Annotated in this window: 112 protein-coding genes and 2 tRNA genes (1 of these 114 only partly in view); 36 read left to right on the forward strand and 78 right to left on the reverse strand. The window is 69.2% G+C overall.

From position 1 onward, the window contains the following. The 12 genes from AC1DTW_RS00005 to AC1DTW_RS00060 form a co-directional block, all read right to left on the reverse strand. Positions 1-494 (reverse strand): NYN domain-containing protein (locus AC1DTW_RS00005; RefSeq protein WP_477977819.1); only part of this gene is annotated, 494 nt, incomplete at its 3' end. Further along, on the reverse strand, positions 491-1,549 hold the full coding sequence (gene pyrC, locus AC1DTW_RS00010) for a dihydroorotase (protein ID WP_477977821.1): 1,059 nt from the start codon (positions 1,547-1,549) through the stop codon (positions 491-493). The genes AC1DTW_RS00005 and pyrC, both read right to left, overlap by 4 nt. Before the next feature lie 73 nt (positions 1,550-1,622). Continuing rightward, positions 1,623-2,357 (reverse strand): amino acid ABC transporter ATP-binding protein, encoded by a 735-nt coding sequence (locus tag AC1DTW_RS00015; protein ID WP_477977823.1) that lies wholly within the window; start codon positions 2,355-2,357, stop codon positions 1,623-1,625. A 10-nt stretch (positions 2,358-2,367) separates the two neighbouring features. After that, on the reverse strand, positions 2,368-3,036 hold the full coding sequence (locus tag AC1DTW_RS00020) for an amino acid ABC transporter permease (RefSeq protein WP_477977825.1): 669 nt from the start codon (positions 3,034-3,036) through the stop codon (positions 2,368-2,370). Then, positions 3,033-3,740 (reverse strand): amino acid ABC transporter permease, encoded by a 708-nt coding sequence (locus AC1DTW_RS00025; protein WP_477977827.1) that lies wholly within the window; start codon positions 3,738-3,740, stop codon positions 3,033-3,035. Before AC1DTW_RS00025 ends, AC1DTW_RS00020 begins: the two co-directional genes overlap by 4 nt. Positions 3,741-3,914: 174 nt before the next feature. Continuing rightward, entirely contained in the window at positions 3,915-4,814 is a 900-nt protein-coding gene (locus tag AC1DTW_RS00030) for an amino acid ABC transporter substrate-binding protein (RefSeq protein WP_477977829.1), read from the reverse strand. Positions 4,815-4,972: 158 nt separating this feature from the next. Further along, the gene (locus tag AC1DTW_RS00035) at positions 4,973-6,388 is read right to left on the reverse strand and encodes an aspartate ammonia-lyase (RefSeq protein ID WP_477977831.1); all 1,416 of its coding nucleotides are present in this window, start codon (positions 6,386-6,388) and stop codon (positions 4,973-4,975) included. Positions 6,389-6,487: 99 nt separating this feature from the next. Then, on the reverse strand, positions 6,488-7,564 hold the full coding sequence (locus tag AC1DTW_RS00040; protein WP_477977833.1) for an asparaginase: 1,077 nt from the start codon (positions 7,562-7,564) through the stop codon (positions 6,488-6,490). 108 nt (positions 7,565-7,672) lie between these two features. Beyond that, the gene (locus AC1DTW_RS00045) at positions 7,673-8,578 is read right to left on the reverse strand and encodes an amino acid ABC transporter substrate-binding protein (RefSeq protein WP_477977835.1); all 906 of its coding nucleotides are present in this window, start codon (positions 8,576-8,578) and stop codon (positions 7,673-7,675) included. Positions 8,579-8,585: 7 nt separating this feature from the next. Further along, positions 8,586-9,890, reverse strand: a complete 1,305-nt coding sequence (locus tag AC1DTW_RS00050; RefSeq protein ID WP_477977837.1) for a dicarboxylate/amino acid:cation symporter — start codon at positions 9,888-9,890, stop codon at positions 8,586-8,588. A gap of 185 nt (positions 9,891-10,075) precedes the next feature. Beyond that, positions 10,076-10,993: a LysR substrate-binding domain-containing protein gene (locus AC1DTW_RS00055; protein WP_477977839.1), complete on the reverse strand. Its 918-nt coding sequence runs from the start codon at positions 10,991-10,993 to the stop codon at positions 10,076-10,078. Positions 10,994-11,030: 37 nt separating this feature from the next. After that, positions 11,031-12,857, reverse strand: a complete 1,827-nt coding sequence (locus tag AC1DTW_RS00060; RefSeq protein ID WP_477977841.1) for an ABCB family ABC transporter ATP-binding protein/permease — start codon at positions 12,855-12,857, stop codon at positions 11,031-11,033. 62 nt (positions 12,858-12,919) lie between these two features. On the opposite strand from AC1DTW_RS00060, the gene AC1DTW_RS00065 reads away from it, so the two are divergent. Next, positions 12,920-13,345: an acyl-CoA thioesterase gene (locus AC1DTW_RS00065; protein ID WP_477977843.1), complete on the forward strand. Its 426-nt coding sequence runs from the start codon at positions 12,920-12,922 to the stop codon at positions 13,343-13,345. Here AC1DTW_RS00065 and AC1DTW_RS00070 read toward each other — a convergent pair. The 13 genes from AC1DTW_RS00070 to AC1DTW_RS00130 form a co-directional block, all read right to left on the reverse strand. Further along, the gene (locus tag AC1DTW_RS00070) at positions 13,335-14,789 is read right to left on the reverse strand and encodes an alpha,alpha-trehalose-phosphate synthase (UDP-forming) (protein ID WP_477977845.1); all 1,455 of its coding nucleotides are present in this window, start codon (positions 14,787-14,789) and stop codon (positions 13,335-13,337) included. The two genes, AC1DTW_RS00065 and AC1DTW_RS00070, sit on opposite strands and share 11 nt — an antisense overlap. Then, on the reverse strand, positions 14,789-15,514 hold the full coding sequence (gene otsB / locus AC1DTW_RS00075) for a trehalose-phosphatase (RefSeq protein WP_477977847.1): 726 nt from the start codon (positions 15,512-15,514) through the stop codon (positions 14,789-14,791). The genes AC1DTW_RS00070 and otsB overlap by 1 nt, the downstream gene beginning before the upstream one ends. A 103-nt stretch (positions 15,515-15,617) precedes the next feature. Beyond that, positions 15,618-16,706 carry a mechanosensitive ion channel family protein gene (locus AC1DTW_RS00080; protein WP_477977849.1) on the reverse strand — a complete coding sequence of 363 codons (1,089 nt, stop codon included), beginning with the start codon at positions 16,704-16,706 and terminating at the stop codon, positions 15,618-15,620. A gap of 60 nt (positions 16,707-16,766) precedes the next feature. Continuing rightward, positions 16,767-17,609 carry an SDR family oxidoreductase gene (locus tag AC1DTW_RS00085; protein WP_477977851.1) on the reverse strand — a complete coding sequence of 281 codons (843 nt, stop codon included), beginning with the start codon at positions 17,607-17,609 and terminating at the stop codon, positions 16,767-16,769. Then, positions 17,606-18,331 carry an SGNH/GDSL hydrolase family protein gene (locus tag AC1DTW_RS00090; protein ID WP_477977854.1) on the reverse strand — a complete coding sequence of 242 codons (726 nt, stop codon included), beginning with the start codon at positions 18,329-18,331 and terminating at the stop codon, positions 17,606-17,608. Before AC1DTW_RS00090 ends, AC1DTW_RS00085 begins: the two co-directional genes overlap by 4 nt. Positions 18,332-18,345: 14 nt before the next feature. Next, entirely contained in the window at positions 18,346-19,101 is a 756-nt protein-coding gene (locus AC1DTW_RS00095; protein ID WP_477977856.1) for an enoyl-CoA hydratase, read from the reverse strand. A gap of 19 nt (positions 19,102-19,120) precedes the next feature. Continuing rightward, positions 19,121-20,053 (reverse strand): alpha/beta hydrolase family protein, encoded by a 933-nt coding sequence (locus AC1DTW_RS00100; protein WP_477977858.1) that lies wholly within the window; start codon positions 20,051-20,053, stop codon positions 19,121-19,123. A 2-nt stretch (positions 20,054-20,055) separates the two neighbouring features. Beyond that, a complete protein-coding gene (locus tag AC1DTW_RS00105) occupies positions 20,056-20,601 on the reverse strand; it encodes a DUF1569 domain-containing protein (protein WP_477977860.1) in 546 nt (181 codons plus the stop codon). 10 nt (positions 20,602-20,611) lie between these two features. Further along, on the reverse strand, positions 20,612-21,808 hold the full coding sequence (locus tag AC1DTW_RS00110) for an acetyl-CoA C-acyltransferase (RefSeq protein WP_477977862.1): 1,197 nt from the start codon (positions 21,806-21,808) through the stop codon (positions 20,612-20,614). Between the two features lie 19 nt (positions 21,809-21,827). After that, positions 21,828-24,224: a 3-hydroxyacyl-CoA dehydrogenase/enoyl-CoA hydratase family protein gene (locus AC1DTW_RS00115; RefSeq protein ID WP_477977864.1), complete on the reverse strand. Its 2,397-nt coding sequence runs from the start codon at positions 24,222-24,224 to the stop codon at positions 21,828-21,830. Between the two features lie 35 nt (positions 24,225-24,259). Then, positions 24,260-24,718 carry a DUF2147 domain-containing protein gene (locus AC1DTW_RS00120; RefSeq protein ID WP_477977866.1) on the reverse strand — a complete coding sequence of 153 codons (459 nt, stop codon included), beginning with the start codon at positions 24,716-24,718 and terminating at the stop codon, positions 24,260-24,262. A gap of 37 nt (positions 24,719-24,755) precedes the next feature. Next, positions 24,756-26,546: an acyl-CoA dehydrogenase C-terminal domain-containing protein gene (locus tag AC1DTW_RS00125; protein WP_477977868.1), complete on the reverse strand. Its 1,791-nt coding sequence runs from the start codon at positions 26,544-26,546 to the stop codon at positions 24,756-24,758. Positions 26,547-26,572: 26 nt separating this feature from the next. Further along, entirely contained in the window at positions 26,573-27,211 is a 639-nt protein-coding gene (locus AC1DTW_RS00130; RefSeq protein WP_477978497.1) for a TetR/AcrR family transcriptional regulator, read from the reverse strand. 316 nt (positions 27,212-27,527) lie between these two features. Between AC1DTW_RS00130 and AC1DTW_RS00135 the strand changes: the two genes are divergently transcribed. Together AC1DTW_RS00135 and AC1DTW_RS00140 are read left to right on the forward strand one after the other, a co-directional pair. Next, on the forward strand, positions 27,528-28,514 hold the full coding sequence (locus tag AC1DTW_RS00135; RefSeq protein ID WP_477977870.1) for a 2-dehydropantoate 2-reductase: 987 nt from the start codon (positions 27,528-27,530) through the stop codon (positions 28,512-28,514). Positions 28,515-28,642: 128 nt separating this feature from the next. Further along, positions 28,643-29,200 (forward strand): HNH endonuclease, encoded by a 558-nt coding sequence (locus tag AC1DTW_RS00140; RefSeq protein ID WP_477977872.1) that lies wholly within the window; start codon positions 28,643-28,645, stop codon positions 29,198-29,200. Positions 29,201-29,210: 10 nt separating this feature from the next. Here the strand turns inward: AC1DTW_RS00140 and AC1DTW_RS00145 are convergent, their stop codons facing one another. The 3 genes from AC1DTW_RS00145 to AC1DTW_RS00155 all read right to left on the reverse strand — a co-directional run bounded on the left by AC1DTW_RS00145 (position 29,211) and on the right by AC1DTW_RS00155 (position 31,739). Further along, positions 29,211-30,365, reverse strand: coding sequence for an ABC transporter substrate-binding protein (locus AC1DTW_RS00145; RefSeq protein ID WP_477977874.1), 1,155 nt, complete (start codon positions 30,363-30,365; stop codon positions 29,211-29,213). A 100-nt stretch (positions 30,366-30,465) separates the two neighbouring features. Beyond that, entirely contained in the window at positions 30,466-31,134 is a 669-nt protein-coding gene (locus AC1DTW_RS00150; protein ID WP_477977876.1) for a glutathione S-transferase family protein, read from the reverse strand. Then, positions 31,131-31,739, reverse strand: coding sequence for a glutathione S-transferase N-terminal domain-containing protein (locus tag AC1DTW_RS00155; RefSeq protein ID WP_477977878.1), 609 nt, complete (start codon positions 31,737-31,739; stop codon positions 31,131-31,133). Before AC1DTW_RS00155 ends, AC1DTW_RS00150 begins: the two co-directional genes overlap by 4 nt. 97 nt (positions 31,740-31,836) lie before the next feature. Between AC1DTW_RS00155 and AC1DTW_RS00160 the strand changes: the two genes are divergently transcribed. Further along, positions 31,837-32,709, forward strand: a complete 873-nt coding sequence (locus tag AC1DTW_RS00160; RefSeq protein ID WP_477977880.1) for a LysR family transcriptional regulator — start codon at positions 31,837-31,839, stop codon at positions 32,707-32,709. Positions 32,710-32,734: 25 nt separating this feature from the next. On the opposite strand, the gene AC1DTW_RS00165 is transcribed toward AC1DTW_RS00160, so the two are convergent. After that, positions 32,735-33,850, reverse strand: a complete 1,116-nt coding sequence (locus AC1DTW_RS00165; RefSeq protein WP_477977882.1) for an NADH:flavin oxidoreductase/NADH oxidase — start codon at positions 33,848-33,850, stop codon at positions 32,735-32,737. Next, on the reverse strand, positions 33,847-34,812 hold the full coding sequence (locus AC1DTW_RS00170) for a DMT family transporter (RefSeq protein ID WP_477977884.1): 966 nt from the start codon (positions 34,810-34,812) through the stop codon (positions 33,847-33,849). Before AC1DTW_RS00170 ends, AC1DTW_RS00165 begins: the two co-directional genes overlap by 4 nt. Before the next feature lie 133 nt (positions 34,813-34,945). Between AC1DTW_RS00170 and AC1DTW_RS00175 the strand changes: the two genes are divergently transcribed. Continuing rightward, positions 34,946-35,818, forward strand: coding sequence for a LysR family transcriptional regulator (locus AC1DTW_RS00175; RefSeq protein ID WP_477977886.1), 873 nt, complete (start codon positions 34,946-34,948; stop codon positions 35,816-35,818). A 12-nt stretch (positions 35,819-35,830) separates the two neighbouring features. On the opposite strand, the gene AC1DTW_RS00180 is transcribed toward AC1DTW_RS00175, so the two are convergent. The 4 genes from AC1DTW_RS00180 to hrcA form a co-directional block, all read right to left on the reverse strand. Continuing rightward, on the reverse strand, positions 35,831-37,024 hold the full coding sequence (locus AC1DTW_RS00180; RefSeq protein WP_477977888.1) for a Fic family protein: 1,194 nt from the start codon (positions 37,022-37,024) through the stop codon (positions 35,831-35,833). A gap of 127 nt (positions 37,025-37,151) precedes the next feature. Next, a complete protein-coding gene (locus tag AC1DTW_RS00185) occupies positions 37,152-37,367 on the reverse strand; it encodes a SlyX family protein (protein ID WP_477977890.1) in 216 nt (71 codons plus the stop codon). An 11-nt stretch (positions 37,368-37,378) separates the two neighbouring features. Further along, a tRNA-Ile gene (locus tag AC1DTW_RS00190) sits at positions 37,379-37,456 on the reverse strand. 50 nt (positions 37,457-37,506) lie between these two features. Next, positions 37,507-38,517, reverse strand: a complete 1,011-nt coding sequence (hrcA, locus tag AC1DTW_RS00195; RefSeq protein WP_477977892.1) for a heat-inducible transcriptional repressor HrcA — start codon at positions 38,515-38,517, stop codon at positions 37,507-37,509. 80 nt (positions 38,518-38,597) lie between these two features. On the opposite strand from hrcA, the gene AC1DTW_RS00200 reads away from it, so the two are divergent. Genes AC1DTW_RS00200 through AC1DTW_RS00215 form a run of 4 tightly spaced genes read left to right on the forward strand, consistent with a single transcriptional unit; the run spans position 38,598 to position 42,717 of the window. Further along, complete coding sequence (locus AC1DTW_RS00200) at positions 38,598-39,473, forward strand: NAD kinase (protein ID WP_477977894.1); 876 nt, start codon at positions 38,598-38,600, stop codon at positions 39,471-39,473. Position 39,474: 1 nt separating this feature from the next. Next, a complete protein-coding gene (recN, locus tag AC1DTW_RS00205; RefSeq protein WP_477977896.1) occupies positions 39,475-41,184 on the forward strand; it encodes a DNA repair protein RecN in 1,710 nt (569 codons plus the stop codon). Next, positions 41,181-42,101 (forward strand): RNase adapter RapZ, encoded by a 921-nt coding sequence (gene rapZ, locus AC1DTW_RS00210; RefSeq protein WP_477977898.1) that lies wholly within the window; start codon positions 41,181-41,183, stop codon positions 42,099-42,101. Before recN ends, rapZ begins: the two co-directional genes overlap by 4 nt. After that, a complete protein-coding gene (locus tag AC1DTW_RS00215; RefSeq protein ID WP_477977900.1) occupies positions 42,091-42,717 on the forward strand; it encodes an LON peptidase substrate-binding domain-containing protein in 627 nt (208 codons plus the stop codon). Before rapZ ends, AC1DTW_RS00215 begins: the two co-directional genes overlap by 11 nt. Here the strand turns inward: AC1DTW_RS00215 and mutY are convergent. From mutY to mutM, 3 genes are all read right to left on the reverse strand, one after another. Continuing rightward, positions 42,710-43,789: an A/G-specific adenine glycosylase gene (gene mutY / locus AC1DTW_RS00220; protein ID WP_477977902.1), complete on the reverse strand. Its 1,080-nt coding sequence runs from the start codon at positions 43,787-43,789 to the stop codon at positions 42,710-42,712. The genes AC1DTW_RS00215 and mutY overlap by 8 nt on opposite strands. Beyond that, positions 43,776-45,776 carry a dynamin family protein gene (locus tag AC1DTW_RS00225; RefSeq protein ID WP_477977904.1) on the reverse strand — a complete coding sequence of 667 codons (2,001 nt, stop codon included), beginning with the start codon at positions 45,774-45,776 and terminating at the stop codon, positions 43,776-43,778. The genes mutY and AC1DTW_RS00225 overlap by 14 nt, the downstream gene beginning before the upstream one ends. 128 nt (positions 45,777-45,904) lie before the next feature. Then, a complete protein-coding gene (mutM, locus tag AC1DTW_RS00230; RefSeq protein ID WP_477977906.1) occupies positions 45,905-46,720 on the reverse strand; it encodes a bifunctional DNA-formamidopyrimidine glycosylase/DNA-(apurinic or apyrimidinic site) lyase in 816 nt (271 codons plus the stop codon). A 73-nt stretch (positions 46,721-46,793) separates the two neighbouring features. Between mutM and AC1DTW_RS00235 the strand changes: the two genes are divergently transcribed. The 8 genes from AC1DTW_RS00235 (at position 46,794) to AC1DTW_RS00270 (ending at position 53,131) form a co-directional block, all read left to right on the forward strand. Further along, entirely contained in the window at positions 46,794-48,617 is a 1,824-nt protein-coding gene (locus tag AC1DTW_RS00235; RefSeq protein ID WP_477977908.1) for a tetratricopeptide repeat protein, read from the forward strand. Beyond that, on the forward strand, positions 48,614-49,156 hold the full coding sequence (locus tag AC1DTW_RS00240) for an outer membrane lipoprotein LolB (RefSeq protein WP_477977910.1): 543 nt from the start codon (positions 48,614-48,616) through the stop codon (positions 49,154-49,156). Before AC1DTW_RS00235 ends, AC1DTW_RS00240 begins: the two co-directional genes overlap by 4 nt. Then, positions 49,153-50,046: a 4-(cytidine 5'-diphospho)-2-C-methyl-D-erythritol kinase gene (ispE, locus tag AC1DTW_RS00245; RefSeq protein ID WP_477977912.1), complete on the forward strand. Its 894-nt coding sequence runs from the start codon at positions 49,153-49,155 to the stop codon at positions 50,044-50,046. The genes AC1DTW_RS00240 and ispE overlap by 4 nt, the downstream gene beginning before the upstream one ends. Before the next feature lie 41 nt (positions 50,047-50,087). Next, positions 50,088-50,164, forward strand: a tRNA-Gln gene (locus AC1DTW_RS00250). Between the two features lie 122 nt (positions 50,165-50,286). Then, complete coding sequence (locus tag AC1DTW_RS00255; protein WP_477977914.1) at positions 50,287-51,249, forward strand: ribose-phosphate pyrophosphokinase; 963 nt, start codon at positions 50,287-50,289, stop codon at positions 51,247-51,249. 105 nt (positions 51,250-51,354) lie between these two features. Beyond that, complete coding sequence (locus AC1DTW_RS00260) at positions 51,355-51,999, forward strand: 50S ribosomal protein L25/general stress protein Ctc (RefSeq protein ID WP_477977916.1); 645 nt, start codon at positions 51,355-51,357, stop codon at positions 51,997-51,999. 89 nt (positions 52,000-52,088) lie between these two features. Continuing rightward, positions 52,089-52,724 (forward strand): aminoacyl-tRNA hydrolase, encoded by a 636-nt coding sequence (pth, locus tag AC1DTW_RS00265; protein ID WP_477977918.1) that lies wholly within the window; start codon positions 52,089-52,091, stop codon positions 52,722-52,724. Continuing rightward, positions 52,721-53,131, forward strand: a complete 411-nt coding sequence (locus tag AC1DTW_RS00270; protein ID WP_477977920.1) for a hypothetical protein — start codon at positions 52,721-52,723, stop codon at positions 53,129-53,131. The genes pth and AC1DTW_RS00270 overlap by 4 nt, the downstream gene beginning before the upstream one ends. Positions 53,132-53,137: 6 nt before the next feature. Here the strand turns inward: AC1DTW_RS00270 and AC1DTW_RS00275 are convergent, their stop codons facing one another. From AC1DTW_RS00275 to AC1DTW_RS00330, 12 genes are all read right to left on the reverse strand, one after another. Continuing rightward, entirely contained in the window at positions 53,138-53,407 is a 270-nt protein-coding gene (locus AC1DTW_RS00275; RefSeq protein WP_477977922.1) for a YfhL family 4Fe-4S dicluster ferredoxin, read from the reverse strand. A 134-nt stretch (positions 53,408-53,541) separates the two neighbouring features. Continuing rightward, positions 53,542-54,045, reverse strand: coding sequence for a pantetheine-phosphate adenylyltransferase (gene coaD, locus AC1DTW_RS00280; RefSeq protein ID WP_477977924.1), 504 nt, complete (start codon positions 54,043-54,045; stop codon positions 53,542-53,544). A 64-nt stretch (positions 54,046-54,109) separates the two neighbouring features. Further along, entirely contained in the window at positions 54,110-54,685 is a 576-nt protein-coding gene (gene rsmD / locus AC1DTW_RS00285; RefSeq protein WP_477977926.1) for a 16S rRNA (guanine(966)-N(2))-methyltransferase RsmD, read from the reverse strand. 79 nt (positions 54,686-54,764) lie between these two features. Further along, positions 54,765-55,526 carry an imidazole glycerol phosphate synthase subunit HisF gene (gene hisF, locus AC1DTW_RS00290; protein WP_477977928.1) on the reverse strand — a complete coding sequence of 254 codons (762 nt, stop codon included), beginning with the start codon at positions 55,524-55,526 and terminating at the stop codon, positions 54,765-54,767. A 69-nt stretch (positions 55,527-55,595) separates the two neighbouring features. Then, positions 55,596-56,339: a 1-(5-phosphoribosyl)-5-[(5-phosphoribosylamino)methylideneamino]imidazole-4-carboxamide isomerase gene (hisA, locus tag AC1DTW_RS00295; protein ID WP_477977930.1), complete on the reverse strand. Its 744-nt coding sequence runs from the start codon at positions 56,337-56,339 to the stop codon at positions 55,596-55,598. A gap of 34 nt (positions 56,340-56,373) precedes the next feature. Then, entirely contained in the window at positions 56,374-57,021 is a 648-nt protein-coding gene (hisH, locus tag AC1DTW_RS00300) for an imidazole glycerol phosphate synthase subunit HisH (RefSeq protein WP_477977932.1), read from the reverse strand. 1 nt (position 57,022) lies between these two features. Further along, positions 57,023-57,622 carry an imidazoleglycerol-phosphate dehydratase HisB gene (gene hisB / locus AC1DTW_RS00305; protein WP_477977934.1) on the reverse strand — a complete coding sequence of 200 codons (600 nt, stop codon included), beginning with the start codon at positions 57,620-57,622 and terminating at the stop codon, positions 57,023-57,025. Next, positions 57,622-58,719, reverse strand: coding sequence for a histidinol-phosphate transaminase (hisC, locus tag AC1DTW_RS00310; RefSeq protein ID WP_477978499.1), 1,098 nt, complete (start codon positions 58,717-58,719; stop codon positions 57,622-57,624). Before hisC ends, hisB begins: the two co-directional genes overlap by 1 nt. After that, the gene (hisD, locus tag AC1DTW_RS00315; RefSeq protein ID WP_477977936.1) at positions 58,719-60,053 is read right to left on the reverse strand and encodes a histidinol dehydrogenase; all 1,335 of its coding nucleotides are present in this window, start codon (positions 60,051-60,053) and stop codon (positions 58,719-58,721) included. Before hisD ends, hisC begins: the two co-directional genes overlap by 1 nt. After that, positions 60,050-60,694 carry an ATP phosphoribosyltransferase gene (gene hisG / locus AC1DTW_RS00320; protein ID WP_477978501.1) on the reverse strand — a complete coding sequence of 215 codons (645 nt, stop codon included), beginning with the start codon at positions 60,692-60,694 and terminating at the stop codon, positions 60,050-60,052. Before hisG ends, hisD begins: the two co-directional genes overlap by 4 nt. A 2-nt stretch (positions 60,695-60,696) precedes the next feature. Continuing rightward, the gene (murA, locus tag AC1DTW_RS00325) at positions 60,697-61,956 is read right to left on the reverse strand and encodes a UDP-N-acetylglucosamine 1-carboxyvinyltransferase (RefSeq protein WP_477977938.1); all 1,260 of its coding nucleotides are present in this window, start codon (positions 61,954-61,956) and stop codon (positions 60,697-60,699) included. 98 nt (positions 61,957-62,054) lie between these two features. Continuing rightward, on the reverse strand, positions 62,055-62,339 hold the full coding sequence (locus AC1DTW_RS00330) for a BolA family protein (RefSeq protein WP_477977940.1): 285 nt from the start codon (positions 62,337-62,339) through the stop codon (positions 62,055-62,057). A 78-nt stretch (positions 62,340-62,417) separates the two neighbouring features. On the opposite strand from AC1DTW_RS00330, the gene AC1DTW_RS00335 reads away from it, so the two are divergent. Continuing rightward, positions 62,418-62,834, forward strand: a complete 417-nt coding sequence (locus tag AC1DTW_RS00335) for a VOC family protein (protein ID WP_477977942.1) — start codon at positions 62,418-62,420, stop codon at positions 62,832-62,834. Here the strand turns inward: AC1DTW_RS00335 and AC1DTW_RS00340 are convergent. Both AC1DTW_RS00340 and AC1DTW_RS00345 read right to left on the reverse strand, forming a co-directional pair. Then, positions 62,831-63,568, reverse strand: coding sequence for an ABC transporter permease (locus AC1DTW_RS00340; protein WP_477977944.1), 738 nt, complete (start codon positions 63,566-63,568; stop codon positions 62,831-62,833). The genes AC1DTW_RS00335 and AC1DTW_RS00340 overlap by 4 nt on opposite strands. Positions 63,569-63,708: 140 nt before the next feature. Then, positions 63,709-64,653, reverse strand: coding sequence for an ABC transporter ATP-binding protein (locus tag AC1DTW_RS00345; RefSeq protein WP_477977946.1), 945 nt, complete (start codon positions 64,651-64,653; stop codon positions 63,709-63,711). Positions 64,654-64,808: 155 nt separating this feature from the next. Here AC1DTW_RS00345 and AC1DTW_RS00350 point away from each other — a divergent pair, with 155 nt between their 5' ends. Together AC1DTW_RS00350 and AC1DTW_RS00355 are read left to right on the forward strand one after the other, a co-directional pair. Beyond that, a complete protein-coding gene (locus AC1DTW_RS00350) occupies positions 64,809-65,474 on the forward strand; it encodes a TetR/AcrR family transcriptional regulator (RefSeq protein WP_477977948.1) in 666 nt (221 codons plus the stop codon). A 4-nt stretch (positions 65,475-65,478) separates the two neighbouring features. Further along, positions 65,479-66,252 (forward strand): tetratricopeptide repeat protein, encoded by a 774-nt coding sequence (locus tag AC1DTW_RS00355; protein ID WP_477977950.1) that lies wholly within the window; start codon positions 65,479-65,481, stop codon positions 66,250-66,252. Positions 66,253-66,255: 3 nt separating this feature from the next. On the opposite strand, the gene AC1DTW_RS00360 is transcribed toward AC1DTW_RS00355, so the two are convergent. Next, positions 66,256-67,695: a wax ester/triacylglycerol synthase family O-acyltransferase gene (locus AC1DTW_RS00360; protein WP_477977952.1), complete on the reverse strand. Its 1,440-nt coding sequence runs from the start codon at positions 67,693-67,695 to the stop codon at positions 66,256-66,258. 94 nt (positions 67,696-67,789) lie between these two features. On the opposite strand from AC1DTW_RS00360, the gene AC1DTW_RS00365 reads away from it, so the two are divergent. Next, positions 67,790-68,044: an acyl-CoA-binding protein gene (locus AC1DTW_RS00365; RefSeq protein WP_477977954.1), complete on the forward strand. Its 255-nt coding sequence runs from the start codon at positions 67,790-67,792 to the stop codon at positions 68,042-68,044. A 21-nt stretch (positions 68,045-68,065) separates the two neighbouring features. Here AC1DTW_RS00365 and AC1DTW_RS00370 read toward each other — a convergent pair whose 3' ends face one another. The 3 genes from AC1DTW_RS00370 to AC1DTW_RS00380 are packed head-to-tail and all read right to left on the reverse strand — an operon-like array spanning position 68,066 to position 71,619. After that, a complete protein-coding gene (locus AC1DTW_RS00370; protein WP_477977956.1) occupies positions 68,066-68,407 on the reverse strand; it encodes a polyhydroxyalkanoic acid system family protein in 342 nt (113 codons plus the stop codon). Positions 68,408-68,419: 12 nt separating this feature from the next. After that, positions 68,420-69,481: an aminopeptidase gene (locus AC1DTW_RS00375; protein WP_477978503.1), complete on the reverse strand. Its 1,062-nt coding sequence runs from the start codon at positions 69,479-69,481 to the stop codon at positions 68,420-68,422. 26 nt (positions 69,482-69,507) lie between these two features. Further along, a complete protein-coding gene (locus AC1DTW_RS00380; protein WP_477977958.1) occupies positions 69,508-71,619 on the reverse strand; it encodes a molybdopterin-containing oxidoreductase family protein in 2,112 nt (703 codons plus the stop codon). Between the two features lie 168 nt (positions 71,620-71,787). Between AC1DTW_RS00380 and AC1DTW_RS00385 the strand changes: the two genes are divergently transcribed. The 5 genes from AC1DTW_RS00385 to AC1DTW_RS00405 all read left to right on the forward strand — a co-directional run bounded on the left by AC1DTW_RS00385 (position 71,788) and on the right by AC1DTW_RS00405 (position 77,161). Further along, positions 71,788-72,912, forward strand: a complete 1,125-nt coding sequence (locus AC1DTW_RS00385; protein WP_477977960.1) for an ABC transporter substrate-binding protein — start codon at positions 71,788-71,790, stop codon at positions 72,910-72,912. A gap of 204 nt (positions 72,913-73,116) precedes the next feature. Then, the gene (locus AC1DTW_RS00390) at positions 73,117-74,310 is read left to right on the forward strand and encodes a M20 aminoacylase family protein (RefSeq protein ID WP_477977962.1); all 1,194 of its coding nucleotides are present in this window, start codon (positions 73,117-73,119) and stop codon (positions 74,308-74,310) included. Positions 74,311-74,317: 7 nt separating this feature from the next. After that, positions 74,318-75,427 (forward strand): M14 family metallopeptidase, encoded by a 1,110-nt coding sequence (locus AC1DTW_RS00395; RefSeq protein ID WP_477977964.1) that lies wholly within the window; start codon positions 74,318-74,320, stop codon positions 75,425-75,427. 120 nt (positions 75,428-75,547) lie between these two features. Further along, positions 75,548-76,105, forward strand: coding sequence for a cysteine hydrolase family protein (locus AC1DTW_RS00400; RefSeq protein ID WP_477977966.1), 558 nt, complete (start codon positions 75,548-75,550; stop codon positions 76,103-76,105). Between the two features lie 72 nt (positions 76,106-76,177). Beyond that, complete coding sequence (locus tag AC1DTW_RS00405) at positions 76,178-77,161, forward strand: GlxA family transcriptional regulator (protein WP_477977968.1); 984 nt, start codon at positions 76,178-76,180, stop codon at positions 77,159-77,161. A gap of 11 nt (positions 77,162-77,172) precedes the next feature. Here the strand turns inward: AC1DTW_RS00405 and AC1DTW_RS00410 are convergent, their stop codons facing one another. The 12 genes from AC1DTW_RS00410 to AC1DTW_RS00465 form a co-directional block, all read right to left on the reverse strand. Continuing rightward, entirely contained in the window at positions 77,173-78,270 is a 1,098-nt protein-coding gene (locus tag AC1DTW_RS00410; RefSeq protein ID WP_477977969.1) for an adenylate/guanylate cyclase domain-containing protein, read from the reverse strand. Beyond that, positions 78,267-78,647: a response regulator gene (locus AC1DTW_RS00415; protein WP_477977971.1), complete on the reverse strand. Its 381-nt coding sequence runs from the start codon at positions 78,645-78,647 to the stop codon at positions 78,267-78,269. Before AC1DTW_RS00415 ends, AC1DTW_RS00410 begins: the two co-directional genes overlap by 4 nt. Next, positions 78,644-83,065, reverse strand: coding sequence for a GAF domain-containing protein (locus AC1DTW_RS00420; RefSeq protein WP_477977973.1), 4,422 nt, complete (start codon positions 83,063-83,065; stop codon positions 78,644-78,646). Before AC1DTW_RS00420 ends, AC1DTW_RS00415 begins: the two co-directional genes overlap by 4 nt. Continuing rightward, complete coding sequence (locus tag AC1DTW_RS00425; protein WP_477977975.1) at positions 83,062-84,075, reverse strand: ABC transporter substrate-binding protein; 1,014 nt, start codon at positions 84,073-84,075, stop codon at positions 83,062-83,064. Before AC1DTW_RS00425 ends, AC1DTW_RS00420 begins: the two co-directional genes overlap by 4 nt. A 121-nt stretch (positions 84,076-84,196) precedes the next feature. Continuing rightward, positions 84,197-85,441: an ABC transporter substrate-binding protein gene (locus AC1DTW_RS00430; protein ID WP_477977977.1), complete on the reverse strand. Its 1,245-nt coding sequence runs from the start codon at positions 85,439-85,441 to the stop codon at positions 84,197-84,199. A 100-nt stretch (positions 85,442-85,541) separates the two neighbouring features. Continuing rightward, complete coding sequence (locus AC1DTW_RS00435) at positions 85,542-86,549, reverse strand: ABC transporter substrate-binding protein (RefSeq protein ID WP_477977979.1); 1,008 nt, start codon at positions 86,547-86,549, stop codon at positions 85,542-85,544. Further along, entirely contained in the window at positions 86,546-87,565 is a 1,020-nt protein-coding gene (locus AC1DTW_RS00440) for an ABC transporter substrate-binding protein (RefSeq protein ID WP_477977981.1), read from the reverse strand. Before AC1DTW_RS00440 ends, AC1DTW_RS00435 begins: the two co-directional genes overlap by 4 nt. Next, a complete protein-coding gene (locus AC1DTW_RS00445) occupies positions 87,562-88,578 on the reverse strand; it encodes an ABC transporter substrate-binding protein (RefSeq protein WP_477977983.1) in 1,017 nt (338 codons plus the stop codon). Before AC1DTW_RS00445 ends, AC1DTW_RS00440 begins: the two co-directional genes overlap by 4 nt. Before the next feature lie 150 nt (positions 88,579-88,728). Next, positions 88,729-90,354: a glucose-6-phosphate isomerase gene (gene pgi / locus AC1DTW_RS00450; RefSeq protein WP_477977985.1), complete on the reverse strand. Its 1,626-nt coding sequence runs from the start codon at positions 90,352-90,354 to the stop codon at positions 88,729-88,731. 85 nt (positions 90,355-90,439) lie between these two features. Next, positions 90,440-91,390 (reverse strand): transaldolase, encoded by a 951-nt coding sequence (tal, locus tag AC1DTW_RS00455; RefSeq protein WP_477977987.1) that lies wholly within the window; start codon positions 91,388-91,390, stop codon positions 90,440-90,442. A 131-nt stretch (positions 91,391-91,521) separates the two neighbouring features. Further along, positions 91,522-92,391 carry a hypothetical protein gene (locus AC1DTW_RS00460; protein WP_477977989.1) on the reverse strand — a complete coding sequence of 290 codons (870 nt, stop codon included), beginning with the start codon at positions 92,389-92,391 and terminating at the stop codon, positions 91,522-91,524. Positions 92,392-92,411: 20 nt separating this feature from the next. Further along, a complete protein-coding gene (locus tag AC1DTW_RS00465; protein ID WP_477977991.1) occupies positions 92,412-93,695 on the reverse strand; it encodes a helix-turn-helix domain-containing protein in 1,284 nt (427 codons plus the stop codon). A 63-nt stretch (positions 93,696-93,758) separates the two neighbouring features. On the opposite strand from AC1DTW_RS00465, the gene zwf reads away from it, so the two are divergent. Next, entirely contained in the window at positions 93,759-95,204 is a 1,446-nt protein-coding gene (gene zwf, locus AC1DTW_RS00470; protein WP_477977993.1) for a glucose-6-phosphate dehydrogenase, read from the forward strand. 54 nt (positions 95,205-95,258) lie between these two features. Then, a complete protein-coding gene (locus AC1DTW_RS00475; protein ID WP_477977995.1) occupies positions 95,259-96,125 on the forward strand; it encodes a MurR/RpiR family transcriptional regulator in 867 nt (288 codons plus the stop codon). A gap of 19 nt (positions 96,126-96,144) precedes the next feature. Here AC1DTW_RS00475 and AC1DTW_RS00480 read toward each other — a convergent pair whose 3' ends face one another. Next, the gene (locus AC1DTW_RS00480) at positions 96,145-96,657 is read right to left on the reverse strand and encodes an OmpA family protein (protein WP_477977997.1); all 513 of its coding nucleotides are present in this window, start codon (positions 96,655-96,657) and stop codon (positions 96,145-96,147) included. A gap of 123 nt (positions 96,658-96,780) precedes the next feature. Here AC1DTW_RS00480 and AC1DTW_RS00485 point away from each other — a divergent pair, with 123 nt between their 5' ends. Then, the gene (locus AC1DTW_RS00485; RefSeq protein WP_477977999.1) at positions 96,781-97,407 is read left to right on the forward strand and encodes a CDP-alcohol phosphatidyltransferase family protein; all 627 of its coding nucleotides are present in this window, start codon (positions 96,781-96,783) and stop codon (positions 97,405-97,407) included. 15 nt (positions 97,408-97,422) lie between these two features. Here AC1DTW_RS00485 and AC1DTW_RS00490 read toward each other — a convergent pair whose 3' ends face one another. Both AC1DTW_RS00490 and AC1DTW_RS00495 read right to left on the reverse strand, forming a co-directional pair. Beyond that, positions 97,423-97,716 (reverse strand): DUF2442 domain-containing protein, encoded by a 294-nt coding sequence (locus tag AC1DTW_RS00490; RefSeq protein WP_477978001.1) that lies wholly within the window; start codon positions 97,714-97,716, stop codon positions 97,423-97,425. A gap of 151 nt (positions 97,717-97,867) precedes the next feature. Continuing rightward, on the reverse strand, positions 97,868-98,194 hold the full coding sequence (locus AC1DTW_RS00495) for a hypothetical protein (RefSeq protein ID WP_477978003.1): 327 nt from the start codon (positions 98,192-98,194) through the stop codon (positions 97,868-97,870). A 101-nt stretch (positions 98,195-98,295) separates the two neighbouring features. Between AC1DTW_RS00495 and AC1DTW_RS00500 the strand changes: the two genes are divergently transcribed. Together AC1DTW_RS00500 and AC1DTW_RS00505 are read left to right on the forward strand one after the other, a co-directional pair. Next, positions 98,296-98,607: an ATPase with chaperone activity gene (locus AC1DTW_RS00500; protein WP_477978005.1), complete on the forward strand. Its 312-nt coding sequence runs from the start codon at positions 98,296-98,298 to the stop codon at positions 98,605-98,607. Positions 98,608-98,645: 38 nt separating this feature from the next. Beyond that, complete coding sequence (locus AC1DTW_RS00505) at positions 98,646-100,874, forward strand: helicase-related protein (protein ID WP_477978007.1); 2,229 nt, start codon at positions 98,646-98,648, stop codon at positions 100,872-100,874. Between the two features lie 15 nt (positions 100,875-100,889). On the opposite strand, the gene AC1DTW_RS00510 is transcribed toward AC1DTW_RS00505, so the two are convergent. Then, positions 100,890-101,279 carry a VOC family protein gene (locus AC1DTW_RS00510; protein ID WP_477978009.1) on the reverse strand — a complete coding sequence of 130 codons (390 nt, stop codon included), beginning with the start codon at positions 101,277-101,279 and terminating at the stop codon, positions 100,890-100,892. A 70-nt stretch (positions 101,280-101,349) separates the two neighbouring features. Further along, the gene (locus AC1DTW_RS00515) at positions 101,350-101,553 is read right to left on the reverse strand and encodes a hypothetical protein (protein WP_477978010.1); all 204 of its coding nucleotides are present in this window, start codon (positions 101,551-101,553) and stop codon (positions 101,350-101,352) included. Between the two features lie 185 nt (positions 101,554-101,738). Here AC1DTW_RS00515 and AC1DTW_RS00520 point away from each other — a divergent pair, with 185 nt between their 5' ends. The 3 genes from AC1DTW_RS00520 (at position 101,739) to AC1DTW_RS00530 (ending at position 104,060) form a co-directional block, all read left to right on the forward strand. Then, a complete protein-coding gene (locus AC1DTW_RS00520; protein WP_477978011.1) occupies positions 101,739-102,473 on the forward strand; it encodes a ribonuclease activity regulator RraA in 735 nt (244 codons plus the stop codon). Beyond that, the gene (locus tag AC1DTW_RS00525) at positions 102,473-103,561 is read left to right on the forward strand and encodes a malate/lactate/ureidoglycolate dehydrogenase (RefSeq protein ID WP_477978013.1); all 1,089 of its coding nucleotides are present in this window, start codon (positions 102,473-102,475) and stop codon (positions 103,559-103,561) included. Before AC1DTW_RS00520 ends, AC1DTW_RS00525 begins: the two co-directional genes overlap by 1 nt. Positions 103,562-103,676: 115 nt before the next feature. Then, positions 103,677-104,060, forward strand: a complete 384-nt coding sequence (locus tag AC1DTW_RS00530) for a response regulator (protein WP_477978015.1) — start codon at positions 103,677-103,679, stop codon at positions 104,058-104,060. Positions 104,061-104,124: 64 nt separating this feature from the next. Here AC1DTW_RS00530 and AC1DTW_RS00535 read toward each other — a convergent pair whose 3' ends face one another. Continuing rightward, positions 104,125-104,715, reverse strand: a complete 591-nt coding sequence (locus AC1DTW_RS00535) for a helix-turn-helix domain-containing protein (protein ID WP_477978017.1) — start codon at positions 104,713-104,715, stop codon at positions 104,125-104,127. Positions 104,716-104,860: 145 nt separating this feature from the next. Between AC1DTW_RS00535 and AC1DTW_RS00540 the strand changes: the two genes are divergently transcribed. After that, positions 104,861-106,084, forward strand: a complete 1,224-nt coding sequence (locus AC1DTW_RS00540) for an MFS transporter (protein WP_477978019.1) — start codon at positions 104,861-104,863, stop codon at positions 106,082-106,084. Positions 106,085-106,090: 6 nt separating this feature from the next. On the opposite strand, the gene AC1DTW_RS00545 is transcribed toward AC1DTW_RS00540, so the two are convergent. The 5 genes from AC1DTW_RS00545 to AC1DTW_RS00565 all read right to left on the reverse strand — a co-directional run bounded on the left by AC1DTW_RS00545 (position 106,091) and on the right by AC1DTW_RS00565 (position 109,572). Further along, positions 106,091-106,471 carry a type II toxin-antitoxin system PemK/MazF family toxin gene (locus tag AC1DTW_RS00545; protein ID WP_477978021.1) on the reverse strand — a complete coding sequence of 127 codons (381 nt, stop codon included), beginning with the start codon at positions 106,469-106,471 and terminating at the stop codon, positions 106,091-106,093. Then, the gene (locus AC1DTW_RS00550; protein WP_477978022.1) at positions 106,468-106,719 is read right to left on the reverse strand and encodes an AbrB/MazE/SpoVT family DNA-binding domain-containing protein; all 252 of its coding nucleotides are present in this window, start codon (positions 106,717-106,719) and stop codon (positions 106,468-106,470) included. Before AC1DTW_RS00550 ends, AC1DTW_RS00545 begins: the two co-directional genes overlap by 4 nt. Before the next feature lie 73 nt (positions 106,720-106,792). Continuing rightward, positions 106,793-107,578: a LytR/AlgR family response regulator transcription factor gene (locus tag AC1DTW_RS00555; RefSeq protein ID WP_477978023.1), complete on the reverse strand. Its 786-nt coding sequence runs from the start codon at positions 107,576-107,578 to the stop codon at positions 106,793-106,795. A 1-nt stretch (position 107,579) separates the two neighbouring features. Further along, on the reverse strand, positions 107,580-108,668 hold the full coding sequence (locus AC1DTW_RS00560; protein WP_477978025.1) for a sensor histidine kinase: 1,089 nt from the start codon (positions 108,666-108,668) through the stop codon (positions 107,580-107,582). Positions 108,669-108,765: 97 nt separating this feature from the next. Then, positions 108,766-109,572, reverse strand: a complete 807-nt coding sequence (locus AC1DTW_RS00565; RefSeq protein WP_477978027.1) for a class I SAM-dependent methyltransferase — start codon at positions 109,570-109,572, stop codon at positions 108,766-108,768. Between the two features lie 129 nt (positions 109,573-109,701). Between AC1DTW_RS00565 and AC1DTW_RS00570 the strand changes: the two genes are divergently transcribed. Beyond that, positions 109,702-109,929, forward strand: the 5' portion of a protein-coding gene (locus tag AC1DTW_RS00570) for an MFS transporter (protein WP_477978029.1). 1,224 nt of this gene lie beyond the right edge of the window; the window shows 228 of its 1,452 coding nt (coding positions 1-228); the start codon lies at positions 109,702-109,704; its stop codon lies off the right edge, out of view.

Below are 109,929 nucleotides of genomic sequence, written 5' to 3' on the forward strand. Positions count from 1 at the left end.
CGCCCCGGCTGCGCACGCGCGCGGGCCGGTCGCGCTGCGGAGGGCGTCGGCCGCGGCGGCACGTCGCGCGGCTTGCGGTGCGCGAGGTCGATGAACTCGTCGTAGGCCAGCGGCGACTCGGCACCGGTCTTCCCGGCCTGGCCGATGCCGAGCACGCGGCAGCCCTTTTCGCGCAGGCGCTGCGCGAGCGGCGCGTAGTCGGAGTCGCTCGAGCCGATCACGACGACGTCGGGGCTCTCGCAGATCGCCAGATCGATCGCGTCGACCGCCAGTGCGATGTCGGTCGAGTTCTTGCCGGTCGGCACGTTGACCATCGGCCGGATCGCGCAGCGGCGGTACAGGTCGGTGTACTCGATGACCTTCTGCGGGCTCGAATACGCGCGCCGGAAATGGATCGCGCCGTAGAGCTTCAGCAGGTGTTCGACGGCCTGCTCGATCACGTCGCCGGAGAGGTTGTCGGCATCGATCAGCAGGGCCACGCGGAGATCGTTCATCGGGGGCTGTCCAGCAGTTGCCACGCCAGGCTTTCGCCGCCGCGCAGGGGCTTCAGGCGAGTCTCGCCGAACGGCAGCGACTCGGGCAGGGTCCACGCCTCGCGGCGCAGCGTCACGCGGCCGGTGTTGCGCGGCAGGCCGTAGAACGCCGGCCCGTTGAAGCTCGCGAAGGCTTCGAGCCGGTCGAGCGCGCCGGCGGCATCGAAGGCCTCGGCGTACAGCTCGAGCGCCGACAGCGCCGTGTAGCAGCCGGCGCAGCCGACCGCGTGTTCCTTCAGCGGCGCGGCGTGCGGGGCGCTGTCGGTGCCGAGGAAGAACTTGGGGCTGCCCGAGCCCACCGCGGCGACCAGCGCACGCCGGTGTTCCTCGCGCTTGAGCACCGGCAGGCAGTAGTAGTGCGGCCGGATGCCGCCGAGGAACAGCGCGTTGCGGTTGTACAGCAGGTGGTGCGCGGTGACGGTCGCGCCGACGAAGGCATCGGCCTCGCTGACGTACTGCGCGGCCTCGCGCGTCGTGATGTGCTCGAACACGATCTTCAGCGCGGGGAAATCGCGGCGCAGCGGGATCAGCCGGGTGTCGATGAAGGCCTTTTCGCGGTCGAACAGGTCGATCTCGGGATCGGTCACCTCGCCGTGCACGAGCAGCGGCATGCCGGCGCGCTGCATCGCTTCGAGCGTCGGGTAGGTCTTGCGCAGATCGGTGACGCCGGCATCGCTGTTGGTCGTCGCGCCGGCCGGATAGAGCTTGACCGCGATCACGCCGGCCGCTCGCGCGCGCGCGATCTCGTCGGGCGGCAGCGTGTCGGTCAGGTACAGCGTCATCAGCGGCTCGAAGCCGAGGCCTTGCTCTTTCATCGCGCCGGGCAGCGCGGCGACGATGCGTTCGCGGTACGCGAGCGCCTGCGCCGCGGTCGTCACCGGCGGCTTCAGGTTCGGCATGATGATCGCGCGCGCGAACTGGCGCGCGGTGTCGGGCACGACGGCCGCGAGCGCGGCCCCGTCACGCACATGCAGGTGCCAGTCGTCGGGGCGGGTGATCGTCAGTTCCTGGATCATGCCGCCGATTCTCGCACCCGCAAAAAAACAGAAGGGCGCCCGAAGGCGCCCGCCGTCCTGTTGGACGAAGTCCCTAGTGCTGCAGGATCTTCGACAGGAATTCCTTCGCGCGCGGGGAGCGGGCGTCGGGGTCGCCGAAGAATTCCTCGCGCTTGCAGTCTTCGACGATCTTGCCGGCATCCATGAAGATCACGCGGTGGCTGACCTTCTTCGCGAAGCCCATCTCGTGCGTCACGCACATCATCGTCATGCCCTCCTGCGCGAGCTTGACCATCACGTCGAGCACTTCGCCGACCATCTCGGGGTCGAGCGCGGAGGTCGGCTCGTCGAACAGCATCACGATCGGGTCCATGCTGAGCGCGCGGGCGATCGCGACGCGCTGCTGCTGGCCGCCGGAGAGCTGACCCGGGAACTTGTCCTTCTGCGCGATCAGCCCGACGCGATCGAGCATCTTCAGGCCGCGCGTCTTCGCGTCGTCGGCGCTGCGGCCGAGCACCTTGATCTGCGCCAGCGTCAGGTTCTCGGTCACGCTCAGGTGCGGGAACAGCTCGAAGTGCTGGAACACCATGCCGACGCGCGCGCGCAGCTTCGGCAGGTCGGTCTTCGGATCGGCGATCGAGATGCCGTCGACGACGATGTCGCCCTTCTGGAACGGCTCCAGCGCGTTGACGGTCTTGATCAGCGTCGACTTGCCGGAGCCCGACGGGCCGCAGACCACCACGACCTCGCCCTTCTTGATCGTGGTCGTGCAATCGGTCAGCACCTGGAAATTGCCGTACCACTTGGAAACGTTCTTGATGTCGATCATGGATTGATCCTCAGCGAATGATGGCGATCTTCTTCTGCAGCCGGCGCACGAGCATCGACAGGCTGAAGCAGATCACGAAGTAGACGACGGCAGCGAACAGGTAGGCCTCGACGGGGCGATTGAAGTTCTTGCCCGCGACCTCGAAGCCCTTCAGCAGGTCGTAGGCGCCGATCGCGTAGACCAGCGAGGTGTCCTGGAACAGGATGATGGTCTGCGTCAGCAGCACCGGCAGCATGTTGCGGAAGGCCTGCGGCAGCACGATCAGCTGCATGCACTGCTTGTAGGTCATGCCCACCGCATAGCCGGCGTTGACCTGGCCCTTCGAGACCGACTGGATGCCGGCCCGCATGATCTCCGAGTAGTAGGCGGCCTCGAACACCGTGAAGGTGATGATCGCCGACAGCTCGGCACCGAGCGAGCGGCCGATCAGCAGCGGGATCAGCAGGAAGAACCACAGGATCACCATCACCAGCGGGATCGAACGCAGCGTGTTCACGTAGAACGCCGCGGCCATCACCAGCCACTTCTTGCCCGACAGCCGCATCAGCGCGAGGATCGTGCCGATGACGATGCCGCCGAGCATCGAGATCAGCGTCAGCTGGGTCGAGAAGATCAGCCCCTTCAGGATGAAGTTGGTGATGAGGTTCCAGTTCAGGAAGCCGAAATCGAGGGCCGTCATTTGCCGGCTCCGACCATGCCCGGCACCTGGACGCGGTGCTCGATCTGCTGCGCGATGCGATTGATCGCGAACGCCGAGATGAAGTACAGGAACGAGACCGCGAGATAGACCTCGACGCCGCGCGAGGTTTCCTCGGCCGCCTGCTGCGCGAAGAAGGTCAGCTCGGCGATGCTCACCGCGAACGCGACCGACGAGTTCTTGATGATGTTCATCGACTCGCTGGTGAGCGGCGGGATGACGATCCGGAATGCCATCGGCATCAGCACATAGCGATAGGTCTGCGGCAAGGTCAGCCCCATTGCGAGGCCGGCGTAGCGCTGACCCTTCGGCAGCGTCTGGATGCCGGCCTTGACCTGCTCGGCAATGCGCGCCGAGGTGAAGAAGCCGAGGCCGAACATGACCAGCAGAAAGCTCGGGATGCTGCGCAGCGAGAGAAAGATCGCCGGCAGCACGTGGTACCAGACGAACAGCTGCACCAGCAGCGGCACGTTGCGGAAGAGCTCGGTCCAGGCCTCGCCGAAGAACGACAGCGCCTTGCTCGGCACCGTGCGCAAGATGCCGATCGCCGAGCCGACGACCAGCGCGATGACCAGCGCCAGCAGCGCCACCGACATGGTCCAGCCCCACGCCGACATCAGCCACTGCAGATAGGTCTGCCCTCCCCCGGTGTCCTGGAAGAACACCTGCCAATCCCATTTACCCAAGGCTCGCTCCCGCTCGTTTCATTCTGATCTGTTCCCGGCACCACAAAGAAAAAGCGCGACGCAGAAGGCTCCACGCCGCGCTCGGCTCAATGTAAGCAAACTTCGCGCCGGGCGGCGCTAGGACTTACCTCAGGGCTTCGTCGCCGAAACCGCTGCGGCGCCCGGCGCCGGATCTCACTTCTTGTAGGTCTCGGCCGGCTTGTCGTTCGGGTTCGCGATCGCGTTCTTCAGCGAGGCCGACATCGGCATGCCGACGATCGCGCTGCGCGGCGGCACCGGCGACATGAACCACTTGGTGTAGATCTTCTCGAGCTCGCCGCTCTTCATCAGGCCGATCACGGTGTCGTCGACCAGCTTCTTGTAGGCGGGGTCGTCCTTCGGGATCATGATCGCGATCGGCTCTTCGGAAAGCGACTCGCCGACGATCTTGAAGTCGGCCGGCGCCTTCGAGTTGACGATCAGGCCGGCGAGGATGTTGTCGTCCATCACGAACGCATCGGCACGGCCGGATTCGAGCAGCAGGAACGAATCGGCGTGGTCCTTGCCGAACAGTTCCTTGAAGTCGACGCCACCCGCCTTCTCGTGCTTGCGCAGCAGTTGCACCGAGGTCGTGCCGGTCGTCGTCGCGACGGTCTTGCCGTTCAGCTGAGCGATCGAGGTGATGCCGGAGTTGGCCTTCACCGCGGTGCGCACGTTGGTCACGAAGGTGGTCGGCGCGAACGAGACCTGCAGCTGGCGCGCCGCATTGTTGGTGGTCGAGCCGCATTCCATGTCGACGGTGCCGTTCTGCACCAGCGGCACGCGATTCGCCGAGGTCACGACGGTGTACTCGACCGGCAGGGTCGGCGCCTTCAGGTTGGCCTTGATCGCCTCGGCGATCTTCAGGCAGACATCGACGTGGTAGCCGGTGTACTTGCCATCACCGGTCGTGTAGGCGAGCGGCGCCGACGAATCGCGGGTGCCGATGACGATCTTGCCGGCGCCCTTGATCTTGGCCAGGGTGTCGGCGGCCTGCGCAACGTTGACGGCGCCGCATGCCAGCACGGCAGCGAGCGCGAGGGCGAGCTTCTTCATTCGAGATCCTTCAAAGGGTTGCAGAAATAGCCAGAACGGATTGTTGCGGATGCGCGCCGACACAGAATCGGTAGGCACCCGCAAAACCGAGGGTAAAGCCGGGGTCGGGGCCCGCGGACGAGCGCAAAGTTCATGCCATCGCGCTGCACCACCGCAGTTCAATCGGCCGGCCGCAACACGGGCTGCGTGAGCCGTTCGGGCACGAGCAGCGCGTTCATCTCGGCCTGGCTCATGATGCCGAGCTGCTCGGCGACCGCGGCGATCGTGCCGCCGCTGGCCAGCGCCGTCTTCGCGATCAGCGCCGCGCGCTCGTAGCCGATGATCGGGTTCAGCGCCGTCACCAGCGTGACCGATTCGGCGACGCGCTTCGCAAGCACGGCGTGGTTCGGCTGGATGCCCTCGACGCAATTGACCTGCAGCGTCTTGCAGGCCTGCGTCAGGTGCTTCACGCTCTTGTGGATGGCATGCGCCATGATCGGCTCGAACGCGTTCAGCTGCAGCTGGCCGGCCTCGGACGCCATCGTGATCGTCACGTCGTTGCCGATCACCTCGAACGCGACCTGGTTCATGACCTCCGGGATCACCGGGTTCACCTTGCCCGGCATGATCGACGAGCCGGCCTGGCGCGCCGGCAGCTTGATGTCGCCGAAGCCGGCCTGCGGCCCGCTCGAGAGCAGCCGCAGGTCGTTGCAGACCTTGCTCAGCTTGCACGCGACGCGCTTGAGCACGCCGGAGAGCTGCACGAACGAGCCGGTGTCCTGCGTCGCCTCGACCAGGTTCGCCGCCGGCACGACCGGCACGCCGCTGATCTGCGCGAGCAGCGGCACGACGCGCTCGGTGTAGCCCGCCGGCGCATTGATGCTGGTGCCGATCGCGGTCGCGCCGAGGTTGACTTCGATGATCAGCGTGCGCGCCTCGCGCAGGCGCTGCTCGTCTTCGCCGATCATGATCGCGAACGCGAGGAACTCCTGGCCGAGCGTCATCGGCACGGCGTCCTGCAGCTGCGTGCGGCCGATCTTCAGCACGCTGCGGAACTCGTGCGCCTTGGCCTCGAACGCACCGCGCAGGTCGGCCATCGCGACCAGCAGTGCCTCGATGCCGAACCACGCCGAGACGCGCAGCGCGGTCGGATACACGTCGTTCGTGCTCTGCGACGCGTTGACATGATCGTTCGGATGCAGCTTGTCGTAGCGCCCCTTCTCGAAGCCCATGTGCTCGAGCGCCCGGTTCGCGATGACCTCGTTCGCGTTCATGTTGGTCGAGGTGCCGGCACCGCCCTGGATCACGTCGACGACGAACTGCTCGTGCAGCTTGCCGGCGATCAGCTCGTCGCAGGCGCGCTCGATCGCCGCGGCCTGCGCCGCGTCGATCACGCCGAGTTCGGCATTCGTCTGCGCGGCCGCCTTCTTGACGAACGCGAGCGCGCGCACGAGCTCGGGCATCGTCGCGACCGTCTGCCCCGAGATCGGGAAGTTGTCGACCGCGCGGGCGCTGTGCACGCCCCAGTACGCCGCGGCCGGGATCTGCATGTCGCCGAGAAAATCGTGCTCGTGGCGCGTGGCTGCTTCGTTCATGTGGTCTCTCCAATCAAGCGGTCGCCCCGGAGCCGGCTTTGCCGGGCCGGTGGCGGCGCCCCCTCGAGGGGGAGCGCCGGAAGGCGCTCCGGGGGTGGGTCAATAACTCCAAAAGATGCGTTGCAATTCCTTGCTGTCGGCGGTCTTCGTCAACGCGACGGCCGCGAGGATCTTCGCCTTCTGCGGATTCAGATCATGCGCCACGATCCAGTCGTACTTGTCGTCCGGCTGCTCGGAATTGCGCAGCACGAAGCCGTCGGGCACGCGCGCCGAGCGGATGATCTGCACGCCGTCGGCACGCAGCTTGCGCAGCGCAGCGACTTCGTAGTCGGGCACCGAGCCGTTGCCGGTGCCGGCATGGATGACTGCCTTCGCACCGGCCTTGCTGGCGGCCTCGGCCATCGTCGTCCCCATCTCGCCCGAGCCGTAGACGATCGAGACCATCGGCAGGGTCGTGATCGACTCGATGTCGAACTCGCTGCCCATCGTGTGGCGTTTCACCGGCGCGCGGAACCAGTAGGTCTTGCCTTCGACGACCGAGCCGAGCGCGCCCCACTGGCTGCCGAACGCGTTCGTCTTGATGTTGATGCGCTTGCCCGAATCGCGGCCCGACAGGATGTCGTCGTTCATCACGATCAACACGCCCTTGCCGCGCGACTCCGGCGCCGCAGCGACCGCGACCGCGTCGTAGAGGTTCAGCGTGCCGTCGGCCGACATCGCAGTGCCCGGGCGCATCGAGCCGACGACGACGATTGGCTTGTCGGTGTGCACCGTCAGCGTCAGGAAGAACGAGGTTTCCTCGAGCGTGTCGGTGCCGTGCGTGATCACGATGCCGTCGACGCCGGGCTCTTTCGCGAGCGCCGCGACGCGCTTGGCGAGCGTCACGAGCTTCTCGTTCGTGAAGCTCTCGGAGGCGATCTGGAACACCTGCTCGCCGCGCACGCTGGCGATGTCGGCCAGTTCGGGCACCCCGGCGATCAGCTTGTCGACCGGCACCTTCGCGGCCTGGTAGGTCGCGCTGTTCGCGGCCGAGGCGCCGGCGCCGGCGATCGTGCCGCCGGTGGCGAGCACGACGACGTTCGCCTTCGGCGCGGGCGACGTCTGCGCGAACGCGCCGAGGGCGCTGGCCAGCGCGAGCGCGGCGGCGCCGCGGATCAATCGTTGAATCGTGGACATGGGTCTCTCCTGGGGCTTGGACAAATGCTTGCCCTTCGGGCGGCGCCGCGGCGCGCCCGTGGGCGGGTGGGAATCGGTGGCGCCGTGGCTCGGCGCGCGGCGTGGGGTCTACTCCGTGCGCGACACCATCGTCTGCACGATGGTCTCGAGCTGGGCGCTCATCGGCAGGTCCAGGCTCACGCCCGACGGCAGCTTGCGCAGGAACCAGCGGTTGTAGCGGCGCTCGATCTCGCGGTCTTCGGCGAGCGCGTGAAAGGTGTCGTTGACCAGCCTCGTGAGCTGGGCATCGCCTTTGCGGAACATGATCCCGTACGGGTCGTACGAGAGGAAGTCACCGGTGACGACGTACTCGCCCTGCGCCTTGTTCTGCGCCAGCAGGCCGTAGAGCAGCACGTCGTCGGTCGCGAACGCATCGACCGCGCCGGCCGTGAGCTGCGCGAACGACGCCGCGTGATCGGCCGCGACGACGATGTTCATGTCGATCTTGAATTTCGCGGCCAGCTCGCGCATCGTCTTCTCGTTCGTCGTGCCGGCGGTGACGGCCACCTTCTTGCCGGCGAGATCGCGGAAGCTCTTGACCGGCGAACCCTTCCTGACCAGCAGCTTGGTGCCCGAGACGAACATCGTCGGCGAGAACGCGACCTGCTTCTGGCGCTCGAGGTTGTTGGTCGTCGAGCCGCATTCCAGGTCGACCTGGCCCGACGCGACCGCCGGAATGCGCGACTCCGAGGTCACCGCCCGCCACTTGATCGCGATCGTGCGGCCGACCTCTTCGCTGATCGCGTCGACGAGCAGCTTGCACAGGTCGATCGAGTAGCCGATCGGCTCGCCGCGCGCCGACAGGTACGAGAACGGGATCGACGACTCGCGGTGCCCGATCGTGATCGAGCCACTCTCGCGCACCTTGGCCAGCGTGCCGGTGAATTGGTCGGGCGCGTTCTGCGCGCCGGCCGGAAGCATGGCGAGCGCCATCAGGCCGCTGACCGCGAGCTTGACGATGAAGGCGGTCTTCATCGCGGGCTCAGGCGGGGATCGGGTGCGCCAGGGCCGCCGCCTCGGCGTCGATCCGGCGCAGGTTCACTGCGGCGGCGTCTTCCGACAGCAACTCGCCTTCCCATTTCGCGACGACCGCGGTCGCGATCGAGTTGCCGACCGCATTCGTCGCCGAGCGGCCCATGTCGAGGAAGGTGTCGACACCCAGGATCAGCAGCAAGCCGGCTTCGGGAATGTTGAACTGGTTCAGCGTCGCGGCAATCACGACCAGCGACGCGCGCGGCACGCCGGCCATGCCCTTGGAGGTCAGCATCAGGATCAGCAGCATCGTGATCTGCGTGCCGATCGGCAGCACGATCCCGTAGGCCTGCGCGATGAACAGCACCGCGAAGGTGCAGTACATCATCGAGCCGTCGAGGTTGAACGAGTAGCCCATCGGCATCACGAAGCTGGAGATCTTGCGCTTCACGCCGAAGCGGTCGAGCGCGTCGAGGATCTTCGGGTATGCGGCTTCGGAGCTGGCGGTCGCGAACGACAGCAGGAACGCCTCCTTGATCAGCACCAGCAGCTTGAACACGCGCGGGCCGAGGAACAGGAAGCCGGCGCCGACCAGCACGGCCCAGAGCACGAACAGGCCGAGGTAGAAGTCGCCCATGAAGACCGCGAACTTCAGCAGGATCTCCAGGCCGTTGACCGCAACGGTCGCGGCCATCGCCGCCATCACCGCGAGCGGTGCGAGCTTCATCACGTAGCCGGTGATCTTCAGCATCGCGTGCGAGAGCTCGTCGATCGCGGCGACCAGTGTCTTCGCCTTCTCGCCGAGTGCGGCCAGCGCGACCCCGAAGAACATCGAGAACACGACGATCTGCAGGATCTCGTTGTTCGCCATCGCTTCGGCGAACGACTTCGGCACCAGGTGGCTGACGAAGTCCTTCAGCGTGAACTTGCTCGTCGCCAGGTTGGCCGACGCGCCGATGTCCGGCAGCGGCAGCCCGAGGTTCTTGCCCGGCTCGAGCAGGTTGGCCATGATCAGGCCGAGGATCAGCGAGATCAGCGACGCGGTGACGAACCAGCCGAGCGCCTTGCCGAACACGCGCCCGACCGATTTCGCGTCGCCCATGTGCGCGATGCCGACGACCAGCGTCGAGAACACCAGCGGGCCGATCAGCATCTTGATCAGGCGCAGGAACACGTCGGACATGATCGACACGTAGCCGGCGATCTGCGCCGCGGCCTTCTTGTCCGGGAAGCTGGTGAAGATCATGTAGCCGAGCATGATGCCGATCACCATCGCGATCAGGATCCAGGCCGCGGGCGGCAGTCGCTTTTTCATGGGAGGTCTCGTCCTTGAAATCGTTGAACCGGCCGCCGGCCTGACTGGCACGGCGAGATGACGCTGCGATGAACAGCGGCGGAACTTTACGGGCGAGCCCGAATCGGCGCCAATGCTGAATCTCCGCCAGACTATGCGCGTTGCGCATAGTGGTCAAGGGCAAACCCTGAGAATGGCCGGAGCGGCTACCTGGACGAGGCCAGGAAGTCCCAGAGCGCGAGCGCGCCCGGTTTGGCGTGGCGGGCCATCTCGGGGCGCTCGCGGTAGATGCGGATGTCGATCTCGAGCTCGTGGCGCCCGGCCGGCGCGGCACGCACCAGGCGTCGGCTCTTCAGTTCCTTCTTGACCGAGCTGGCCGGCAGGAACGCGAGGCCGTGGCCCTCGATCGCCATCGCCTTCAGGCCCTCGGCCATGTCGGTCTCGTAGATCGGCTCGAGCTGCAGCGGCTCGTTCGACTGCTTGGCGATGACCTCGACGAGCCGGCCCAGGTACGCCCCCGGCGCGTAGCTGAGGAACGGCACGCGCTCGCCGGGGGTACCCGGCAGGCTGAACAGCGGCTCGCCGTCGGCATTGCCCTTCGCATAGGCCACCAGCGTTTCGTGGCCGAGGCTGAGCATCTCGTAGCGATCCGGATTGAGCTGCAGCGGTTGCGACGGGTGGTGATACGCCAGCAGCAGGTCGCAGCTGCCCTCGACCAGGTGCATCACCGCGTCATGCACGTTGAGCGCGATCAGCCGGCTCTTCATCGCGCCGAAGCGCTTGCGCAGATCCATCACCCAGTGCGGGAAGAACGTGAATGCGAGCGAGTGCGGCACCGCGAACTCGATCATGTCGTGGCCGGCCGCCTTGTGGCCGCGCATCATGTTGCGCGTGGTCTGCAGCGCGCCGAGGATCTCGAGCGCCTGCGCGTGCAGCGTCTCGCCGGCCGAGGTCAGGCGCGTCGGGTACGACGAGCGGTCAACCAGGTCGATGCCGGCCCAGGCTTCGAGCGACTGGATGCGGCGCGAGAACGCCGGCTGCGTGACGTGCCGCAACTGCGCCGAGCGCGAGAAGCTGCGTGTCTCGGCCAGGCTGACGAAGTCTTCGAACCACTTGGTTTCCACGCGGCAGAGTGTAACGAAGCGCCTGCCGACGCCCGGCTCAGGCGAGCGCCTCCTCGTCCGCGCGGCTCTGCTGCAGACGCCACATCTCGGCGTAGCGACCGTTCATGGCCAGCAGCTCGGCGTGTGTCCCGCGCTCGAGGATGCGGCCGAGTTCCATCACGAGGATCTGGTGCGCGTCGACCACCGTCGAAAGGCGGTGCGCGATCACCAGCGCGGTCTTGTTGCGCGCCGCGCTCTTCAGCTCTTCCTGGATCGCGCGTTCGTTGGCGGAATCGAGCGCCGAGGTCGCCTCGTCGAAGATCAGCAGCGGCGGGTTCTTCAGCAGCGTGCGCGCGATCGCGACGCGCTGCTTCTCGCCGCCCGAGAGCTTCAGCCCGCGCTCGCCGACCATCGTGTCGTAGCCCTTCGGCGTCGAGACGATGAAGTGGTGGATGTGCGCCGCCTTCGCCGCGCCTTCGACAGTCTGCCGGTCGGCGCCGGTGCGGCCGTACGCGATGTTGTATTCGACCGTGTCGTTGAACAGCACCGTGTCCTGCGGCACGATGCCGATCGCCTGGCGCAGGCTCTGCTGCGTGACCGTGCGGATGTCCTGCCCGTCGATCGCGATGCGGCCGGCGTTCACGTCGTAGAAGCGGAACAGCAGCCGCGCCAGCGTGCTCTTGCCCGAGCCCGACGGGCCGACCACCGCGACCGTCTTGCCGGCCGGGATCTCGAAGCTCACGTCGTGCAGGATCGTGCGGTCCGGGTCGTAGCCGAAGCGCACGTGCTCGAAGCGCACCGCGGCCCCATGCGGCTCGAGCGGCTTCGCATCCGGCGCGTCGGCGATCTCGCGGTTCTGCCCGAGCAGCGCGAACATCTTCTCCATGTCGATCATCGACTGCTTGATCTCGCGGTAGATCACGCCGAGAAAGTTCAGCGGGATGTAGAGCTGGATCATCAGCGCGTTGACCAGCACAAGGTCGCCCAGGCTCATCGTGCCGCCGACGACGCCGAGCGTCGCGCGCCACACCAGCAGCGTGACCGCGGTCGCGATGATCAGGCTCTGGCCGATGTTCAGCACCGACAGCGAGGTCTGCGACTTGATCGAGGCCTTCTCGAGCCGCTGCAGGTTCTCGTCGTAGCGGCCCTGCTCGAACTTCTCGTTCGAGAAGTACTTGACCGTCTCGTAGTTGATCAACGCATCGACCGCGCGCGTGTTCGCCTTCGAGTCCTGCTCGTTCATCGCACGCCGGAAGTGGGTGCGCCATTCGGTCACGGTGATCGTGAACGTGATGTAGACCACCAGCGCACCGAACGTGATCGCGGCGAACCAGCCGTCGAACTTGGCCGACAGCAGCCCGATCACCAGCGCGATCTCGACCAGCGTGGGCAGGATGTTGTAGATCGTGTAGTTCAGCAGCGACTGGATCGAGCGCGAGCCGCGCTCGATGTCGCGCGAGACGCCGCCGGTCTGGCGTTCGAGGTGAAAGCGCAGGCTCAGGCCGAGCAGGTGCTCGAAAGCCTCGAGCGAAACGCGCCGCGCGATGCGCGCTGCGACCGGATAGAACAGGTATTCGCGCAACTCGGTGAACGCGGTGATCGACAGCCGCAGCGCGCCGTAGGCCAGCAGCAGCGCGACCGGCACCGCGAGCACCGCGACCGGATCGCCGGGCTTCAGGCTCAGCGCGTCGACGAGCCGCTTCAGCACCAGCGGCACGCCGACGTTGGCCAGCTTCGCCGCGATCAGAAAGCTCAGCGCGACACCGACACGCCAGCGCCATTGCCAGACATAGGGCAGCAGCTTCTTGAGGGTCGCCCAATCGGAGCGCCGCACGGGCGGGGTGTCGCCGGGCGGGGCGGGAATGGCGAGCGAGGCGTGGCGCATCGGGGCAGGATGGGAAAGATGAAAGAATCGTGCGAACACGACAAGCGGGCAGGTGAAGCAATATGGCAGAGATTTCAAGTGACGGTGCGGCCGGCGAACCGCCGCTGCAGCTGCCCGACGACCGCCAGCTCGTGCTGCGCGTGATGCCGATGCCGGCCGACGCGAACGGCAACGGCGACATCTTCGGCGGCTGGATCATGGCGCAGGTCGACATCGCCGGCGCGGTGCTGCCGGCACGCATCGCGAAGGGCCGCATCGTGACGGTCGCGGTCAACGAGTTCATCTTCAAGCAGCCGGTGTCGATCAGCGACCTGCTGAGCTTCTACGCCAAGGTCGAGCGCATCGGCAAGACCTCGATCACGGTCAACGTCGAGGTCTACGCCGAGCGCAACCCGGCGGACCTGCAGGTCGTCAAGGTGACCGAGGCGAACCTGACCTATGTCGCGATCGATCGCGACGGCCAGCCGCGGCTGATCCCTAAGAGCTGAGCCGCTCGGCCGCGCCGGATTCCGGCGCCGTCTCGCGCGCCTGCGGCTCGACGGCCATCAGCGCGTCGAGAAAGCTGCGCCGCCACCAGTGCACGTCGGTGGCGCGAATCTGCGCGAGCAGTGCAGCGTGGCGCTCGCAGCGCTCGGCCAGCGGCATGCGCAGCGCGCGCTGGATCGCCTGTGCCGTCGCCGCGATGTCGTAAGGATTCACCAGCAGCGCCTCGCGCATCTGTTCGGCCGCGCCGGCGAAGCGCGACAGCACCAGCACGCCGGGATCGGCTTCGTCCTGCATCGCGACGAATTCCTTCGCGACCAGGTTCATGCCGTCGCGCAGCGGGGTGACCAGCGCGACCCGCGCATAGCGGTACAGCGCCGGCAGCCGGCGCCGGGCCCAGGTGCGGTGCAGGTAGCGGATCGGCATCCAGTCGAGCTCGCCGTAGTCGCCGTTGATCTCGCCGGCCAGGCCCTCGAGCTCGCGGCGCAGATCGTCGTAGGCATCGACGGTCTCGCGCGTCGGCGAGGCGATCTGGATCAGCGTCGCGCTGTTGCGGTTCTCGGGATAGTGCGCGAGCAGTTCGCGGAACGCGCGAAAGCGCCGCGGCAGGCCCTTCGAATAGTCGAGCCGATCGACACCGACGAGCAACCGCCGCTTGCCGTACTGGTCGTTCAGCATCGCCGCGGTCTCGCGCGATTCGGCGCTGCCGGCGAGGCGCCGGAACTCGTCGACATCGATGCCGATCGGGAACGCACGCGCGACGACGCGGCGGCCGAAGGCCGCGAACTCGCCGTCGCCGAGCGCGCTGGCGTTCGCCTCCTCGAGCACGAAGCGCGCGAAGTGGTCGGCGTCCATGCGCGTCTGCAGCCCGACCAGGTCGTACGCGAAGAACGACCGCATCAGCCATTCGTGGCCCGGGATCGCCGCGAGGATCGGCGGCGGCGGCAGCGGGATGTGCAGAAAGAAGCCGATGCGCTGGCGGCAGCCGAGCGCGCGCAGCTCGGCAGCGAGCGGGATCAGGTGGTAGTCGTGGACCCAGATCACGTCGTCGGGGCGCAGCAGCGCCGCGAGCTTGCGTGCGAACAAGCGGTTGACGCGCTGGTAGCCGGCGAAGAAGCCGGCGCCGAAATCCGCGAGGTCGAGCCGGTAGTGCAGCGCGGGCCACAGCGCCTGGTTCGCGTAGCCGGCGTAGTAGGCGTCGTGGTCGGCGCGCGAGAGGTCGAGCGTGACCAGCCGCACCGCGCCGGAGCGCTGCTCGTGCAGCTCGCCCTCGCCCGGCGTGCCGCCCTCGACGATCTTGCCGCTCCAGCCGAACCACAGGCCGCCGCTGCGCGAGAGCGCATCGCCGAGCGCGACCGCGAGGCCGCCGGCGGCCGGCTTGCGCGGATCGCCGACGCGGTTCGAGACGGCGACGAGCCGTCCGTGCGGGAGGTCGTGCAGCGTGGCCATCAGCGTTGCGCGGCGCGCGGGCCGGCACCGAGCCAGGCGCCGACCGCATCCGTGTCGGCGAGCCGATAGCGCGCCGCGCTTTCGCCCGGACCGACGCGCACGCCGAAGCCGCCGGCGCGTTGCGCGGCCCGGATGCCGTCTTCGTCGGTCACGTCGTCGCCGACGAACACCGGCTGTCGACCGGCGAACGGCGCCTCGGCCAACAGCGCCGTCACCGCCGCACCCTTCGAGACGCGACGCTGCTTCAGTTCGAAGACGCAGTGACCGCGGAACCATTCCCAGGTCGCGTCGGCCCCCGGCACGGCGGCCAGCGCCGCGACCAGCGCATCGCGACAGACCAATTCGAGTTCCGGCCGGGCGCGGTAGTGCAGCGACAAGCCGCTCGCCTTCGGCTCGAGGATCAGCCCGGCATGCCGCGCCGCGAGCGCGGCGGCACACTCGACCACACCGGCCGGCGGGCTCGCGTCGAGGCGCTCGATGTCGCCCGTGGCGCCGCGCCGTTCGGCGCCATGCGCGCCGGCCGTCGGCAGGCGCAGCGGCGCGAGGAACGCATCGAGCTGCTCGATCGGCCGGCCGCTGACGATCGCGAGCGCCCCGCCGAGCCCCTTTGCCAGCGCATCGAGCGCCGGCAGCACCCACGCCGGCACGCGCACATCCTGCGGGCGCGGGGCGATTGGCACCAGCGTGCCATCGAAATCCACGAACAGCGCTGCCGATGCGGACAAGGCGGGGGGCTCGGTCGAGATCAAGCTTTGACCCTAGCAGAGTTGCGCAAAATGTTGCTGCCCGGCACGCAAAACCGCAGCCGGGCGCGGGGGCAGTCCTGCGTCAGCGCGCGGCATCGGTGACCGGCTCCATTCGCTCGTCGCCACGCGCCGCGCGGCTGTCGTCGACGACCGCGCGCCATCGCGGCAGGTGCTGCGGGTGCTCGCGCTGCATGAAGCTCACGAGCCCTTCGCGGACGTGGCAGCGCAGATCCCAGGCCCGGCTCGAGTTGATCGCGGTGACCAGCAGGCGCAGTTCGACGCTGTGCTCGCCGGCCTCGGTCATCTGCAGCAGGCACAGGCGGCGGTCCCAGTCGGGCGAGGCCTCGCACAGCCGCTGCGCCTCGGTGCGCAGCGGCTCGAGCGGCATCCCGTAGTCGACGCGCAGGAACACGGTGCCGATGATCTCGGCGTCGGCACGGGTCCAGTTCTCGAACGGGTTCTCGATGAACCATTGCAGCGGGATGATGAGCCGGCGCTGATCCCAGATGCGCAGCACGACATAGGTGCCGGTGATCTCCTCGACGCGGCCCCACTCGCCCTTCACGATCAGCACGTCGTCGATGCGCAGCGGCTGGGTCAGCGCGATCTGCAGGCCGGCGATCAGGTTGCTGAACAGCGGCCGCGCGGCGATCCCGACGATCAGGCCGGCGACCCCGGCCGACGCCAGCAGGCTCGTGCCGATCTGGCGCGCGCCGGGGAAGGTCATCAGGATCAGCGCGACCCCGGTCAGGTGCACCATCACCATCGCGGTGCGGGCGAGCACGCGGGTCTGCGTCTGGATGCGGCGGGCCTGCAGGTTGTCGGTCACGTCGACCGGGTGCAGCGCGATCACGCCGCGCGCCACGCCGCGCACCGCGGCCACGCCGAGCCAGGTGATCGCGGCCAGCAGCAGCACACCGTTGGCGTGCTGGACGCGGCCGATCGCCGTCAGCTCATCGGGGGCGCCGTGCCAGACGACCTGCAGCGCGACCAGCGGCAGCACGACCCAGGCCGGCCATTCGCAGCGTTCGAGCACGGCCTTCGGCACCGCGGTGCCGCGCGCCAGCCGGCGCAGCAGCGGACGGCAAATCGCGAGCGTCACGAGCGCGACGACGACCGCGATCGCCGCCGCCAGCAAGGTCTGGAGCCATTCGACGGACAGCATCGGCATGCGGGCATCCTAGCCGTACAGGCCGGCGCGCCACGCGCGCCGGATGCAAGCCCGCGCCGTTCAGTCGACGAAGAAGTCGGGGATGAAATCGGTCGTGCCGGGCGTGACGCTGTATGCGTCGAGGTCGGTCACGCCGTGCTGGCGCAGCAGTACGTCGTCGATGAAGAAGTTGCCGCTGGTTACCTTGGCATCGCTGGTCAGGATCAGATAAGCAGCGTCCGAGAGGATCTCCGGCGTGCGGCAGCGGGCGATGTCGACGCCGGGGATCATCTGCAGCGCCGCGGTCGCGATCGCGGTGCGCGGCCACAGGCTGTTGACGCCGATGCCGTAGGGCCTGAACTCGCCCGCGTGGCCGAGCGTGCATTCGCTCATGCCGTATTTCGCCATCGTGTACGCGACGTGCGGGCTGAACCAGTGCTCGCGCATCGACAGCGGCGGCGACATGTTCAGCACGTGCGGGTTGCGACCGGCCTGCGCTGACTTGATCAGCTCGGGCAGGCAGGCCTGCGTGCAGAGGTAGGTGCCGCGCACGTTGACGCCGAACATCAGGTCGAAGCGCTTCATCGGCGTCGCGTTCGTCGGCGTCAGGCTGATCGCGCTGGCGTTGTTGACGAGGATGTCGATCCCGCCGAAGTGCGCGACCGCCTGCTCGACCGCCGCGAGCACGCTGGCCTCGTCGCGGATGTCGGTCTGCAGCGCGAGCGCGTGGCCGCCGGCGGCCTCGATCTCGGCGGCGGCCGAATGGATCGTGCCGGGCAGCTTCGGGTTCGGATCGCTGGTCTTCGCGGCGATCACGATGTTGGCGCCGTCGCGCGCGGCACGTTTCGCGATCGCCAGGCCGATGCCGCGCGACGCGCCGGTGATGAAGAGCGTCTTGCCCGCGAGCGTGTTCAGGTTCGTCATAGCGTCTCCTTGGGAAGCATGCGCTCGACGACGAAGCGCGCGAGCGCTTCGCCGCAGGCGCGGTACACCGGCTCGCCGGGGTGGAAGCCGTCGCTCGCCATCGCGCCGGGCGCGAGCTGGATCGCAATCGGCGTGTGGAACACGTTGCGGCGGGTCGCGGCCCAGTTCGCGATCGCATCGTCGTGGCGTCGCGCGTCTTCGCCCATCACGCCGCGCAGCGGTTGCGGCAGCAACGGGAACTGGTTCATCGGCGGCAGCGGCCCGAACAGCACGAACGTGGCGCGGCCCTCGCCGAGCAGCCAGTCGGCCAGCGCAGCGCGGTGCTGCACCGCGCGCTGCGGCGGGATCAGGCCGATCACGTCGTTGACGCCGGTCAGCACGACCGCGACATCGGCGACCGGCAGCATGTCCCAGCGCAGCATGTGGTGCAGCTGCGCGGTCGTCAGCCCCGAGCGCGCGCGCAGATGCCAGCGCAGCGCGCGCCCGCTGCGCCGGTGCAGCGCGCGCGTGAAGTGGCCGGCAAAGGCCTGGTCCTGCAGCGCGACGCCGACCCCGGCCGCCGACGAATCGCCGGCGATCAGCACGCGCAGCGCGCGGGCGCCGCTGCCCAGCTGGCCCTCACGCGGGCCGGCCGCCTCGGGCAAGGCCGGGGTGCGCTTGCGCGTGTTCAGTGCCTGCGCGATCAGCACCGGCGAGAGCACGAGTTTCAGCGCGAGCGACATGGCGTTTCATCATCTCAGAATTTCGAGAAATCGGGCTTGCGCTTCTGGAAGAACGCACCGAAGGCCTCCTGCGCTTCGGGGCTGCGCAGGCGCCTGGCGAAGATCTCGCCTTCGGCCACGATCGTCTCGCTCGCGAGCTGCGCGCGCGCTCGGCGCATCAGCGTCTTCGTGTCGCGCACCGCGCCCGGCGGCAGCGCGTTGAAGCGCTCGGCGATGCGCCGTGCGTGGTTCGCGACCTCGTTCGCCGGCAGCACCGCGTTCGCGATGCCGCACTCGACCGCGTCGGCGCCGGTGAACGGGTCGCCGAGCAGCAGCTTCTCGGCCGCGCGCGCGTTGCCCATCAGCTGCGGCACGATCAGGCTCGACGCGAACTCCGGCACCAGACCGAGGCTGACGAACGGCATCGCCAGGCGCGCCTCGTCCGACACGTAGACGAAATCGCAGTGCAGCAGCAAGGTCGTGCCGATGCCGATCGCCGCGCCGGTGACCGCGGCGACGAGCGGCTTGTCGCAGCCCATCAGCGCCCGCATGAACACAAAGGCCGGCGGCTCGCCGGGCGGGCGCTGCATGAAGTCCTCGATGTCGTTGCCGGACGTGAAGATGCCGGGCTGACCGGTGATCAGCACCGCGCGCACCGTGGCGTCGGCCTTCGCCGCATCGAGCGCGGCGGCCATCGCGTGGTACATCGCGCCGGTGATCGCGTTCTTCTTCTCGGGGCGCGCGATCTCGATCGTCGCGACGCCGTTCAGCGTGGCTGTCTTGATGCTCATGCACTCGTCTCCTGCTGCTTCATGGTGCCCCCAAGACGCCTTCGGCGTCGGCCCCCCAAGGGTGCGTCACCGCCTTGGGGCGGCCCGGCGGCGGTTGGAAACCCTGCAACAGCGCGACACTGCGCGCCCACAGGGATGATTGAAACTGCTCGCGAAAGAATCCGAAGTGGCCGATCCTTGCGGCCTTCACATCGGCCGGCGCGATCCGCTCGACGCGCCGCGGCGCGTTCGCGTACGAGTCGATCAGCACGTGCGTGCCGCGCTCGGTCATCAGCTCGTCGTCGGTGATCGACAACGCGACGACCGGGAAGCGCACCTGCGCGTACTGCACGCGCACCGCGTCGCCCTCGGCGCCCACCACGTAGCGCGGGTTCATGCACCAGCGCCGCCACTGCAGCACGACGCCGCGCGGCAGATCCCCGATCTTGCCGATGCGCTTGCCCGGAAAGTAGCCGAACAGCGCGGTCGCCACCGGCACCAGCACGTGCCAGAAGTACAGCACGATGCGCTTGAGCTGCGGCGCGTTGTCGCGCCAGTAGCCGCTGCCGGCCGCGACCGACAGCAGCCCGTCGACCCGGCCGCGGTTGCGCAACAGGCCCGGCAACTGCGCGCCAAGGCTGTGGCCGATCAGGTAGAGCGGCACGCCGGGCGCATGCGCGCGCAGCGCGTCGATCGCCGTGTCGTAGTCGCGGGCCCAGCTGAACAGGTCGGCGTGCAGGCCGCGCAGCGATTTCGTCTGTGCGGCGCTGCGCGAATCGCCCATGCCGCGGTAGTCGAAGGTCATCACCGCGAAGCCCTGCGTCGCGAGCCACCGCGCGAACGGCCGGTAGAAATCCTGGCGCACGCCCATCGCGCCGCCGATCAGCACGGCGCCCTGGATCGCGGCATCGCACGGGTACAGGCGCGCGGCGAGCGCGCTGCCGTCGTTCGAGTCCAGATTCAGTGGTTCCATGCTCAAGCCGCCTCGGTCCAGTGGTTCGCAAGATGCATCAGGTGCGCCCGCGTGTAGGCAGGCTTGTCGAGCGCACCGTACGCGAAGTGCGGCGCGAGCGGACCGGTGTGGCGCTCGAAGGCCCGCAGCGCGCCGATCGCGTGGTCGATCGCCGGGGCCAGCGACTGGCCGGGCGCGATGTCGGGCGCGCCGGGAATCGGCTCGTGCAGGCTGTGCGTCATCTGCCCGCCCGCATTGAAGAGCGCGAACGCGTACGAGCCGACGGTCGCGCGAAACCAGGCTGGCTTCGGGGCCGGGAAGCCGCTGATCGAATACTCGATGCTCTGCGCCGCGTGGTGCAGCACCTGCGCGAGGTCCCAGACGCCGGTCATGCGCGGCGGCGAGCCTCTGAGTTGCGCCAGCGTCTGGAGCGCCGCGTCGATCGACGCGAAGCGCTCGCTGCCGAGCGCTGCCGGGTGCACGGCGCTGACCACCATCGGCGCCGCGAGCGCGCCGACGCCGACGACGAGGCCGACCCGTCGCAACGCGCTGCGCCGTTCGGGATTCATCGCGCGCGGATCAGACACGCTCGAAGATGCCGGCCGCGCCCTGCCCCGTACCGACGCACATCGTCACCATCCCGTACTTCAGGTTGTGCCGGCGCAGCGCATGCACGACGGTCGCGGCGCGGATCGCGCCGGTGGCGCCGAGGGGGTGCCCGAGGGCGATCGCGCCGCCCATCGGGTTCACCTTCGCCGGATCGAGCCCGACGCTGTTGATGACCGCGAGGGATTGCGCCGCGAAGGCCTCGTTCAGCTCAATCCAGCCCATGTCGTCGAGCTTGAGGTTCGCGTAGCGCAGCGCGGCCGGGATGGCTTCGATCGGGCCGATGCCCATGATCTCTGGCGGCACGCCGCGTGCGGCAAAGCTGACGAAGCGCGCGAGCGGCGTCAAGCCGAATTGCTTGACCGCCTTCTCGCTCGCCAGGATCAACGCGCCGGCGCCGTCGCTGGTCTGCGAGCTGTTGCCGGCCGTGACGCTGCCCTTGGCCGCGAACACCGGCTTCAGCTTGGCGAGGCCTTCGAGCGAGGTGTCGGGGCGCGGGCCTTCGTCGAGGTTCACGGTGCGCGTCTTCACGCCTTGCTCACCGGTCGCCAGGTTCGGGAAGCGCGAGACGACGTCGATCGGCGTCATCTCGTCGGTGAACTCGCCCGCCGCCTGCGCGCGCAGCGCGCGCAGGTGCGATTCGAGCGCGAACGCGTCCTGCGCTTCGCGCGAGACCTTCCATTGCGCGGCGACCTTCTCGGCCGTGATGCCCATGCCGTACGCGATGCCGACGTTCTCGTCGTTCTCGAAGATGGCCGGGTTGAACGAGGGCTTGTTGCCGCCCATCGGCACCAGGCTCATCGATTCGGCGCCGCCGGCGATCATCACGTCGGCCTCGCCGACGCGGATGCGGTCGGCGGCCATCTGGATCGCGGTCAGGCCGGAGGCGCAGAAGCGGTTCACGGTCACGCCGCCGATCGGATTCGAAAACGCGAGCGCCACCGCGACGCGCGCCATGTTCATGCCCTGTTCGCCTTCGGGGAACGAGCAGCCGATGATCGCGTCCTCGATCGCCTTGGGGTCGAGCGACGGCACCTGCCGCATCGCGCTCTTGATCGCGGCGACGAGCAGATCGTCGGGTCGGGTGTTCTTGAAGTAGCCGCGGCCCGATCGGCCGATCGGCGTGCGGGTGGCGGCAACGATGTACGCCTCTTGAACTTGCTTGCTCATGTTCTGGTCCTCTTCGCGTTCAGTTGCGGACCGGCTTGCCGGTCTGCAGCATGCCCATGATTCTTTCTTGGGTCTTCGGGTGGTCGAGCAGGCCGCAGAAGTGCTTGCGCTCGAGCGCCATCAGGTACTCCTCGCTGACCAGCGAGCCGGCGTCGACATCGCCGCCGCAGACCACGTCGGCGATCAGCGCCGAGATGTGGAAGTCGTGCGCGCTGATGAAGCCGCCGTCGCGCATGTTCGCGAGCTGGGCCTTGATCGTCGCGATCGCATTGCGCCCGGCGACCGGGAACAGCGTGCGCGCCGGCGCGCGGTAGCCGCTCTCGTACATCGCCTTCGCCTGCTGGCTGGCGACGAACAGCAGCTCGTCCTTGTGCGGCACGATCACGTCGCTCCACAGCAGGTAGCCGAACTTGCGCGACTCGATCGCGCTGGTGCCGACCTTGGCCATCGCCGCGTTCGTGAAACCATCGGACAGGAACTTGAAGATGTCGGCGTTGGCATTGCCCGCGCTCGCCATCTCGGCCGCACGCCGCGCGATGTAGGTCAGGCCGCCGCCGCCCGGGATCAGCCCGACGCCGACCTCGACCAGGCCCAGGTAGCTCTCCATCGCCGCGACGCGCTTCGCCGAGTACACCGCCAGCTCGCAGCCGCCGCCGAGCGCGATGCCGCGGATCGCCGAGACGACCGGCACGCTCGCGTAGCGGATGCGCAGCATCGCGTCCTGCAGCTTCTTCTCCTCGGGCAGGATGCCCTTGCCGCCGCTCTTCATGAAGACCGGCATCAGCGCCTCGAGATTTGCGCCGGCCGAGAACACATCGTCGGGCGACCAGATCACCAGGCCCTTGTACTTCGCCTCGGCGATCTCGACGGCCTTGAGCAGCCCTTCGGTGACGAGCGGGCTGATCAGGTGCAGCTTCGCGGTGATGCTGGCGATCAGCACCTCGCCATCGAGGGTCCAGACGCGGACTTCGTCGTTCCTGAACTCCTCGGTGCCCGACTTCAACGGCGCCGCGGCGCCCGAACCGAGCACCGATTCGCGGAAGGCCTGGCGCTGGTACACCGGCAGCGTGCTCGGCGCGACCCAGCGCGCGTGCGCTGCGCTCCACGAGCCCTCGGCACGGTGCACGCCGCCGCTCTCGGCGACCGGCCCCTCGAACACCCAGGCCGGCAGCGGCGCGCTGCTCAGCGCCTTGCCCGCATCGATGTCTTCCTTGACCCACTGCGCGACCTGCGTCCAGCCCGCGGCCTGCCAGAGCTCGAACGGACCCTGGCTGACGCCGAAGCCCCAGCGCATCGCGAAGTCGATGTCGCGCGCGCTCTCGGCGATGTCGGCCAGGTGCACGGCCGCATAGTGGAAGCTGTCGCGCAGGATCGCCCACAGGAATGCAGCTTGCGGGTTCTTCGATTCGCGCAGCAGCTTCAGCCGCTCGGCCGGTGCCTTCTTCAGGATGCGCGCGACGATCTCGTCGGCCTTGCCGCCGCCGGCAACGTATTCGCCGCTGGTCGGGTCCAGGCGCAGGATGTCCCTGCCCACCTTCTTGTAGAAGCCGGCGCCGGTCTTCTGGCCCAGCGCGCCGCGCTCGATCAGCATCGCGAGCACCTTCGGCGTCGCGTAGCTGGCGAAGAACGGATCGCTCTGGAGGTTGTCCTGCAGCGTCTTGATGACGTGCGACATCGTGTCGAGGCCGACGACGTCGGCGGTGCGGAAGGTGCCGCTGCTCGCGCGGCCGAGCTTCTTGCCGGTCAGGTCGTCGACGACGTCGTAGCTCAGGCCGAAGGTCTCGGCCTCCTTCATCGTCGCGAGCATGCCGGCGATGCCGACGCGGTTCGCGACGAAGTTCGGCGTGTCGATTGCGCGCACGACGTTCTTGCCGAGCGCGGTCGTCACGAAGGCCTCGAGCTGGTCGACGACTTCGGGCTGCGTCGTCTTGGTGGCGATCAGCTCGACCAGCGCCATGTAGCGCGGCGGGTTGAAAAAGTGGATGCCGCAGAAGCGCGGCCTGATCTCTTCGGGCAGCACCTCGGAGAGCTTCGTGATCGACAGCCCCGAGGTGTTGCTCGCGACGATCGCGTGCGGCGCCAGCGCCGGCGCAATCTTCTGGTAGAGCGCCAGCTTCCAGTCCATGCGCTCGGCGATCGCCTCGATCACCAGGTCGCATTCCTGGAGCAGCTCGAGGTGCTCCTCGTAGTTCGCCGCCTGGATCAGCGCCGCGTCGTCGTTGATGCCGAGCGGCGCCGGCTTCAGCTTCTTCAGGCCTTCGATCGCCTTCGTGACGATGCCGTTCTTCGGCCCTTCCTTGGCCGGCAGATCGAACAGGATCACGGGCACCTTGCAGTTGACGAGGTGGGCGGCGATCTGCGCGCCCATCACGCCGGCACCGAGGACAGCGACCTTGCGCACGGGGAATCGGTTCATCTTCACTCCTTGATTACGAAAACTCGGGGCCACTGTCATTCAACGCGGATCCACGTCTGGTTGCGGTAGAACGGGCCGATGTAGCCGCGCACCTCGAGCGCCTTGCCGCCATCGATCGGCTTCAGGCGCAGCTTGTAGGTCTTGCCGTTGTTCGGATCGGTGATGTCGCCGCCGGTCCACAGCGCCTTGTCGTCGGCGTCCGGCCTGGCGTTGCGGACGATGGTCATGCCGACGATGGGCTTGCCCTTGCGCTCGTCGGCGCACTTGTCGCAGACATCGTTCTGCTTCGTCGGGTCCAGCACCTTCTCGACCTTGCCCGTCACGACCCCGCCGGCTTCGCTGAGGCGCACGAGAGACTTCTCCTGCTTCGACTCGTCGTCGATCGTCTTCCACAGGCCGACCGGTGTGGCCTGCGCCTGGGCCAGCGACGCGAACAGGCAAAGGCACAGGCACAGGCTCAAAGCGGTGCCGCGGTGGCGGGTGCGATGCATCATGGTGTGTCGTCTCCCTGGGTATCGACCGCGCGGCCGGTCAGAACAGCGCCTCGTCCATCTCCATCAGCGGCGCCGAGCCGGCACGCGCGCTGCGGATCAGCATCGCGGTCTCGGGCAGCAGCTTCGCGAAATAGAAGCGCGCGGTCGTCAGCTTGGCCCGGTAGAACGGATCGCCGCCGTCGAGCTTCGCGAGCGCGACCTTGGCCATGCGGGCCCAGAAGTACGCGAACACCAGGTGGCCGCAGACGCGCAGGTAGTCGACCGCCGCGGCGCCGACCTCGTCGGGGTTCTTGAAGGCCTTCATGCCGATCTCGGTCGTCAGCTTCGTGACCTTGTCGCCGAGGTCGGCGAGCGGGTTGACGAACTCCTGCATCTCTTCGCTGGTGCCTTCGTCCTCGACGAACTGCGCGACCAGCTTGCCGAACTTCTTCAGCTTCGCGCCGTTGTCGCCGAGCACCTTGCGGCCCAGCAGGTCGAGCGACTGGATCGTGTTCGTGCCCTCGTAGATCATGTTGATGCGCGCATCGCGCACGAACTGCTCCATGCCCCACTCGCGGATGTAGCCGTGGCCGCCGAAGACCTGCATGCAGTGCGAGGTCGCGATCCAGGCGTTGTCGGTGAAGAAGGCCTTGACGATCGGCGTGACCAGCGCGACCAGGTCGGCGCATTCGGCGCGCACGTCTGCGTCGTCGCTCGCGAGTTCCTTGTCGAGCTGCAGCGTCGTCCACATCGCCAGTGCGCGCGCGCCCTCGGCATAGGCGCGCGCGGTCAGCAGCATCTTGCGCACGTCGGGGTGATGGATGATCGTGTCGGCCGGCTTGTCGGGGTTCTTCACGCCCGACAGCGAGCGCATCTGGATGCGGTCTTTCGCGTAGGCCACGGCGTTCTGGTACGCGACCTCGGTCAGCCCCAGCGACTGCATGCCGACACCGAGCCGTGCCGCGTTCATCATCACGAACATCGCCGCGAGGCCCTTGTTCGGCTGGCCGACCAGCGTGCCGACCGCGCCATCGAGGTTCAGCTGCGCGGTCGCGTTGCCGTGGATGCCCATCTTGTGCTCGAGGCCGCCGCAGAAGATCGGGTTGCGGCTGCCGAGCGAGCCATCGGCATTGACGAGGAACTTCGGCACGACGAACAGCGAGATGCCTTTCGAGCCGCTCGGCGCATCGGGCAGGCGCGCCAGCACCAGGTGGATGATGTTTTCGGCCAGATCGTGTTCGCCGGCCGAGATGAAGATCTTGTTGCCGGTCAGCTTGTAGCTGCCGTCGGGCTGGGGTTCGGCCTTTGTGCGCAGCAGGCCGAGGTCGGTCCCGCAGTGCGATTCGGTCAGGCACATCGTGCCGGTCCAGTGGCCGCTGGTGAGCTTGGGCAGGTAGGTCGCCTTCTGCGCGTCGGAGCCGTGCGCGTGCAGCGCCTCGTAGGCGCCGTGCGAGAGGCCGGGGTACATCGTCCAGGCCTGGTTCGCCGAGTTCATCATCTCGTACATCGCCTGGTTCACGATGTGCGGCAGGCCCTGGCCGCCGAACGCCGGGTCGCAGCTCAACGCCGGCCAGCCGCCTTCGACGTAGGTCGCATAGGCGGCCTTGAAGCCGGTCGGCGCCTTGACCTCGTGGGTGCTCTTGTCGAGCACGCAGCCTTCTTCGTCGCCGCCCTGGTTGATCGGCGCGAGCACGTTGGCGGCGAACTTGCCGCCTTCCTCGATCACCGCGTTGATCGTGTCGACGTCGATGTCGGCGTGCGCGGGCAGCGCCTTCAGTTCATTGACGACCTGGAGCACTTCGTGCATCACGAACTGCATGTCGCGCAACGGCGGCGTGTATTGGGGCATGGAAACTCCTGGAGGGTGAAATCGGATCAAGTGGATGCGGCGCTGCGCTTGCGGCGCGCCGGCGGCGCGGCCGCGGCGGGCGCCGCGATGTAGTGCGACAGCACGTTCTCGAAGCCGGCGCGGGCACGCGCATCGGCGCCCGGGCGACGCAGGAAGCGCGCGTCGTGGTGCAGCGCGAGGACCAGGCCGTGGATCTCGAACAGCATCTGCTGCGGGTCGGTGTCGGCGCGCAGGTGGCCTTCGTCGATCGCGAGGCGGATCGCGCGCACGAGCGCCGCGTGCCAGGTCTGCACCATGCTGACGAGCGCGTCGCGCACCGGACCGGGCCGGTCGTCGAACTCGACCGCGCCGCTGATGTAGATGCAACCCGCGTCGATCTCGACCGAGACGCGCTTGAACCAGCGGTCGTACATCGCGCGCAGCCGCGGCAGGCCGCGCGGCGCCTTCATCGAAGGCACGAAGATCTCTTCCTCGAACTTCGCGTGGTACTCGCGCACGACCGAGATCTGCAGTTCCTCGCGCGAGCCGAAGTGCGCGAACACCCCCGACTTGCTCATCTGCGTGACCTCGGCCAGCGCGCCGATCGAGAGCCCCTCGAGCCCCATCTGCGAGGCGAGCGCGAGCGCCGCGTCGAGGATCGCCGCGCGTGTTTGCCGCCCCTTCATCAGCGGGCGCGAGGCGCTCGCGGCAGGGGCAGCGGCGTCGCGCTGGGGTTCTTCGTGCAGGAGCGTCGGGTCGGTCACTTTGGCGTGCGGCCAGCGAGGCTGGACATTAAAACGAACGATCGTGCTATTTTGCAGAGGATTGAATGACCGTGGCGTGTCCCGGCGTCGATTTCCGCTGTTTTTCTAGGCTGCCGTGCCTAGAAGCCGGCGCGGCCGCACCCCGGTCTCGAGGGTTAACCCGAAAAGCGCGTCCCCCACGGCGCCGTTGCTACCATCTCCGGCCACGCAACAGGCGGCCAGCGCGCCGAGGTCATCGATGAAGATCGCAGTGGTGGGTTTGGGCGCCGTCGGCGGCTTGATGGCCGCGCGACTCTCGGCGGCCGGGCATCAAGTCAGCGCACTCGCGCGCGGCGCAACGCTCACGGCGCTGCGCGACCGCGGGCTGCGTCTGGTGATGGCCGGCCAGCAGACGAGCGTGCGGATCGCCGCCAGCGACGACGCCGCCGCGCTCGGCGCGCAAGACCTCGTGATCGCCGCGCTGAAGGGCCCGGCGCTCGCCGCGGCCGCCGCGTCGATGCAGCCGCTGCTCGGCGCCGAGACGATCGTGATGCCGGCGATGAACGGCGTGCCGTGGTGGTTTCTGCAGGCCGCGCCGGCGGGCGTCGCACTCGCCGACCGCAGGCTCGCCAGCGTCGACCCCGACGGCCGCATCGCCGCGCTGCTGCCGCTCGAGCGCGTGCTCGGCTGCGTCGTCCACCTGACCTGCTCGAGCCCGGAGCCGGCGCTGATCCGGCACGGCTTCGGCGACCGGCTGATCGTCGGCGAGCCGGCCGGCGGGCGCTCGGCGCGCGCCGACGCGGTCAGCGCGGCACTCGCGCAGGCCGGCTTCCAGACCGAGGCCAGCACCGATGTCCGCCGCGAGATTTGGTACAAGCTCTGGGGCAACATGACGATGAACCCGGTGTCGGCGCTGACCGGCGCCGAGAGCCACCACATCATCGACGACCCGCTGGTGCTCGCCTTCATGCTCGGCACGATGGAAGAGGCGGCGCGCATCGGCGCGCAGATCGGCTGCACGATCACGCAGTCGGGCGACGAACGCATGGCGGTCGCGCGCCAGCTCGGCGCGTTCAAGACCTCGATGCTGCAGGATTCGCTGGCCGGCCGGCCGCTCGAGATCGACGCGCTCGTCGGCGCGGTGCACGAGATCGGCACGCGGCTGGGCATCGCGATGCCGAACATCGGCGCGCTGCTCGGGCTGACCCGGCTGATGGCGCGCGAGCGCGGCCTGTATCCGGCCTGACATCCGGGTCGAACATGACGCGCCGATGACGCGGCGCGGCGAATTCGAGACACTCCGGCGCGGGCCGCCGGGTGGCGCATGATCGGGGGTTGAGGGAACACCCGCCGATGCATTACGCTCGAAACCTCATGGAAGTACTGCAACTCGACATTTCCGGTCGTCCGCAGGCCTGGATTTCGGCCAAGGAAGCGGCCGTGATCTACGCGAGCGACGGCGTCGCCTGGACACTCGGCGATGCCTTCTTCGTGCTGCGCGGCGGCACGCAGCGGCGCACCGGGTTGCAGTCGCGCATCGAGGTCCATCCGATCATCGCGGTGAAGGGCTCGGTGCCGAGCCGGGCCTGGCGCCAGACGCCGGCGCTGTCGAACCCGAAGCTGTTCGCGCGCGACCGCGGCATCTGCGCGTATTGCGGCCACCGCTTCCATTTCGAAGACCTGACCCGCGAGCACATCGTGCCGACCTCGCGCGGCGGGCACGACACCTGGATGAACTGCATCACCGCCTGCCGGCCGTGCAACGGGCACAAGGGCAACCGCCTGCCCGAAGAGCTCAGCATGTCGCTGATGTACCTGCCCTACGTGCCGAACCTGCACGAGGACATGATCCTGCGCGGCCGCCGCATCCTGGCCGACCAGATGGAGTTCCTGCTCGCCAGCGTGCCGCGGCACAGCCGGCTGCACGGTTAGGCGTTCCGGCTTACTCGGGAATGAGGCGCCACGCGCCGTTCGTCAACTGCATCAGCTCGCGGCCGCGCTTGTCGAAGCCCGAGTGATCCGCGGCCGACATGTTGTAGACGCCCTGCGTGCCGACCAGCTCGCGCGTGGACTCCAGCGCGTCGCGCAACGCGGCGCGGAACGCCTCGGTGCCGGGCTGGCCGCGCCGAAGCGCCTCGGGCACCGCGCGCTGCAGCAGCAGGCCGGCATCGAACACATTCGCGCCGAAGGTCGCCGGCTTCGTGCCGTAGAGCTTCTCGTACGCGCCGATGTAGTCGAGCGCGACCTTCTTCGACGGATTGCTGTCGGGCACCTCGCCGAGCACGAGCATCAGGCTCGCCGCCATCACCGCGCCGTCGACCGCCTTGCCGCCCAGACGCACGAAGTCCGGTGTCGCGGCGCCGTGGGTCTGGTAGATCTGCCCCTTGTAGCCGCGCTCGACCAGCGTCGTGTGCGGCAGCACGGTCGGGCCGCCGGCGGCGCCGATCAGCACGGCGTCGGGGTTCGCGGCCGCGATCTTCGTCGCCTGGCCGATCACGCTCTGGTCGCTGCGCTGGAAGCGCTCGTTCGCGATCAGCTTGATGCCGGCCTTCTCGATCATCGGCACGAACACGCGGTACCAGGATTCGCCATAGGCATCGCCGAAGCCGATGAAGCCGACCGTCCTGACACCCTTCTTGACCATGTGCGCGACCAGCGCCTCGCAGATCAGGCTGTCGTTCTGCGTCGTCTTGAAGACCCAGCGCTTCTGCTCGTCCATCGGCAACACGACCGCGGTCGTGCCGACCGGCGCGAGCATCGGCGTCTTCGCCTCGGAGATGAACTGCAGCGCCGCCATCGAGTTCGGCGAGCCCGAGGGCCCGATGATCGCGTCGACCTTGTCGATCAGCAGCTTCTTCAGCAGCGCGACGGTCTGGGTCGAATCGGAGGCGTCGTCGAGCACCGTGTACTCGACATCGAGATTGCCGATCTTCTTCGGCAGCAGCGCCGCGCTGTTCTTCTGCGGGATCCCGACCGCCGCGGTCGGGCCGGTCGCCGAGGCGATCACGCCGATCTTGAGCTGGGCTTGCGCGGCCAGCGTCGTCAGTGCGGCGAGCGCGAGGGCGGCGAGTCGGGCGGTCGAGAACGACGATTTCATCGAGAGAATCTCCGAGGATGGTTGGATGCGCGTGTCTCGCCGCCCGACGCAGGGATCGTGCCGGCGCGCCAGCCGCGAAGCATAGCGGGCCGAACCCCGTTCAACAGAAGAGCGCATGCGACAGCGCCGATCGCCGCTCCGCGAGAAACGTGCGCAGCCGCTGCGGATAGTCCGCGGCGGCGGCGCCGATGACCGACGGGCGTTGCGCAAGAACGCCCCGCCACCCGCGAACCCGCGGCGCGCCGTCGAAGATGCCGAAGTCGCGCAGCGGATCGATCACGTCGAAGTACCGGAACACCGGCGCGAACGCAGCGTCGACGAGACCGAACGCCGCACCGCCGAAGAACGGGTCGCCCGACAGCGCGGCTTCGATGCGCGCGAAGCGCGCGGCGAGTCGATCGCGGCATGCGGCCAGCGCCGCAGCGTCGGGCGCCTTGTAGAAGCCGGCGATGTCGCCGAGCAGCGCCGACGCGAATTCGATCCACGCGCGATGCTGCGCGCGCCGCAGCGGATCGGCCGGGTGCAGGCGCGGCGCGATCGTCTCGTCGAGGTACTCGCAGATCACGGCGGACTCGAAGACCGGCGTGCCATCGACCAGCAGCACCGGCGTCTTGCCGAGCGGCGAGATGGCACCGAACCAGTCCGGCTTGTTCGCAAGATCGACCTCGCGGCGCTCGAACGACGCGCCCTTCTCCGCGAGCACGATCGCGGCACGCTGCACGTACGGACACAGCGCATGCGAGACCAGCGTCAGCCGCGGCGCAGTCACTTGAGCAGTCCCTCGGCGCGCATTGCGGCCTGCACCTGTGGGCGCGCGGCGATGCGGGCGAGGTAGGCCTGCAGCTGCGGATACGCCGCCAGCGACATGCCGAGCAGGCCGGCCCAGTTCAGGATCGTGAACGCATAAGCATCGGCGACGCTGAAGCCGTCGCTCAGGTGCTCGTGCGCCTCGAAGTGGCGGTCGAGCTCGGCGAAGCGAAGCGCGAGCCTGGCCTTCACCGCGGCGCGCGTCGAGTCGGCCGTTTCCCGGTGCCAGAGCCACGGGCTGAAGCCCTTGTGCAGCTCGCTGCTGATGAAGGTCAGCCACTCGGTCACGCGCTGGCGGCGTGGGCTGCCGGGAGCGCCGATCAGCGCCAGCGACGCTTCGCGGTCGGCGACGTACTGCAGCAGCGCGGCCGCTTCGGTGTGGCGCGTGCCGTCGTCGAACTCGAGCAAGGGCACGTAGCCGCGCGGCGAGACGCGCCGGTAGTCGCTGCCGTCGGCGAGCGTGTGCGTCGCGAGATCGACCTTCACGAGCTCGAATGGCAGGCCGGCCTCGCGCAGCGCGATGTGGACGGCGAGCGAGCAGGCGGCGGGGGAGAAGTAGAGCTTCATCACGGGTTCCTCGGGTTCAACGGGTTGCGGGTGAAGCGACTTTATGATTGCATCATCGCCATTGAAATAGGCACTCGAGCAAGCAATGAATGCACTGATGCAATCTCGCCTTGGGCCCGCCGAGCTCGGCGTGGTGCTTGCGCTGCTGCGCGCCGGCAACCTTGCGGGCGCGGGCCAGCTGCTCGGCGTGGACGGCTCGACCGTCTTTCGCACTGTCCAGCGCGCCGAGAAGGCGCTGGGTCAGCGGCTCTTCGAGCGCTCGCGCAGCGGCTACCGCGCGACCGAGCTCGGCCTGCGACTGGCGCAGCACGCCGAGCGCATCGAGGCCGAGCTCGAGGCCGCCCGCGGGGCCGCGCAGCTGGAGCGTGGCACGGTCAGCGGCACGGTGCGGATCAGCACGACCGACACGGTCGTGCACGGCCTGCTGCTGCCGGCCCTGCGCGAGTTGACCACGCTGCACGCGCGGCTGCAGCTCGAGATCAACGCCGGCAACGAACTCGCGAACCTGAGTCAGCGGGAGGCCGACATCGCGATCCGCGCGACGAAGCGCCCACCGCCGCATCTGGTCGGGCGACAGCTCGGGCCGATTCGCGTCGCGGTGCATGCGGCCAGACCGGGCGGCCGGCGCAAGGCGCCTGCGTTGGATCTCGCGAGCGCAGCATGGATTGCGGTCGACGACGCGCTGCCCGAGCACCCGTCCGTACGCTGGCGGCGCCGGCACCTGCCGCAGGTGGTGCCGCGGATGCTGACGAACAGCATCCTGTCGGTGCTCGACGGGATCGTCGCCGGGCTCGGGATTGGCATCGTGCCGCTGTTCCTCGCGCGCGGCCGCAGCGACCTGGTTGCGATCAGCGCGCCGCTCGACGAGTGCGAGACTCAGCTCTGGCTGCTGACGCACCCCGAGTCACGCCATCTGCGGCGCATCTCGACCGTGGCCTCGCACCTCGCGGGTGCGATCGCGCTCGAGTGACGTGCCGCAGCGCAGCGCCGCTCGCTCAGCGCGCGCCGAAGCGCGCGTTCTCGAACAGGTCCTTGAACTCGCGCGGCTGCGAGCGCCAGTACTGCGGCGGCGCGTCGACTTTCGCGCCGAGCCTGGCCGCCGCGTGCCAGGGCCAGCGCGGGTCGTAGAGCATCGCGCGCGCCAGCGACACCGCGTCGGCTTCGCCGTTGGCGATGATCGCCTCGGCCTGCTCGGGCTCGGTGATCAGCCCGACCGCGATCGTCGGCAGGCCGACCTCGGCCTTCACGCGCTGTGCGTACGGCACCTGGTAGCCCGGGCCGAGCTTGATCGCCTGCTGCGGCGAGACCCCGCCGGTCGTCACGTGGATCGCCGCGCAGCCGCGGCGTTTGAGCGCCTGCGAGAGCGCGACGGTGCCGTCGATGTCCCAGCCGCCGGGCACCCAGTCGGTCGCGGAGATGCGCATCCAGACCGGCCGGTCGGCCGGGAAGGCCTCGCGCACGAGGTCGAAGATCTCGAGCGGGAAGCGCATCCGGTTCTCGAGGCTGCCGCCGTATTCGTCGCCGCGCTGGTTCGCGATCGGCGACAGGAACTGGTGCAGCAGGTAGCCGTGCGCGCCGTGGATCTCGATGCCGTCCAGCCCGAGCCGCGCGGCGCGGCGGGTCGCGTCGACGAAGCCCTGGCGCACGCGTGCCAGGCCGGCGGCGTCGAGCGCCAGCGGTGCATCCTCGGTCGACGCGTGCGGCAGCGCCGACGGCGCCACGGCCTGCCAGGCGCCGGGCTCGCCGAGGCGGATCTGCGCCCCGCCCTCCCAGGGCGCGCGGCTCGAGGCCTTGCGGCCGGCGTGCGCGAGCTGCAGCGCGACCTTGATCGGCGCATGCGCGCGCATCGCGGCCAGCACGCGCGCGATGCCGGCCTCGTTCGCGTCCGAGTACAGGCCCAGATCGCCGGCCGTGATGCGCCCCTCGGGCAGCACCGCGGTCGCTTCGACGATCAGCATGCCGGCGCCCGAGAGCGCGAGGTGGCCGAGGTGGATCATGTGCCAGTCCATCGGCGTGCCTTCGTTCGCCGAGTACTGACACATCGGCGCGATCACGATGCGGTTGTCGATCCGCAGCGGGCCGATCTGCAAGGGTGTGAAGAGATGACTCATGGGCTGACGCGGCAGGCGTTCGGGTTCGGGTGGATGGGGGCGACGGTGCGGACAGCACCATACCCCGAAGCGCTCTTCGCCGTGTGGATCAGCAGCGCGCCGACCACCATCGCGATGCCGACGAGTTCATTGGCCGAGGGCAGCTTGCCGAGCGCAACGCTGAGCAGCAGCGCCGAGATCGGCACGAAATTCAGGAAGGCAGTCGCCGTGGCGGCGCCGAGCGCGCGCACGCCGTAGTTGAAGGCCAGCACCGCGATCGCCGAGGACACCAGGCCGACATACAGCAGCGCATGCCATGACAGCGCGAGGCCGGCCGCGCTCGGCGCGTGGGCCAGACCGAGGATCGTCGCGAGCACCGCGCCGAGCAGCAGCAGCGGCCACGACGCGAGCACCGTCAGCGCGGTGTATTCGAGCACGTCGAGCGCGGCGAAACGCGCGGTGCCGCGCGTGTACGCGATCCAGCCGAGCGTGCCGACGAATGCGATCGCATCGCCGAAGCCGGTCGGTGCGCCCGTGTGGTCGTTCGAGAGCACGCCCGAGACGACGACCACGCCGGCGAGCGCCAGCGCACTGGTCAGCAGCGTCGCGCGCGTCGGCCGCACGCCATCGAGCGTCCAGCGCAGCAGCTGCGTGGTCATTGGCGTCGTCGCGATGATGACCGCGCCGTGCGACGGCAGCGAGTGCGCCAGCCCGATCAGCAGCATCACGCTGAAGACGCCGAAGCCGGCGACGCCGCGCAGCGCCAGCGGCGCCGCATGCACGCGCAGCTTGCGCCACGGCACCGCGCCACGCGGTGCCAGCAGCGCGACGAACACCAGGGCCGAAAGGCTGTAGCGGATCAGCGTGAACCAGACCGGATCGACCTCGTGCAGCGCGCCCTTGCTGACCAGGAACATCGCACCCCAGCCGGAGGTGGCGAGCAGCAGCGCGGCAGCGCCGAGCGCGCGTGGCTTCGTGAACATGCAACAAGCTCCGCAGACAATGAATGCGGCGAAGCATCGGCGCCCGGCTGCGGCAGCGCCATTCGCATCTTTGGAGCCGGGTCTCAGGATTTGCGAACGGACAGGCGCACGCGCAGCGCCCAGAATCGGCGCCATGGAGCTCTATCAACTGAAGACCTTCGTCGCGATCGCGCAGGAGGGCAGCCTGACCCGCGCCGCCGAGCGAGTGTTCACCAGCGCGCCCGCGGTCAGCGCGCAGCTGAAGGCGCTGGAGGACGAACTCGGCGTCAAGCTCTTCGAGCGCACGCCGCGCGGCATGGCGCTGACCGAGGCCGGCCAGCGCCTGCTCGAGGAAGCCGAGCGCACCTTGGCGTCGGCGACGCGGCTGCGCTCGGCCGCCGAGCAGTTGCGCGGCGTCGCGCAAGGCGTCGTGCGCTTCGGCACCGTCGTCGATCCGGTCGCGCTGCGGCTCGGAGAGGTGCTGGTCAAGCTCGCCGAGCGGCACCCGCACGTCACGCTGCAGCTGCGCCAGGGACTGTCGTACCAGACGCTGGCAGCGGTGCAGAACGGCGAATTGGACTGTGCCTATGTGCTCAGCGACAGCGAGGCGGTCGAAGGCCTGGAGCTGCGCCGGCTCGGCGCGGTAGACCTGGTCGTGACGCTGCCCGCCGCGACGCCGCACAGCGACATCACGCTGGCCGAGCTGACCGCGCTGCCCTGGGTCGGCACGCCGCCTTCGTGCATCCTGCGCGCGCATGTCGAAGCGCTGTTCGTGTCGGCCGGCCGGGAGTACCGTCCGGGCCAGACCGCCGACAGCGAAAGCGGTGTGCGCAGCATGGTCGCCAGCGGCATGGGCGCCGGGCTGCTGCGCCTTGACCAGGCGGCGCAGGCCGAGCGCAACGGCGAGTTGAAAATCTGGAACGGCTGGCGCTCGCACACCTGGCTGTGCTGGGTCGCCGCAGCCGATGGCCGGCGCGCGGCGACGGTCGATGCGGTCAGGGCGACGGTGTGGGAGGTGTGGGGCTGAGCCGACGAGGCCTCAATGGCCTTCGGCGTCGGCCTCGGCCTCCGGCCACAGCGCCGGAAAGTAGAAGCGCAGCGCATGCAGCGGCAACCCGAAGCGCAGCTTGCCCTGCGGCGTGTCGGACTTCAGCAAGCCGCGCTTGACCAGCGCCGTCAATGCCGAAACGGCCGTGCGATCGCCCAGGCCGGTCATCGCCTTGAACTCGCCCCGCTCGAGCTCGCCGCCGGTCAGGAACAAGTAATGCAATGGACGCAGCGCCTCGCGGCGCACACCCGATCGCAGGGTCTGCTCCTCGAACGCGAGGCAGGCCGCGATGCGGCGCTCCATGGCCGCGAGATCGAGCAGGCCCGTCATGAAGCGGACCTGATCGAGACAGACATCGAGCACGTAGTCGATCCATGCGACCAGCGCCTGCTCGCTCAGGTTGCCGCGACCATCGAGATCGCTGCGGCGCGGCGCATCCGCGTCGGCCAGCAGCGCGTAGTAGCGCTCGGTGGAGCGCGCGAAGCCGCGCAGCGGTGACCACAGCCCGTTCGTGTAGCCGAGTGCATTCAGCATGGCGTGGGTGTGCAGCCGCATCACGCGGCCATTGCCGTCGATGAACGGATGGACCCAGCCGAGCCGCTGGTGCGCCGCCGCCAACGCGACCAGCGACGCCTCGCCGCGACGCACGCCGCGATAGAACGCGGCCCAGCGTTCGAGCAGCGCATCGAGGCTCGCGTGGGACGGCGCAACATGCTCGCCGACCCGCACATCACGCGGACGCAGTTCGCCCGCCACGATCGGTTCGCCTTCAGGTGTGGCGAGATCATGCGCCGGCAGACGCGCGAACAGCTCGCGGTGCAGATCGCACACGGCGCCGACGCTGTAGAGACGCTCGGCGCCGGCATCGCCGACATAGCGCTGCTCGATCGCCGTCTCCGCCTCGATGTGGGCCACGGCGAGGCGTTGGCGGGCTGCGAGATTCTTGTCGTGGGAGAAGTCCTTGCGCAGTGCCTGTTCGATCTCGTGCGGGCGCGTGTGCTGGCCCTCGATGCGGTTCGTGTAGTACGAGTTCATGCCGCGCAGCAGCACACGCAGCTCCGGCGCGATGGATTGGCCGGCCAGCTGGGTGGCCGCCCGCGCGAGGTCATGCGCCTTGGCGAGCAACGGCCCCTGCTGCCGGGTGGATGGAAGCAGCGGCTCGAACTGGTGAGGCGAGTCGCACATGCAGAACCATTTTGCCAACATTCAGGCATGCATAGTTCATTGATTTAAAAGATATTTATTCCTCTTTTGCCAAGATTTTTGCGAAGATGTTTTCGCCCGTCTTCCTGGCGCAGCCGCGGCGCACGTGTCAATAGTGCGGCGGCAATTCGTCGCGCGGGTCGCGCGTTGCGTTGGTCTCAGCGGTCGGCGCCTGCTGGCGCAAGACGGCGACCTCGCGCAGCAGCCAGTCGATCTGGTCCTGCTGGCGTGCGACCAGGCGGTTCAGATGGTCCACCAGGTCTTCGGCGAAGCTGGCCTTGACCTCCAGATCGGTCAGGCGTCGTTCGATCGGGTCGTCGGTCATCGGCTGGATTTTGGTAGGCCGCCCGTGAGTCGAACACGGCACCAACAGATTATGAGTCTGCTGCTCTAACCATCATGAGCTAGCGGCCCGAAGCTGGGGGATTGTAGGCAGCGGGCGGCCCGTGGCTCGTGGCTCGCCGCTACTTGGTGCTCAGCGCGTTGCTGACCAGCCGCGACGTGATGTCGACGATCTGGATCATCCGGTCGTAGGCCATGCGCGTCGGCCCGATCACGCCGAGCGTGCCGACGATCTGGCCGTTGACCTCGTACGGCGCCGAGACGACCGAGAGTTCCTCGAACGGCACGACCATGCTCTCGCCGCCGATGTAGATGCGCACGCCCTCGGCACGGCTGCTGACTTCGAGCAGGCGCATCAGCTGGGTCTTCTGCTCGAACACGTCGAAGAGCTTGCGCAGACTGCCCATGTCGCTGGAGAAATCCTGCACCGTCAGCAGGTTGCGCTCGCCGGAGATCACGACCTGCTCCTGGCTGTCGGCGTGCGCCTCGCTGCCGGCCTGGACCGCGGCCTGCATCAGCGTCGCGATCTCGCCGCGCAGCGCATCGACCTCGGTCTTCAGGCGCTCGCGCACGTCTTCGATCGTCAGCCCGCGGTAGTTCGTGGTCAGGTAGTTGCTGGCCTCGATCAGCTGCGACTGGGTGTAGTCCTGCGCGGTGAAGATCACCCGGTTCTGCACATCGCCGTCGGGCGCGACCATGATCACCAGCACGCGCCGCTCGCTCAAGCGCATGAACTCGATGTGGTGGAACACGCTCGCCTTGCGCGGCGCGGTGATCACGCCGACGAAGCTCGACAGGTTCGACAGCAGCTGCGCGGCATTCGCGATCACGCGCTGCGGCTGGTCGGGCGGCAACTGCGGCGGCGCGGCACCCATGCCGACGAAGGGCTGCGCGGTCAGCATCGTGTCGACGAAGAGCCGGTAGCCGCGCGCGGTCGGGATGCGGCCAGCGCTGGTGTGCGGGCTCGCGATCAGACCGAGGTCTTCGAGATCGGCCATCACGTTGCGGATCGTCGCCGGCGAAAGCTCGAGACCGCTGGCGCGGGAAAGCGTGCGCGAGCCGATCGGCTGACCGTCCGCGATGTAGCGTTCGACCAGGGCTTTCAGCAGGGTTTTCGCGCGCTCGTCCAGCATGTTTCGATTGTAGGTTGCACGGCGTGGGCAGGGGTGTTCGGCGGCCGGCCGAAAGGGGTCGCTGTGGTGTAATCCCGCGCATGGCCAACCGCTTTCGTCACGCCGCGCTCGTGGGCAAATACCAGGCCCAGGGGATCCGCGATGTGCTCGAGGAAATCGCCCAATTCCTGACGCGCCAGGGCCTCGAAGTCTCGCTCGAACAGCAGACCGCGCTGAACACCGGCATCGACGGTTTCGGCGCGCTGACCGTGGCCGAACTCGGCCGCGACTGCGACCTCGCGATCGTCGTCGGCGGCGACGGCACGATGCTCGGCATCGCGCGCCAGCTGGCCCGCTTCGGCACGCCGCTGGTCGGCATCAACCAGGGGCGCCTGGGCTTCATCACCGATGTCAATGTCAGCCAGTTCGCCGAAGCGCTCGCGCCGATGATCGCCGGCGACTACGAGGAAGAACGCCGCACGATGCTCGAAGGCGGCGTCTGGCGCGACGACGCGCTGATCTTCGAGGGCTTCGCGATGAACGACGTGGTCGTCAGCCGCGGCGCGGCCGCGAGCATGGTCGAGCTGAAGGTCGACATCGCCGACGAGTTCGTCGCGAACTTCCGCTCCGATGGCCTGATCATCGGCTCGCCGACCGGTTCGACCGCCTATGCGCTGTCGGCCGGCGGGCCGATCCTGCACCCGGGCATCGCCGGCTGGGTGCTGGTGCCGATCGCGCCGCACGATCTGTCGAACCGGCCGATCGTGCTGCCGGACACGGGCGAGATCAGCATCGAGATCGTCGCCGGGCGCGATGCCAGCGTCAGCTTCGACATGCAGTCGCTCGCGAGCCTGCTGCACGGCGACCGCGTGCGCGTGCGGCGCTCGGCGAGCCAGGTGCGCTTCCTGCATCCGCGCGGCTGGAGCTACTACGCCACGCTGCGGCGCAAGCTGCACTGGAACTCCGGGGTGAACTGAAATGCTGCGCCGGCTGTCCTTGCGCGATTTCGTGATCGTCGCCGCGCTCGAAGTCGAGTTCGACGCGGGCTTCTCGGTGCTGACCGGCGAGACTGGCGCGGGCAAGTCGATCCTGGTCGATGCGCTGCAGCTCGCGCTCGGCAGCCGCGGCGACGCCGGCGTGGTGCGCGAAGGTGCGGCGCGGGCCGAGATCGGGGCCGAGTTCGATGCGCCGGCGAGCCTGGCGGGCTGGCTCGACGAAGCCGGCTTCGATGCCACCGGCGAGACGCTGCTGCTGCGCCGCACGATCGATGCGCAGGGCAAGAGCCGGGCCTGGATCAACGGCAGCGCCGCGACACTCGCACAGCTGCGCGAAGCCGCCGATCACCTCGTCGACATCCACGGCCAGCATGCCTGGCAGAGCCTGACGCGCGCGCCCTCGGTGCGCGCGCTGCTCGATGCGTTCGCCGGCGTCGACGCGGCACCGCTCGCGGTGCTCTGGTCGGACTGGAAGCAGGCCGCCGAGGCCTTGACGGCCGCCGGCACGCAGCAGGCCGGCCTCGACCGCGAACGCGAGCGCCTGGCCTGGCAGATCGGCGAACTCGACAAGCTCGCGCCGGGCGACGACGAATGGGCCGAGCTCGAAGCCGAGCACAAGAAGCTCGCGAACGCGCAGGCGCTGATCGACGCCGCGCGCAGCGCGCTCGATGCCGTCTGCGATGCCGACGACAACGCCGATGCCCTGACCGGCCGCGCGCTGCATGCGCTCGAAGGCGTCGCCGCGTTCGACGCGCAACTCGCGTCGACGATCGAAGTGCTGCAAGGCGCGCAGGCCCAGCTGCAGGACGCCGCGCACACGCTGAGCGGCTACCTGCACCACACCGACCTCGAGCCGCAGCGGCTGCAGGCGCTGGACGATCGGCTCTCGGCCTGGATGGGCCTGGCGCGGCGCTACCGCCGGCCGCCCGAGGAACTGCCCGCACTGCTCGCGCAGTGGAAGGACGAGCTTTGCGCACTCGAGGCCGCGGCCGATCTCGAAGCGCTGCAGCGCGAACTCGCGCGTGCGCTCGCGGCCTTCGAGGCCGAAGCCAGGCGTGTCTCGGCGGCACGCCGCGCGGGTGCGCCCCGGCTCGCGCAGGCGGTCACGCAGGCGATGCAGCAGCTCGGCATGGCCGGCGGCCGCTTCGAGGTCGCGTTATCCAGGCAGGAGGCGCCGCAGTCGTTCGGAATGGAGTCGGCCGAGTTCCTGGTCGCGGGCCACGCCGGCAGCACACCGCGGCCGCTGGCCAAGGTCGCGTCGGGCGGCGAGCTCTCGCGCATCGCGCTGGCGATCGCGGTGACGACGAGCCAGCCGCAGCGCGGCGCCGCGGCACGCGACGAAGCTGCAGCGACGCTGATCTTCGACGAGATCGACGCCGGCGTCGGCGGCGCGGTGGCCGAGACGGTCGGCCGGCTGATGAAGCAGCTCGGCCGCGACCGGCAGGTGCTCGCGGTCACGCACCTGCCGCAGGTCGCGGCCTGTGCCGACCATCACTTCGTCGTCTCGAAGCAGCTGCGCGACGGGCTGACGCTGAGCGAGGTCAACCCGGTCGGCGGCGAGCTGCGGGTCGCCGAGGTGGCGCGCATGCTCGGTGGCGAGCGGCTCTCGAACACCCGTCTCGCCCACGCGCAGGAGATGCTCGCGGTGGGTGCCGATCCGGCGCCGTCGGCACGCGGGCGCAAGCGGTCATGAACGCGATCGAAGGCCCCACCAGCGCGACCTCGCCCCGCGAGGTCGTGCTGGTCAGCGGCATCTCCGGCTCCGGCAAGTCGGTCGCGCTGCATGCGCTCGAGGATGCCGGCTTCTTCTGCGTCGACAACCTGCCGCCCGAGCTGCTGCGCGAGTTCCTGCGGCTCGAGCACGACCGGCTCGATCGGCGCCTCGCGATCGCCGTCGATGTGCGCAGCGCCGGCTCGTTGCCGCACCTGCTGCCGCTGATCCAGCAGCTGCGCGCCGAGGGCGTCGCGATCCAGGTGGTGTTTCTCGATGCGAGCACCGATGCGCTGGTGCGGCGTTTTTCCGAGACGCGCCGACCGCACCCGCTGTCGGCCGACTCCGCGGCGCATCCCCCGGGTGATGCGGCGCCCGACACGCGCCGCGCGCTGGTCGAGGCGATCGAGCTCGAACGCGAGCTGCTCGCCGAGCTGCGCGAGGTCGCCACGGTCGTCGACACCAGCCAACTGCGCCCGGCCCAGCTGCGCATCTGGGTGCGCGACATGGTGCGCGCGGGCAGCAACCGGCTGACGCTGGTGTTCGAGAGCTTCGCGTTCAAGTACGGCGTGCCGCTCGACGCCGACTACGTGTTCGATGTGCGCGTGCTGCCGAACCCGCACTACGTGCGCGAGCTGCGCCCGCTGACCGGGCGCGACGAGCCGGTCGCCCACTACCTGCGCGCGCAACCCGAGGTCGGCGAGATGCTGGCCCAGATCGAGGCCTTCATCGCGCGCTGGCTGCCGGCGTTCGAAAGCGACCAGCGCAGCTACCTGACGGTCGCGATCGGCTGCACCGGCGGTCAGCATCGCTCGGTCTATTTCGCGCAGACGCTGGCCGAGCGATTTCGCGGCCGCTCGGCAACGCTGGTCCGTCACCGTGAGCTCGATGCCCGCTGAACCGGCCGCGCAGGAGTTGCCGCTGTTCCCGCTGCAGGCGGTGCTGTTCCCCGGCGGCCTGCTCGGCCTGACGGTCTTCGAAGCGCGCTACCTCGACCTGATCACGCACTGCCTGCGCGATCGTGCGCCCTTCGGCATCGTCGGGCTGCGCAGCGGCGGCGAGGTGCGGCGCAAGGGCGAAGAGACTGTCAGCTTCGAGCCGATCGGCACGCAGGCCGAACTGATCAGCGCCGACAGCGATCGGCCGGGGATCCTGCAGGTCCGGTGTCGCGGCACGCAGCGCTTCAAGGTCGACGCGAGCCGGCAGCAGGCCGACGGCCTGTGGCTCGCGCGCACCAGCGCGATCGACGACGACGAGACGCTGGCGCCGAACGAAGCACTGCTCGCCACCGTGAAAGCGCTGGCGACGACGATCGCGACGCTGAAGCAGACGAAGAACGAAGCGCCGTTCCTGGAGCCTTACCGCTTCGACGACGCCGGCTGGGTCGCGAACCGCTGGTGCGAGATTCTGCCGATCTCGCAGGCCGCGAAGCAGAAGCTGATGGAGCTGCCCGATCCGATCGTGCGGCTGCAGCTCGTCGACGACTTCCTGCGCAGCAAGGGCGTCGTCAGCTGACCGGCTGGGCCGACGCTTGCAGCAACAGTTTGCGCAGCGGCGAGGGCAGGCCGGCGGCGAGCGCTTCGTCGAGGCCGAACCAGCGGCCACTCGGCCACAGCGCCTCGATGCGCTCGCGCCGCGTTGCCGCCAGTCGGTCGGGCAGGGTCCAGCGGATCGGGTGCAGCGTCCAGTCCAGATGCGTCAGCACGTGCGTGAAGCTCGGCAGTGATTCGCCCCGCCCTGGCCACGCCGCGCTCGCGGTCTCGAAGCGCTGCGCCGAGTCGAACTCCGGCAGGCTCCACAGGCCCGCCCACACGCCGGTTGCCGGGCGCTGCGCGAGCCAGACCGCGTCGCGCCATTGCAGCCACAGCCACACGTGCTCGCGCGTGCCGCGCTTGAGCTTGCGGGTCTTGATCGGATAGCGCTCCTGTGTGCCGACGCGCGCCGCGGCACAGTCGATCTGAACGGGGCACAGCAGGCAGCTCGGCGCGCGCGCGCTGCACAAGGTCGCGCCCAGGTCCATCAGCCCTTGCGTGTAGCGCTCGATCTCGCGTTCGGGCAGCAGCGCGCCGGCCTGGTTCCAGAGCGCACGCTCGTGCCTCGTCTCGGCAAGATCGCCTTCGAACGCGAGCGTGCGCGTCAGCACGCGCTTGACGTTGCCATCGAGGATCGCGACCCGCTCGCCGAAGCAGAACGCCGCGATCGCTGCGGCCGTCGAGCGGCCGATGCCGGGCAGCTGCATCAGCTCGGCGCTGCTGCCGGGAAAGCGCCCGCCATGCCGCTCGACGACCGCCTGCGCGCAGGCGTGCAGGTTGCGCGCACGGCTGTAGTAACCCAGGCCGCTCCAGAGCGCGAACACGTCGTCGAGCGAGGCGGCGGCGAGCGCCGCGACATCGGGAAAGCGCTGCAGGAAGCGTGCGTAGTAGCCCAGAACGGTCGCGACCTGGGTCTGCTGCAACATGATCTCGGAGAGCCAAACGCGGTAGGGATCGCGCGTGTTCTGCCACGGCAGCGTGTGCCGGCCGTGCGTGCGCTGCCACTCGATCAGCCGCGTCGAGAACGACGCGGCCGGCCCGTCAGGCCTGCGCACGTTGGCGCGCGGCACCGAGTTCGAGCGACTGCGGCAACTGCAGCGAGATCAGGTCGTTGCCCGCGACCGGTCCGGCAAGGCTGCGCTCGCGCAACGCATCGAACAGCTGGCGAGCGCGGCGCAACAGGCCCTGCAGCCGCTCGTCCTGCGCTTCGAGTTCGACGATGCGCAGTTCCAGATCGCTCGCCGCGCTCTGCACGCGCTCGAGCGATTCGCGCCGGCGCCTGAAATTGCGGCGGCGCTCGCGCAGTTGCGAGTCGACCTGCGACGAGGTTGCCTTGTTCCACAGTTCGAGCTCGGCGCTGGCGTTCTCGAACACCACACGCAGCTTGGAAACCAGCATGCGGCGGAACTGCTCCATGAACTTCGGCTGAGCCAGGCGCAGCGCCTGGCTCAGGCCGAGGTACTGCGTGTAGCTGGTCTCGATCTCGCCGAGTTCGCCGATGAAGCTCGCCAAGTCGGGCGACTTGCTCATCGCCAGGCTGAAGCCGAATTCGCCGTTGAGCTTGCCGAATGACGCACCGAGCATGTCTCGGATCTCGTTGCTGCGCTTCTGGCCTTGCTCGAGCAGCAGGCGCAGCCGCGCACACATCGCAACGAAGGCCTTTCTCGCACCGAGGTTCAGCAGCGACGCGCTCATCTGCGCCTGCATCTCGGCCACTTCTTCGCGCAGCCGATCGGACGACAGCCCGACCAGCGCATCCTTCAGCATGCGGCTGTGAACGACACGCAGCGCCTGCAGCCGCACCGTGCATTGCTCGAATTCGGTCGTCTCGGCATCGATGCGCTCGAGCATCAGCCGCAGCTTGCCGCCGCTCTTGCCGCGCAGTCCGCGCAGCTCGAACATCTGCTCGGCGAGCTGGCGACGCTGGTCGCCCAGGCGCCGCGCGACATGGTTTTCCAGTTGCTGGGCGCCATCGGTCACGACCTGCTGGAGCACCTGGCGGCGCTGCGGCAGCAGCTGGGAGCCGAGCGCGGCTTCGAGCGCCGGCAGGCGGCTTTCGAGGAGCGCCCGGTCATCGTTCGCGACCCGCGCCGCAAGCGCCTGACGGGCCGACAGCGGGAACACGCGCTCGACGCCGATGCCGAGGGTGCGCGCGGTCTCGGCGCACTGCGAGGCGATCTGCGCATCGACCTGCTCGGCTGTCGCGAGCGGGTCGGCCAGCGCGTCGATCTTGTTCAGCACGACGAAGCGCGACAGCGCGTGCGTGCCGAGGTGATCGCGCCAGACGCCGAGGTCGGACTTGGTCACGCCGGTGTCGGCGCCGAGGATGAAGACGGTCGCGTGCGCGGCCGGCAGCAGGCTCAGCGTCAGCTCGGGCTCGGCGCCGATCGCGTTCAGCCCCGGCGTATCGAGCACGACCAGGCCTTGCTTCAGCAGCGGATGCGGATAGTTGATCAGCGCGTGGCGCCAGGCCGGCACCTCGACCCGGCCTTCGCCGTCGACGGGTGGGTTGTCGTCGACCTGCTCGTCGTCCCAGAAGCCGAGTTCGCGCGCGCGATCCTTGCCGACGAACTTCGTGCGCGTGACCTCCTGAAGCGATTCGGCGAGCCGCTCTGGGTCGCTGATCTGCAGCGGCCGGATGGTCCACGCGCGGCGCTGGGGTCGCAGCTCACCGAGCGACAGCCCTTCGAGCCGGGTCTCGATCGGCAGCAGCATCAACGCGGCGCTTTCTTCCGCGTCCCACGCCAGTTCAACCGGGCACATCGTCGTGCGGCCCGGTGTCGCCGGCAGTACGCGGCGGCCGGTGTCGGCGAAGAAGATCGCGTTGATCAACTCGGACTTGCCGCGCGAGAACTCGGCGACGAACGCGACCACGAGCTTCTCGTTGGCGAGGCGCTCGCGCATCGCGCCCAACTGCGCCGAGGCGGCCGCGTCGACCATCTCGTGGTCGGCCAGATAGCGCCCGACATCGTCGAGCCGCCGCGCGAGCGTCGTTCGCCAGCCGCTCAGGGCGTCGAGGCTGATCGCGAACGAAGGGGTCATGGGCTGCAGGATTTGGCGTGAGGTCCGGACGGCGGGTCATGCTAGCGCAAGGGCGCTGCACTGATCCGCCGGAAACATCTGCTCACCAACGAGTTCGGCGCGAAGCGCGAATGATTGCTCGATTGGGCCTATCGCCGCTGGCATCCGGGGCAGAAGTAGCTCGCCCGCTGGCCCTGCACGATGCGCTGTATGGTGCCGGCGCAACGGACGCAGCCCAGCCCGTCGCGGCCGTAGACGCGCGCCTGCAACTGGAACGCGCCGGCCATGCCGTGCGCGTCGCGAAAGTTCCGCAGGGTCGATCCGCCAAGTTCGAGGGCGCGCGCGAGCGTGTCGCGCACCGCGGTGGCGAGGCGCTCGCAGCGCACGCGGCCGATGCGGTCGCTGCGCGTGCGGGGGTCGATGCCGGCCTCGAACAGCGCCTCGCAGGCGTAGATGTTGCCGGCGCCGACGACGATGGCGCCGCCCAGCAGCGCCTGCTTGATCGCGACGCGCTTGCCCGCCAGCGCAGCATGCAGATGCGCGCCGGTGAACGCCGGGTCGAAGGGCTCGACACCGAGTCCGCCGAGCAGTTTCCCAGCCGCACCGGAATCGATCGCCGGCGACCAGACGACCGCGCCGAAGCGCCTTGGATCGGTCAGCCGCAAGGTGCCGCGCGCGGTCACCAGATCGAAGTGATCGTGCGGGCCGGGCTGGCCGGCCGCCGCATCGAATGCGAGCGAACCCGACATGCCCAGGTGCATCAGCAGCCCGCCGTTGTCGAGCGCGAGCCACAAATATTTACCTCGCCGCGTGACCTCGCCGACCGCCTGCGATATCAACGTTTCGGGCGCGATGCCGAGCGGCCAGCGCAGTGGTTTGCCGACGCGCACCGCGTGGATTCGCGCGCCGCGGATGCGGCTCGCGAAGCTCTGGCGCGTGACCTCGACCTCGGGCAGTTCAGGCATGCGGGCAATTATCCGGCGGCTCCGCGCGCACACCCGGCGACCTAGAATGAAATGCAGCTTCAGGAGAGAACCGATGTCAAGCTCCAAATCCCGATCCGGCCGCACGCAGGCACTGCCTGCGCTGCTGGTCTGCCTGATGCTGGGCTCGTCGAGCGCGTTCGCACAGGATGCGGCAGCGCCTGCGAAGCAAGCGCCCGAGAAGATCGAGAACTCGGCGATGAACGGCCCGCTGTTCCAGCAGCTGCTGATCGGCGAGATGGAAGTGCGCGAAGGCGATCTGGGTGCCGGCTACCAGCTGATGCTCGACGCCGCGCGCCGCACGAAGGACGAGCAGCTGTTTCGCCGCGCCACCGACATCGCGCTGCAGGCCCGCGCCGGCGACGACGCGCTGGTCGCAGTGAAGGCATGGCGTCAGACGCTGCCGGGATCGGTCGACGCGCTGCGCTACCAGGTCCAGTTGCTGGTGCAGCTGAACCGCACCGCCGAAGTCGTCGAACCGCTGCAGGCGCTGATCAAGGCGACGCCGCCTGACCAGCGCGCCGCACTGATCAACGCATTGCCGCGCTTCCTCGCGCGCAGCAACGATCGCAACCAGGCGGCGCAGATCATCGAGCAGGTCTTGCTGCCCTATGCCGACGCACCCGAGACGCGAGTCGCCGCGCGCGTCAGCATCGGCCGCGGCTGGCTCGGCGCGATCAACGGCGAGAAGGCACTGGCGCTGGCGCAGAACGCACACCACACCGACCGCAGCGCCGAGGCGCCGGCCGGCCTCGCGCTCGAGATGATGCCCGGCATGCCGGCCGCCGAGGAGATCGTCAAGGACCATCTCGCCGCGAAGCCCGACAGCAACGCCGTGCGGCTGGTCTATGTGCGCACGCTGCTCGCGTCGCAACGCCTGGTCGATGCGACCCGCCAGCTCGAGACGCTGACGCAGAACTCGCCGAAGCTGCCGCAGGCCTGGTTGACGCTGGGCGCGCTGCATGTGCAGCTGCGCGAACCGGCACCGGCGACCGCGGCACTGCTGAAGTACGTCGAGCTCGTGCAGGCCTCGGACATGCCGGCGGCCGAGATGGCCGGCGCAGCCACAGCCGGCGATGACGAAGAAGAAGCGCCGCCGGCATCGAAGGACGACGCGTTGACCCGCGGCTACCTGCTGCTCTCGCAGGCCGCCGATCAGCAGAACGACTTCAAGGCCGCCGAGGCCTGGCTCGCGAAGATCGACAACCCGAAGCGCGCACTCGAGGTGCAGGCGCGCCGCGCGTCGCTGCTGGCGCGCGAAGGCAAGGTCTCGCAGGCGCGCGAACTGATTCGCCGCCTGCCCGAGAAGGCCCCCGAGGACGCACGCGCGAAGGTGCTCGCCGAGGCCCAGGTGCTGCGCGACGCGAAGCTCTGGCGCGACGCGAACGACGTGCTGGCGCAGGCCAACAAGAAGTACCCCGACGACGTCGACCTGATCTACGAGCAGTCGATGATGGCCGAGAAGCTCAATCGCCTCGCCGACATGGAGCGGCTGCTGCGCCGCGTGATCGAGCTGAAGCCCGACCACCAGCACGCCTACAACGCGCTCGGCTATTCGCTGGCCGAGCGCAACGTGCGCCTGCCCGAGGCACGCACGCTGATCAGGAAGGCACTCGAACTGAGCCCGGGCGAACCATCGATCACCGACAGCCTGGGCTGGGTCGAGTACCGGCTCGGCAACAAGGCCGAGGCGGTGCGCCTGCTGCGCGAGGCCTACCGCGGCCAGCCCGATGCCGAGATCGCGGCGCACCTGGGCGAGGTGCTTTGGGTCAGCGGCCAGACCGACGAAGCACGACAGGTCTGGCGCGAGGGTCGCAAGCGCGACGCGACGAACGACGTGCTGCGGGCAACGCTGGCACGCCTGCGAGTCGATTTGTGAGTTGGCAGGGTCGCGCGTCGGCGCTGCTCGCGGCGCTGCTGATGAGCGCCTGCGCGACGGTGCCGCCGGGCGCGCTGCCCGTCGGCGGCGAGACGCTGTCGGGGCGCCTGGCAGTACGCGTCGAAGGCGGTGATGGCGCAGCGCCGCGTTCGGAGAATGCGACGTTCGAGCTGCAAGGCAGTGCTCAGGCCGGCCGGCTGGATCTGTCGACGCCGCTCGGCAGCATCCTCGCCCAGGCGCGCTGGGCACCGGGTTCGGTCGTGCTCGCGACGCCGCAGGGCGAGCGGCGCTTCACCGACCTCGACGCGCTGACCCATGAGGTGCTCGGTGAGAGCGTGCCGGTCGTCGCGCTGTTCGATTGGCTGCGCGGCCGGCCGTGGCCCGGGGCACCGAGCGCGGCAAGCGTCGCGCCGGCCGAAGCCGGCTTCGCGCAACTCGGCTGGGCCGTCAGCCTCGCGCGCTTCGACGAAGGCTGGGTCATCGCCCGGCGCGCGCGCGCGCCGGGCGTCACGGTGCGCGCCAAGCTCGACCGGCCGTGAACGCGATCTACGACGTGGCCGCGCCGGCCAAACTGAACCTGTTCCTGCACGTGGTCGGCCGCCGCGCCGACGGCTACCACCTGCTGCAGTCGCTGTTCGTGCTGATCGACTGGTGCGACACGCTGCACTTCGAACTGCGCGCCGATGGTGGGCTCGCGCGCCACGACCTCGGCCCGGCGCTGCCGGCCGACGACCTGTGCCTGCGTGCGGCGCGTCGGCTTCAGCTCGAAAGCGGCATCGCGTTGGGTGCCGACATTTCGGTCGTGAAGAACGTGCCGTGGGGCGCCGGCCTCGGTGGCGGCAGCTCGGATGCCGCCTCGACCCTGCTCGCGCTGAACCGCCTATGGGGCCTGAACTGGCCTCGTGCGCGCCTGTTGCCGCTGGCGCTGGCGCTCGGCGCCGACGTGCCCTTCTTCGTCGCCGGCCGCAACGCGATCGTCGAAGGCATCGGCGAACGCCTGACGCCCGCGCCGGTGCCGCGGCAATGGCTGGCGGTCGTCAAACCCGCCGCCAGCATCGAGACCCGTGCCATTTTTGCCAGTCCGCTGCTGGTGCGCGATACCGAGCCTGCTATACTTGAAAGCTTCGCTGCAAACGCCAAGCAGAGTGTTGTTGAACCCGGTTTCGGGCGAAACGACCTGCAGGCAGCGGCGGAGGCAGAATGCGCGCAAGTGGTGCAGGTGGCGTCGGTGCTGCAACAGCAGTTCGGCAACAGCCGCATGACGGGTTCGGGCAGCGCGGTGTTTGCGAGAGCAGGCACCGGGCCGGAACCCACGGCAATGATCTCGAAAGAGATCTCGAAAGAGATGCCGTCGCTGGCGTCGGGCTGGATCGGCAGAATGTGCCGCAGCCTCGATGAACATCCGCTCGTCGGATGGGCCGCTGACTGAAAGAGGTTGCGGTTGGCAGTCGAAAGACTGTCGACCTGTGTAGGGGAGTCGCCAAGTTGGTTAAGGCATCGGATTTTGATTCCGACATGCGAAGGTTCGAATCCTTCTTCCCCTGCCAAAGTTTCTGATCCCGGCGTCGCCGGGAGTTCGTGATTCCCGGCTGCCCTGCCAAGGTGCAGCACCGGGGCTGATTCGGAGGGTCGCAGCTTGCGCCCGCAAAGCCTCGTCGGAGGGAACAACGTGCTTTTCAACACCTTGCTGTTCACCGGAAATGCGAACCCTGCGCTCGCGCAGGAGATCGCGACGCATCTGGGCGTCGAGCTCGGCAAGGCCCGCGTCGGCCGCTTCTCCGACGGCGAGGTCGACTGCGAGATCCAGCAGAACGTTCGCGCCCGCGACATCTTCGTGATCCAGCCGACCTGCGCGCCGACCAACGAGAACCTGATGGAGCTGTGCATCATGGTCGACGCGCTGCGCCGCGCATCGGCCCGGCGCGTCACCGCGGTGATTCCGTATTACGGCTACGCGCGCCAGGATCGCCGCCCGCGCTCGACGCGCGTGCCGATCAGCGCGAAGGTCGTCGCCAACATGCTCGAGGCGGTCGGCGTCGAGCGGCTGCTGACGATGGACCTGCATGCCGACCAGATCCAGGGCTTCTTCAACATCCCGGTCGACAACATCTATGCCTCGCCGGTGCTGCTGTCCGATCTGCAGAGCAAGCGCTACGACGATCTCGTCGTCGTCTCGCCCGATGTCGGCGGCGTGGTGCGGGCGCGCGCGCTGGCCAAGCAGCTGAACTGCGATCTGGCGATCATCGACAAGCGCCGCCCGAAGGCGAACGTCTCCGAGGTGATGCACGTGATCGGCGACATCGACGGGCGCACCTGCGTAATCATGGACGACATGACCGACACCGCCGGCACGCTGGTCAAGGCCGCCGAGGTGCTGAAGGAGCGCGGCGCGAAGCGCGTGTTCGCGTACTGCACGCACGCGGTGTTCTCCGGCCCGGCGCTGGAACGCATCAAGAATTCGCAGCTCGATGAGGTGGTGATCACCAACACGATCCCGCAGAACGAAGACGTCAAGGGTTGCGCGAAGGTGCGCCAGTTGTCGGTCGCCTTCCTGTTCGCCGAGACAATCCGGCGCATCTCCGACGGTGAGTCGGTCACGTCGCTGTTCGCCGAGCAGAATTCGAACTTCTAGAACACGAGAGCGAACTCCCTCGGGGTTCGCTCTCTGTCGCGAGGCTTGTTGGCCTCGCGTTTTATGAAGAGCCTGGTCGCGGGCCTTCACACTTTGGAGCGTTACATGAAATTCACCGCTTTCGAGCGCACGTTGCAGGGGACCGGAGCGAGCCGCCGCCTGCGCAATGCGCAAAAGGTTCCCGGCATCGTCTATGGCGCGGGCAAGGCATCGATGATCGAACTCGATCACAACGCCCTGTTCTTCGCGCTGAAGAAGGAAGCCTTCCATTCGTCGATCCTCGAGATGGAACTCGCCGGCAAGACCGAACAGGTGCTGCTGCGTGACTACCAGATGCACCCGTTCCGCCCGATCGTGCTGCACATCGACTTCCAGCGCGTCGACGCGACGACCAAGGTCGTCAAGAAGGTGCCGCTGCACTTCATCAACGAAGAGAACTCGCCGGCCGTCAAGACCGATGCCTGCATCGTCAACCACGTGATCACCGAGCTGCGCATCTCGTGCCTGGCTTCGCAGCTGCCCGAGTTCCTGACGATCGACCTGGGCGACCTGACCAAGGGCCAGACGCTGCATGTCAACGACATCAAGCTGCCGGCCGGCACCAAGGTGATGACGCAGGGCAAGCCGAATCCGGTGATCGTGTCGGTCGTCGCGCAGGCGGCCGAGGAAGAGGTCGTCGCGGCACCGGTGGTCGCTGCCCCGGCAGAAAAGACCAAGGCCAAGAAGACCGAGAAGCAAAACAAGAAGTAAGAAACAAGAAGAACGCACCCGCAAGGGTGATCCAAGGCCCCACCTCGGTGGGGCTTTTTTGTGGCCGCTCGGGCTCGATAATTCGGACCATGATTCGACTCCTTGTCGGCCTGGGCAACCCCGGCCCCGAATACGAAAACACCCGGCACAACGCCGGCTTCTGGTTCATCGATGCGGTCGCGCGCCAGTTGAAGACCCGGCTGGCGCCCGAGCGCGGCTACTTCGGCTTGGTCGCGCGGGTGAACCTGCCTGCGGGCCCGGTCTGGCTGCTCGAGCCGATGACCTTCATGAACCTGTCGGGCAAGTCGGTCGCGGCGCTGGCGCGCTTCTTCAAGATCGCGCCGGGCGAGATCCTCGTCGCGCACGACGAGCTCGATCTTCAGCCGGGCCAGATCAAGATGAAGCTGGGCGGCAGCCACGCCGGTCACAACGGGCTGAAGGACATCCAGGCCCAGCTCGGCAGCGCCGACTTCTGGCGCCTGCGCTTGGGCATCGGCCACCCGGGCGTGCGCGCCGAGGTGGTCGACTACGTGTTGCGCAAGCCGCTCGCCGAACAGCGCGAGGCGATCGACAAGGGCATCGAGCAAGGCGTCGCGGCGCTCGACCTGCTGGTCGTGGGCGACATGGAACGCGCGCTGATGAAGGTGCACGCGAAGCCTCCGCGCCCGAAGCCGCCGAAGCCGCCGCTGCCCGCCCTCCCCGACCCGTTGAAGGAATCGCCATGAAGCCGATCGCTGCCGTGTTCGTGTCGCTGTCGATGCTCGCGATGACCGGTGCGCAAGCGCAGGTGGTCTATCGCTGCGGCAGCGCGTATTCGCAGACACCCTGCGCGCAGGCCAGCATCGTCGTCGATGTGGGCGATGCGCGCAGTGCGGGCCAGCAAGCCGAGGCGCGACGCGTCGCCGCCGACGAACGGCAGCTGGCCGCCGAGATGCGGCGCGAGCGTCTTGCCGAGCAGCGGGCCACCCGGCCCGCCGGCGCCGGCAGCCTCAGCGGCCCCGCACCTGCCAAGCTGGCGACGGTCGCAGAGCACCCGCGCAAGAAGAAGCGCGGGGTGGCGAAGCCGTTGTCGACGACCGACTTCGTGGTCTACCAGCCGGCCAGCCGCCAAAGGCGCAGCAACGGCGCCTGACGCCGCTCAGCCGCCGGGCGCAGCGGCCGCCGCAGCCTGCAGCCGCCGGTACTTCGCCCACAGCGACTCCTGCGATTCGACATGTTCCGGGTTGACCGGGATGCAGTCGACCGGGCACACCTGCACGCACTGCGGCTGATCGAAATGGCCGACGCACTCGGTGCACTTCGCCGGGTCGATCTGGTAGAAGTCCGGGCCCATCGAGATTGCCTGGTTCGGGCACTCGGGCTCGCAGACATCGCAGTTGATGCATTCGTCCGTGATCAAGAGCGCCATTGATCCTCCCTCGCCCGGACGAATACAGGATGCGCTTGCAAGCGCATCCTGCGACCCGCGGCGCAACGCACGCGTTGCGAAAGCCCGCCGGTCGTGTCGGTGATCAGAAGTGCCACATCAAGACCCCAAGAACCTCAAGCTTCGGGCGACTTCACCCGCAGGTGCAGTCGACTCAGCACCGAGGGTGACACGAACTTCGAAACATCACCGCCCAAGGTGGCAATTTCACGCACGAAGGTGCCGGAAACGAACTGATAGCGGTCGCCCGGCGTCAGGAACACGGTCTCGACCTCCGGCATCAGCTGCCGATTCATGCCGGCCATCTGGAACTCGTATTCGAAGTCGCTGACCGCGCGCAACCCGCGCACGACGACCTTGCCTTCGTTGCCGACGACGAAGTCGCGCAGCAGCCCGCGAAACGCCATCACCTCGACGTTCGGGTATTTCGCGGCCAGCTCGGTCGCGATGTCGAGCCGCTCCGCGATCGTGAACATCGTGCGCTTGTGATGCCCCGCCGCGACCGCGACGATCAGGCGCTCGAACAGCCGGCTCGCGCGTCGCATCAGGTCCTCGTGACCCAAGGTCATCGGATCGAACGTGCCAGGATAGACAGCGGTGAGTTTGGTCACGGAGGTCAAGGCGCGCTCCAGCGGGTTGGATTCGGGCGCAGTGTAGCCGGGGGCATCGGGCATCGGTCGCGCCTCAGTCGATTCGTTGCAACAGCCGGAAGTGCACTGCGCCGGCACGACCCTCGCGGTGCAATTTCAGCCCGGCTGCGGGCGCGACTGCGTGTCCAGCCTCGACATAGACGAAGCCCTGCGGCACCACCAGGCGCGCCGCGAGCGCCAGCGCCGGCTCGACCAGCGGCGCATCGAACGGCGGGTCGACGAAGACCAGCTCGAACGCGGCGGGCGGACAGCGCGCCATCCAGGCCAGCGCATCGGTTGCCTCGATGCGCACCGCGTCGGCCTTCAGGCGCAGCTTGGAGTCGTTCAGGCTGAGCGCGAGCCGGCGTTCGCGCTCGAGCAGGACGACCTGGTCGGCGCCGCGCGAGGCGGCCTCGAAGCCCAGCGCCCCCGAGCCGGCGAACGCATCGAGGCAGCGCCAGCCGCTCAGGTCCTGGCCAAGCCAGTTGAACAGGGTTTCGCGCACGCGATCGGGCGTCGGGCGCAGGCCCGGCACATCGGCCACCGGCAACTTGCTGCGCTTCCACATACCGCCGATGAGCCGCACCTCATGGCGCCGGGCCGTCGCGGTCACCGGTGCACCCAACGGCAAGGGCCACGAAGAGGCCCCTTCGCGGCCCTCGCCGGTCCCGCCAACCGGGAGTGAGCCTCTTCGGGCGGCCGTGCGGGGCTCACGACCGAACCGGGATGCCGTCGCGCGCCAGCAGCGCCTTCGCCTGGCCGACCGTGAACTCGCCATAGTGGAAGATGCTCGCGGCGAGCACCGCGTCGGCGCCACCGATGCGGATGCCTTCGGACAGGTGCTCGAGCGCGCCCACGCCGCCCGATGCGATCACCGGCACGCTGACCGCATCGCTGACCGCCCGCGTCAGCGCGAGGTCGAAGCCGCTCTTCGTGCCGTCGCGGTCCATGCTGGTGAGCAGGATCTCGCCGGCACCCTGGCGCGTCATCTCGCGTGCCCACGCGACGGCATCGAGCCCAGTGTTCTTGCGTCCGCCGTGGGTGTAGACGTCCCAGCCGTCGCCTTCGGCGCGCCGCTTCGCATCGATCGCGACGACGATGCATTGCGCCCCGTACTTCTGCGATGCATCGCGGATCACCTGCGGATTCGCGACCGCCGCCGAATTGAAGCTGACCTTGTCGGCGCCCGCGTTCAGCAGCCGCCGCACGTCCTCGACCGCGCGCACGCCGCCGCCGACGGTCAGCGGGATGAAGACCTGCGAGGCGACCGCCTCGATGATGTGCAGGATCAGGTCGCGGCCATCGCTGGTCGCGGTGATGTCGAGGAAGGTCAGTTCGTCCGCGCCCTGATCGTTGTAGCGCGCGGCGATCTCGACTGGATCGCCGGCATCGCGCAACTCGACGAAGTTGACGCCTTTGACGACTCTGCCGCCGGTCACGTCGAGGCAGGGAATGATTCGTTTGGCCAGCATCGTTCGATTATCGCGGCGCGCGGCCGCGTTCCCGCAGTGGAGCCGGTGTCGCTCGGCGAGCGAACCGGGTCAAGCGCCGTTGAGCTCGTCTGCGCGCGCCTGCGCCGCGGCGAAATCGAGATCGCCGCTGTAGATCGCGCGGCCGCAGATCACGCCGGTGACGCCCTGGTCTTCGACCGCGCAGAGCTTGTCGATATCGCCGAGCTGGCTCAGGCCGCCCGAGGCGATCACCGGGATCGTCAGCGCGCGAGCGAGTGCGACGGTCGCGTCGATGTTGATGCCGGACAGCATCCCGTCGCGGCCGATGTCGGTGTAGATCACGCCTTCGACGCCGTAGTCCTGGAACTTCTTCGCGAGGTCGACGACCTCGTGGCCGGTCAGCTTGCTCCAGCCATCGGTGGCGACCTTGCCGTCTTTCGCGTCGAGGCCGACGATGATGTGCCCGCCGAAGGCCGAGCAGGCATCGCGCAGAAAGCCCGGGTTCTTGACCGCGGCGGTGCCGATGATGATGAACGACAGGCCATCGTCGAGGTAGCGCTCGATCGTGTCGAGGTCGCGGATGCCGCCGCCGAGCTGCACCGGGATCTCTTCACCGACCTCGGCCAGGATCGCCTTGATCGCGCTCTCGTTGACCGGCTTGCCGGCGAATGCGCCGTTCAGGTCGACCAGGTGCAGGCGTCTCGCGCCGGCATCGACCCACCGCCGCGCCATGCGCGCCGGGTCTTCGCTGAAGGTGGTGGAGTCGTTCATGTCGCCCTGCTTCAGGCGAACACAGTGACCGTCTTTCAGGTCGATGGCAGGAATCAGCAGCATGGCAGTGGGCGACGTGCGAGACGCGGGACGCCGCTCAGGGGGTCCAGTGAAGGAAGTTGCGGTACAGCGCCAAGCCGTGTTCGGCGCTCTTCTCGGGGTGGAACTGGGTGGCGAAAATGTTATCGCGCGCCAGCGCGCAGGTAAAGCGCGTTCCATAGTCGGTTTCGCCGACGCTGTGGCGCGGCTCCGACGGGCGCGCGTAAAAGCTGTGAACGAAGTAGAAGAACGCGCCGTCCGGCACGCCGTTCCAGATCACGTGCGGCCGCACCTGGTACACGCGGTTCCAGCCCATCTGCGGCACCTTGTAGCGGCTGCCGTCGGGTTGCAGCTGGCCTTCGAGCTCGAAGCGGTGCACGCCACCGGGGATCAGCCCCAGCCCGTCGGTCGGCCCCTCGTCGCTGCGCGCCAGCAGCATCTGCATGCCGACGCACACGCCCAGCATCGGCTTGTTCGCGGCCGCGTGCAGCACGGCCTCCTGCAGCCCCGAAGCGCGCAGTTCGGACATGCAATCGGGCATCGCCCCCTGGCCCGGCAGCACGATGCGCTCGGCGGCGTAGACCTCATCGGGCTTCGCGGTGACGATCACGTCGAAGGCCGAATCGCGGGCGACGTGCAGCACGGCCTGCGACACCGAGCGCAGGTTGCCCATCCCGTAGTCGACGACCGCGACGGTCTTCCTCATCTCAGAGACTTCCCTTCGTCGACGGGATCACACCCGCCGCGCGCGGATCGATCTCGAGCGCCATTCGCAGCGCGCGCGCGAAGGCCTTGAAGATCGTCTCGCACTGGTGGTGCGCGTTGTCGCCCAACAGGTTGTCGATGTGCAGCGTCACGCCGGCATGGTTCGAGAAGCCCTGGAAGAACTCGTAGACGAGCTGCGTGTCGAGCGCGCCGACCATGCCGCTCTTGAAGTCGACGCGCATGTGCAGGCCGGGCCGGCCGGAGAAATCGATCACGACGCGCGACAAGGCTTCGTCGAGCGGCACGTAGGCATGGCCGTAGCGGCGCAGGCCCTTCTTGTCGCCGACGGCCTGCGCCATTGCCTGGCCGAGGGTGATGCCCACGTCTTCGACGGTGTGGTGGCCGTCGATGTGCAGGTCGCCCTTCGCGTCGATCGCCAGGTCGATCAGGCCGTGGCGCGCGATCTGGTCGAGCATGTGGTCGAAGAAGCCGATGCCGGTCGAGAGCTGCGCGCTGCCGCTGCCGTCGAGGTTCAGCGCGACGCGGATCTGCGTCTCGTTGGTGTTGCGGGTCACTTCCGCCTTGCGTTCGACCGTCGTCATCACAGGCTCGCTTTCAGCGCATCGATCATCAGCGTATTTTCTTCCGGCGTGCCGACCGTCAGGCGCAGGCAGTTCTTCAGCAGCGGGTGCAGGCCTTCGATGTTCTTCACCAGCACGCCGCGAGCCTTCATGCCCTCGAAACTCTTCTTCGAATCGGGCACGCGCACCAGGATCATGTTCGCATCACTCGGAAACGGCGTCGCGCCGGGCAGCTCGGCGATCAGGCGCAGCAGCTTTGCGCGCTCGGCGCGCAGCACCTCGGCCTGCGCCGCGAACTCGTCGGAGTGGGCCAGCGCGAACAGCGTCGCCTCGGCATTCAGCGCGCTGATGTTGTACGGCGGGCGCACCTTGTCGACCTCGTCGATCAGCGCCGCGGCGCCGACCATGTAGCCCAGCCGCACGCCGGCCAGGCCGAACTTGCTCAACGTGCGCATCACGAGCACGTGCTCGTGCGCGGTTTGCGAACCCCCGACCCTGCCCATCCACGATCGCGACGAGAACGGCTGATAGGCCTCGTCGAACACGACCAGGCCGTCCTGCTTGCCGACCGCCGCGACGATGCGCTCGATCGCGCCCTCGTCGTACAGGTTCGCGGTCGGGTTGTTCGGATACGCGAGATAGGTGATCGCCGGACGATGCGTTTCGATCGCGGCCAGCATCGCGGCCTCGTCGAGCTCGAAGTTCGCGGTCAGCGGCACGCCGACGAACTTCAGCCCCTGCAGCCTGGCCGACATCTCGTACATCACGAAGCCCGGCAGCGGCGCGAGGATGCTGGCGCCGGGCACGTCGCAGGCCAGCGCCAGCAGCGAGATCAGCTCGTCCGAACCGTTGCCCAGCATCAGCTTGCAGCCGGCCGGCAGTTTCACGTAGCTCGACAACGCCGCGATCACGTCGGCGACGCAACCGACCGGGTAGCGGTTGATCGCGACGCGCCCGAGCCGCTCGCCGAGCTCGCGTTGCAGCGGCTCGGGCAGCCGGAACGGGTTCTCCATCGCGTCGAGCTTCACGAGCCCGGCGCTGTTCTGGATCGCATAGGCGTGCATCGACTGGATGTCCTGGCGGATCGTCGTTTTCAGTCGTTCGTCGAGCGTCGCCATCACGGGCCGTCCTTCTTGGGTGTCGTCGTCAATCGCATCTCGGCCGCACGCGCATGGGCCTGCAGCCCCTCGCCGTACGCGAGCTCGGCCGCGATCAGCCCGAGCGTCTGCGCGCCGGCCTCGCTGACCTCGATCAGGCTGCTGCGCTTCTGGAAATCGTAGACGCCCAGCGGCGACGAGAAGCGCGCGGTGCCGGAGGTCGGCAGCACGTGGTTCGGGCCGGCGCAGTAGTCGCCCAGGCTCTCGCTCGTGAAGGCGCCGAGGAAGATCGCGCCGGCATGGCGCAGCAGCGGCTCCCAGCGATGCGGGTCGCGCGAGCTGACCTCGAGGTGTTCGGGGGCGATGCGGTTGCTGATCTCGCAGGCCTCTTGCATGCTGCGCGTGCGGATCAGCGCGCCGCGGCCTTCGAGCGACGCGCGGATCACGTCGCGCCGCGGCATCGCCGGCAGCAGGCGGTCGATTGCGGCCTGGACCGCGGCGATGTAGTCGGCATCCGGGCACAGCAGGATGCTCTGCGCCATCTCGTCGTGCTCGGCCTGGCTGAACAGGTCCATCGCGACCCAGTCGGCCGGGGTCGTGCCGTCGGCGAGCACGAGGATTTCGCTCGGCCCGGCGATCATGTCGATGCCGACCTGGCCGAACACGCGGCGCTTCGCGCTCGCGACATACGCGTTGCCCGGGCCGGTGATCTTGTGCACCGCGGGGATCGTCGCGGTGCCGTAGGCGAGCGCCGCGACCGCCTGCGCGCCGCCGATCGCGAACGCGCGATCGACGCCGGCGATCGCTGCGGCCGCCAGCACCATCGCGTTGCGCTCGCCGCGCGGCGTCGGGACAACCATCACGATCTCGGCGACGCCGGCGACCTTCGCCGGCAGCGCGTTCATCAGCACGCTCGACGGGTAGGTCGCCTTGCCGCCCGGCACGTAGATGCCGACGCGGTCAAGCGGCGTGACCTTCTGGCCGAGCAGGCTGCCGTCTTCGTCGCGGTAGCTCCACGAACGGCCGCAGGCCTCGAGCTGGCGCTCGTGGTAGCGGCGCACGCGCTGCGCGGCGGACTCGAGTGCGTGGCGCTGGGCCGCGGGAATCGCATCGAGCGCCGCGAGCAACTCCGCACGCGGAATTTCGAGCGCCGCGACATCCGGCGCGCTGACGCCGTCGAAGCGCGCGGTGTATTCGAGCACCGCGGCATCGCCGCGCGCGCGCACATCGGCGACGATCGCCGCGACGCTGTCCTCGATCGCGCGATCGGTCTCGGCCGACCAGTGCAGCACGCGCTGGAACGCGGCGTCGAACTCGGCGGTCGTTGTGTCGAGCCTTCGGATGTCGACGCTCATGGCAAGGGCCCCACCGCCTTCTCGAACGCATCGATGATCGCGCGGATCGGCTCGCGCTTGAGCTTCAATGCGGCCTGGTTGACGATCAGGCGCGACGAGATGTCCATGATCCGCTCGACCTCGAGCAGGTGGTTCGCACGCAAGGTGCTGCCGGTCGAGACCAGGTCGACGATCGCGTCGGCCAGGCCGGTCAAGGGCGCCAGCTCCATCGAGCCGTAGAGCTTGATCAGGTCGACGTGCACGCCCTTGTTCGCGAAGTGATCGCGCGCGATCTGCGTGTACTTGGTCGCGACACGGATGCGCGAACCCTGCTTCACGGCCGCCCCATAGTCGAAATCGGAGCGCACCGCGACGCTCATCCGGCACTTCGCGATGTTCAGGTCGAGCGGCTGGTAAAGGCCCTCCCCACCGTGCTCGAGCAATGTGTCCTTGCCGACCACGCCGAGGTCGGCGCCGCCGTACTGCACGTAGGTCGGCACGTCGGAGGCGCGCACCAGCACGAGCCGCACGTCGGGCCGGCTCGTGCCGACGATCAGCTTGCGGGTCTTCTCGGGGTCTTCGGCGACCTCGATGCCCGCGGCCTTCAGCAGCGGGACGATCTCGTCGAAGATCCGGCCCTTCGGCAACGCGAACGTGATCATGCTCATCTGATTCGCTCGATGTCGGCGCCGATCGCGCGCAGCTTGGTTTCCATCCGGTCATAGCCGCGATCGAGGTGGTAGATGCGCTCGACGAGCGTGTCGCCCTCGGCGACGAGGCCGGCGATCACGAGGCTGGCCGAGGCGCGCAGGTCGGTCGCCATCACGGTCGCGCCCGAGAGCTTGTCGACACCATGCACGAGCGCGGTGTGGCCGTCGATCTCGATCTTCGCACCCAGCCGCACCAGCTCGTTGACGTGCATGAAGCGGTTCTCAAAGATCGTTTCGGTGACGGTCGCCGCGCCGCGCGCGATGCAGTCGAGCGCCATGAACTGGGCCTGCATGTCGGTCGGGAACGCCGGGTATTCGCTGGTGCGGAAGCTCACCGGCTTCAGCCGCCCGGCGCTCTTCACGCGGATCCAGCCGTCACCGGCTTCGATCTGCACGCCGGCCTCGCGCAGCCTCTCGATCGGCACCTCGAGGTGGTGCGCGTTCGCGCGTTCCAGGCGCACATCGCCGCCGGCCGCCGCCACCGCGCACAGGAAGGTGCCGGTCTCGATGCGATCCGGGATCACGGTGTGCGTGACGCCGTGCAAGCGCTCGACACCTTCGATGCGGATGCGGCTCGTGCCGTGGCCTTCGATCTTCGCGCCCATGCCGATCAGCATCTCGGCCAGATCGGGAATCTCGGGTTCCTGCGCGGCGTTCTCGAGCACGGTCTCGCCGTCGGCGAGCGTCGCGGCCATCAGCAGGTTCTCGGTGCCGGTCACGGTGACCATGTCGGTCGTGATGCGCGCACCTTTCAGGCGCGCCGCGGTCGCGACGATGTAGCCGTGTTCGACCGTGATCTGCGCGCCCATCGCCTGCAGGCCCTTGATGTGCTGGTCGACCGGCCGCGAGCCGATCGCGCAGCCGCCCGGCAGCGAGACGCGTGCCGTGCCGAAGCGCGCCAGCAGCGGGCCGAGCACGAGGATCGACGCGCGCATCGTCTTCACGAGCTCGTACGACGCCTCGCGCGACGTGAGTGTGGCGGCGCTCAGCGTCACGACATCGGGGCTTGCGTCGCTGCGCTCGGTCGCGACGCCCATGCTCCCGAGCAGCTTCAGCGCGGTGCCGACATCCTGCAGGCGCGGCACGTTGCGCAGGGTCACCGGCTCGGCGCTGAGCAGCGCGGCGCAGAGCTCGGGCAGCGCGGCGTTCTTCGCGCCGGAGATCGTGACCGTGCCGTCGAGGCGGCGGCCGCCGCGGATCAGGAGTTTGTCCATAGGTGGGTGTCGCCCCAGCGTTCACACGGCCTTCGGCGCAGGTGGATCGGGGGGAGCCGACACCACGCCGACAGCCGCAGAGAGCACTGCGGCCGTTGTCAGTGGTGGTGGTGTGCGGAAGCCGCGCCGGGCTCGGCGGCGTTGGTGGAGGCCCATTCGGCCGGCGTCAGCGTCTTCATCGACAGGGCGTGGATTTGCTCGCGCATTCTATCGCCGAGCGCCTGGTAGACGCGCTGGTGGCGCCTGATGCGCGGCGCGCCCTCGAACTCGGCCGAGACGATCGTCGCGAAGAAGTGCTGCCCGTCGCCCTCGACATCGATGTGTTCGCAGGCCAGCCCTTGCGCGATGAAACGCTGGACCTCGTCGGGGGTGGGGTTGGCCATGATGGCGCGATTTTAGCGGCACGAAGGTCGCGGCCGCTGGCTACGATCGCAATTCGCCCAACTTGCGAAAGGCTCAAAGTGCCCAGCATCTTCCACCTCGCGTTCCATGTCCGCGACCTCGCCGTCGCGCGCCGCTTCTACGGCGACACGCTCGGCTGCACCGAGGGTCGCAGCGCACCGACCTGGGTCGACTACGACTTCTTCGGCCACCAGATCTCGCTGCACCTGGGCGAACCGTTCGCGACCACGCGCAGCGGCCAGGTCGGCGAGCACTTGGTGCCGATGCCGCATTTCGGGGTCATCCTGGAGCTGGCGGACTGGCAGGCATTGGCCGAACGGCTGCAAGCGCGCGGCGATGTCGAATTCGTCATTCCGCCCAGCCTGCGCTTCGAGGGTCAGCCGGGCGAGCAGTGGACGATGTTCTTCATCGACCCGTTCGGCAACCCGCTCGAGATCAAGGGCTTCAGGTCGCTGCAGGCGGTCTACAAAGTCTAGTGTCTGATCTTGTAGCCGATCCTCAGCAGGTGCAGGCAGAACCCGCAGACCGCCAGCAGGCTACCGGCCACGACGAGCAGGCCGACCCACGGCGAGACATCGCTGACGCCGAAGAAGCCGTAGCGGAATCCGTCGATCATGTAGAAGAACGGGTTCAGATGGCTCACGCCGTTCCAGAATGGCGGCAGCGAGCCGACCGAATAGAACACGCCGGAGAGAAAGGTCATCGGCATGATCACGAAATTCTGGAACGCGGCGATCTGGTCGAACTTCTCGGCCCACAGGCCGGCGATCAGGCCGAGCGCGCCCATCAGCGCGGCGCCCGCCAGCCCGAACACGACGATCCACAGCGGCTGCACCAGGTGCAACGGCGCGAACCAGACCGTCGCGATCATCACGCCGGCGCCGACGACCAGCCCGCGCACGACCGAGGCGCCCACATAGGCGACAAACCAGGCCCAGTGCGACAGCGGCGCGACCAGCAGAAACACCAGGTTGCCAGTGATCTTGCTCTGGATCAGCGACGAGCTGCTGTTCGCGAACGCGTTCTGCAGCACGCTCATCATCACCAGGCCGGGGATCAGGAAGCTCGTATAGCCGATTGCGCCGAACACTTTCACGTGGTCTTCGAGCACGTGGCCGAAGATCAGCAGATACAGGATCGCGGTCAGCACCGGCGCCGCAACGGTCTGGAACGAGACCTTCCAGAAGCGCAGCACTTCCTTGTAGAGCAAGGTGCTCGTGCCCGATAGAGCCCCTCGTCCCGTGAGTACACGGGCCGATCCCCCTGGGCCACGCAGGGGCCCCTCCGTGGCCCTTGGATTCGGGCCGGCTTCGGGCGGCCCGGCGCTCGGCCCGACGCTTCGATCACCGCTCATGCGGCGAATCCCACAGGAGACATCGTCCGCGGCGGCCCGTTCATGATCTCGAGGAACACGTCTTCGAGGTCGGCGCGGCCGATTTCCAGGTCTTCCGGCTGGCACCCGGCGTTGCGCAGCACGCCGAGGATGATCTCGACCTCGTGCGCGTCGTGCGCGGTGATCTGCACGATGCGGCCGGTCACGCGCGATTGGGCGGCCAGCGCGGCCGGCAGCGGCGTGTCCATCTTGAAGCGCAGCATCGTGCTCGCGGTGCCGGCCAGCAGCGCCGACGTGCGATCGAGCGCGACGATGCGGCCCTGCTTCAGCATCGCGAGCCGCCCGCACAGCGCCTCGGCCTCTTCGAGGTAGTGCGTCGTCAACAGCACCGTGTGGCCCTCCCGGTTCAGCCGCGCGACGAACTGCCACAGCGTCTGGCGCAGTTCCACGTCGACCCCGGCGGTCGGCTCGTCGAGCACGATCACCGGCGGCCGGTGCACCAGCGCCTGCGCGACCAGCACACGGCGCTTCATGCCGCCCGAGAGCTGGCGCATGTTCGCATCGGCCTTGTCGGCCAGGCCGAGGTTCGCGAGGAGCTCGTCGATCCAGGCGTCGTTGGCGCGCTTGTCGGCGCGCACGCCGAAGTAGCCGCTCTGGATGCGCAAGGCCTCGCGCACGCTGAAGAACGGGTCGAACACCAGTTCCTGCGGCACGATGCCCAGGCGGCGCCGGGCCGCGGCGTAGTCGGTCACGACATCGTGGCCGAGCACCTTCACGCTGCCGCGCGTCGCCCGCGCGAGGCCGGCGAGGATGCTGATCAGCGTCGTCTTGCCGGCGCCGTTCGGCCCGAGCAGACCGAAGAATTCGCCCGGTGCGATGTCGAAGCTGACATCGTCGAGCGCATGAATGGGGCGGTTGCCGCTGTACGTCTTGCCGACGTTCTGGAATGAGATGGCTGGCATGCAGCCTTGGATTGTAGGCAGCGGCCCGCTTTCGCGCTCGCGGCGACCCTATGGCCGATGCCGATGCGCGGCCTGAACGCTTGATGCTAGTGTGCTGTCCCGCAGATATCTGCGGGACAGCACACTAGATTGCCCGCCGAGACCACCCACGAGCCATGGCCACGCAAACCAAGAAGCCGCGCCGCACCGCCGAGCGCATCCTCGAAGTCACGCTGGCGCTGTTCAACCGCTTCGGCGAGCCGAACGTCTCGACGACCCTGATCTCGGCCGAACTCGGCATCAGCCCCGGCAACCTGTACTACCACTATCCGGCGAAGGACGAGCTGATCAACAGCCTGTTCGACCGCTACGAACACGCGCTGGCCGAGCTGCTGCGCGCGGCCGATGACGTGGCGAACGTCGAAGACGCGTGGCTCTTCTTCCACATGCTGTTCGAGCTGATCTGGGCGTATCGCTTCCTGTACCGCGACCTGAACGACCTGCTCTCGAAAAATCGCCGGCTCGAGACGCACTTCCAGTTCGTGCTGAAGAACAAGGGCAAGGCGGTGCAGCAGGTGCTGGCCGGCCTGGCGCGCGGCAACGCGATGCGCATCGCCGCCGCCGACGCCGAGCCGGTGGCCACCGCGATGGTCGTCGTGCTGACCTACTGGCTGAGCTACGAGTACGTGCGCGACCCGCGCAATGCGCTGGAACCCGCGAGCGCCGGCGCCGCGCTGCTGCGCGGCGCGTTCCACGTGCTCAGCCTCCTGTCGCCCTACCTCGAACCGGCACAGCGCGAGCACCTGCACGCGCTGGTCGGCCACTATTCCAAAGGAGACTGACGCGATGGCCAAATGGACCCCCTTCCCGCACGACGCTGCCGACTACACCTACGACACCGCCGCGCTGAAGAAGCACTGGGCACGACTGCACGCCGGCGATGCCGAGCCCTTGCCGAGCGACGCGAAAGTGCTCGCGGCCTGGGCGCTGTTCCACGCCGGCGCGTTCGAGAAGGCCGTCGAGGCCGGGCTGAAGGTGGGCGGCGCCGGCATCACCGTCGCGAACAAGGCGCAGGCGATCTACGCGAACTACCTCGAGAAGAGCGAGAAGACCAAGCTCGCGCTGTTCATGGAGGTGGCCGAACGCGCCGAAGCGCAGCTCGCCAGCGACCCGAAGAACGCCAACGCGTACTACTTCATGGCCTACGCGCTGGGCCGCTACAGCCAGGGCATCAGCATCGCGAAGGCGCTCGCGCAGGGCCTGGGCAGCAAGGTCAAGAGCGCGCTCGAGACCACGATCAAGCTCGCGCCCAAGCATGCCGATGCGCACATCGCGCTCGGTGCCTTCCACGCCGAGGTCATCGACAAGGTCGGCTCGCTGCTCGGCCGCACGCAAGGCGCGAGCAAGGACGCGGGCCTGTCGATGTACAAGACCGCGCTGAAGCTGAACCCGACATCGGCGATCGCGATGGTCGAGTACGCGAACGGCCTGGTGATGCTCGAAGGCGACAAGAAGATGAAGGAGGCGACGAAGCTCTACGAAGACGCCGCCGCCTGCGCACCGATGGACGCGATGGAGCGGCTCGATGTCGAGATGGCGAAGGCCGAGCTCGAAGACTGAGCCTCAAGCCCCCTCTGACCACGGCAGCATCATCGTGACCAGCAGCAGCTTCTCGAACTCCGGCTCGAAGCGGTCGATGATCTGCTGCGGGTGCGGGCACAGCTTCTTGTCGGTGATCAGCCCGAACTGAACCCCGCCACCGTACGACAGGATCGAGACGCCGACGCCGATGTCGCCCGACGCCGGGACCCAGAACATCGTCTGGCGCAGCGTCGCACCGCAGAACTTCAGCGGCGTCAAAGGCCCCGGCACGTTCGTCATCACGGCCGTCGCCTTCTTCGCGAACAGGCCGAGCAGGCCGTCCTGCACCGGCTTGATCAGCAGCCCCGCGACCGCCAGCACCGCGAACGCGAGCAGCGGCTGGTAGCTGTCCTTCAGCTGGTTCATGCGCACGCGCACCGCGTAGACGCGCTCGATCGGATTGTCGATGCCGATCGGCAGTGTCAGCGGCGCGAGGCCGAAACGGTTGCCCAGTTTCCAGGCTTGCTCGAGCGGGCGCAGGTTGACCGGCACCATCGCGCGGATCTCCTTGCCGGTCGGATCGTCGCCCTGCTCGCGCAGCCAGGCGCCGATCGCGCCGGCCACGCAGGCCAGCAGCACATCGTTGATCGAGCAGTTCAGTGCACGGCCGACGGCCTTGACCTGGTCCAGCGGCAGCGGCTCGCCCCAGGCGACGATCTTCTGGCCGATCGGCCTGCCCTTCAGGATCGTCGGCGAGTCGTCCGGCATCATCGCCATCGCGCCGACATCGCCGAGCACCTTGGCCGCGGTGCGCGCCATCTCGACCGACCCGGCGAGCCCCTGCTGCGGGTTCGACAGCATCTCCATCGCCTTGCCGACACCGCCGCCGTACATGCCGATGGCCTTCGCGGCCAGATCGGTCAGCGGCTTCATCACGGCGTCGGAGAGCCAGTCTCCTTCCGTCTCGGGCGGCTCGCGGTGCCGCCGCTTCGGCGGGTCGGCGCCGCCATCGGTGATCGACATCATCACCGAGATCAGCGCGATGCCGTCGCCGATACAGTGGTGCACGCGCGCGACGAGCGCGCTGCCGCCTTCGTAGCCGTCGATCAGGTGGAACTGCCACAGCGGGTGGTCGGGATCGAGCGGCGTGTTCGCGAGTTCGCCGACGAGCGCCTGCAGCGCCTCGCGCTCGGTCTGGCCGCGCGCGCGGTGCAGCGTCTGGTGCAGCACGTGGCGCCGCACATCGAAGGCCTCGTCGGTGACCCAGTTCGCGCCCATCGCGTCGGGCACGACGCGCTGGCGGAAGCGCTCGTACTTCAGCAGCTTGTCCTCGACCCGCTCGCACAGCGCCGCATGCGTGATCGCGGGCTGCAGCAGCCAGACGCCGACGATCATCATCAGGTTGACGTCGTTGTCCATGCGCAGCCACGCGGTGTCCACGCGCGACATGCGCTGCGAGCTGCGCTCGGGTGGGGTCTGCATCGGGTTTCTCCTCGAGTTCTTCTTGTGGGGCCGCCGAAGATGCTGGGTAACATGCGCTGCGTCAATGCACATTTTCACCCAGAGGAGCACGCCCATGGCCGACCTGAAGTCGCAGTTCGAGCAAGCCGTCAAGGATTCGAAGAGCCTGCCGGAAAAGCCCGACAACATGACGCTGCTGAAGATCTATGCGCTGTACAAGCAGGCCAGCAGCGGCGATGTCGAAGGCAAGCGCCCGGGCTTCTCCGACATGGTCGGCCGCGCGAAATGGGACGCCTGGAACGAAGCCAAGGGCAAGGGCAGCGACGAGGCGATGCAGGCGTACGTCGACCTGATCGAATCGCTGAAGTAGCCGGCGCTAAAGTAGCCAGCGCTACTTCTTCGGCTTCGGTGTCTTGACGGCCGCCTTCCTGGCGGCCGGCTTGCTCTTGGCGAGCAGGGCGTCGAGGTTGCCTTCGATCTGCGACTCGATCGTCTTGCTGAACGCGCCGAGCAGCAAGCCGAGCTTCGCGTCGAGCTCGAAGTGGTCGGCCGCGACGATCAGCTCGCCCTTCACGCCGGCGCGCGTGAACTCCACGGTGTCGCTCGTCTCGCCCTCGATGATCGTGCACGCCATGTCGAACCTTCGCTCGGCGTCTTCGGCCCACTGCAAGGCGACCTTGCGCGCCTCGGCCAGGCCGAGCGCATGTTCGCGGTGAATGTGGATGTCGGCCATGCTGGGGTTCTCCTAAGGCAGTGCGTTGCGTCGTTCGGTGGCTGGCAGGGCCGCGATCCGCTTGACCTCGGCGTAGAAAGCGGGCCAGTCGCGCCCCACGCGCACGAACAGGCGCTCGAAATTGGGCACCAGTTCGTTGTACGCGCCGAGCACGCCGAGGGCTGCATTGTTGGCGCGCGCGAACCAGCCGTCATACCCTGAATACCCGCCCCAGTGCTCGCGTTTCAGCACCTCGTACTCGGCACGCAGGCCGATCATCAGCGCCGACTTGCCGGCGCGCTTGTCGGCGTCGCTCGCCGCGCTGGTGTAGAGCGCGTCGAGGCGCTCGCGGTAGCGCCCGGTCAGCGCGCGGAAGTCACCCCGCCGCGCCTCGAAGCGTTCGTACTCCTCGCGCGCCTGTGCATCGGCACGCTCGCGCAGCCAGCGCTCGCTGCCGAGGCGCTCGACCGCTGTCGCGAACGATTCGTTGAACACCGTGTCGCCCTGCGCGAACGCGATCTGGTGCGCGAGCTCGTGAAAGATCAGCCGCGCCAGCTCGCCCTCGGGGTAGTTGATGAAGGTGTTGAGCAGCGGATCCTTCAGCGCATCGCCCGGCAGCAGGCCGAGCGTCGAATACGCCGGCACGCCGTAGACGCTCGCCTCCAGCCCCTGCGCGCGCAGCCCGTCGGCGAACGCGTTCGCGTCCTTCGGGTCGTAGTAGCCGCGGTAGCCGACGCAGCCGACGACCGGGAAGCACCAGGTCTGCAGGCGCAGGCTCAGCTCGGGCGCCGCGACGACGTTCCAGACCGCGGCGCTGCGGTTCAGGTCGGCGTAGCGGCGGTAGCTGGCGTTGTCGGGTTCGCCGAGATCGCTGACCGCGAAGTCGCGGATGCGCTGGGTCAGTTCGAGCCGCGCGCGCAGCGGCGCGGGGGTCTGCGGGTCGGCCACCCATTCGGGCACCGGCCGGGCGGCGCGCACGATCGCCAGGTGCCCGCCGACCGACTGCGCGTAGTAGCCGATCGTGCTGCAGCCCGAGGTCAGGCAGACCGCACCGGCCGCGAGCAGCGCGAGGCCCACGCCACCCAGACCCGCCATGCTCAAGGTCAGCCGCCAGCCACGTTTCACGACACGGCGGGTTCGATGGGCCGCAGGTCGCCCGCGCCCGCACCAGCCGGGCGCACGTCCACGAGGCAGTCGTAGAAACTCGGTGCGCGGCCCATGTCGGTGAGCCGCTGGTGCGTCACTTCGTTGACATTGCTGCCGCCCGCGCCGAGCTTGCGCCACCACACGCCCAGGCCGTTGACGACGCCGACGCGCGCGCGCGGGCTCACGACCGCCTTGCACAGGTAGCTGCCGCGGTCGTTGAACACGCGCACCATCTGGCCGCTCGCGATGCCGCGCAGCTGCGCATCGACCGCGTGGATCTCGACCAGCGGCTCGCCCTCGATGTCGCGCAGGCTCCTGACGTTGACGAAGCTGGAGTTCAGGAAGTTGCGCGCCGGCGGCGAGATCATCGCGAGCGGAAAGCGCCGCGCCAGCTCGGGCGCGCTCGCGGCGGCCTCGTAGTTCGGCACGTGATCGGGCACACCATGCGCCAGGGCATCGATGATGCAACGGCCATCGGCGCTCGGGAAGCCGCCGTGCGCGAACGGCGCGTCGTCGATCGGCAACTTGAACCAGCCGGTCGCTCGCAGCGTATCGAAGTCGACCTCGGCGTTGAACGCGGCGCGCGCCAGCGCCTCGTCGTCGTCGGCAAAGCACGGTTCGTCGAAACCCATCCTGAGCGCGAGCTCGCGAAAGATCTGCGTGTTCGGCTTCGCCTCGCCCAGCGGGGCGACCGCCGGCTCGTTGATCATCACGTAGGTGTGGCCGTAGCTGGTGTGCACATCGAGGTGCTCGAGCTGCGTCGTCGCCGGCAGCACGTAGTCGGCATGGTCGGCGGTGTCGGTCATGAAGTGCTCGAGCACGACCGTGAACAGGTCGTCGCGGGCGAAGCCGCGCACGACCTTCGGCGACTCGGGCGCGACCGCGACCGGGTTGCTGTTGTAGACGATCAGCGCCTCGATCTTCGGGCCGAACGCGCTGCCGTCGGGCAGCAGTTCACCTGCCTCGCGCAGCAGGTCGTCGCCGATCGTGCTCATGTTGATCGTGCGCGGCGTGCGGCCGGCGAGCAGGTCGGGCCGCTGCAGTGCGACGTCGTTGCGCACGCGCTTGAACCAGCCCGAACTCGACAGCAGCAGGCCGCCCGCCCGGTGCCGCCACGCGCCGACCAGGCACGGCAGCAGCGCGATCAGCCGCGCCGCGTTGCCGCCGCCGCGCACGCGCTGCATGCCGTAGTTCAGGCGGATCGCGGCCGGGCTCAGCGTGCCGTAGTCGCGCGCCAGACCGCGCACCTCGTCGGCAGCGATGCCGCAGACCTCGGCGACACGCTCCGGCGGCCACTGCAGCGCGCGCTCGCGCAGCTTCGGCCAGCCGGCCACGTCGACATGCGCCGCGAGGTAGTCGTGGTCGAGCCAGCCGTTGACGATCAGTTCGTGCATCAGCCCGAGCGCGAGCGCACCGTCGGTGCCGGGCAGCAGCGCGATGTGCTGGTGGCACTTCTCGGCGGTCTCGGTGCGGCGCGGGTCGATGCAGACGAGCTTCGCGCCGGCGCGTTTCGCGGCCTGCGCGAAGGTCCAGAAGTGCAGGTTCGACGCGATCGAGTTGCTGCCCCAGATCAGGATCAGTCGGCTCTCGGCATAGAACTCGAGGTGCATGCCGACCTTGCCGCCATAGGTCGCGGCGAGCGCCTCGCCGCCGGCGCTCGAGCAGATCGTGCGGTCGAGCAACGAGGCGCCGAGCTTGTTGAAGAAGCGCGCCGCCATGCTCTCGCCCTGCACGAGCCCCATCGTGCCGGCATAGCTGTAGGGGACGATGGCCTGCGCCGCGTCAGGCCCGCGCGCGGCGATCGTCTTCAGGCGCGTGGCGATGTCGGTCAGCGCTTCGTCCCAGCTCACGCGCACGAACTGGCCGAGGCCTTTCGGGCCGCTGCGCTTCATCGGGTGCAGCACGCGCTCGGCGTGGTAGGTGCGCTCCGGGTAGCGCGAGACCTTCGTGCAGAGCGCGCCGTGCGTCGGCGGGTGGTCGGGGTCGCCCTGGACCTTGATCGCGCGGCCATCCTGGACCGTGACGCGGATCGCGCAGGTGTCGGGGCAATCGTGCGGGCAGGCGGCGCGTACGGTGGTCGTATTCATGTCGGTGAACTATTGCACACGGGGTCGGCCGGCTATCGTATGCGCCGGGCCACATCCGGGTGACCGACTGCGCGTGAACCCCTATGCTCGCAGCATCCCTGGGGAAACAACCAGACGGGCCCGGCGCGACGCGCCGCGAACGCCCGAGACACCATCGTTGGGGAATCCATGAAACGTCGTGACGCGATCAAGTGGCTGGCGGGCTCGAGCGCCGCGCTGGCGCTGCCGGCGCTGGCCGAGAACAGCCGCATCGTGCTGGGCCAGTCGGCGGCGTTCAGCGGCCCGGCCGCGCAGCTGGGCATCCAGATGAACATGGGCGCGCGCATCTTCTTCAATGCGCTGAACGCCAGCGGCGGCGTGAACGGCAGCACCATCGAGCTGCGCACGCTGGACGACGGCTACGAGCCGGATCGCTGCAAGGCGAACACCGAGAAGTTCATCAAGGACGAGGTGTTCGGCCTGTTCGGCTATGTCGGCACGCCGACGTCGCTGGCGGCATTGCCGCTGGTCGTCGACGCGAAGATCCCCTTCTTCGGCCCGTTCACCGGCGCCGAGGCGCTGCGTGATCCGCTGCACAAGACGGTGTTTCACCTGCGCGCGTCGTATTACGACGAGACCGCGCTGATCGTCAGGCAGCTGACCACGCTGGGCCTGAAGAAGATCGCGGTCTTCTACCAGAACGATGCGTACGGTAAGGCCGGGCTCGAGGGCGTCGTGCGCGCGCTGAAGGCGCAGGATCTCGCGCCGATCGCGCTCGGCACCGTCGAGCGCAACACCGTCAACGTCGCGCAGGCGGTGAAAGACATCGCGCCGAAGATGCCCGACGCCGTCGTGCAGATCAGCGCCTACAAGTCGTGCGCTGCGTTCATCCGCGAGGCGCGCAAGGCCGGCTACGGCGGCACCTTCTTCAACGTCTCCTTCGTCGGCACGCAGGCGCTGGCCGACGAGCTCGGCAAGGAAGGCCGCGGCATCATGGTCAGCCAGGTGATGCCGTTCCCGTTCTCGACCACGACCGCGATCTCGCGCGAGTACCTCGACGCGGTGCGCAAGACCGGCGGCGAGGCGCAGCCGAACTACTCCAGCATGGAGGGCTACCTCGCCGCGAAGGTGCTGGCCGAGGGCCTGAAGCGCGCCGGCCGCAATCCCTCGCGCGAGACGCTCGTCGCCGGGCTCGAGTCGATCCAGAACGCCAGCTTCGGTGGCTTCTCGGTCAATTTCGGCCCGCGCGACCATGTCGCCTCGCGCTTCGTCGATCTCTCGATGCTGACCGAAGACGGCAAGGTTCGGCGTTGAAGGGCGCGGCCCCGGCCTGGGCACGCCGCTGAGGACCGATCGGCCGGGGCCACGAGCACCGCGGCGCGACGGGCCAATGCGCCGCGCGCCGGTGGGGTCGGCAGTGCGGCGCTAAACTGGCTCGATCCCGTTTTCACGCAGCGGTCCGGCCAGCCGCCTTCGCAGGCACGCGCGCCGGGCACGCTGCATGCAAGGAGCCGCAGCATGCGCATGATCGAATCCATCCTCGCCGACGCGGCCTCCATCGCCGCAGTCCGCCGCGACATCCACGCCCACCCCGAGCTGTGCTTCCAGGAGCAGCGCACCTCCGACGTGATCGCGAAGCAGCTCACCGACTGGGGCATCCCGATCCACCGCGGAATGGGCACGACCGGCGTCGTCGGGATTCTGAAGAGCGGCACGAGCGCTCGCGCGGTCGGCCTGCGCGCCGACATCGACGCGCTGCCGATGACCGAGCACAACACCTTCGCGCACGCCAGCCAGCACCCCGGCAAGATGCACGCCTGCGGTCACGACGGCCACACCGCGATGCTGCTCGCCGCGGCCAAGCACCTCAGCAAGCATCGAAACTACGACGGCACGGTCTATCTGATCTTCCAGCCCGCCGAGGAAGGCGGCGGCGGTGCGCGCGAGATGATCAAGGACGGCCTGTTCGAGAAATTCCCGATGGAGGCGGTGTTCGGCGCGCACAACTGGCCCGGCATGGCGGTCGGCCAGTTCGCGCTGAAGAGCGGCCCGGTCTTCGCGAGCAGCAACGAATTCAAGATCACGATCCACGGCAAGGGCGCACACGCCGCGATGCCGCACAACGGCGTCGACCCGGTGCCGGTGGCCTGCCAACTGGTCCAGGCGTTCCAGACCATCATCACGCGCAACAAGCGGCCGATCGATGCCGGCGTGATCTCGGTGACGATGATTCACGCCGGCGAGGCCACCAACGTGGTGCCCGACAGCTGCGAGATCCAGGGCACCGTGCGCACCTTCACGCTCGAGGTGCTCGACCTGATCGAGCGGCGCATGCGGGAGATCACCGAGCACACCTGCGCTGCCTTCGACACGCGCTGCGAGTTCGCGTTCAAGCGCAACTACCCGCCGACGATCAACCACGCCGCCGAAACCGAGTTCACGCGCCAGGCGATGACCGAGCTGGTCGGCGCCGACAACGTGCAGGAGTTCGAGCCGACGATGGGCGCCGAGGACTTCAGCTTCTTCCTGCTCGAGAAGCCGGGCTGCTACTTCCTGATCGGCAACGGCGACGGCAGCCACCGCGAGGGCGGCCACGGCATGGGCCCGTGCATGCTGCACAACCCGAGCTACGACTTCAACGACGAGTTGATCCCGCTCGGCGCGACGCTGTGGGTCGATCTCGCCGAGAAGTGGCTGAACACGGCGCGCTGAGCTGGCCATGAGCACTCGTCGCCCCGTCACCGAGAACGTCATTGACAACTTCGCGCAGACCTACGCGCAGGCGCGCGCCAAGTTCCTCGCCGCAGCCGACGCCGCCGACCTCGATGTGCAGAGCCACCCGCACCCGATGCTCGGGCGCGACGGCGAGCCGCTCGCGATGGATGTCGCCCGCGATGGCCCGGCCGATGCCGCCGCGCTGCTGATCGTCAGCAGCGCCTGCCACGGCGTCGAGGGCTTCTGCGGCTCGGGCGTGCAGACCACGCTGCTGCAGGATCGCACGTGGCGCGAGGCGGCGGCCGATGCGCGCGTCGCGGTGCTCTACGTCCACGCGCTGAATCCGTACGGTTTCTCGTGGTGGCGGCGCACGACGCACGAGAACGTCGACCTGAACCGCAACTTCCACGACTTCAGCCAGCCCTTGCCGCACAACGCCGGCTACGACGAGCTCGCGAGCGCGCTCGTGCCGGCGCACTGGCCGCCGACCGAAGAGACCGATGCGCCGCTGCAGCGCTACCTCGCGCAACACGGGATGGCGAAGCTGCAGGAGGCGATCTCCGGCGGCCAGTACGAGTATCCCGAAGGCATCTTCTACGGCGGGCGCAACCCGACCTGGAGCCATGTGACCTTGCGCCACGTGCTGCAGGAGCACGCGACACGCTGCGCGCGGCTCGGCTGGATCGACCTGCACACCGGCCTCGGGCCGAGCGGCGTCGGCGAGCGCATCTTCGCTTGCCGCGACGACGCCGCGGCGCTGCAGCGTGCCCGCTCCTGGTGGGGCGACAAGGTCACCAGCATCTACGACGGCAGCTCGACCTCGGCGCCGCTGCAGGGCCTGATGTGGCTCACCGCATACCAGGAATGCGCGCAGGCCGAGTACACCGGCATCGCGCTCGAGTACGGCACGCTGACGCTGATGGAGATGATCGCCGCGCTGCGCGCCGACCAGTGGCTCGAGAACCACCCCGACGCGCCCGAGGCACAGCAGGCGCAGATCAAGCAGCAGACGCGCGATGCGTTCTACGTCGACACCGACGACTGGAAGCGCCGGATCGTCGACCAGGCGATCGACGCGGCGCTCGGGGCCGCGCGCGGCCTGTCGGTGCGCTGAGGGCCGCCTCGCGCGCGCCTCCGAAGGCGTGTCCGGATTTGATCGTTTGTGGTCGATCTCCGCGCCGACAATCGGCGTGCGCCGGCCTATCGTTCAGGCTTCAACCACTGGAGTCCGCTGATGAACACCGCCCTGATCCTGATCGACGTGCAAGAGTCGTTTCGCCAGCGCCCGTACTGGGCCGGCGCCGAGACGCGCGACTTTTTCGCGCGCGTCAATGCGCTGGTCGACGGCTGCGCCGCGCGCGGCGTGCCGATCGTGCGCATCCTGCACAGCGACGGTCCGGCCGAGGCCTCGAACCCGTTCGCGCTCGAGTCCGGTCACGTGCGCCCGCTGACCGAGCTGGCGCCGTTCGAGGCCGCGGCCGAGTTCGTCAAGCGCCGCCACAGCGCGCTGGTCGGCACCGGACTGATGGTCTGGCTGCACCAGAACCACATCGGCCGGTTGATCATCGCCGGCATCCGCACCGAGCAGTGCTGCGAGACGACGGCGCGCCACGCCAGCGACGAGGGCTTCAAGGTCGACTACGTGGCCGAGGCGACGCTGACCTTCGACATGCAGCACCTCGACGGATCGCCGCTGCCTGCCGCCGCGATCGTTGCGCGCACGGCCGCGGTGCTGAAGGACCGGTTCGCGACGATCTGCAGCGTGGCGCAGGCGCTCGAGCGCGCCGCATGAGCCCCGCCCGGCCGCCCGAAGGGGCTCGCACCGCAGCGCGTAGCGCGGAGGTTACCCAGTGACGTCGAGGCGATGATCGACGTCCTGTTCGTCGTCGCACCGCGCTCGCTGCTGCTCGACATCGCCGGGCCGGCCGAGGCCTTCCGGCTCAGCAACCAGCACCTGAAGCGCAGCGGCGGCGTGCCGCGCTTCAATCTGCGCTTCGCCGGCGTGCGCGCGCAGATCGACAGCTCGGTCGGCCTCGCCGTCGCCGGGCTCGAAGCCTTGCCGACCGAGCTCCCCGCGCCGACCTGGGTCGTGCTCGTCGGCCAGCCGCGAGAGCTGCTCGCGAAGCCGGATGCCGACACGCGCGCGACCGCCCACTGGCTCGCGCACACGCTGGGCTCGCTGCTCGCCGGCCAACCGCAGCACCGGCTCGTGACGATCTGCGCCGGCAGCCTGCTGGCCGCGCGGGCCGGGCTGATCGGCGCGCGCCGCTGCACGACGCACCACGAGATCCTTGCGCAGCTGCACGAGGCTGCGCCGGCGGCGCAGGTCGTCGACAACCGCGTGTTCGTGGTCGACGGCACGCTCGCGTCGAGCGCCGGCGTGACGGCCGGCATCGACCTCGCGCTGCACCTGATCGCGCAGACCTGCGGCGAGCGCAACGCCGCGGCGGTCGCGCAGGACATGGTCGTCTACCTGCGGCGCAGCGCGCACGACCCCGAGCTCTCGCCGCTGCTCGCGCACCGCAATCACCTGCACCCGGCGGTGCACCGGGTGCAGGACGCGGTGTGTGCCGACCCGGCGCGCGAATGGACGATGCCGCTGCTCGCCGAAGTCGGCCACGTCACGCAGCGCCACCTGCTGCGCCTGTTCACGACGCACGCCGCGGTCTCGCCGCTGCACTACCTGCAGGCGATCCGCCTCGAGCGCGCGAAGCAGACGCTGAGCCGCGGCGCCAGCGTCACGCGCGCCGCGCAGGAAGCCGGGTTCAGCTCCGACCTGCAGCTGCGCCGCGCCTGGCGGCAGCGCTTCGCGGGCACGCCACGCACCGAGCGCGAGGCGCCGCAGTGACGCTCAGCCTCTCAGCGCAGCCGAAACGCCGGCACCGGCCGGGCGAATCCCTTCAGCGTGAGCTCGCCCGCGGGCTCGGCCGCGGCCTCGCCTTCGATCAACCCCCAGACCCGCTGCGACACCAGGATCTCGCCGCCGTGCGCTTCGCCGCACAGGCGCGCGGCGAGGTTGGTCACGGTGCCGATCGCGCCGTAGTCGATGCGCCCCGGGAAGCCGATCCCGCCCAGCGTCGCGAAGCCTTGCGCGATGCCCACCCCCATCTGCAGCGCGTGGCCGCGCTTGCGCCAGCGCGCGGCCAGCAGCGCCACCTCGCGCTGCATCGCCAGCGCCATGCGAGCGGCGCGCAGCGCCGGATCGGGGATCGGCACCGGATCGTTGAAGAACACCATGATGCCGTCGCCGGTGAAGCGTTCCAGGGTGCCCTCGAACTCGAGGATCAGCCGGCCCATCGCGGCGTGGTACTCGGCGAGCACGCCCATCACTTCTTCGGGGTCGGCGGTCTCGGTGAACGCGGTGAAGCCGCGCAGGTCGAGGAACACGACGGTGATCTCGCAGCGGTGGCTCTTCAGCGGATCGCCGGCGCCGCCGCCGACGATCGCCTCGGCCAGTTGCGGCGAGAAGAAGCGCCGCAGCCGACCGACCCGCTCGAGCTGCTGCACCCCCTCCTGCACACGCTCCTCGAGCGTGCGGTTCCAGTCGGCCAGTTCGTCCTTCTGCCGCTGCACCTGGTCGTAGAGCTGCTTGATGCGCAGCAGTGACCTGACTCGGGCCAGCAGCTCGGCCTGCGCGACGGGCTTGTTCAGGAAGTCGTCGGCGCCCGCTTCGAGGCCCTTGACGCGCTCCTGCGCCGGGTCGAGCGCGGTGACCAGCACGACCGGCAGCATCGCATGCGCGGGATCGGCGCGGATCGCCGCGCAGACGTCGTAGCCACTCATGCCAGGCATCATCACGTCGAGCAGCACCAGGTCGGGCGCCTCGGCGGCGAGTTTGGCCAGCGCCTCGGGGCCCGAGGCCGCGGTGACGGTCCGGTAGCCCTTGGCGCCCAGCAGGTCGGCGAGCAGCTTGACGTTCAGCGGCGTGTCGTCGACGACCAGGATCGTTGCGCTCATGGTGCCTTGCGCCCGTGTGCCAGAAACTGCTTCACCGTGTCCAGGAACTGCCTCAGATTGATCGGCTTGGTGATGAAGGCGTCGAAGCCCGAGGTCACGATCTTCTGCTGCTCGTCGGGCATCACCGAGGCCGACACCGCCAGCACCGGGATCGCATCGAGCGCGCGCTCCCGGCGGATTTCGCGCAGCGCGGCGATGCCGTCGATGTCGGGCAGCTGGATGTCCATCAGCACCAGGTCGGGCTTGGCCTCCTTGGCGATGCGCACGCCATCGGCGCCGGTCACGGCTTCGAGCGTCGTGTGGCCCTGGTGCTGCAGGATGTCACGCACCAGCTTCATGTTTTTCTCGTTGTCCTCGACGATCAGGATGGTGCTCATCTGGCTGCCTCCAGTTCCCGCTCGGGAAGGATAAACGCGAAGGTCGAGCCCTGGCCGGGCGCGCTGTCGACCTGCATCGTTCCGCCGTGCAACTCGACAAAGCGCTTGGCCAGCGCCAGGCCCAGCCCGGTGCCCTCGGCCTTGCGCAGATAGTCGCCGCCGGCCTGGCGGAACTCCTCGAACACCAGCGCCTGCTGGTCCGGCGCGATGCCCACGCCGGTATCGACCACCGCGATCTCGACCGCGTGTTCGAGGGCGCGTGCGCGCAGCGTGATCCGGCCGCCGGCCGGCGTGAACTTGACCGCGTTGGACAGCAGATTGATCACGACCTGCTTGAGCTTGCGCGCATCGGCAACCCAGTCGCCAAGCTGCGGGTCGACGTCGAGCGTGAGCGTCAGGCCCTGGCGCAGCGCACGCTCGCGCACCAGCGTGGTCGTGTTGTCGAGCAGCATCGGCAGGTTGAAGCTCGCCAGGTCGAGCTCCATCCGGCCGGCCTCGATCTTCGACAGGTCGAGGATGTCGTTGATCAAGGTGAGCAAGTGGTGGCCCGAACCGTGGATGTCGAGCAAGTACTCGCGCTGCTTGTCGTTCACCTCGCCGAACATCTCCTCGCTCAGCACCTCGCTGAAGCCGATGATCGCGTTCAGCGGCGTGCGCAGCTCGTGCGACATGTTGGCCAGGAACTCCGACTTGTGCTTGTTGGCTTGCTCGAGCTGCCGGCTCTTGTCCTGGATCTCGTGGAACAGCCGGGCGTTCTGGATCGCGATCACCGCCTGGTCGGCGAAGGTCTTGAGCAGCGTCAGCTCCTTGTCCGAGAATGGATTCGGTGGCCGCCGCGACACCATGATCACGCCGACCTCCTGTTCTTTCCACAGCATCGGCGCGAACGCGATCGAGTAGTTGCCGCCGCGCTCGGCGAGTTCGCGCAGCCGGCCCGGCGGGTCCGCCACCGCGAGAACATCCGGGTAGTGCACGACCTGACGCGTGCGCATCGCCAGCCCGCTCGCCGTTGCCTCGACCGGCAGCGGGCTGGCGTCGAGTGCACCCAAGGGCTCGCCGCGCGACGCGACGAAGCGCAGCAGCCGGTCGCCGTCGACCAGCAGCACCCCCTGGTGACTGGCTGCGAACAGCCGGGCACAGCTCTCGAGAATCTTGTCGAAGACAGGCTGCGTGTCAGCCACCGAACCGCTGATCACCCGCAGCACCTCGGCGGTCGCCGTCTGCTGCTCCAGCGCCTCCTTGGTCTCGTTGAACAGCCGCACGTTCTCGATCGCGATCACGGCCTGGCTGGCGAAAGTCTCGACCAGTGCGATCTGCTCGTTCGAGAAGCGCCGCACCTCGCGGCGCCAGATGAAGATCGTGCCGATCGCCTGGCCTTCGCGCAGCATCGGCACCGCGAGCATGGCGTGAAAGCCGATCCGCTCGAAGTTGGCGCGCGCGTCGGGGTACTCGGTGTCCAGCAGCGGCTCGATGTCCTCGACATGCACGGTGCGGCGCTCGATGAACGCACGCCCGTTGACCAGGCTGCGGCGGATCGGCACGCCATGGCCTTCGACCGGTCCGGCGGTGCCCGGCTCGCGCGACCAGACCGCCATCTGGCGCAGCACCTCGCCCTCGACCAACAGCACCGACGAGTGCACCGCGTCGCACAGCAGCGCAGCGCGCTCGGCGACCGCGACCAGCACCGGATGCACGTCGGTCGGCGACCCCGAGATCACGCGCAGGATCTCGGTGGTTGCGGTCTGGCGCTCCAGCGCCTGCTTGGTCTCGTTGAACAGGCGCACGTTCTCGATCGCGATCACGGCCTGGTCGGCAAACGTCTGCACGACGCCGACCTCGCTCGTCGAGAAGGGTTTGATCTCCCTGCGCGTCAGTCCGATCACCCCCACCGCGACGCCCTCCCGCAGCATCGGCACGGCAAGCACCGTGCGAAAGCCGTGGCGTCGCTGCATCGGGCCGGCGTCGGGGTACTCGGTATCGACGAGCGCCGCCACGTCGGCGACATGCACGACGTGCCGCTCGAGAAACGCGTGCGCGGCGACCGACGTCCGCCGCAGCGGCAGCAGCTCGCCACGACCGACCCCGACCGCGTCCGGCAGCGTGTAGCCGGTCATCGCGCGCAAGGCCCCGCCATCGGGGAGCCAGACGCGGCTGCCCTGCGCATGGCACAACTGTCCCGCGCGTTCCGACACCGCGTCGAGCACGGGCTGCACATCCGCCGGCGACTCGCTGATGACACGCAGGATTTCGCTGGTCGCGGTCTGCCGCTCGAGCGCCTCCTTGGTCTCGTTGAGCAGGCGAACGTTCTCGATCGCGATCACGGCCTGGTCGGCGAAGGTCTGGAGCAGCTTCACCTGCTTGTCGGGGAACACGCCGGGCTCCTCGCGGCAGACGCTGATCGAGCCGATGACCTGGCCTTCGCGCAGCATCGGCACCCCGAGGTTGGCGCGGTAGCCCGACTGCCGGGCGGCGTCCTTCAGGTCATAGTCGGGGTCGGCCAGAACGTCGGGGATCTGGACCGGCGCGCGTTCGAGGATCACGCGCGCGGTGATCGCGCCGCGCCCCGGCTTCATCGGAAAGGCCGCGAGCATGGCCCGGTTCGCCTCCGGCGACGTGCCGCGGAACGCGACCAGGTGCACCAGCTCGCCGTCGAAGCGCGCCACGCCGCCGATGTGCGCGTCGCACAAGGTCATGGCACGTTCGCAGATCGCATCGAACACCGGCTGCACGTCGGTCGGCGAGCTCGAGATCACCTGCAACACCTCGGCGGTCGCGGTCTGCTGCTCGAGCGCTTCCTTAGTCTCGTTGAGCAGGCGAACGTTCTCGATCGCGATCACCGCCTGGTCGGCGAAAGTCTTGAGCAGGTCGACCTGGCGCTGCGGGGTCGCGCCCGGCTCGCGCCATGCCAGCACGATGGCGCCGATGGCCCTGCCGTCCTTGAGCAGGGGCGCCGCGACCATGCGCCGCCACAGGCCGAGCCGCGCCGAAGTCTGGTCGTAGTCGGGGTCGGCGAGCGCGTCCTCCTCGACCTGCACCTCGCCCGAGAGGATGGCGCGGCCGCTCATCATCTGCGGGTGGGGTGGGCCGGGGTAGAACCGCCGCGCGTCGGCGACGGCCGCGGCCGGCCAGTTGCGCACGGCGACCTGGTGAACGAGCTCACCGTCGTAGCGGAACACGGCCGCGAGCGGCGTGTCGAGCAGCCTCGAGGCACTGTCCAGGATCGCTTCGAAGACCGGCGCCACATCGGTCGGCGAGGTGCTGATGACGCGCAGCACGCCGCTGATCGCGGTCTGGTAGTCGAGCGCCTCGCTCAGTTCGGCGGTGCGTACCTCGACCTTGTGCTCCAGGCCGGCGTACGAGGCCTTCAGCGCCGAGCCCATCCGGTTGAACTGCTCGGCCAGGCCTTCGAGCTCGTCACCGGTGCGCACCTCGATGCGTCGGTCGAGCTCGCCCGCGCCGATCTGCGCTGCGCCCTCCTGCAGCGCGCGCAGCGGCCGCACCAGCGCGCGCGCGAGCAGGTAGCTCGCCGCCATCGACAGCAGCAGCGCGAGCACGAGCACCAGCGCCATGCGCTGCAGGGTGGCGTACAGCGGTGCGAAGACCTCGGCGCGCGGCGACTCGACGAACACCGTCCAGGCCAGCGTCGGGATGCGCCGGAAGGCCGCCAGCACCGGCTCGCCGCTCAGGTTGCGGGCTTCGCTCGAAGGCGCTTCATCGGGCCGTGCCAGTGCGGCGACCTGCGGCAGCACGCTCAGGTCGGTCTTCTTCAGCACCAGGCTGATGTCGGGGTGCGCGATCAGGGTGCCGCTCGCGTCGATCACATAGGCCAGGCCCTTCTCGCCGATGCGAATTCTCGACACGACCTCCCAGACGAACTTGAGGTTGACCTCGGCCGCCGTGACCCCGCCGCCGCTGCCGGCCGGCCGGGCGATCGTCATGTAGGGCTCGGTGCCCTTGCGGAAGTAGACCGGGCCGAACCAGGTCTTGCCGGCGCGCGCGACCGTGTACTTCGGCTCCTGCGACAGGTCGGTGCCGCTGCCCAGCGCGTCCATCGCCAGGCGCGAGACGCGCAGCTGCTCCCGGCCGGCGGCGTCGATCCAGACCAGCTCGGTGATCGCCGGCGCCTGGCGCAGCAGCTTGAGGTATTCGATGCGCCGCGCCTCGAGCGCATCGCTGCCCGCGCCGCTGTCGATGCGCGGCAGCGCGGTCCAGCCGAGCTCGTGCTCGATGCCCTGCACGTACTGCTCGATCCGGTTCGCCGCGCCCTGCGCCTTCTCGTCCTGCAGGGCGGCCAGGTGATCCTGGTTCTCGCGGTGCGAGAAGTAGATGCCGACCGCGCCGCTCGCCAGCAGCATGCCGGCGACCAGCGCGATGATCAGCAGCGCGTACTTCGGAAACAGGCGCCAGCGACGCGTCACTCGATCACCCGGTCGGCAATCACCAGCATCTCCTTCGGGATCGCCAGGCCCAGATTGCGCGCGGTCTTCAGGTTGAGCACGAACTCGAAGTGCGTGGGTTGCTCGACCGGCAGCGTGTTCGGGCTCGCGCCCTTGAGCAGGCGGTCGACGTGGCGCGCGCTCAGGCGCGCGCTGTCGGCGATGCTCTCGCCGTAGCTCACCAGCCCGCCCGACTCGGGGAACTCGCTCGGGCCGTACAGCGCGGGCAGCCGGTGCTGCTGCGCCAGCCCGATGATGCGCGCGCGGTTGAGCAGGCTCATCGGATCGTCGGGGAGCACGAACACGCCACCGGCGCGCGAGCGCGCGATGCGCTCGAACGCGCCGGGCAGATCCTCGCCGCGCAGGTTCTCGGCGCTGCGCACTTCGACCCGCTGCAGACTCAGCTTCAAGTCCCTGGCAGCCTGCACCGCGTTCTGCCAGAGCGCTTCCTGTGCCGGGTTGTTGACGTTGACCAGGACCGCCAGCGGATCGGCCCCGGGCACCGACTGCACGAACAGGTCCAGCATCTTGGGCACGATGTCGTTCGACTGGCTCGATCGCCCGGTGACGTTGGTGCCGGGCCGCGCCAGTGACTGCACGAACGCCGAGGCGACCGGGTCGGACACGGCGACCATCACGATCGGAATGCTGGTCGTCGCGCTGCGCGCGGCGCGGGTCGTCGGCGTGCAGGTGGTGACGATCGCATCGAACTTCCTGTCGACGAATTCCCGTGCGAAGCCGGGCAGCCTGGCGACCTCGCTGTAGGCGTAGCGGCGTTCCAGCACCAGGTTGCGGCCCTCGACGTAGCCGAGTTCGTTCAGCCCGATCAGCAGGTTGCGATCGACCTCGTCGCGCTGCTCGGGCGAGCCCAGCAGCAGCAGGCCGATATGCGCCGGCACGGGCACCGCGGCCGGCACACGCGCCGGCCAGCCGGCCAGCCCCGCGGCGAGCGTCGATGCGGCGGCGAGCAGGGTTCTGCGGTTCGCGCTCATGGTGTCACCTCGCTCGAACCTGGGCCGTCGCGCCGCGATCGGGGTCGCGACCCGCTCGCGGCGCCGGACGCGCGGCCCGGTTCATGCTTCCACTGTAGCCGGCCGCAAGCGCGCGACGCGCTCATTCGATCACCTCGTCGGCGCGCAGCAGCAGCGATTGCGGGATCTTCAGCCCGCGCGCCCTGGCGGTCCTCAGGTTGAGGACCAGTTCGTACCTCGTCGGCAGCTCGACCGGCAGGTCGGCGGGCTTGGCGCCGCGCAGAATCTTGTCGACGTAGAGGGCCGAGCGGCGATACAGACTCGCGATGTCGGGGCCATAGGACATCAGCGCACCCAGCGCGACCGCATCCTTGGCGATGTAAATGTCCGGCAGACGGCGCAACGCGCAGAACCGGACGATCCGCGGCAGGTGCCGCATGGTGAGCGCAGAACCGTAGACATAGACCGCCTGCACGTCGTGCGCCGCGAGGTCGGCGAATGCGGGTTCGAGATCGGCATCGACCTGGATGTCGGCATGATGCATCGTGATGCCCAGTCTGCGCGCGCCGCCTTCGATCGCGCGCCGATAAGGCTGCAGCCCGGGGAAGCTGGCGTCGTACAGTCCGCCCAGCCGCGCGAGGCCGGGCAGCGCCTCCTTCAGCAGCTCGGGGCCCTTCGCCGTGAGCTCGGGCGACTGTTCCCAGGCCACGCCGGTGACGTTGCCTCCCGGATGGTCATAGCTCGCGATCAGGCCGCTCTCGATCGGGTTGGCGCCCGCTTGCATCACGATCGGTATCGAGGCGCTTGCCGCCTTGCCCACCTCGGTCTCGATATTGTTGCCGCAGACGATCAGATCGATCTTGGCTCGGACCATGTCGCGAGCCATGCGTTGCAGCACGTCGTGATCCCCATTGGCGAAGCGCCAGTCGAACAGAACGTTCTTGCCTTCGATCCAGCCCAGCTCTCTCAGGGCATCGACGAAGGCCTTTCGGAAGCCGGCAGGCGTTGGCTCGGTCTCTGCGCCAATGTTGAGGCGCCCGATGCGAAGCATCGCTGGCGTCTGGGCAAGACCTGGGTGCCATGCCTGCAGCCCGAGCGTCGTGAGCGAGATGACGATCGCACGGCGCGAGGGTCGCATTGCATGCAGAGGAATTGCCACGCGTTCGCCACCCGCCGGATTCGACGATGCCCGGATCGCTGTCCCCGCCATCGCCAGCTCTCCTCGAAGCGCTGCCTCGGAACAAGGCACGACGCAGGCTATACCGGCCGGGCGTGCGCTGTCCAGCGACGCGAGCGACGTGCGCACGCGCTTCAGCAAGCCCGCCGTCGATTCATCGAGCCCGCTCGCATCGCCTGACGCGAGCCGCGGCAGCAGGTCGTTCAGCACGGTCTGCCGCGTCGTGATGCCGCACTGTCCCGACCTCGATCGAATGAGCGCACGCGCCCCTCGCTTGCACTCGCCACGCAGCGCAAGCGCCGTCGCGCGATCATTCGATCACCTCGTCGGCACGCAGCAGCACGCTCTGCGGGATCGTCAGACCGATCGCTCTTGCGATCTTCAGATTCACGACGAACTCGAACTGGGTCGGCTGCTGCATCGGCAGTTCGCTCGGTCGGGCTCCGGCCAGAATCGTCGCGACGTACTCCGCGGCGAGACGGTAGATGGCGGCGAGGTCGGGGCCGTACGAGAGCATCGCCCCGGCGCGGTACGGTGTGAGCATCGGCAGGCGCTGCTCGGCGGCGAACGCGAGCCACTCGCTGCGCAGCGCGACGTTGATCTGCGTGGCACCGATCAACAGCGCGTCGGGCCGTTCGCGCTGCAGCGTCGCCGCAGCGGCGGCGAAATCGACAGCGTCATTGACGTCGACCGGCAGCCACTTCACGCCCTGCGATCGCGCCGCCGCCTCCTGTTCGCCCTGCACGGCGCTGACATCGGCCGCGCTCGTTCCGGCCGTCATCGCGCAGCGCGGGCAACGCGCAAAGGCGATGCGCGTCGCCGTTGGCACGGCCGCCTTCAGCAGTTCCAGCCGCTTGGGAACCATCTCGTCGGCCAGATTCGAGATGCCCGTCAACTGGCCGCCCGGGTGCGCGAGGCTCGCGACCAGGCCGGCGCGCACCGGGTCGGGAATCGCCGTCGTCACGATCGGCATGCTGCGGCTCGCGGCCATCACGGCGCGCGCCGCGGAACCGTTGCTGGCGACGACCAGGTCGAGCCGCGCCGGCATCAGCTCGGCCACGAACTCGGCGTAGCGTTCGTTGTGGCCTTCGGCGAATCGTTGTTCGATGACGAGGTTGCGGCCTTCGACATAGCCGAGTTGGCCCAGCCGTTGCACGAAGGCCTGCCAGATGCGCACGCCCTCCGGCGAGTCGTTGGCCGTGAAGCCGAGGTAAGCGATGCGGTACACGCGGCCCGGCGTTTGGGCGAGTGCGCTCGGCACGCAGGTCAGGGCACCAGCGGCCGCGGCCGCGCCGATGACGATGCGTCGATCCGTCATTCGATCACCTCGTCGGCACGCGCGAGAAGCGAGGGCGGGATGACCAGCCCGATCGCCCGCGCGGTGGCCAGGTTGACCACGAGCTTGATCTTCGTCACCTGCTCCACCGGCAAATCGGACGGCCTGGCTCCCCGCAAGATCCGATCCGCGTAGGCGGCCGACCGCCGCGCGATGTCGGCCACATCCCAGCCGAACCCCAGCAACAGACCGGCATGGGCGTACGCCGGTTCGGTGCTGATCGCGGCCATGCGGTGCGCGATGAAGAGTGCCGCGATGTCGCCTCGGCGCATGGAAAACTCTTCGGAGTCGTCGAACTTCACGGCGCGAATCCCCGCGGCAAGCATGCGCGCCAGAGCCAGCCTCAGGTCGTCGACACTGTCGGCCTCGAAGAACTCGAGCCTCGTTCCCAAGGCATGCGCCGCCGCCTGGCGCGCCGCAGTGACCTTGCGGAACTGCGGCCACGATTTCAGAGCGCTCGAGTGCAAGACGCCAACCGTCACGCCCTTGCCGACGGCTTCCACCAGCATCTGGATCGTCTTGTTCTCGAGTTGCGCACCGAGCACCGCATTGCCGGTGAGATTGGCGCCCGGCCTCGCCAGACTTTCGACCAGGCCCGCTTCGACCGGGTCACGCCACGAGCGGTCGAAAACGATCGGAATCGTGTGCGTCGCGTTCTTGGCAGCAAGACCGCTGCCGCCGTCGTCGACCGCGTAGATCAGATCCACTTTCATCGCCACGAGCTCGGCAGCCAGCCGCGCCAGCTGTTTCGACGCCTCGGGTTCGGCATACGTTCCAGCGTAACGGTGCACAAACTCGACGTCGCGGCCCTCCAGATGACCGCGGCGCCCCAGCTCGTCGACAAAGGTCTTCCACTCGGGGAACTGCACGTAGGCATCGATGTTGCCCAGCACGCCGATGCGACGCGGGCGCGCGGCGGACTGCCCGAGCGCCACGCGCGGCGCGGCCGTAACCACGGCCACGGCCGCGAGCAATGCCACGGCGCGCCGACGGCTCATTCGATCACCTCGTCGGCGCGCAGCAGCAGCGCTTGCGGGATCGTGATCCCGATCGCCCTCGCCGTCTTCAGGTTGACGACCAGCTCGAACTTCGTCGGCTGCTCGACAGGCAGGTCCGCGGGCTTCGCGCCCTTCAGGATCTTGTCCACGTACACCGCGGCGTGCCCGACGAACTCAGCCATGTTCACCGCATAGGCCATCAGGCCGCCGGCCTCGACCTGTTCGCGAAAGCTGTGCATCGTCGGCAAGCGGGCCTTCAGCGCGAGTTCGGCGAGGCCGGATCGGTGCACCAGGAACGTCGAGGTCGCGATCACCAACAGGGCATCCGCACGGCCCCGCGCCATCGCCACGAAGGCAGCGTCGAACTCCTCCGAGCCCCGTGCCGCCACATGTTGAAGCCGCAGGTTCAAAGATCGGGCGGCCGCCTCCAGTTCGCTCTGTTGGCGCGCAAAACTCGGATCTATCGGATTGCGCAGCACAGCAACTCGAGCGGCGCCGGGGATGGCTTCCTTCAAGATCTGCAGCTGCTTGCCGAAGATCTCCGAGCTGGTCGTGAACGTCGTCCCGGTGATGTTCCCGCCAGGCCGACTGAGGCTCGCGACAAGCCCCATCTCGACAGGATCGTTCGCAAAGATCATCACGATGGGAATGCTGCGCGTCGCGTTCTTGGCAGCCAACGCTGCGGATCCAGCCGGGGCGACGATCAGATCCACCTTGCGCCGCACCAGATCGGCGGCGAGCTCAGGCAGTCGCTCAATGTTCCCTTCGGCCCATCGGTACTCGATGACGAGGTTTCGGTCCTCGATCCAACCCAGCTCACGCAGCTTTCGGACGAACGCATCGAGCCCGCGCGCCACGGACTCACGGTTGGGCGTGCTCAGGTAGCCGATCCGGTAGACCTTCCCGGCCTGCTGCGCGTCCGCGCAAAGCGGTGCCGACGCGGCGCCGACCCCCGCGGCAACGAATTGCCGCCGCGACAGAGGCGAGAGAAGAACGAGGTCGCGTCGGTCCATGGATTTCCCCTGCGCCGCCGCCCCCGGAGTGCGGGGTGCCGTTCGCGACTGTGCACCCGGCGTGACGATTCGTACAGCTGCAGTCGCGTGCGCCGCACCGGCGCTCGGCGCCACGAAATCGACGCCGAAGTTCGCAGGGAGATCCGAAGCTCAGTCGCGCAGGCGGCGCAGCAGCGCGGCGGTCGACGCATCGAGCCCGTCGACCGCGCCGGACGCAAAGCGCGGCAGCAGGTCGCTGGCGAGCGCCTTGCCGAGCTCGACGCCCCACTGGTCGAAGCTGTTGATGCCCCACAGCGCACCGCTGGTGAACACGCGGTGTTCGTAGAGCGCGATCAGCGCGCCGAGTGCGCGCGGCGTGAGCTGCTCGAGCACGATCGTCGTGCTCGGGCGGTTGCCGGGGAAGCTGCGGTGCTTCGCGAGGGTCGCCGCGTCGAGCTGCTTCGATGCGGTCGGCGCGCTCTCGGAGAGCGCCTGCGCGCTCGTCTTGCCCTGCATCAGCGCCTGCGCCTGCGCCAGGCCGTTGGCCTGCAGCATCGTGTGCTGGCGCTCCAGCTGCTCGAGCAGCGGGCCGTGCAGGTTGCCGATGCCGTGCGTCGCGTGCTTGACGAGGATGAATTCGACCGGGATCACGTCGGTGCCCTGGTGCAGCATCTGGAAGTACGCGTGCTGGCCGTTCGTGCCCGGCTCGCCCCAGACGACCGGGCTGGTCGCGAACGGCACCGGCTCGCCGTCGAGGTCGACGCACTTGCCGTTGCTCTCCATCTCGAGCTGCTGCAGGTACGCCGGCAGGCGCCTCAGGCCCTGGTGGTAGGGCGCCACGCAGCGACTCGTGAAGCCGTGGAAGTTGCGGTACCAGACATCGATCAGCCCGAGCAGCAGCGGCAGGTTCTTCGCGGCCGGCGCCTTCGCGAAATGCTCGTCCATCGCGTGCGCGCCGGCAAGCAGCGCGCGGAAATGCTCGGCGCCGATCGCCAGCGCGATCGGCAGACCGATCGCCGACCACAGCGAATAGCGCCCGCCGACCCAGTCCCAGAAGCCGAAGGTCGTCTTGATGCCGAACTGCGCGGCGGCCTCGATGTGGGTCGTGGTCGCGACGAAATGCTTCGCGATGTCGGTGCCGCCGGCGCCCAGGAACCATGCCCTCGCGGCGTGCGCGTTGGCCATCGTCTCCTGCGTCGTGAAGGTCTTGCTGGCGACGATGAACAGTGTCTCGGCGGGTTTGAGCTTGCGCAGCACCGGCACGATGTCGTGGCCGTCGACGTTCGAGACGAAGTGAAGCGTCAGGCGCGGGTGCGCGAACGCATCGAGCGCCGGGACGACCATCTGCGGCCCGAGGTCGCTGCCGCCGATGCCGATGTTGACGATGTGCCGGATGCCGCTCGAAGCGGTGTCGCGCACGCCCTCGACATACGCGAACATCGCGTCGAGCACGCCTTGCACGTCGGCGCTGAACGGCCCCTTGCCGCGCGGCGCGCGCAATGCGGTGTGCAGCACCGCGCGGCCCTCGGTCGTGTTGATCGGGTCGCCGCGCAGCATCGCGTCGCGCCGCGCCTCGACCTCGCACTCGCGCGCCAGGTCGAGCAGGAAGTGCAAGGTCGCGGTGTCGATGCGGTTCTTCGACAGGTCGGCGAAGACCTCGGGCGCCTCGAAGCTCAGCGCACCGAAACGGCCGGCATCGCGCGCGAATGCGTCGCGCAGATCGAAGTCGCGACCGTGCGCTTCGTAGTGCCCCGCCAGGGCCGCCCAGGCCTCGGTTCGGTCACAGCGCGGATTCATGTCAACCCCTTGTCCGATGAGTACATCGGCCGATCCCCCGAGGGGATGCGGGCCGGCTTGGGAGCGGCCCGGCGCTCGGCCCGGGTCACTTCAGCCCCTCGATCAGCTTCTCGAGCTTGACGGCATCGGCCGCGAACGCGCGGATGCCCTCGGCGAGCTTCTCGGTCGCCATCGCGTCGTCGTTCAACGCGAAGCGAAAAGTCGCCTCGTTGTAGGTCACCGCATGGATCGGCGCCGCGCTCGCGGCCTTCGGGTCGAGCGCGCGCGGCAGCGGCGCGTCGTTCGCCTGCAGCTCGCCGAGCAGCTCGGGGCTGATCGTCAGCAGGTCGCAACCCGCGAGCGCCTGGATCTGCCCGATGTTGCGGAAGCTCGCGCCCATCACCTCGGTGTCGATGCCGAACTTCTTGTAGTAGGTGTAGATCTGCGCAACCGACTTGACGCCCGGGTCGTTCGCGCCGGCGCGGTCGGCTTCGTCCCAGCTCGCGCCGGCGTTCTTCTTGTGCCAGTCGTAGATGCGGCCGACGAACGGCGAGATCAGCTGCGCATCCGCCTCGCCGCAGGCCACGGCCTGGCAGAACGCGAACAGCAGCGTCATGTTGCAGCGGATGCCCTCGTGCTGCAGCACGCGCGCGGCCTGGATGCCCTCCCAGGTCGACGCGAGCTTGATCAGGATGCGTCCGCGCGCGATGCCGGCCTCTTCGTACATCGCGATCAGGCGGTGCGCCTTCGCGACGCTCGCCGCGCAGTCGAAACTCAGCCGCGCGTCGACCTCGGTCGAGACGCGCCCCGGCACGATCTTCAGGATCTCCAGCCCGAAGCGCACCAGCACCTCGTCGACGATCGCCTCGAGCGGCTCGCCGCGGTGCGCCGCGACCGTCTCCTGCAGCAGCGGCGCGTACTCGGGCTTCTGCACCGCCTTCAGGATCAGCGACGGGTTCGTCGTCGCGTCGCGCGGCGTGTACTGCGCGAGCTGCTTGAAGTCGCCGCTGTCGGCGACGACGGTGGTGAACTGCTTGAGCTGGTCGAGTTGGTTCATGGCGGGCCGGCGCGGTGTTCGTCAGGCGTCGATTAGAACCCGGCCCGCCGGCAAAGGTTGCGCCTGGCTTGCAGCTTGTTTGCCGAAAGTAACCCGCGCGGCACGCGCCGCGCGTCGCGTTGGCGGTCGCGTCAGCCGGCGAGCCCGGCGATGCTTTCGGCGCACCAGGACTTGTCGCCTTCGTCCAGCTGCTCGAACGCTTCGCGGGCCCGCGCCAGCGCCTGCGCGTGGCCGGTCGCGTTGCCGGCGGCGCGCTCGACCCGGCCGAGCGCCTCCCAGCCGAACAGCCGTTCGAGCGCGGCGCCGTCGTTGGCCGCGACGATCTCCAGGCAGGCCTGCGCATGCTCGCGGGCGCGCGCCAGGTCGCCAGCCTGCAGCCAGGTGTTCGCGAGCCGGTATTCGGCGCGCTCGGTTTCGAGCCAGGTGCCGGCGATGGCCCAGTAGTGGCGTGCGGTCTGCGCCGCCAGGATCATCAGCGCGCGGTCGTCGGCGCTGCGCTGCGGCTTCTGCTCGAGTGCGCTCGCGAGGTTGTTGCCGGTGACCGCGAGTGCGCGGTTCATCGGGTCGCTCGCCGGCAGGCCCGAGCGCTGCGCGAGGTCGAGCGCGTCGTGCAGCAGCCGGCTCGCGCGGGCGGTGTCGCGTTCGGCGAGGCTCGAGGCCGCCATCGCGCCGACGCGAATGCGGTCGGACGGCGACAGCGCGTCGAGCTCCGCGCCGTCGCCGGCCGCGAGCCGCAGGCCGGCGAGGCTGCGCGTGCGCGCCTGCCCGCTCGCCCCGTCGGGCGCGAATGCGGGCAGCCGCGCCAGCCGCTCGACGAACGCGATGGCCTGCTGCCATTGCCCCAGGTGCTCGCCGTAGACGTGCTGCCCGAGGTTCATCAGCTGGTTCAGCTGCGCCTCGTCGCCGACCAGCGGCAGCGCCTCGCCGAGTCGTTCGGCGACGGCCTGCGCGGCGTTGACGTGGTCGTCCCAGGCCTTGCCGATGAAGGTGTCGAAGTCCATGGCGTGTTCCCCCTGAGGCGCTACGGTAGCGGCTCCGCGCCGGCCGGGCCAGGGACATGCGGTGACATCGTCTGCAGCGCGGCGACCATGCGCGGCGCACCGAGCCGCTCGAACAGGGCAATCGCGCGGCACGCCGCGGCACGCGCCGCGGGCGCGGCGCCGCGCGCCTCGTGTGCCAGCACCAGCTCATGCTCGATCCAGGCCGCCTCGACCGGGAAGGCCGCGGCCAGCCGCAGGCCATCCTCGAGCGCGATGCAAGCGTCTTCCGGGCGGCCGACCAGGCGCAGCACCCGGCCTTCGAATTCGCGGTTGAAGCCTTCCTCGATGCCGAGGCGGGCGAACGCCGTCTTGCCGGCCGCCAACGCATCGAGCGCCGCCGCGGCTCGACCGCGGCGTGCGTGGATGTCGGCCTGCACCAGCGCGCCCATCGCGACACCGCGCCGGTAGTCGCCATGCGCGGCATGCGCCGCGGCCGCCTCGGCGTGCGGCGCCGCCACATCGACCGCGTCGCGCCGCAACGCGAGGATCGCGAGCGCGCAGTGGTTGATGCTGCGCTGCATCGGCGTGCCGGCGAGCAGGTACAGGTCGCGCGCCGCGAGCAGTTCGCGCTCGCCGGCCTCGAACTCGCCGGTCTCGTACAGGTCCATGCCCAGGTTGTTGTGCAGCCCGGCGATCGCCGTCGGCTCGAGGAAGCGGCGCAGCGCGAGCCCGTCGCGCCAATGCTGCTGCGCCTGTGCCGATTCGCCGCGCCAGTGCAGCAGATTCGCGCGCGTGCCGTGCGCGCCGGCGAGCAGCACCTTGTCGTCGCAGCGCTGCGCGGCGTCGAACGCGGCGCGGTTGTAGACCTCGGCCTCGGCCAGCTTGCTCTGGCGCCAGCACGCGATGCTCAGCCGGTGGTACAGCGTGCCCAGCACATGCAGCGGCAGATCGGGCACCGCGACGGCCTTCAGCAGGCGCTCGATCACGTCCCATTCGCCGACCGGGCCGAGCGTGTCGAGCAGCGAACTCGTCGCGAGCAGCGCACCCGCGGCGCGTTGATCGGCGGCCGACGCCAGGTCGATCGCCGCTCGCGGCAGTTCGAGCTCTTCGACGCGGCAACCCAGCACCGCGGCCAGCGCGAGCGCATTGGCGGGCTGGATCGTGCGCACCTGGCCGTGCAGCCAGCGGATCACGGTCTTCTTGTCGACACCGACCTGCTCGGCCAGCCACCACTGCTTCAGCCCGAGCTCGGCGACGCGGTTGCGCAGCCAGGCGCTGTTCAGCGTGAGGGCCGCGGCGTTGACCGGCGCAGGAAACTTGGGCATCATAATCATTGAAACTAAGTTACATCACGCTTCACTTCTCAAAGACGACGCGACCTCTGCAGCATGTCATTCGACCTTGTTTTCTTCGGCGGCACCGGCGACCTGACCTGGCGCAAGCTGATGCCCGCACTGTTCCAGGCCTTCCGCCACGGCAAGCTGCCGCCCGATGGCCGCATTCTCGCGGTCGCCCGCGACGACCAGACCGACGAGCATTACCGCGCCTGGATCAAGGAGCGCTTCCAGGACGTCGAAGGCGCGAAGCGCCCGAGCGACGAGGAATTTGCGAAGTTCGCCGAGATGCTGCATTACCGGCGCCTCGACCTGTCGCAGCCCGAGCACTACCAGCGCCTGAAGGACTGGTTGACCGAACGCACGGCCGACACCGTCGTGCTCTACCTCGCGACCAGTCCGTACCTGTTCCCGCAGATCTGCGCGCAGCTCGGCGCTGTCGGGCTGAACACGCCGCGCATCCGCGTCGTGCTCGAGAAGCCGCTCGGCCACGACCTCGCCAGCGCGCAGGAGATCAACCGCGTCGTGCGCTCGGTGTTCAAGGAGGAACAGGCCTTCCGCATCGACCACTACCTCGGCAAGCCCTCGGTGCAGAACCTGATGGCGCTGCGCTTCGGCAACGTGCTGTTCGAGCCGCTTTGGCGGCGCGAGAGCATCGCCAACGTGCAGATCACGATCGCCGAAGACTTCGGCGTCGGCACGCGCGGCGACTTCTACGACCGCACCGGCGCGCTGCGCGACATGATCCAGAACCACGCGCTGCAGCTGCTGACGATGGTCGCGATGGAGCCGCCGAGCCGCAACGACGCCGACGCGATCCGCGACGAGAAGCTCAAGGTGCTGCGTTCGCTGAAGCCGTTCACCGACGAAAGCGTCGCGCGCGACGTGGTGCGCGGCCAATACCGCGCCGGCAATGCGCAGGGCAGGAAGGCGGCCGGCTACCTCGAGGAAACCAAGGTGCCGCCGCGCAGCCTGACCGAGACCTTCGTCGCGATCCGCACCGAGGTGCAGAACTGGCGCTGGGCCGGCGTGCCGTTCTACCTGCGCACCGGCAAGCGCCTGGCCTCGCGCGAGGCGCAGATCGTCGTGAACTTCCGGCCGACGCCGCACAACATCTTCCCCGGCGTGAACCAGGCGAACCGGTTCGTGATCAACCTGCAGCCCGAGGACGGCCTCGAGCTGCACCTGCTCGCCGCGAAGGGCACGGGCCAGCATGAGAACCTCTCGCCGGTCTCGCTCGACCTGGACTTCGACAAGGCCTTCGCCGAGAACCGCGTCGGCGCTTACGAGCGGCTGCTGCTCGAGGCGATCGCCGGGCGCCTGAACCTGTTCGTGCGCAGCGACGAGCAGGAGCAGGCCTGGCGCTGGGTCGAACCGGTGCTCGACGCCTGGGCCCGCGAGACGACCGGGCCGCGGCCCTACGCGGCCGGCACCTGGGGCCCCGCGGCCGCCAGTGCGTTGGTCGCCCGCGACGGCTTCGCATGGGCCGAAGAACAATGATCCCGGCAATGGTGCTCGGGCCGCCGCGCCGGGCCGCCCCAAGTCGACATCACCATGCTTGACCGCATCAGGGCCTCGATCCCGGCCCTGCCGCCGGCCGAGCAGCGCGTCGCGAAGCTCGTGCTCGCCGACCCGCGCGCGTTCGCGAGCCTGCCGGTCGTCGAACTGGCCGAGCGCTCGCATGTCAGCAAGCCGACCGTGGTGCGCTTTTGCCGCAGCGTCGGCTACGACGGGCTGACCGACTTCAAGCGCAAGCTCGCCGGCAGCGTCAACGAGGGCGTGCCTTTCGTGCACCGCTCGGTCGACGAGGACGACAAGTGCGCCGACATCGTCGTGAAGGTGATCGACAACGCCGTCAGCGCGTTCCTGAAGTACCGCAACGACGCCGCGAACGGCGCGTTCGAGCGCGCGATCGCCGCGCTGGCCGAGGCCGGACTCAAAGGCCGTCGGATCGAGTTCTACGGCGTCGGCAATTCGGGCATCGTCGCGCAGGACGCGCAGCACAAGTTCTTCCGCCTCGGCGTGCGCGCGACCGCGGTCAGCGACGGCCACGTGCAGGTGATGAGCGCGACGATGCTGCAGCCCGGCGACTGCGCGGTCGTGATCAGCAACTCCGGCCACAGCCGCGACCTGCTCGATGCGGCCGAGATCGCGCGCAAGAAGGGCGCGACGCTGGTCGTGATCACCGCGAGCGCTTCGCCGCTCGCGACGATGGCGATCGGCGCCGGCCAGATCCTGCTCGCGGTCGATCACCCGGAAGACTACGACCGCTACAGCCCGATGGTGTCGCGCCTGCTGCACCTGGTCGTCATCGACATCCTGACGACCGCGGTGGCGCTGCGCCTGCCCGGCGAGCTGCGGCCGATGCTGCAGGAGATCAAGAAGAACCTGCGCGCGAAGCGCTACGCGCGGGCCGAGTGATGCGCGCGCGTCCGCGCCTTCAGTGCGGCGCGTCGGCGACGACGATCTCGACCTGCTCGGCCTGCGTCGCGCCGTTGACCTGCAGCCGCGCCGCCGCGATGCCCTGCCCCATCAGGTAGTCGCGCACGCTGAGCGCGCGGTCGCGGGCCAGCGCCGGCACGCGCGCGGGCGGGTCGGGCGGCGCGCTGACGCGCATCCGCGCGGCCGTCTGCAGCTGGCTCTTCGCGAGCCGGTCGAGCACCGCGGCGAGCGGCGGCTTGACCTTGATCGCCCCGGTGTCGAAGCTGAAGCGCAGCGGCACGGTGGCCCGCAGCGCGCCGTCCTGCTGCATCGAGAAGACCACCGGCGTGCCGCGGAACAACTCGGCCAACCGCACCTGCTCCGACGCCAGCGTCGTGCGCGGCGCCGGCGCGGCGCGCGCTGGTACGGAGCCGGCCGGCGGCGCGGGGGGCGCCGACGGCGTCGTGCCGCATGCGGCGAGCACGGCGATCAACGGCGAGATCAGGAGCGGAAGCGGGAAAGAAGGTCGCATCGCCCGATTACAGCCTGGCGGCGTGTTGCGGGCGTAACCCCTTGTAGCGCGGTGCGCCGCCGCGCGGACGGTCGCTGCCTCGGCAGGCATAGACTGGGCCGCGAAGCACGGAGGACAGCGTTGATGGCCGCGCCCCGACCCCGCCACTTCTCGATGATCCGCGAGTTCCACCTCGCCGATGTGTTCACGCTCGGCAACGCGGCCTGCGGCACGGCGTCGGTGTTCTTCGCGATGCGCTTCGTCGGCAGCCAGGCGCTGGCCGACTTCCTGTGGGCGGCCGCGCTCGCGCCGGTCGCGTTCGTGTTCGACGTGCTCGACGGCCGCATCGCGCGCCGGCGCCACACGCACTCGGCGCTCGGCCGCGAGCTCGATTCGCTGGCCGACGTGATCTCGTTCGGCCTCGGCCCGGCGACGCTGGCCTACGCCGCCGGCCTGAACGGCGGCTGGGATGCGCTGGTGCTGGTCTATTTCGTCTGCTGCGGCGTCTCGCGGCTCGCGCGCTACAACGTCACCGCCGAGGCACTGTCGGCCGGCGCCGACAAGGTCGCGTATTTCGAGGGCACGCCGATACCGACCAGCGTGCTGCTGACCGCGCTGCTCGCGTTCGCGGCCTGGCAGGGGCACATCGGCGCTGCGCTCTACGGCGGCGCGTGGTCGATCGGGCCGTGGACGCTGCACCCGCTGGTGCTGCTGTTCGCGTTGTCGGGCACGCTGATGATCAGCAAGACGCTGCGCATCCCGAAACTGTGAGTGCGCGTGCGCCGTTCAGCGCGACCGACGCGCCTTCGAGCGCTGCGCGTCGCGCACCAGGCGCCGGGCGTTGATCAGCCCGCCGCGGTGGCCGAGGCCCAGCCCGAGCGTCGGCCAGACCAGCCCGAGGCCCTCGTCGACGACGAGCCAGCCGAGCCGATCCTCGAAACTGGCCTGTGCGAGTGCCGGGAATCCGGCGAGGTCAATCCTGAACAGCTGCTGGTTCCGCAACGTGATGTGCAGCTGCCCGCCCTCGAACGCGACGGTGCAGATCCTCAGGTCGTCGTGGGCATCGGCATGGGTCGGCATGGTGGCGGTCGGCGGCGTGTTGACCCGCACAGGGTCGCCGGTCGGCGGGGGCCGGCACGTGAACAACCGTCAACGCGCCGAAATCGGCGCGCGAATCGTTGAATTCTGCCGCCGGCGTTGCGCGGCAAGCCGCGCGCCGTAACTGACTGTTTCAGGAACGGCGGGCCGCGCGCGCGAGCGCCTGGCTCGCGAGCATCTCCGAGCCGACCGAGCGTTCCAGCGGCGAGCGCGACAGGCCGGATTGCGCGTAGTGCATGTTCTCGTACAGCTCGGCCGCGGCCGGATAGGCACCGAGCACGGCTTGAAGCGCGTCGTCGGGGATCTCCTGCGAGAGTGCGGCCGTGAGCTGGCGCACCAGCGCCCGGTATTGATCGGCCCCGACCGCGACGCTGCTGGTCTCGACGCGCTCGAGCAGGCGTGCCAGCGCGATCACGGTCTCGAGGCGGTTTCTCAGGGTTTCGAGTTGCGGTGCGGTCATGGGGTGCTCCAGCGGCGGCCCGGTGCGCGGGCCCATGCACCCCAGCTTTGGGCGCGCGCGTCGAGTTCAAGGGCGCTGCGGCGCGGTGATACAACGCCGCCATGTACGACCACAACCAGCTCGAACTGCCCGCCTCGTTCGTCGCGCTCTTCGTCGATCCCGGCCGCATCAAGCCGAACGCGTCGCGCGCCGTCATCAGCGCGCGCTACGAGTTCTGCGAAGACCTCGCAAACCACCTGTACGAGTACGCGCGGGCGCAGCACCACGACCTCGGCATCACCGAGGGCGACGTGCTCGAACGCGTGCTGCTCGGGCTCGAACAGCCCTCCTCGGGCGTCGACGCGGCCGAGGCACGCTGGGTCGTGCGGCGGCTCGCCGAACTGGAAGGCTGGCCGGCACTCGACGGCCTTTGACGCGTGGGGTCGGCGCGCAGCCGCGACAATGCGGGCACATGCTGACCCAGACCGCCTTGCCCGACACCCCGAACCCACCCAACCCGCGCCACGCCCAGCGTGTGCCGATCCACATCCGCAAGGAGCAGTTCAACCGCATCCGGCAGGCCGCCTACACGCTGCCGCAGGTCGTGAAGCCGGGCGACTACCTCGACGAGCGCAGCAGCAGCTTCGAAGAGCACCTCGACAAGCTCGGCCTCGTGCTGCTGCAGAAGCCCGTCGCCGGCGCGCGCCCGAGCCGCTGGATCGAGCCGGCGCTGATGGACAGCGCGCTCGCGCACCTCGACGCCGTCGGCAGCGGCCCCGGGGTGCGGCCGCTGATGCTGGAGCGCGCCGCCGCGCTCGAAGCGCTCGGCGTCTCGCGCCGCGCCGGCGCGTGGACGCGGCTGATCAGCCATGCGCTGCAGCTCTCGGAACCGGGCTGGCGCGTGCCGGTGCTGTTCCGCGTGCCGGTCGATGCCGGCGCGGTCTGGGCCTTCTTCCGCACCGGCGACAAACCCGCGTTGCTCGCGGCGCTCGGCAAGGTGCCGGCGTATCCGCATGCGGCCGAACTGGTCGAGCACCTCGAGACGCTGATCGCGCGCAGTCGCGCCGACCAGCCGCGGCATCTCGAATCGCTGTTGCCGAGGCTGCAATCGGAGTGCGCGACCCCGCAGCCGCTCGCCGAGCTGAAGACCGCCTGCAGCCGCGCGCAAGACCGCTGGGAGCACCAGGTCGCCGAGCTCGAGACGCTCGAGGGCCTGCACAGCGAACTCGCGTTCCAGGGCTACCCCGACACGTTCCAGAAGGCGCGCCACCTGCAGCGCAGCGTGACGCTGTATGTCGGCCCGCCGAACAGCGGCAAGACGCACGCGGCGTTCGAGCGCCTCGCGCAGGCCTTCGACGGCGCCTACCTCGCGCCGCTGCGCCTGCTCGCGCTCGAAGGCCGCGACCGCCTCGTCGCGCGCGGCGTGCCGACCTCGCTGCTGACCGGCGAGGAGAACGTGCCGGCCGATGCCGCGCGCGTCGTCAGCAGCACGATCGAGATGGTCGGCACGAACAAGCCGATCGACGTCGCGGTGATCGACGAGGCGCAGATGATCTTCGACCCGTCGCGCGGCTGGGCCTGGACGCAGGCGATCGTCGCGGTGCCCGCCAACGAGGTCATCATCATCTGCTCGGCCTACGCGGTGCCGGCGATCGAGAACCTGCTCGGGCTGTGCGGCGAGCGCGCGACCGTCAAGCACTTCGGCCGCAAGCAGCATGTCGACCTGCTGCCGCATCCGGTGCCGATCGCATCGCTGAAGCTCGGCGACGCGGTCGTCGCGTTCAGCCGCCGCGACGTGCTGATGCTGCGCGACCAGATCGCCGCCGGCGGCCACCCGGTCTCGGTGATCTACGGCGCGCTGCCGCCGGAGGTGCGCAGGCGCGAGGCCGAGCGTTTCGCGACCGGCGAGTCGCACATCCTGGTCGCGACCGACGCGATCGGCATGGGCCTGAACCTGCCGATCCGCCGCGTGCTGTTCAGCACGATGACCAAGTTCGACGGCCAGGGCGACCGGCCGCTGAACGAGTCCGAGGTGCACCAGATCGCCGGCCGCGCCGGGCGTTTCGGCCTTCACGAAGAAGGCTTCGCCGGGGTGCTGAAAGAAGCCGAGCCCTCCGCCGCGCGCATGCTGAAGGAGCTGCTGCACAAGACGCCGCGCGCGCCGGACGACTTCAAGGCGCCGGTCGCGCCGAACGGCTGGCACGTCGACACGATCGCGTCGCGCCTGCACAAGACCCGGCTGCGCGAGGTGCTCGGCGTGTTCATGGAGCAGCTCAGGCTCGACGACGCGCACTTCGCGGTCGCCGAACTCGAGCAGATGCTCGAGCTCGCCGAGCAGCTCGATCGCGTCGCCGCGAAGCTGACGCTGAAGGAGCGCTTCATCTACGCGCAGGCGCCGGTCGACACACGCACCGAGTCGCAGGTGCAGGCCTATCTCGACTGGGCTTCCAGCCACGCGCTGACCGGCCAGGCGGGCGCGCCGTGGTTTCTCGACGATGTCGACAGCCACAGCCGGCTCGAACGCATGGAACAGGCGCTGCGCGCCTGCACGCTGTGGCTCTGGCTGGACCTGCGCTTCCCCGGCGTCTACGGCCACGTCGAGCGTGTGCTCGCGCTGCGCGGCAGCCTGAACGACGGCATCGAGCGGCAGCTGAAGGGCAAGCGCCCGCTCGCGGCAGCGCGCCGCAACGGGCGACGCTGAGGCGCGCGGGCTGCGTCAGCCCGCCGGCCCCAGATCCTGGATCAGCGCGAGGATGTTGCCCTCGCTGTCCTTGAACCACGCGGCCTTCGCGCCGCCGGCGATGATCGCGCCGCTCGGGCTGCGCGCGCCGGGCATGTCGTAGTCCTCGAACTTCACGCCGCGGGCCTTCAGCGCGACGATCTCGCGGTCGACATCGTCGACCTGCCAGAACGCCTGGCTCGCCTTCGAGGTGCCGGCGTTCGGGGTCGGGTACAAGAACGCCGCGGTGTGCTGGCCGAACTCGTAGATCACGCCGCCGGCGACCTCGGCCTTCGGCTTGAAGCCGAGTTGGCCCTCGTAGAAGCGGCGTGCGCGGTCCACGTCGGCAGCCGGCAGATAGGCGTACATCGGGGATTGCTGCAGCATCGTCTTCTCCTTCGGTGGCAGTCAACAGACGACGAACGACGCGCCCGCGAATCGACACCGGCCCGGTGCGTCAACCCGGCGTCGCGCCGGCGAGCGGCCGAGCACCGCCCGGCAAGGCGGCCTGCTGCAGCGCACCGATCGCGCGCTCGGTCGCGGCGAGATCGTTCGCCAGCCGATCGATCGTGCCGCTGTGCCATGGGCGCGTGCGGTAGGCGATCGCGAGTTCCTGCTTCAGCCGAAAGTAGCGGCTCATCAAAGGTTCAAGTTGCATCATTCGTGAGGCTCCTGGGTCCGCGAAGTATCGAAACGGGCCGACCCGCAGCGTGTAAGACAACCGGCCGTTGCGGCTTCGGAGAGCCGCCCGGGCATCGGCCGCTGCCCCTGCCCGCGCGCCGCAACGCGGGCCCGCGTAAAAACGGTTACCGTCGCCGACGCGCTCACAACGATCCACGAGGTCCCATGGAAACCGAATCGCTCCCGCTCGATGCTGCGGTGATCCGCACGCTCGGCGCGGTCTCGACCGCCACGATCACGACCGTGCTGCTGAAGAAGGGCCTGCGCAACGTGTGGCTGCGCGGCACGCGGCCGCTCGCACCCGGCCAGCCGCGGCGCGTCGGCCGCGCGTTCACGCTGCGCTTCGTGCCGGCGCGCGAAGACCTCGCGACGCCCGCATCGTGGGCCTCGCCGATCTCGACGCGCGCCGCGATCGAGGCGATGCCGGCCGGCTGCATCGCGGTCGTCGGCGCGATGGGCGTCACCGACGCCGGGATCTTCGGCGACATCCTGTGCGCGCGGATGCAGAAGCGCGGCGTCGCCGGGCTCGTCAGCGACGGCGTCGTGCGCGACCTCGCCGGCGTGCTCGCGACCGGCCTGCCGGTGTGGTGCCAGGGCACGGCCGCGCCGGCCTCGGTGACCGGGTTGACCTTCGTCGGCTGGCAGGAGCCGATCGACTGCGGCGGCGTCGCGGTGTTCCCGAACGACGTGATCGTCGTCGATGCCGACGGCGCGGTGCTGATCCCGGCGGCGCTGCTCGACGAGGTGATCGACGCCAGCGTCGAGCAGGAGCGGCTCGAGGGCTGGATCATGGGCGAGGTCGAGGCCGGCGTGGCGCTGCCGGGCCTGTACCCGCCGAACGACGCGACCCGCGTGCGCTACCGCGCCTGGGTTGCGGCGCAGCCGAAGGGCGAGGCCTGATGAACACCTTGATGCACACGATCGCCGTCGAGCCGCTGCGCGCCGCGGTGCACGAGCTGATGCTCGGCTTCGGCAGCCTGCCGCGCGAGATCGAGCTGGTCGCCGACAACCTGATCCAGGCCAACCTGACTGGGCACGACTCGCATGGCATCGGCATGCTGCCGCGCTACGCGAACGCGTTCCTCGAAGGCGGCCTGACACCCAACGCGCACGTGCAGACGCGCCTCGACAGCGCGACGCTGCTCGCGCTCGACGGCCAGGCCGGCTTCGGCCAGGTGATCGGGTTCGAGGCGATGGAGCTCGGCATCGCGCGGGCGAAGACGCATGGCAGCTGCATCGTCGCGCTCGCGAACTCGCACCACCTGTGCCGCATCGGCGCGTGGGCCGAGATGGCGGTCGCCGAGGGCCTGGTCTCGATGCACTTCGTCAACGTGATCTCGCGGCCGATCGTCGCGCCCTGGGGCGGGCGCGACGCGCGCTTCGGCACGAACCCGTTTGCGGTCGGCATCCCGGTGCCGGGGCGCGCGCCGGTGATCCTCGACCTCGCGACCAGCGTCGTCGCGCAAGGCAAGACACGGGTCGCGCACAACAAGGGCGAACAGCTCGCGCCGGGCCAGCTGCTGGACGACCGCGGCGAGCCGACGACCGACCCGAAGTTCGGTGTCGTCGAGCCGCTCGGCGCGCTGCGCACCTTCGGCGAGCACAAGGGCTTCGGCCTGGCGCTGGTGTGCGAGCTGCTCGGCGGCGCGCTCGCCGGCGGCCTGGCGACGCACGGCCCGGCCGACGGGAAGCAGCGCGTGCTCAACGGCATGCTGACGGTGCTGTTCGACCCGCTAAGGCTCGGCGAGGCGGCCGTCTACACGCACGAGATGCAGGCCTTCCTGGACTGGGTCGTGGCCTCGAAGCCGCAGGCCGGCATCGATCACGTGCGCGTCGCCGGCGAGCCGGAGCGCGAGAGCCGCGCGCAGCGGCTCGCGCACGGCATCCCGGTCGATGCGACGACCTGGATCGAGCTGCTCGCCGCGGCCGCGAAACTGGGGCGCGATCCGGCCGCGGTGAACCGCCTCGCGGGCCTCGCGGCGGCGTGATGCGCGGCAGCGCCTGACGAGTCAGCGCGACGGCCTTCATCGGCAGCGCTTCCTCAGACCGGCCAACCGGGTCGCGTCCTACACCGCGATCGGGCGTCGACTGCTACGGTAGGGTATGGCGAAGCTGAAAGCCTATCTGGTTGAAGACAGCCCGATCATCCGAGAGAACCTGATCGCGGCGCTGGAAGAGCTCGCGCCGGTCGAGGTCATCGGCACCGCCGACGACGAGCGCTCGGCGATCGACTGGCTGACCTCGGTTTCGCCCGCCTGCGATCTCGTCATCGTCGACCTGTTCCTGAAAGCGGGTTCGGGCCTGGGCGTGCTGCGTGCGGCGCAACGCCTGGACCGGACGACGCGGCTGATCGTGCTCAGCAACTATGCGACCGCGGACATGCGCCGCACCTGCGAAGCGCTGGGCGCGAGCCGGGTGTTCGACAAGTCCGGCGAGGTCGACGAGCTGATCGGCTATTGCGAGCAGCTGGCTGCCGAGGCCACGTAGTCCGCGCAGCGGCGGACATGGCCGGCGCTGAATAAATCATTCAGCGCTGGCGCGCCACGCGCCCCTAAGCTGGCGCCGCATGAAGCTCGCGAACATCCTCGACCAGGCGCACGAAACTCCCGTCCGACAACTGGAAGCGCACCCAGCGCATCGCACCCGCGTGGATCGTGACGGCGTCGCTGTCGCGCTCGCGCGTGTGGAACTCGATCGCCGGCGGCGTCGGGCCGAACCAGCCGTGCCCGGCGAGGCGCGCCTCCGCCGCGACGATGTCCTCGCTCGCATAGCGCCACAGCGAGCGGCCCATCAGCTGGCTCGTCGGCACCTTGAAGCGGGCCTCGCGCGCCGGCGATGCGGCGAGCAGCCGGTGCGTCAGGTCGCAGACCAGGTGCACCGGCGCGGCCGACTGCCGCACCAGCCGCGCGAGCACGCGGTCGGCATCGCTGTCGAGCCGCGCGGCCATCAGGCCACGCAGCCGATCGGCCTCGTCGGGCGACGGCGGACTCTGGCCGTTCTCCCAGCGCGAAACCGTGGCCTGCGAGACGCCGAGCAGCTGCGCCGCATGCAGCTGCTTGATGCGTCGCAGCGCGCGCCAGGTGCGCAACGAGCGCCCGAGCGCACGTTCGTCGCCGCTGCTGATCCGAAGGACGGTGGCCATGCTGCAGACGATGTTAGCGCCGGCCTTGCGCCATGAGACATCCAGCGCCCAACCGAGCGCGACGGGCCGCCGCGCCGGGCCGCCCCAAGCAAGGCCCGGCCCTCTCGGAGGGTCGATCGACGTACCCGGCGATCGGGGTGCACCAATGACCTCGCCGTGGCCGCTCGTGTGGCTGCTCTACCTCAGCGGCCTGCTCGCCGCGGCCCAGCTCGGCAAGCTGTCGGCGCTGGCGCCGCTGATCGCGAGTGCGCTCGGCCTCGACCTGACCGCGGTCGCGATCGCGATCTCGCTGATCGAGCTCGGCGGCGCCACGCTCGGCGCCGCGGCCGGGCTGCTGGCGCAGCGCCTCGGGCTGCGCCGCACGCTGCGCTGCGGCGTCGCCGCGCTCGCGCTCGCGGGGCTGGGGGGCGCATGGGCTGAAGGCGGCGTCGGGCTGATCGGCTGGCGGCTGCTCGAGGCGGCCGGCTACCTCGGCGTGATCGTCAGCGCGCCGGTGCTGATCGCCCATCACGCCGGGGCGGCCGGCACGCGCGTGCAGGGCCTGGCCATGACCTTGTGGAGCACCTTCGTGCCGGTCGGTCTGGCACTGGGTGCCGCGGCCAGCGCGGGCGCCGCAGCGTCGTTCGGGTGGCGTGGTGCGGTGAGCGCAGGCGGCGCGCTGGCGGCGGCCTTGTGGGTCATGGTGTGGCGCGCGGCGCTGCCGCCCGAGCCCGTCGATGCGCCGACCGCGCCCGACGCGGCGCGCAGCGGGTCGGGGTCGGCCCTCTCGCCGGCCGTCTGGTGCCTCGCGCTCGGCTTCGGCGCGTTCGCATTGTTCGAGATCGGCATCCTCGGCCTGCTGCCGACGCTGCTGGTGCGCGGGGCCGGGCTGAGCGCGCAAGCCGCCGGGCAATGGACCGCGGTGGCATCGATCTCGGCGGTGACCGGCAGCGCCGTGGCGGCCTGGCTGTTGCGTCACGGGCTGGATCTGCGCTGGCCGGTCATGGCCTCGCTCGCGCTGCCGCCGCTGCTGCTGTTCGGCGTCTTCACGCCGGCGCCGTCGGCCGGCGTGGCGATCGCGCTGGCCGTGCTGCTGAACATGCTCGGCGGCGTGTTCGCCAGCCTCGCGTTCGCACTGCTGCCGCGGCTGGCCGGCGCACCGGCGCGGATGGTGCGCGCCAACGGCCTGCTCGCGCAGTGCGGCGCCTCGGGCTCGCTGCTCGGCCCGCCGATCATGGCCGCCTGCGTCCAGGCCGGCGGCTGGACCGCCGCGGCGATCTTCGGCCTGCTGGCATCGCTCGTCGCGCTGCCGCTGGCCTGGCGCGCCGCCACCGCGGCGCCGGCGTTCAGCTTGCGGCACCCGTCGCTCGAGCCGCAGAACGCGGACTGAGCGGCCTCAAGCGAGCATCACGATCTGGTTCAACACATTGCAGGCCTGCGCGAACGGGGCATCGGCCAAGCGCTTGAGCGGGTGCGGTTTGGCATGCCGAGCGCGCCAGTCGAACGACTTGGGCTGATGGCACAGCACGTAGCTCGTCTGGCTGGTCTTGCGCCCGCCCGCGCTGCCGGCCGGCACGGCAAACGGGTTACCGGCGTTGTAGGCAGTGGTGGTCATCGGCAAGCCGATGACGAGCCCGGTGCGCGCGTTGAAGGCCCTTGGCGACAGCACCAACATCGGATGCAGATCGCGCATCTCATGCCCCGCCTGCGGGTTGCAATCGATCCAGATGACGTCTTGCCGATCAGGCGCCCAGGCCTTGGCGGCCGCGCGGGTCACCACGCCTCGACGCCAATGGCCCCGGCCACCATGACCTCGCCGCCGTGCAGCGCCGGATCGAACAGCGCCAGCCGTTCGTCCAACGTCAGGGCCTTGTCGGCTATCGGCGTGATGACCACGCGGCCGGCTTCGACCGAGACCCTGACACGCTGGTTGGCGCGCAGTTTTGCCTCGCGGGCGACAGCTGCCGGAATGCGGACACCCAAGTTGTTGCCCCAGGGCTTGATGTCAAGCAGTGCTTCGGACATGACCGCCCTCTCGATGTTTAAACATGTTTAAACAATAGCATGCCGCCGAGGCAGCGGCAAGCGACCCCGCGCGTCACATCTGGCGGAACAGGTGCACGTAGCTGCGGCTGACCGCGAGGCGTTCGCTGCGGCCCTTCAGGTGGACTTCGCCCGACTCGCCGGGTCCGTGCGAGAAGCGGTCGACATGCGCGAGGTTGACGATCGCCGCGCGGTGCACCTGGACAAAACGTGCCGGGTCGAGCGCATCGGCGAGCTCGCGGATCGAGGTGCGGATCAGCGCCTCGCCGCCTTCCCACGCGACCACCGTGTACTTCGCGTCGGCGCGCAGGTACAGCACCTGCTCGATGCCGATCAGTCGCACGACGTTGCCGACCGAGGCCTTGATCCACTGCAGGTACGGTCGCGTGCCGCTGCGCTCGCGCTGCTGTTCGGCCATTTGTGCCGCGAGGCGCTCGAGCAGCGCGTCGAGCTCGGGGCGCAGCGCTTCGCTGGAAGTGCGCAGACGCGCCTGCAGCCGCTGCACCGTGTCGAGCAGGCGCGGCTCCTCGATCGGCTTGACGAGGTAGTCGAGCGCGCCCTGCGCGAAGGCCTCGACCGCGTAGCGATCGAACGCGGTCACGAACACGAGTTCGGCGCGCCGGCCGATGCAGCGCGCCGCGTCGACGCCGTTCATGCCGGGCATGTGCACGTCGAGGAACACGACCTGCGGCCGCAGCTCGTCGAACAGCTCGACCGCCTCGCGGCCGTTGCGCGCCTGCGCGACGATCCGCAGCTCGGGCCACAGGCGCGCCAGATGCGCGACCAGTTGCTCGCGCAGCAGCGGCTCGTCGTCGGCAATCAGTGCAGTGGGGGCCGCCATCTCAGTGCGCGGCGGGCGCAGTCACGTGGATGTCCGCGCGCACCCCGTGCGGCGCCTGCGCCGACAGCACGACCGTCGCGCCCGCGCCGGAGAACGCCCGCAGGCGTTCGCGCAGGTTGCGCAGCCCGGTGCCGCTGCCACTGCCCTCCGACAGCCCGACGCCGGTGTCGGCGACCCACAGGTGCACCGTGTCGCCGGCCTCGCGGCGCGCGCCGACCTCGATGCGGCCGCCGTCGCAGGCCGGATCGATGCCGTGGCGGATCGCATTCTCGACCAAGGTCAGCAAGCCCATCTGCGGAAACGGCAGCGCGCGCAGCGTCGGCTCGACCTCGATCGCGTAGCGCAGCCGGTCCGGCATGCGCATCAGCATCAGCTCGAGGTAGGCGCGCACCAGCGCTTCCTCGTCGCCCAGCGTCGCGGCCTGCTGCTGCAGCCGCGGCATCGCGGCGCGCAGGTAGCCGATCAGGCTGCGGAACACCGGCGCGGCGCGCGGCGAACCGCTCTCGACGAGCTGCTGAACATTGGCCAGCGTGTTGAGCAGGAAGTGCGGCTCGATCTGCGCCGTCATCAGGTGCAGCCGCGCGTCGGCGGCTTGGCGTTGCAGCGTTTCCCGCTCGAGCGCGAACTGCAGCGCCTCGGCGCGCGCCTGCGCGTCGCGCTCGCGGTACAGCGCGCCGAGCGCGAACAGCGTGCCGATCAGCCCCGCGCTGAGCGTCACCAGCACGTAGCCGCGCACCATCGGGCGCGACGCGGCGAACAGCGAGAAGTCGCCGCCGACCGAGAGCATCTGCACGACCAGCGGCGACAGCGCCGCACCGATCGTCACCGCGAGCACCTGCGCGACCCAGCGTGGCAGCAGCGTCTGGCGCCACGCGCCGGCCAGCGTGAAGCCGAACAGCAGCACCATGCCGACGAACAGCGCCTCGCCGAGCACCTCGATGAACGGGTTGAGCGTGATCGGGTTCAGCGCCAGCGCGCCGATCACCGCCAGCGCGACCGTCGACGCGAGCTGGCGCCGCGTCGGCATCAGGCGGCTGCGATCCCAGTGCGTCAGCGTGGCGGGCGCCGGAGCGGCAGAAGTGGTCGTCATCTGCCAAAGGTAAGCGCGCGGCTCGGGCGCGGTCAAGCGCGCGCCGCGCCGCGAGGGATGAAACGCGGAAATCGCGGTGCGGAGCGCGTCCGCGTCCTCAGCGGGCGCGCGCGCGGGTCAGCAGGTAATCCTGGCGGACGACGTTGTCGGCGTAGTACGGCGCGGCGATCTCGTCGAACTCGGCGCGCAGCGCGGCCACCTTGGCGGCATCGGCCGCGTGGCCCTCGATCAGCTTTTGCAACGGACCGACGCCGCGCTCGAGGAACAGCCGGAAGTGCGCCAGGCTGAGGGCCGGAACCGCCATCGTCCCGCGCTCGAAGAACGGCGCATCGAAGCGCGCGCCGAGGCGCTCCGCGACGATCGTCGGGCTGCCCCATTGCGGCGGCGGCGCAGCGCCGGGCGGTGGCGGCGGCGAATGGCGCCCGACGAACGCGAACATGCGCCCGACGAAGTGCTCGGGCGGCCAGGTCGCGAACCCGATGCGGCCGCCCGGCTTCAGCACGCGGCGCATCTCGGCGATCGCCACCTCGGGGCGCGGCGCGAACATGTGCCCGAACTGACTCAGCACGACATCGAACGATGCGTCGGCGTAGGGCAGCTGCTCGGCATCGCCCTCGGTCCAGACGATCTCCGGGTGCGCGGCGATGCGACCGTTCTCGTGCGCCTGCTCGAGCAGCTCGGGCGTCAGGTCGAGCGCCGTGACGCGCGCGCCGGCGCGTGCCGCGGTGACCGCGACGACACCGGTGCCGGTGCCGACGTCGAGCACGGCCTGGCCGGCGGTCACGCCCGCGAACCGCACGAGGTGCCCGGCGACCGGCGTCGTGAACATCGCCGTCGGTGCGAACGAGGCCCACATCTCGCGCTGGCGCTGCTTCAAGTCGGCGAATGGATCCTGGTGGTTCATCGTGACCTCCGTGGCCTAGGAGTCTGGGCGCCAGCAATGTGCCCCGTCGCGTGCGCGGTGTCATCCCCTTGCCCATCTTTCGCGCAAGGCGATCTGCGCCGATCGCGCGCTTCGGCGATATTCGGCGCCGTGGTGGTCCGCAGCAACATCCCCGACCGGCTCGACCGGCTGCCTTGGTCACGCTGGCACTGGCGCGTCGTGCTCGCGCTCGGCGTCGCGTGGGTGCTCGACGGACTCGAGGTGACGATCGTCGGCTCGATCGGCAGCGTGCTCGAGCGGCCCGACACGCTCGGGCTCGGCGCCACGCAGATCGGCTGGGCCGGTTCGCTGTATGTCGGCGGTGCGGTGGTCGGCGCG

The sequence above is a fragment of the Rhizobacter sp. P5_A1 genome (genome assembly GCF_056400745.1).

Coding starts and splice junctions, on each gene's coding strand:
- pth (WP_477977918.1), top strand. CDS start 52,089: ATGATTCGACTCCTTGTCGGCCTGGGCAACCCCGGCCCCGAATACGAA.
- AC1DTW_RS00555 (WP_477978023.1), bottom strand. CDS start 107,578: ATGGCGGCCCCCACTGCACTGATTGCCGACGACGAGCCGCTGCTGCGC.
- hisF (WP_477977928.1), bottom strand. CDS start 55,526: ATGCTGGCCAAACGAATCATTCCCTGCCTCGACGTGACCGGCGGCAGA.
- AC1DTW_RS00395 (WP_477977964.1), top strand. CDS start 74,318: ATGAGCACTCGTCGCCCCGTCACCGAGAACGTCATTGACAACTTCGCG.
- AC1DTW_RS00540 (WP_477978019.1), top strand. CDS start 104,861: ATGACCTCGCCGTGGCCGCTCGTGTGGCTGCTCTACCTCAGCGGCCTG.
- AC1DTW_RS00550 (WP_477978022.1), bottom strand. CDS start 106,719: ATGTCCGAAGCACTGCTTGACATCAAGCCCTGGGGCAACAACTTGGGT.
- AC1DTW_RS00225 (WP_477977904.1), bottom strand. CDS start 45,776: ATGACCCCTTCGTTCGCGATCAGCCTCGACGCCCTGAGCGGCTGGCGA.
- AC1DTW_RS00375 (WP_477978503.1), bottom strand. CDS start 69,481: ATGGCGGGTCTGGGTGGCGTGGGCCTCGCGCTGCTCGCGGCCGGTGCG.
- zwf (WP_477977993.1), top strand. CDS start 93,759: ATGTCATTCGACCTTGTTTTCTTCGGCGGCACCGGCGACCTGACCTGG.
- AC1DTW_RS00485 (WP_477977999.1), top strand. CDS start 96,781: ATGGCCGCGCCCCGACCCCGCCACTTCTCGATGATCCGCGAGTTCCAC.
- AC1DTW_RS00495 (WP_477978003.1), bottom strand. CDS start 98,194: ATGACCGCACCGCAACTCGAAACCCTGAGAAACCGCCTCGAGACCGTG.
- AC1DTW_RS00105 (WP_477977860.1), bottom strand. CDS start 20,601: ATGAATCCCGAACGGCGCAGCGCGTTGCGACGGGTCGGCCTCGTCGTC.
- AC1DTW_RS00080 (WP_477977849.1), bottom strand. CDS start 16,706: ATGCCGATGCTGTCCGTCGAATGGCTCCAGACCTTGCTGGCGGCGGCG.
- AC1DTW_RS00020 (WP_477977825.1), bottom strand. CDS start 3,036: ATGACGGCCCTCGATTTCGGCTTCCTGAACTGGAACCTCATCACCAAC.
- AC1DTW_RS00520 (WP_477978011.1), top strand. CDS start 101,739: ATGGAAACCGAATCGCTCCCGCTCGATGCTGCGGTGATCCGCACGCTC.
- AC1DTW_RS00505 (WP_477978007.1), top strand. CDS start 98,646: ATGCTGACCCAGACCGCCTTGCCCGACACCCCGAACCCACCCAACCCG.
- AC1DTW_RS00350 (WP_477977948.1), top strand. CDS start 64,809: ATGGCCACGCAAACCAAGAAGCCGCGCCGCACCGCCGAGCGCATCCTC.
- AC1DTW_RS00390 (WP_477977962.1), top strand. CDS start 73,117: ATGCGCATGATCGAATCCATCCTCGCCGACGCGGCCTCCATCGCCGCA.
- AC1DTW_RS00015 (WP_477977823.1), bottom strand. CDS start 2,357: ATGATCGACATCAAGAACGTTTCCAAGTGGTACGGCAATTTCCAGGTG.
- AC1DTW_RS00370 (WP_477977956.1), bottom strand. CDS start 68,407: ATGGCCGACATCCACATTCACCGCGAACATGCGCTCGGCCTGGCCGAG.
- AC1DTW_RS00040 (WP_477977833.1), bottom strand. CDS start 7,564: ATGTCCACGATTCAACGATTGATCCGCGGCGCCGCCGCGCTCGCGCTG.
- AC1DTW_RS00425 (WP_477977975.1), bottom strand. CDS start 84,075: ATGAGCGCGAACCGCAGAACCCTGCTCGCCGCCGCATCGACGCTCGCC.
- hisD (WP_477977936.1), bottom strand. CDS start 60,053: ATGAGCGTCGACATCCGAAGGCTCGACACAACGACCGCCGAGTTCGAC.
- AC1DTW_RS00120 (WP_477977866.1), bottom strand. CDS start 24,718: ATGATGCATCGCACCCGCCACCGCGGCACCGCTTTGAGCCTGTGCCTG.
- hisH (WP_477977932.1), bottom strand. CDS start 57,021: ATGAGGAAGACCGTCGCGGTCGTCGACTACGGGATGGGCAACCTGCGC.
- AC1DTW_RS00260 (WP_477977916.1), top strand. CDS start 51,355: ATGAAATTCACCGCTTTCGAGCGCACGTTGCAGGGGACCGGAGCGAGC.
- AC1DTW_RS00070 (WP_477977845.1), bottom strand. CDS start 14,789: ATGGCCACGCTGCACGACCTCCCGCACGGACGGCTCGTCGCCGTCTCG.
- AC1DTW_RS00440 (WP_477977981.1), bottom strand. CDS start 87,565: ATGAGCCGTCGGCGCGCCGTGGCATTGCTCGCGGCCGTGGCCGTGGTT.
- AC1DTW_RS00215 (WP_477977900.1), top strand. CDS start 42,091: ATGCCCGCTGAACCGGCCGCGCAGGAGTTGCCGCTGTTCCCGCTGCAG.
- AC1DTW_RS00360 (WP_477977952.1), bottom strand. CDS start 67,695: ATGCAGACCCCACCCGAGCGCAGCTCGCAGCGCATGTCGCGCGTGGAC.
- AC1DTW_RS00200 (WP_477977894.1), top strand. CDS start 38,598: ATGGCCAACCGCTTTCGTCACGCCGCGCTCGTGGGCAAATACCAGGCC.
- AC1DTW_RS00410 (WP_477977969.1), bottom strand. CDS start 78,270: ATGAGCGCAACGATCCTGGTCGTCGACGACACGCCGCTGAACGTCAAG.
- AC1DTW_RS00380 (WP_477977958.1), bottom strand. CDS start 71,619: ATGAATACGACCACCGTACGCGCCGCCTGCCCGCACGATTGCCCCGAC.
- AC1DTW_RS00405 (WP_477977968.1), top strand. CDS start 76,178: ATGATCGACGTCCTGTTCGTCGTCGCACCGCGCTCGCTGCTGCTCGAC.
- AC1DTW_RS00050 (WP_477977837.1), bottom strand. CDS start 9,890: ATGAAAAAGCGACTGCCGCCCGCGGCCTGGATCCTGATCGCGATGGTG.
- AC1DTW_RS00530 (WP_477978015.1), top strand. CDS start 103,677: ATGGCGAAGCTGAAAGCCTATCTGGTTGAAGACAGCCCGATCATCCGA.
- AC1DTW_RS00385 (WP_477977960.1), top strand. CDS start 71,788: ATGAAACGTCGTGACGCGATCAAGTGGCTGGCGGGCTCGAGCGCCGCG.
- AC1DTW_RS00235 (WP_477977908.1), top strand. CDS start 46,794: ATGTCAAGCTCCAAATCCCGATCCGGCCGCACGCAGGCACTGCCTGCG.
- AC1DTW_RS00095 (WP_477977856.1), bottom strand. CDS start 19,101: ATGAGCATCAAGACAGCCACGCTGAACGGCGTCGCGACGATCGAGATC.
- AC1DTW_RS00565 (WP_477978027.1), bottom strand. CDS start 109,572: ATGAACCACCAGGATCCATTCGCCGACTTGAAGCAGCGCCAGCGCGAG.
- rapZ (WP_477977898.1), top strand. CDS start 41,181: ATGAACGCGATCGAAGGCCCCACCAGCGCGACCTCGCCCCGCGAGGTC.
- AC1DTW_RS00525 (WP_477978013.1), top strand. CDS start 102,473: ATGAACACCTTGATGCACACGATCGCCGTCGAGCCGCTGCGCGCCGCG.
- AC1DTW_RS00175 (WP_477977886.1), top strand. CDS start 34,946: ATGGAGCTCTATCAACTGAAGACCTTCGTCGCGATCGCGCAGGAGGGC.
- hisA (WP_477977930.1), bottom strand. CDS start 56,339: ATGCTGCTGATTCCTGCCATCGACCTGAAAGACGGTCACTGTGTTCGC.
- AC1DTW_RS00115 (WP_477977864.1), bottom strand. CDS start 24,224: ATGAACCGATTCCCCGTGCGCAAGGTCGCTGTCCTCGGTGCCGGCGTG.
- mutM (WP_477977906.1), bottom strand. CDS start 46,720: ATGCCTGAACTGCCCGAGGTCGAGGTCACGCGCCAGAGCTTCGCGAGC.
- AC1DTW_RS00065 (WP_477977843.1), top strand. CDS start 12,920: ATGGCAGAGATTTCAAGTGACGGTGCGGCCGGCGAACCGCCGCTGCAG.
- AC1DTW_RS00415 (WP_477977971.1), bottom strand. CDS start 78,647: ATGAGCACCATCCTGATCGTCGAGGACAACGAGAAAAACATGAAGCTG.
- AC1DTW_RS00180 (WP_477977888.1), bottom strand. CDS start 37,024: ATGTGCGACTCGCCTCACCAGTTCGAGCCGCTGCTTCCATCCACCCGG.
- hrcA (WP_477977892.1), bottom strand. CDS start 38,517: ATGCTGGACGAGCGCGCGAAAACCCTGCTGAAAGCCCTGGTCGAACGC.
- AC1DTW_RS00365 (WP_477977954.1), top strand. CDS start 67,790: ATGGCCGACCTGAAGTCGCAGTTCGAGCAAGCCGTCAAGGATTCGAAG.
- AC1DTW_RS00165 (WP_477977882.1), bottom strand. CDS start 33,850: ATGAGTCATCTCTTCACACCCTTGCAGATCGGCCCGCTGCGGATCGAC.
- AC1DTW_RS00275 (WP_477977922.1), bottom strand. CDS start 53,407: ATGGCGCTCTTGATCACGGACGAATGCATCAACTGCGATGTCTGCGAG.
- AC1DTW_RS00330 (WP_477977940.1), bottom strand. CDS start 62,339: ATGGCCAACCCCACCCCCGACGAGGTCCAGCGTTTCATCGCGCAAGGG.
- AC1DTW_RS00090 (WP_477977854.1), bottom strand. CDS start 18,331: ATGTCGCTCGCGCTGAAACTCGTGCTCTCGCCGGTGCTGATCGCGCAG.
- AC1DTW_RS00500 (WP_477978005.1), top strand. CDS start 98,296: ATGTACGACCACAACCAGCTCGAACTGCCCGCCTCGTTCGTCGCGCTC.
- AC1DTW_RS00035 (WP_477977831.1), bottom strand. CDS start 6,388: ATGAACGAAGCAGCCACGCGCCACGAGCACGATTTTCTCGGCGACATG.
- hisC (WP_477978499.1), bottom strand. CDS start 58,719: ATGGCGACGCTCGACGAACGACTGAAAACGACGATCCGCCAGGACATC.
- AC1DTW_RS00130 (WP_477978497.1), bottom strand. CDS start 27,211: ATGAAGGGGCGGCAAACACGCGCGGCGATCCTCGACGCGGCGCTCGCG.
- AC1DTW_RS00445 (WP_477977983.1), bottom strand. CDS start 88,578: ATGGACCGACGCGACCTCGTTCTTCTCTCGCCTCTGTCGCGGCGGCAA.
- AC1DTW_RS00170 (WP_477977884.1), bottom strand. CDS start 34,812: ATGTTCACGAAGCCACGCGCGCTCGGCGCTGCCGCGCTGCTGCTCGCC.
- pgi (WP_477977985.1), bottom strand. CDS start 90,354: ATGAATCCGCGCTGTGACCGAACCGAGGCCTGGGCGGCCCTGGCGGGG.
- AC1DTW_RS00345 (WP_477977946.1), bottom strand. CDS start 64,653: ATGCCAGCCATCTCATTCCAGAACGTCGGCAAGACGTACAGCGGCAAC.
- AC1DTW_RS00060 (WP_477977841.1), bottom strand. CDS start 12,857: ATGCGCCACGCCTCGCTCGCCATTCCCGCCCCGCCCGGCGACACCCCG.
- AC1DTW_RS00135 (WP_477977870.1), top strand. CDS start 27,528: ATGAAGATCGCAGTGGTGGGTTTGGGCGCCGTCGGCGGCTTGATGGCC.
- AC1DTW_RS00435 (WP_477977979.1), bottom strand. CDS start 86,549: ATGACGGATCGACGCATCGTCATCGGCGCGGCCGCGGCCGCTGGTGCC.
- hisB (WP_477977934.1), bottom strand. CDS start 57,622: ATGACGACGGTCGAACGCAAGGCGGAAGTGACCCGCAACACCAACGAG.
- pyrC (WP_477977821.1), bottom strand. CDS start 1,549: ATGATCCAGGAACTGACGATCACCCGCCCCGACGACTGGCACCTGCAT.
- tal (WP_477977987.1), bottom strand. CDS start 91,390: ATGAACCAACTCGACCAGCTCAAGCAGTTCACCACCGTCGTCGCCGAC.
- AC1DTW_RS00155 (WP_477977878.1), bottom strand. CDS start 31,739: ATGAAGCTCTACTTCTCCCCCGCCGCCTGCTCGCTCGCCGTCCACATC.
- AC1DTW_RS00085 (WP_477977851.1), bottom strand. CDS start 17,609: ATGACGAACCTGAACACGCTCGCGGGCAAGACGCTCTTCATCACCGGC.
- AC1DTW_RS00475 (WP_477977995.1), top strand. CDS start 95,259: ATGCTTGACCGCATCAGGGCCTCGATCCCGGCCCTGCCGCCGGCCGAG.
- AC1DTW_RS00465 (WP_477977991.1), bottom strand. CDS start 93,695: ATGCCCAAGTTTCCTGCGCCGGTCAACGCCGCGGCCCTCACGCTGAAC.
- AC1DTW_RS00515 (WP_477978010.1), bottom strand. CDS start 101,553: ATGATGCAACTTGAACCTTTGATGAGCCGCTACTTTCGGCTGAAGCAG.
- AC1DTW_RS00140 (WP_477977872.1), top strand. CDS start 28,643: ATGGAAGTACTGCAACTCGACATTTCCGGTCGTCCGCAGGCCTGGATT.
- AC1DTW_RS00510 (WP_477978009.1), bottom strand. CDS start 101,279: ATGCTGCAGCAATCCCCGATGTACGCCTATCTGCCGGCTGCCGACGTG.
- AC1DTW_RS00030 (WP_477977829.1), bottom strand. CDS start 4,814: ATGAAGAAGCTCGCCCTCGCGCTCGCTGCCGTGCTGGCATGCGGCGCC.
- AC1DTW_RS00160 (WP_477977880.1), top strand. CDS start 31,837: ATGCAATCTCGCCTTGGGCCCGCCGAGCTCGGCGTGGTGCTTGCGCTG.
- AC1DTW_RS00400 (WP_477977966.1), top strand. CDS start 75,548: ATGAACACCGCCCTGATCCTGATCGACGTGCAAGAGTCGTTTCGCCAG.
- AC1DTW_RS00490 (WP_477978001.1), bottom strand. CDS start 97,716: ATGCCGACCCATGCCGATGCCCACGACGACCTGAGGATCTGCACCGTC.
- AC1DTW_RS00535 (WP_477978017.1), bottom strand. CDS start 104,715: ATGGCCACCGTCCTTCGGATCAGCAGCGGCGACGAACGTGCGCTCGGG.
- AC1DTW_RS00145 (WP_477977874.1), bottom strand. CDS start 30,365: ATGAAATCGTCGTTCTCGACCGCCCGACTCGCCGCCCTCGCGCTCGCC.
- AC1DTW_RS00110 (WP_477977862.1), bottom strand. CDS start 21,808: ATGAGCAAGCAAGTTCAAGAGGCGTACATCGTTGCCGCCACCCGCACG.
- AC1DTW_RS00125 (WP_477977868.1), bottom strand. CDS start 26,546: ATGCCCCAATACACGCCGCCGTTGCGCGACATGCAGTTCGTGATGCAC.
- recN (WP_477977896.1), top strand. CDS start 39,475: ATGCTGCGCCGGCTGTCCTTGCGCGATTTCGTGATCGTCGCCGCGCTC.
- murA (WP_477977938.1), bottom strand. CDS start 61,956: ATGGACAAACTCCTGATCCGCGGCGGCCGCCGCCTCGACGGCACGGTC.
- AC1DTW_RS00100 (WP_477977858.1), bottom strand. CDS start 20,053: ATGGAACCACTGAATCTGGACTCGAACGACGGCAGCGCGCTCGCCGCG.
- hisG (WP_477978501.1), bottom strand. CDS start 60,694: ATGATCACGTTCGCGTTGCCGAAGGGCCGGATCTTCGACGAGATCGTC.
- AC1DTW_RS00045 (WP_477977835.1), bottom strand. CDS start 8,578: ATGAAGACCGCCTTCATCGTCAAGCTCGCGGTCAGCGGCCTGATGGCG.
- AC1DTW_RS00355 (WP_477977950.1), top strand. CDS start 65,479: ATGGCCAAATGGACCCCCTTCCCGCACGACGCTGCCGACTACACCTAC.
- AC1DTW_RS00480 (WP_477977997.1), bottom strand. CDS start 96,657: ATGCGACCTTCTTTCCCGCTTCCGCTCCTGATCTCGCCGTTGATCGCC.
- AC1DTW_RS00460 (WP_477977989.1), bottom strand. CDS start 92,391: ATGGACTTCGACACCTTCATCGGCAAGGCCTGGGACGACCACGTCAAC.
- AC1DTW_RS00560 (WP_477978025.1), bottom strand. CDS start 108,668: ATGACGACCACTTCTGCCGCTCCGGCGCCCGCCACGCTGACGCACTGG.
- AC1DTW_RS00270 (WP_477977920.1), top strand. CDS start 52,721: ATGAAGCCGATCGCTGCCGTGTTCGTGTCGCTGTCGATGCTCGCGATG.
- AC1DTW_RS00185 (WP_477977890.1), bottom strand. CDS start 37,367: ATGACCGACGACCCGATCGAACGACGCCTGACCGATCTGGAGGTCAAG.